At 70.7% G+C, this 110,812-nt stretch carries 104 protein-coding genes and 5 pseudogenes (2 of these 109 running past the window's edge); 50 read left to right on the top strand and 59 right to left on the bottom strand.

The features are described 5' to 3' along the window. Positions 1 to 334, bottom strand: the start of a protein-coding gene (locus H0H10_RS36995) for an alpha/beta fold hydrolase (protein WP_188185577.1). Its footprint begins 749 nt before the window's first position; the window shows 334 of its 1,083 coding nt (coding positions 1-334); it begins with the start codon at positions 332 to 334; its stop codon lies off the left edge, out of view. Between the two features lie 161 nt (positions 335 to 495). On the opposite strand from H0H10_RS36995, the gene H0H10_RS36990 reads away from it, so the two are divergent. Next, the gene (locus tag H0H10_RS36990) at positions 496 to 1,083 is read left to right on the top strand and encodes a TetR/AcrR family transcriptional regulator (protein WP_188185576.1); all 588 of its coding nucleotides are present in this window, start codon (positions 496 to 498) and stop codon (positions 1,081 to 1,083) included. Between the two features lie 199 nt (positions 1,084 to 1,282). Further along, the gene (locus H0H10_RS36985; RefSeq protein WP_188185575.1) at positions 1,283 to 2,257 is read left to right on the top strand and encodes an alpha/beta hydrolase; all 975 of its coding nucleotides are present in this window, start codon (positions 1,283 to 1,285) and stop codon (positions 2,255 to 2,257) included. Between the two features lie 28 nt (positions 2,258 to 2,285). On the opposite strand, the gene H0H10_RS36980 is transcribed toward H0H10_RS36985, so the two are convergent. Then, the gene (locus H0H10_RS36980) at positions 2,286 to 2,939 is read right to left on the bottom strand and encodes a class F sortase (RefSeq protein WP_188185574.1); all 654 of its coding nucleotides are present in this window, start codon (positions 2,937 to 2,939) and stop codon (positions 2,286 to 2,288) included. A gap of 106 nt (positions 2,940 to 3,045) precedes the next feature. Beyond that, positions 3,046 to 3,537 (bottom strand): sortase, encoded by a 492-nt coding sequence (locus H0H10_RS36975; RefSeq protein WP_188185573.1) that lies wholly within the window; start codon positions 3,535 to 3,537, stop codon positions 3,046 to 3,048. A gap of 321 nt (positions 3,538 to 3,858) precedes the next feature. Between H0H10_RS36975 and H0H10_RS40400 the strand changes: the two genes are divergently transcribed. Continuing rightward, on the top strand, positions 3,859 to 5,385 hold the full coding sequence (locus tag H0H10_RS40400; RefSeq protein ID WP_223180967.1) for a serine/threonine-protein kinase: 1,527 nt from the start codon (positions 3,859 to 3,861) through the stop codon (positions 5,383 to 5,385). On the opposite strand, the gene H0H10_RS36965 is transcribed toward H0H10_RS40400, so the two are convergent. Next, the gene (locus H0H10_RS36965; RefSeq protein ID WP_188185635.1) at positions 5,367 to 6,257 is read right to left on the bottom strand and encodes an alpha/beta fold hydrolase; all 891 of its coding nucleotides are present in this window, start codon (positions 6,255 to 6,257) and stop codon (positions 5,367 to 5,369) included. The two genes, H0H10_RS40400 and H0H10_RS36965, sit on opposite strands and share 19 nt — an antisense overlap. Positions 6,258 to 6,381: 124 nt before the next feature. Between H0H10_RS36965 and H0H10_RS36960 the strand changes: the two genes are divergently transcribed. After that, positions 6,382 to 6,933: a YciI family protein gene (locus tag H0H10_RS36960; protein WP_188185572.1), complete on the top strand. Its 552-nt coding sequence runs from the start codon at positions 6,382 to 6,384 to the stop codon at positions 6,931 to 6,933. 14 nt (positions 6,934 to 6,947) lie between these two features. Here H0H10_RS36960 and H0H10_RS36955 read toward each other — a convergent pair whose 3' ends face one another. From H0H10_RS36955 to H0H10_RS36945, 3 genes are read right to left on the bottom strand one after another with little or no spacing between them, the layout of a single operon-like run. Beyond that, positions 6,948 to 7,805, bottom strand: a complete 858-nt coding sequence (locus H0H10_RS36955) for a 5-oxoprolinase subunit C family protein (protein ID WP_188185571.1) — start codon at positions 7,803 to 7,805, stop codon at positions 6,948 to 6,950. Next, complete coding sequence (locus H0H10_RS36950; RefSeq protein WP_188185570.1) at positions 7,802 to 8,449, bottom strand: 5-oxoprolinase subunit B family protein; 648 nt, start codon at positions 8,447 to 8,449, stop codon at positions 7,802 to 7,804. Before H0H10_RS36950 ends, H0H10_RS36955 begins: the two co-directional genes overlap by 4 nt. Then, positions 8,446 to 9,198 (bottom strand): LamB/YcsF family protein, encoded by a 753-nt coding sequence (locus tag H0H10_RS36945; RefSeq protein ID WP_188185569.1) that lies wholly within the window; start codon positions 9,196 to 9,198, stop codon positions 8,446 to 8,448. Before H0H10_RS36945 ends, H0H10_RS36950 begins: the two co-directional genes overlap by 4 nt. Before the next feature lie 218 nt (positions 9,199 to 9,416). Here H0H10_RS36945 and H0H10_RS36940 point away from each other — a divergent pair, with 218 nt between their 5' ends. From H0H10_RS36940 to H0H10_RS36925, 4 genes are read left to right on the top strand one after another with little or no spacing between them, the layout of a single operon-like run. After that, the gene (locus H0H10_RS36940; protein WP_188185568.1) at positions 9,417 to 10,136 is read left to right on the top strand and encodes a DUF969 domain-containing protein; all 720 of its coding nucleotides are present in this window, start codon (positions 9,417 to 9,419) and stop codon (positions 10,134 to 10,136) included. Beyond that, complete coding sequence (locus tag H0H10_RS36935) at positions 10,133 to 11,107, top strand: DUF979 domain-containing protein (RefSeq protein WP_188185567.1); 975 nt, start codon at positions 10,133 to 10,135, stop codon at positions 11,105 to 11,107. The genes H0H10_RS36940 and H0H10_RS36935 overlap by 4 nt, the downstream gene beginning before the upstream one ends. 49 nt (positions 11,108 to 11,156) lie before the next feature. Then, entirely contained in the window at positions 11,157 to 11,807 is a 651-nt protein-coding gene (gene pcp, locus H0H10_RS36930) for a pyroglutamyl-peptidase I (RefSeq protein ID WP_188185566.1), read from the top strand. Next, positions 11,807 to 12,820, top strand: a complete 1,014-nt coding sequence (locus H0H10_RS36925; RefSeq protein WP_188185565.1) for a DUF2891 domain-containing protein — start codon at positions 11,807 to 11,809, stop codon at positions 12,818 to 12,820. The genes pcp and H0H10_RS36925 overlap by 1 nt, the downstream gene beginning before the upstream one ends. Before the next feature lie 92 nt (positions 12,821 to 12,912). Here H0H10_RS36925 and H0H10_RS36920 read toward each other — a convergent pair whose 3' ends face one another. Further along, positions 12,913 to 14,256: a family 43 glycosylhydrolase gene (locus H0H10_RS36920; protein ID WP_188185564.1), complete on the bottom strand. Its 1,344-nt coding sequence runs from the start codon at positions 14,254 to 14,256 to the stop codon at positions 12,913 to 12,915. 238 nt (positions 14,257 to 14,494) lie between these two features. On the opposite strand from H0H10_RS36920, the gene H0H10_RS36915 reads away from it, so the two are divergent. The 6 genes from H0H10_RS36915 to H0H10_RS36890 all read left to right on the top strand — a co-directional run bounded on the left by H0H10_RS36915 (position 14,495) and on the right by H0H10_RS36890 (position 21,011). After that, positions 14,495 to 15,760, top strand: coding sequence for an ROK family transcriptional regulator (locus H0H10_RS36915; protein WP_188185563.1), 1,266 nt, complete (start codon positions 14,495 to 14,497; stop codon positions 15,758 to 15,760). A gap of 28 nt (positions 15,761 to 15,788) precedes the next feature. Continuing rightward, positions 15,789 to 16,616: an ABC transporter permease gene (locus H0H10_RS36910; RefSeq protein WP_188185634.1), complete on the top strand. Its 828-nt coding sequence runs from the start codon at positions 15,789 to 15,791 to the stop codon at positions 16,614 to 16,616. Next, the gene (locus tag H0H10_RS36905; protein ID WP_188185562.1) at positions 16,613 to 17,425 is read left to right on the top strand and encodes an ABC transporter ATP-binding protein; all 813 of its coding nucleotides are present in this window, start codon (positions 16,613 to 16,615) and stop codon (positions 17,423 to 17,425) included. The genes H0H10_RS36910 and H0H10_RS36905 overlap by 4 nt, the downstream gene beginning before the upstream one ends. A gap of 20 nt (positions 17,426 to 17,445) precedes the next feature. Then, entirely contained in the window at positions 17,446 to 18,447 is a 1,002-nt protein-coding gene (locus tag H0H10_RS36900; RefSeq protein ID WP_188185561.1) for an aliphatic sulfonate ABC transporter substrate-binding protein, read from the top strand. Between the two features lie 56 nt (positions 18,448 to 18,503). Next, positions 18,504 to 19,970 (top strand): sulfatase family protein, encoded by a 1,467-nt coding sequence (locus H0H10_RS36895; protein WP_223181006.1) that lies wholly within the window; start codon positions 18,504 to 18,506, stop codon positions 19,968 to 19,970. A gap of 63 nt (positions 19,971 to 20,033) precedes the next feature. Further along, positions 20,034 to 21,011, top strand: coding sequence for a formylglycine-generating enzyme family protein (locus tag H0H10_RS36890; protein WP_223180965.1), 978 nt, complete (start codon positions 20,034 to 20,036; stop codon positions 21,009 to 21,011). Positions 21,012 to 21,032: 21 nt separating this feature from the next. Here H0H10_RS36890 and H0H10_RS36885 read toward each other — a convergent pair whose 3' ends face one another. Both H0H10_RS36885 and H0H10_RS36880 read right to left on the bottom strand, forming a co-directional pair. Then, positions 21,033 to 21,782 carry an SDR family oxidoreductase gene (locus tag H0H10_RS36885; RefSeq protein ID WP_188185559.1) on the bottom strand — a complete coding sequence of 250 codons (750 nt, stop codon included), beginning with the start codon at positions 21,780 to 21,782 and terminating at the stop codon, positions 21,033 to 21,035. Positions 21,783 to 21,839: 57 nt separating this feature from the next. Beyond that, on the bottom strand, positions 21,840 to 22,589 hold the full coding sequence (locus H0H10_RS36880; protein ID WP_188185558.1) for an SDR family NAD(P)-dependent oxidoreductase: 750 nt from the start codon (positions 22,587 to 22,589) through the stop codon (positions 21,840 to 21,842). 123 nt (positions 22,590 to 22,712) lie between these two features. On the opposite strand from H0H10_RS36880, the gene H0H10_RS36875 reads away from it, so the two are divergent. Continuing rightward, positions 22,713 to 23,312, top strand: a complete 600-nt coding sequence (locus tag H0H10_RS36875; RefSeq protein WP_188185557.1) for a TetR/AcrR family transcriptional regulator — start codon at positions 22,713 to 22,715, stop codon at positions 23,310 to 23,312. A gap of 82 nt (positions 23,313 to 23,394) precedes the next feature. Here the strand turns inward: H0H10_RS36875 and H0H10_RS36870 are convergent, their stop codons facing one another. The 3 genes from H0H10_RS36870 to H0H10_RS36860 form a co-directional block, all read right to left on the bottom strand. Next, positions 23,395 to 23,817 (bottom strand): spore-associated protein A, encoded by a 423-nt coding sequence (locus H0H10_RS36870; protein ID WP_188185556.1) that lies wholly within the window; start codon positions 23,815 to 23,817, stop codon positions 23,395 to 23,397. Next, positions 23,814 to 24,272 (bottom strand): hypothetical protein, encoded by a 459-nt coding sequence (locus H0H10_RS36865; protein WP_188185555.1) that lies wholly within the window; start codon positions 24,270 to 24,272, stop codon positions 23,814 to 23,816. Before H0H10_RS36865 ends, H0H10_RS36870 begins: the two co-directional genes overlap by 4 nt. A gap of 193 nt (positions 24,273 to 24,465) precedes the next feature. Beyond that, positions 24,466 to 25,611, bottom strand: coding sequence for an SGNH/GDSL hydrolase family protein (locus tag H0H10_RS36860; RefSeq protein WP_309141984.1), 1,146 nt, complete (start codon positions 25,609 to 25,611; stop codon positions 24,466 to 24,468). 258 nt (positions 25,612 to 25,869) lie between these two features. On the opposite strand from H0H10_RS36860, the gene H0H10_RS36855 reads away from it, so the two are divergent. From H0H10_RS36855 to H0H10_RS36840, 4 genes are all read left to right on the top strand, one after another. After that, on the top strand, positions 25,870 to 26,913 hold the full coding sequence (locus tag H0H10_RS36855) for a zinc-dependent alcohol dehydrogenase family protein (protein WP_188185554.1): 1,044 nt from the start codon (positions 25,870 to 25,872) through the stop codon (positions 26,911 to 26,913). 60 nt (positions 26,914 to 26,973) lie between these two features. Continuing rightward, positions 26,974 to 27,420, top strand: coding sequence for a TIGR03618 family F420-dependent PPOX class oxidoreductase (locus tag H0H10_RS36850; protein ID WP_188185553.1), 447 nt, complete (start codon positions 26,974 to 26,976; stop codon positions 27,418 to 27,420). 146 nt (positions 27,421 to 27,566) lie between these two features. Then, positions 27,567 to 28,259: an alpha/beta hydrolase gene (locus tag H0H10_RS36845; RefSeq protein WP_188185552.1), complete on the top strand. Its 693-nt coding sequence runs from the start codon at positions 27,567 to 27,569 to the stop codon at positions 28,257 to 28,259. Between the two features lie 166 nt (positions 28,260 to 28,425). Continuing rightward, positions 28,426 to 29,433 (top strand): Acg family FMN-binding oxidoreductase, encoded by a 1,008-nt coding sequence (locus H0H10_RS36840; RefSeq protein WP_309141983.1) that lies wholly within the window; start codon positions 28,426 to 28,428, stop codon positions 29,431 to 29,433. 46 nt (positions 29,434 to 29,479) lie between these two features. On the opposite strand, the gene speB is transcribed toward H0H10_RS36840, so the two are convergent. From speB to H0H10_RS36825, 3 genes are all read right to left on the bottom strand, one after another. Next, positions 29,480 to 30,607, bottom strand: a complete 1,128-nt coding sequence (gene speB, locus H0H10_RS36835) for an agmatinase (RefSeq protein ID WP_188185551.1) — start codon at positions 30,605 to 30,607, stop codon at positions 29,480 to 29,482. Between the two features lie 204 nt (positions 30,608 to 30,811). After that, positions 30,812 to 31,408: an SMI1/KNR4 family protein gene (locus H0H10_RS36830; protein WP_188185550.1), complete on the bottom strand. Its 597-nt coding sequence runs from the start codon at positions 31,406 to 31,408 to the stop codon at positions 30,812 to 30,814. A 138-nt stretch (positions 31,409 to 31,546) separates the two neighbouring features. Continuing rightward, positions 31,547 to 31,972: a VOC family protein gene (locus H0H10_RS36825; protein WP_188185549.1), complete on the bottom strand. Its 426-nt coding sequence runs from the start codon at positions 31,970 to 31,972 to the stop codon at positions 31,547 to 31,549. Between the two features lie 172 nt (positions 31,973 to 32,144). Between H0H10_RS36825 and H0H10_RS36820 the strand changes: the two genes are divergently transcribed. Then, on the top strand, positions 32,145 to 33,152 hold the full coding sequence (locus H0H10_RS36820; RefSeq protein WP_188185548.1) for a helix-turn-helix transcriptional regulator: 1,008 nt from the start codon (positions 32,145 to 32,147) through the stop codon (positions 33,150 to 33,152). A gap of 111 nt (positions 33,153 to 33,263) precedes the next feature. Here H0H10_RS36820 and H0H10_RS36815 read toward each other — a convergent pair whose 3' ends face one another. After that, positions 33,264 to 33,734, bottom strand: coding sequence for an excalibur calcium-binding domain-containing protein (locus H0H10_RS36815; protein WP_188185547.1), 471 nt, complete (start codon positions 33,732 to 33,734; stop codon positions 33,264 to 33,266). A 106-nt stretch (positions 33,735 to 33,840) separates the two neighbouring features. On the opposite strand from H0H10_RS36815, the gene H0H10_RS36810 reads away from it, so the two are divergent. After that, a complete protein-coding gene (locus tag H0H10_RS36810) occupies positions 33,841 to 34,041 on the top strand; it encodes a hypothetical protein (protein WP_188185546.1) in 201 nt (66 codons plus the stop codon). A gap of 292 nt (positions 34,042 to 34,333) precedes the next feature. Here H0H10_RS36810 and H0H10_RS36805 read toward each other — a convergent pair whose 3' ends face one another. Then, positions 34,334 to 35,182 carry a LysR family transcriptional regulator gene (locus tag H0H10_RS36805; protein ID WP_188185545.1) on the bottom strand — a complete coding sequence of 283 codons (849 nt, stop codon included), beginning with the start codon at positions 35,180 to 35,182 and terminating at the stop codon, positions 34,334 to 34,336. Between the two features lie 93 nt (positions 35,183 to 35,275). On the opposite strand from H0H10_RS36805, the gene H0H10_RS36800 reads away from it, so the two are divergent. Then, positions 35,276 to 36,151, top strand: coding sequence for an NAD(P)H-binding protein (locus H0H10_RS36800; RefSeq protein WP_188185544.1), 876 nt, complete (start codon positions 35,276 to 35,278; stop codon positions 36,149 to 36,151). Between the two features lie 89 nt (positions 36,152 to 36,240). On the opposite strand, the gene H0H10_RS36795 is transcribed toward H0H10_RS36800, so the two are convergent. Beyond that, positions 36,241 to 37,188 carry a LysR family transcriptional regulator gene (locus tag H0H10_RS36795; RefSeq protein ID WP_188185543.1) on the bottom strand — a complete coding sequence of 316 codons (948 nt, stop codon included), beginning with the start codon at positions 37,186 to 37,188 and terminating at the stop codon, positions 36,241 to 36,243. 135 nt (positions 37,189 to 37,323) lie between these two features. On the opposite strand from H0H10_RS36795, the gene H0H10_RS36790 reads away from it, so the two are divergent. From H0H10_RS36790 to H0H10_RS36775, 5 genes and pseudogenes are all read left to right on the top strand, one after another. After that, positions 37,324 to 38,604, top strand: a complete 1,281-nt coding sequence (locus H0H10_RS36790) for an MFS transporter (RefSeq protein WP_188185542.1) — start codon at positions 37,324 to 37,326, stop codon at positions 38,602 to 38,604. Positions 38,605 to 38,713: 109 nt separating this feature from the next. Continuing rightward, complete coding sequence (locus H0H10_RS36785) at positions 38,714 to 39,592, top strand: GNAT family N-acetyltransferase (RefSeq protein WP_188185541.1); 879 nt, start codon at positions 38,714 to 38,716, stop codon at positions 39,590 to 39,592. 202 nt (positions 39,593 to 39,794) lie between these two features. After that, a pseudogene (locus H0H10_RS36780) lies at positions 39,795 to 41,720 on the top strand (glycoside hydrolase family 84 protein); the annotation flags it as partial. Positions 41,721 to 41,723: 3 nt separating this feature from the next. Next, a complete protein-coding gene (locus H0H10_RS41370) occupies positions 41,724 to 42,152 on the top strand; it encodes a discoidin domain-containing protein (RefSeq protein WP_373566964.1) in 429 nt (142 codons plus the stop codon). 402 nt (positions 42,153 to 42,554) lie between these two features. Continuing rightward, positions 42,555 to 43,157, top strand: coding sequence for an XRE family transcriptional regulator (locus tag H0H10_RS36775; RefSeq protein WP_188185539.1), 603 nt, complete (start codon positions 42,555 to 42,557; stop codon positions 43,155 to 43,157). An 82-nt stretch (positions 43,158 to 43,239) separates the two neighbouring features. On the opposite strand, the gene H0H10_RS36770 is transcribed toward H0H10_RS36775, so the two are convergent. Continuing rightward, positions 43,240 to 43,866, bottom strand: a complete 627-nt coding sequence (locus H0H10_RS36770; RefSeq protein ID WP_188185538.1) for a TetR/AcrR family transcriptional regulator — start codon at positions 43,864 to 43,866, stop codon at positions 43,240 to 43,242. Positions 43,867 to 43,994: 128 nt separating this feature from the next. Here H0H10_RS36770 and H0H10_RS36765 point away from each other — a divergent pair, with 128 nt between their 5' ends. Continuing rightward, positions 43,995 to 45,446, top strand: coding sequence for an amidase (locus H0H10_RS36765; protein WP_188185537.1), 1,452 nt, complete (start codon positions 43,995 to 43,997; stop codon positions 45,444 to 45,446). A gap of 21 nt (positions 45,447 to 45,467) precedes the next feature. Here the strand turns inward: H0H10_RS36765 and H0H10_RS36760 are convergent, their stop codons facing one another. The 8 genes from H0H10_RS36760 to H0H10_RS36725 form a co-directional block, all read right to left on the bottom strand. After that, entirely contained in the window at positions 45,468 to 45,851 is a 384-nt protein-coding gene (locus H0H10_RS36760; protein ID WP_188185536.1) for a VOC family protein, read from the bottom strand. A 127-nt stretch (positions 45,852 to 45,978) separates the two neighbouring features. Next, positions 45,979 to 47,067: a CU044_5270 family protein gene (locus H0H10_RS36755; protein WP_188185535.1), complete on the bottom strand. Its 1,089-nt coding sequence runs from the start codon at positions 47,065 to 47,067 to the stop codon at positions 45,979 to 45,981. Beyond that, a complete protein-coding gene (locus H0H10_RS36750) occupies positions 47,064 to 47,726 on the bottom strand; it encodes an RNA polymerase sigma factor (protein ID WP_188185534.1) in 663 nt (220 codons plus the stop codon). Before H0H10_RS36750 ends, H0H10_RS36755 begins: the two co-directional genes overlap by 4 nt. Positions 47,727 to 47,824: 98 nt before the next feature. Beyond that, positions 47,825 to 50,854 (bottom strand): tetratricopeptide repeat protein, encoded by a 3,030-nt coding sequence (locus tag H0H10_RS36745; protein WP_188185533.1) that lies wholly within the window; start codon positions 50,852 to 50,854, stop codon positions 47,825 to 47,827. Between the two features lie 2 nt (positions 50,855 to 50,856). Further along, positions 50,857 to 52,692, bottom strand: coding sequence for an HSP90 family protein (locus H0H10_RS36740; RefSeq protein WP_188185532.1), 1,836 nt, complete (start codon positions 52,690 to 52,692; stop codon positions 50,857 to 50,859). A 58-nt stretch (positions 52,693 to 52,750) separates the two neighbouring features. Beyond that, positions 52,751 to 53,731, bottom strand: coding sequence for a hypothetical protein (locus H0H10_RS36735; protein WP_188185531.1), 981 nt, complete (start codon positions 53,729 to 53,731; stop codon positions 52,751 to 52,753). Between the two features lie 246 nt (positions 53,732 to 53,977). Further along, positions 53,978 to 55,156: an esterase-like activity of phytase family protein gene (locus H0H10_RS36730; protein ID WP_188185530.1), complete on the bottom strand. Its 1,179-nt coding sequence runs from the start codon at positions 55,154 to 55,156 to the stop codon at positions 53,978 to 53,980. 73 nt (positions 55,157 to 55,229) lie between these two features. Beyond that, the gene (locus H0H10_RS36725; protein WP_188185529.1) at positions 55,230 to 56,300 is read right to left on the bottom strand and encodes a glycoside hydrolase family 43 protein; all 1,071 of its coding nucleotides are present in this window, start codon (positions 56,298 to 56,300) and stop codon (positions 55,230 to 55,232) included. 332 nt (positions 56,301 to 56,632) lie between these two features. On the opposite strand from H0H10_RS36725, the gene H0H10_RS36720 reads away from it, so the two are divergent. Then, entirely contained in the window at positions 56,633 to 59,908 is a 3,276-nt protein-coding gene (locus H0H10_RS36720; RefSeq protein ID WP_188185528.1) for a LamG-like jellyroll fold domain-containing protein, read from the top strand. 122 nt (positions 59,909 to 60,030) lie between these two features. On the opposite strand, the gene H0H10_RS36715 is transcribed toward H0H10_RS36720, so the two are convergent. Next, positions 60,031 to 61,062: a LacI family DNA-binding transcriptional regulator gene (locus tag H0H10_RS36715; RefSeq protein ID WP_188185527.1), complete on the bottom strand. Its 1,032-nt coding sequence runs from the start codon at positions 61,060 to 61,062 to the stop codon at positions 60,031 to 60,033. A 206-nt stretch (positions 61,063 to 61,268) separates the two neighbouring features. Further along, entirely contained in the window at positions 61,269 to 62,282 is a 1,014-nt protein-coding gene (locus tag H0H10_RS36710) for a LacI family DNA-binding transcriptional regulator (RefSeq protein ID WP_188185526.1), read from the bottom strand. A gap of 172 nt (positions 62,283 to 62,454) precedes the next feature. Between H0H10_RS36710 and H0H10_RS36705 the strand changes: the two genes are divergently transcribed. From H0H10_RS36705 to H0H10_RS36685, 5 genes are all read left to right on the top strand, one after another. After that, positions 62,455 to 64,281: a glycoside hydrolase family 2 protein gene (locus H0H10_RS36705; RefSeq protein WP_188185525.1), complete on the top strand. Its 1,827-nt coding sequence runs from the start codon at positions 62,455 to 62,457 to the stop codon at positions 64,279 to 64,281. 99 nt (positions 64,282 to 64,380) lie between these two features. Further along, positions 64,381 to 65,751, top strand: coding sequence for an extracellular solute-binding protein (locus tag H0H10_RS36700; RefSeq protein WP_188185524.1), 1,371 nt, complete (start codon positions 64,381 to 64,383; stop codon positions 65,749 to 65,751). 22 nt (positions 65,752 to 65,773) lie between these two features. Beyond that, positions 65,774 to 66,709 (top strand): carbohydrate ABC transporter permease, encoded by a 936-nt coding sequence (locus tag H0H10_RS36695; RefSeq protein ID WP_188185523.1) that lies wholly within the window; start codon positions 65,774 to 65,776, stop codon positions 66,707 to 66,709. Position 66,710: 1 nt separating this feature from the next. Beyond that, positions 66,711 to 67,652, top strand: a complete 942-nt coding sequence (locus H0H10_RS36690) for a carbohydrate ABC transporter permease (protein ID WP_188185522.1) — start codon at positions 66,711 to 66,713, stop codon at positions 67,650 to 67,652. A 247-nt stretch (positions 67,653 to 67,899) separates the two neighbouring features. Next, positions 67,900 to 68,232 (top strand): putative quinol monooxygenase, encoded by a 333-nt coding sequence (locus H0H10_RS36685; RefSeq protein ID WP_188185521.1) that lies wholly within the window; start codon positions 67,900 to 67,902, stop codon positions 68,230 to 68,232. A gap of 105 nt (positions 68,233 to 68,337) precedes the next feature. Here the strand turns inward: H0H10_RS36685 and H0H10_RS36680 are convergent, their stop codons facing one another. Continuing rightward, complete coding sequence (locus tag H0H10_RS36680) at positions 68,338 to 69,210, bottom strand: endonuclease/exonuclease/phosphatase family protein (RefSeq protein ID WP_188185520.1); 873 nt, start codon at positions 69,208 to 69,210, stop codon at positions 68,338 to 68,340. A gap of 258 nt (positions 69,211 to 69,468) precedes the next feature. Then, complete coding sequence (locus H0H10_RS36675; protein ID WP_188185519.1) at positions 69,469 to 69,957, bottom strand: PIN domain-containing protein; 489 nt, start codon at positions 69,955 to 69,957, stop codon at positions 69,469 to 69,471. Between the two features lie 362 nt (positions 69,958 to 70,319). On the opposite strand from H0H10_RS36675, the pseudogene H0H10_RS40395 reads away from it, so the two are divergent. Then, a pseudogene (locus tag H0H10_RS40395) lies at positions 70,320 to 70,485 on the top strand (CoA transferase subunit A); the annotation flags it as partial. Here the strand turns inward: H0H10_RS40395 and H0H10_RS36670 are convergent. Further along, a complete protein-coding gene (locus tag H0H10_RS36670) occupies positions 70,473 to 71,417 on the bottom strand; it encodes a LysR family transcriptional regulator (RefSeq protein ID WP_188185518.1) in 945 nt (314 codons plus the stop codon). The pseudogene H0H10_RS40395 and the gene H0H10_RS36670 overlap by 13 nt on opposite strands. A 134-nt stretch (positions 71,418 to 71,551) precedes the next feature. Between H0H10_RS36670 and H0H10_RS36665 the strand changes: the two genes are divergently transcribed. Then, on the top strand, positions 71,552 to 72,232 hold the full coding sequence (locus tag H0H10_RS36665; protein ID WP_188185517.1) for an isochorismatase family protein: 681 nt from the start codon (positions 71,552 to 71,554) through the stop codon (positions 72,230 to 72,232). Between the two features lie 324 nt (positions 72,233 to 72,556). Here H0H10_RS36665 and H0H10_RS36660 read toward each other — a convergent pair whose 3' ends face one another. Beyond that, the gene (locus tag H0H10_RS36660; protein WP_188185516.1) at positions 72,557 to 73,207 is read right to left on the bottom strand and encodes a CoA transferase subunit B; all 651 of its coding nucleotides are present in this window, start codon (positions 73,205 to 73,207) and stop codon (positions 72,557 to 72,559) included. Then, positions 73,207 to 73,621: pseudogene (locus tag H0H10_RS36655) on the bottom strand (CoA transferase subunit A); the annotation flags it as partial. The gene H0H10_RS36660 and the pseudogene H0H10_RS36655, both read right to left, overlap by 1 nt. Before the next feature lie 17 nt (positions 73,622 to 73,638). Between H0H10_RS36655 and H0H10_RS41365 the strand changes: the two are divergent. Next, positions 73,639 to 73,698: pseudogene (locus H0H10_RS41365) on the top strand (hypothetical protein); the annotation flags it as partial. A 56-nt stretch (positions 73,699 to 73,754) separates the two neighbouring features. Here H0H10_RS41365 and H0H10_RS40385 read toward each other — a convergent pair. Beyond that, positions 73,755 to 73,863, bottom strand: a pseudogene (locus H0H10_RS40385) (CoA-transferase); the annotation flags it as partial. A 296-nt stretch (positions 73,864 to 74,159) separates the two neighbouring features. Here H0H10_RS40385 and wrbA point away from each other — a divergent pair. Next, positions 74,160 to 74,777: an NAD(P)H:quinone oxidoreductase gene (gene wrbA, locus H0H10_RS36645; protein ID WP_188185514.1), complete on the top strand. Its 618-nt coding sequence runs from the start codon at positions 74,160 to 74,162 to the stop codon at positions 74,775 to 74,777. Positions 74,778 to 74,964: 187 nt separating this feature from the next. Here the strand turns inward: wrbA and H0H10_RS36640 are convergent, their stop codons facing one another. The 4 genes from H0H10_RS36640 to H0H10_RS36625 form a co-directional block, all read right to left on the bottom strand. Next, complete coding sequence (locus H0H10_RS36640) at positions 74,965 to 75,396, bottom strand: hypothetical protein (RefSeq protein ID WP_223180963.1); 432 nt, start codon at positions 75,394 to 75,396, stop codon at positions 74,965 to 74,967. A gap of 109 nt (positions 75,397 to 75,505) precedes the next feature. Then, on the bottom strand, positions 75,506 to 77,251 hold the full coding sequence (locus H0H10_RS36635; RefSeq protein ID WP_188185513.1) for an FAD-dependent monooxygenase: 1,746 nt from the start codon (positions 77,249 to 77,251) through the stop codon (positions 75,506 to 75,508). Positions 77,252 to 77,290: 39 nt separating this feature from the next. Beyond that, positions 77,291 to 78,214 carry a VOC family protein gene (locus H0H10_RS36630; RefSeq protein WP_188185512.1) on the bottom strand — a complete coding sequence of 308 codons (924 nt, stop codon included), beginning with the start codon at positions 78,212 to 78,214 and terminating at the stop codon, positions 77,291 to 77,293. An 18-nt stretch (positions 78,215 to 78,232) separates the two neighbouring features. Next, complete coding sequence (locus H0H10_RS36625; RefSeq protein ID WP_188185511.1) at positions 78,233 to 79,072, bottom strand: fumarylacetoacetate hydrolase family protein; 840 nt, start codon at positions 79,070 to 79,072, stop codon at positions 78,233 to 78,235. 134 nt (positions 79,073 to 79,206) lie between these two features. Here H0H10_RS36625 and H0H10_RS36620 point away from each other — a divergent pair, with 134 nt between their 5' ends. The 5 genes from H0H10_RS36620 to H0H10_RS36600 all read left to right on the top strand — a co-directional run bounded on the left by H0H10_RS36620 (position 79,207) and on the right by H0H10_RS36600 (position 85,453). Beyond that, positions 79,207 to 79,911 (top strand): GntR family transcriptional regulator, encoded by a 705-nt coding sequence (locus H0H10_RS36620; protein ID WP_188185510.1) that lies wholly within the window; start codon positions 79,207 to 79,209, stop codon positions 79,909 to 79,911. Between the two features lie 1,157 nt (positions 79,912 to 81,068). Further along, positions 81,069 to 81,971, top strand: coding sequence for a YceI family protein (locus tag H0H10_RS36615; RefSeq protein ID WP_188185509.1), 903 nt, complete (start codon positions 81,069 to 81,071; stop codon positions 81,969 to 81,971). A gap of 659 nt (positions 81,972 to 82,630) precedes the next feature. Further along, complete coding sequence (locus H0H10_RS36610) at positions 82,631 to 83,200, top strand: TetR/AcrR family transcriptional regulator (protein WP_188185508.1); 570 nt, start codon at positions 82,631 to 82,633, stop codon at positions 83,198 to 83,200. Positions 83,201 to 83,656: 456 nt separating this feature from the next. Continuing rightward, positions 83,657 to 84,382: a hypothetical protein gene (locus tag H0H10_RS36605; RefSeq protein ID WP_188185507.1), complete on the top strand. Its 726-nt coding sequence runs from the start codon at positions 83,657 to 83,659 to the stop codon at positions 84,380 to 84,382. A gap of 48 nt (positions 84,383 to 84,430) precedes the next feature. Next, positions 84,431 to 85,453 (top strand): alcohol dehydrogenase catalytic domain-containing protein, encoded by a 1,023-nt coding sequence (locus H0H10_RS36600; protein ID WP_188185506.1) that lies wholly within the window; start codon positions 84,431 to 84,433, stop codon positions 85,451 to 85,453. A gap of 103 nt (positions 85,454 to 85,556) precedes the next feature. On the opposite strand, the gene H0H10_RS36595 is transcribed toward H0H10_RS36600, so the two are convergent. From H0H10_RS36595 to H0H10_RS36560, 8 genes are all read right to left on the bottom strand, one after another. Further along, positions 85,557 to 86,921 carry an amino acid permease gene (locus H0H10_RS36595; RefSeq protein ID WP_373566962.1) on the bottom strand — a complete coding sequence of 455 codons (1,365 nt, stop codon included), beginning with the start codon at positions 86,919 to 86,921 and terminating at the stop codon, positions 85,557 to 85,559. 357 nt (positions 86,922 to 87,278) lie between these two features. After that, entirely contained in the window at positions 87,279 to 88,280 is a 1,002-nt protein-coding gene (locus tag H0H10_RS36590; RefSeq protein ID WP_188185504.1) for a proline racemase family protein, read from the bottom strand. Beyond that, positions 88,280 to 89,212, bottom strand: a complete 933-nt coding sequence (locus H0H10_RS36585) for a dihydrodipicolinate synthase family protein (RefSeq protein WP_188185503.1) — start codon at positions 89,210 to 89,212, stop codon at positions 88,280 to 88,282. The genes H0H10_RS36590 and H0H10_RS36585 overlap by 1 nt, the downstream gene beginning before the upstream one ends. A gap of 49 nt (positions 89,213 to 89,261) precedes the next feature. Beyond that, the gene (locus H0H10_RS36580; RefSeq protein ID WP_188185502.1) at positions 89,262 to 90,749 is read right to left on the bottom strand and encodes an NAD(P)/FAD-dependent oxidoreductase; all 1,488 of its coding nucleotides are present in this window, start codon (positions 90,747 to 90,749) and stop codon (positions 89,262 to 89,264) included. Continuing rightward, positions 90,746 to 91,246 (bottom strand): 2Fe-2S iron-sulfur cluster-binding protein, encoded by a 501-nt coding sequence (locus H0H10_RS40845; RefSeq protein ID WP_306420997.1) that lies wholly within the window; start codon positions 91,244 to 91,246, stop codon positions 90,746 to 90,748. The genes H0H10_RS36580 and H0H10_RS40845 overlap by 4 nt, the downstream gene beginning before the upstream one ends. After that, the gene (locus H0H10_RS36570) at positions 91,243 to 92,442 is read right to left on the bottom strand and encodes an NAD(P)/FAD-dependent oxidoreductase (RefSeq protein ID WP_188185501.1); all 1,200 of its coding nucleotides are present in this window, start codon (positions 92,440 to 92,442) and stop codon (positions 91,243 to 91,245) included. Before H0H10_RS36570 ends, H0H10_RS40845 begins: the two co-directional genes overlap by 4 nt. Positions 92,443 to 92,569: 127 nt before the next feature. Then, the gene (locus H0H10_RS36565) at positions 92,570 to 93,184 is read right to left on the bottom strand and encodes a helix-turn-helix domain-containing protein (RefSeq protein ID WP_309141981.1); all 615 of its coding nucleotides are present in this window, start codon (positions 93,182 to 93,184) and stop codon (positions 92,570 to 92,572) included. 121 nt (positions 93,185 to 93,305) lie between these two features. Further along, positions 93,306 to 94,124, bottom strand: coding sequence for an SAM-dependent methyltransferase (locus H0H10_RS36560; RefSeq protein WP_188185499.1), 819 nt, complete (start codon positions 94,122 to 94,124; stop codon positions 93,306 to 93,308). A gap of 269 nt (positions 94,125 to 94,393) precedes the next feature. Between H0H10_RS36560 and H0H10_RS36555 the strand changes: the two genes are divergently transcribed. Both H0H10_RS36555 and H0H10_RS36550 read left to right on the top strand, forming a co-directional pair. Continuing rightward, the gene (locus H0H10_RS36555; RefSeq protein WP_188185630.1) at positions 94,394 to 95,425 is read left to right on the top strand and encodes a zinc-binding alcohol dehydrogenase family protein; all 1,032 of its coding nucleotides are present in this window, start codon (positions 94,394 to 94,396) and stop codon (positions 95,423 to 95,425) included. 117 nt (positions 95,426 to 95,542) lie between these two features. After that, the gene (locus H0H10_RS36550; protein WP_188185498.1) at positions 95,543 to 95,974 is read left to right on the top strand and encodes an SRPBCC family protein; all 432 of its coding nucleotides are present in this window, start codon (positions 95,543 to 95,545) and stop codon (positions 95,972 to 95,974) included. A 72-nt stretch (positions 95,975 to 96,046) separates the two neighbouring features. Here the strand turns inward: H0H10_RS36550 and H0H10_RS36545 are convergent, their stop codons facing one another. The 3 genes from H0H10_RS36545 to H0H10_RS36535 all read right to left on the bottom strand — a co-directional run bounded on the left by H0H10_RS36545 (position 96,047) and on the right by H0H10_RS36535 (position 99,012). Beyond that, positions 96,047 to 97,411: an APC family permease gene (locus H0H10_RS36545; protein WP_188185497.1), complete on the bottom strand. Its 1,365-nt coding sequence runs from the start codon at positions 97,409 to 97,411 to the stop codon at positions 96,047 to 96,049. 210 nt (positions 97,412 to 97,621) lie between these two features. Beyond that, positions 97,622 to 98,707, bottom strand: a complete 1,086-nt coding sequence (gene arsB, locus H0H10_RS36540) for an ACR3 family arsenite efflux transporter (protein ID WP_188185496.1) — start codon at positions 98,705 to 98,707, stop codon at positions 97,622 to 97,624. Beyond that, entirely contained in the window at positions 98,704 to 99,012 is a 309-nt protein-coding gene (locus tag H0H10_RS36535) for an ArsR/SmtB family transcription factor (protein WP_188185495.1), read from the bottom strand. The genes arsB and H0H10_RS36535 overlap by 4 nt, the downstream gene beginning before the upstream one ends. Positions 99,013 to 99,121: 109 nt before the next feature. On the opposite strand from H0H10_RS36535, the gene H0H10_RS36530 reads away from it, so the two are divergent. Further along, positions 99,122 to 99,541 (top strand): arsenate reductase ArsC, encoded by a 420-nt coding sequence (locus H0H10_RS36530; protein WP_188185494.1) that lies wholly within the window; start codon positions 99,122 to 99,124, stop codon positions 99,539 to 99,541. A 39-nt stretch (positions 99,542 to 99,580) separates the two neighbouring features. Here the strand turns inward: H0H10_RS36530 and H0H10_RS36525 are convergent, their stop codons facing one another. The 7 genes from H0H10_RS36525 to H0H10_RS36495 all read right to left on the bottom strand — a co-directional run bounded on the left by H0H10_RS36525 (position 99,581) and on the right by H0H10_RS36495 (position 104,644). Beyond that, positions 99,581 to 100,729, bottom strand: coding sequence for a hypothetical protein (locus H0H10_RS36525; RefSeq protein WP_188185493.1), 1,149 nt, complete (start codon positions 100,727 to 100,729; stop codon positions 99,581 to 99,583). Between the two features lie 209 nt (positions 100,730 to 100,938). Continuing rightward, positions 100,939 to 101,421: an iron chaperone gene (locus H0H10_RS36520; protein ID WP_188185492.1), complete on the bottom strand. Its 483-nt coding sequence runs from the start codon at positions 101,419 to 101,421 to the stop codon at positions 100,939 to 100,941. Positions 101,422 to 101,473: 52 nt separating this feature from the next. Further along, complete coding sequence (locus tag H0H10_RS36515; protein WP_306420996.1) at positions 101,474 to 102,145, bottom strand: VOC family protein; 672 nt, start codon at positions 102,143 to 102,145, stop codon at positions 101,474 to 101,476. Between the two features lie 5 nt (positions 102,146 to 102,150). Next, positions 102,151 to 102,672: a helix-turn-helix transcriptional regulator gene (locus H0H10_RS36510; RefSeq protein ID WP_188185490.1), complete on the bottom strand. Its 522-nt coding sequence runs from the start codon at positions 102,670 to 102,672 to the stop codon at positions 102,151 to 102,153. Between the two features lie 81 nt (positions 102,673 to 102,753). Next, the gene (locus H0H10_RS36505; RefSeq protein ID WP_188185489.1) at positions 102,754 to 103,164 is read right to left on the bottom strand and encodes a VOC family protein; all 411 of its coding nucleotides are present in this window, start codon (positions 103,162 to 103,164) and stop codon (positions 102,754 to 102,756) included. Between the two features lie 127 nt (positions 103,165 to 103,291). Next, positions 103,292 to 103,936 (bottom strand): DNA alkylation repair protein, encoded by a 645-nt coding sequence (locus H0H10_RS36500; RefSeq protein WP_223180993.1) that lies wholly within the window; start codon positions 103,934 to 103,936, stop codon positions 103,292 to 103,294. Positions 103,937 to 104,062: 126 nt separating this feature from the next. Next, on the bottom strand, positions 104,063 to 104,644 hold the full coding sequence (locus H0H10_RS36495; RefSeq protein WP_188185487.1) for a TetR/AcrR family transcriptional regulator: 582 nt from the start codon (positions 104,642 to 104,644) through the stop codon (positions 104,063 to 104,065). Between the two features lie 109 nt (positions 104,645 to 104,753). Between H0H10_RS36495 and H0H10_RS36490 the strand changes: the two genes are divergently transcribed. The 4 genes from H0H10_RS36490 to H0H10_RS36475 all read left to right on the top strand — a co-directional run bounded on the left by H0H10_RS36490 (position 104,754) and on the right by H0H10_RS36475 (position 109,940). Then, positions 104,754 to 105,650, top strand: coding sequence for an NAD(P)-dependent oxidoreductase (locus H0H10_RS36490; protein ID WP_188185486.1), 897 nt, complete (start codon positions 104,754 to 104,756; stop codon positions 105,648 to 105,650). Between the two features lie 211 nt (positions 105,651 to 105,861). Next, on the top strand, positions 105,862 to 106,953 hold the full coding sequence (locus H0H10_RS36485; protein ID WP_188185485.1) for an amidinotransferase: 1,092 nt from the start codon (positions 105,862 to 105,864) through the stop codon (positions 106,951 to 106,953). A 156-nt stretch (positions 106,954 to 107,109) separates the two neighbouring features. Next, complete coding sequence (locus tag H0H10_RS36480; protein WP_188185484.1) at positions 107,110 to 108,300, top strand: AAA family ATPase; 1,191 nt, start codon at positions 107,110 to 107,112, stop codon at positions 108,298 to 108,300. A 20-nt stretch (positions 108,301 to 108,320) separates the two neighbouring features. Beyond that, positions 108,321 to 109,940 (top strand): VWA domain-containing protein, encoded by a 1,620-nt coding sequence (locus H0H10_RS36475; protein WP_188185483.1) that lies wholly within the window; start codon positions 108,321 to 108,323, stop codon positions 109,938 to 109,940. 33 nt (positions 109,941 to 109,973) lie between these two features. Here the strand turns inward: H0H10_RS36475 and H0H10_RS36470 are convergent, their stop codons facing one another. Next, positions 109,974 to 110,812: the 3' portion of an aldo/keto reductase family protein gene (locus H0H10_RS36470; RefSeq protein WP_188185482.1), read on the bottom strand. Its footprint extends 160 nt past the window's final position; 839 of the gene's 999 nt are visible here — the last part of the coding sequence; the start codon falls outside the window, past its right edge — the gene reads right to left on this strand; its stop codon occupies positions 109,974 to 109,976.

The following is a 110,812-nucleotide window of genomic DNA, read 5'->3' as shown; positions in this document are numbered from 1 at the left end:
TCACCTCGCGGTACTCGAACCAGCTCTCCGGCCAGCCGTGCAGCAGAACCGTCGTCTGCGGCCCCGTGCCTCCGATGACGTAGTGCATCTGCACGCCGCGGACGGTGGTGAAGCAGTGCCGGAAATCGCGGTTGAAAGCCCTGTCGTGCTTCGTGGCGGCGTCGTGGTTCCTGCTCTTGGGTGCCTCCGGGGCGACGCACGGTGGCGCCGAGGACGGGGACGGCGACCCGGAAGCCGTTTCGGCCAGGGCGGTTGTGCTCACCAGCAGCGCCAGGAGCAGCACGCGCAGCGTTCGGAGCCGCGCGAAGAAGTGTGGTGTTAACGGACGTGTCATGGACGACGGCTCCTTCGTTCGGGGCAGAGGGAACGCTGAGGCGAGGTACGGCTATTTAAGTACCGACCGGTACAGATTAATTCAGCGTCACTTCGTGTCAACCCCCGTCCACCGCACGTAGGATGTGCACCGACCGGTGCGGAAATCTTCGGAGGCAAGGCATGGCGAGAGGCCGCCCGCGCTCCTTCGACGCCGACCAGGCGCTGGAGAAGGCCATGGACGTCTTCTGGCGCCAGGGCTACGAAGGGGCGGCGCTGTCCGACCTGACCGCAGCCATGGGCATCACCAAGACCAGCATGTACGCCGCCTACGGCAACAAGGAGGAGCTTTTCCGCAAGGTCCTCGACCGCTACGGGGAAGGGCCGGCCGGCTACCTCCCGGAGGCCGTACGGAAGCCGACGGCCAGGGCTGTCGCCGAGCACCTGCTGAAAGGCGCCGTCCTCGCCGGCACCACCCCCGGCCGCCCCACCGGATGCCTCGCAGTGCAGGGCGCCCTGGCGGCCGGCGAGGCCGGCGAGGCGGCCCACAAGCTGCTCGCCGAGTGGCGTAAGCAGGGCGAGAAGCGGGTCCGCGAACGTCTCCGGGCCGCCCGGGACGAGGGCGACCTGCCACCCGGCACCGACCCGACGGCACTGGCGCGCTACCTCTTCACCGTCGCCTACGGGGTGGCAGTCCAGGCAGCGAGTGGCGTGCCCCGCAGGCAACTCCAGGAAACGGTGGAGTGGGCCCTGCGGGCGTGGCCGTCCTGAGTCCCCGCCGCGCCCTCCCTGAGCATGGCGGCCATGCCGCCGTGGGACCTGCCCGCGAGCAGGGATGCCTGTGGCAGGTTGCGCTGCGCGACCGGTGAACGAACGATGGAGGTGGGGGTACTCACCGGGGCGGGGACCAGCAGCCGCGGTCCGCGAGGCCGCACGACAGGCACGCACGTGCTCGTGACACGGAGTGAACATGACTGAGCTTCCGCCGCCGATCACCCCTTACCTCGAACCCGCCGCGAAGGAGCTGGCGGAGGCGACCGCCCCGCACCCCCGGATCTACGAGGTGCCCCCGGAGCAGGGCCGTGAGATCCTGCTCGGCCTGCAGAGCGACGCCGGCGTGCCGCGCCCGGACGTCGACGAGGAGTGGGTCGACGTCGACGCCGGCCGGTGGGGCACCGTCCGCACCCGCATCATCCGGCCCAAGGGGTCGGACGGGCCGCTGCCGGTGGTCTTCTACATCCACGGCGCCGGGTGGGTCTTCGGCGACGACAAGACGCACGACCGCCTGTTTCGCGAACTGACCGTCGGCGCGAACGCCGCGGGTGTCTTCCCCGTCTACGACCGGGCGCCGGAGGCGAAGTACCCCACCCAGGTCGAGCAGAACCACGCCGTGGGCCAGTGGCTCCTGAAACAGGGCGCCGAGCACGGCCTGGACACCTCGCGGACCGCCGTCGCCGGCGACTCGGTCGGCGGCTGCATGTCAACGGTGTTCGCGCTGATGAACAAGGAGCGCGGCGGGATCGGCCTCAAGGCCCAGGTCCTGCTCTACCCGGTGACCAACGCCGACTTCGACACCCCCTCCTACCTGCAGTTCGCCGAGGGCTACTACCTCACCCGCGACGCCATGAAGTGGTTCTGGGACCAGTACACCACCGACCCCGCCCAGCGCGCCGAGGTGTACGCATCCCCGCTCCAGGCCTCCCTGGAGCAACTCCGCGGGCTGCCCACCACCCTGGTCATCACCGACGAGGCCGACGTGCTGCGCGACGAGGGCGAGCAGTACGCCAACAAGCTCCGCGAGGCCGGTGTGGACGTCACCTGCGTCCGGGTGACCGGCATGGTGCACGACTTCCTCCTGCTGGACAGCCTGCGCGACACCCGCGCAGCCAATGTCGCCCGCAAGCTCGCCGTCGACGCCCTGAAGACGGCGCTCCACGGCAGCTGAGGCACCCACGCGCAACCCGTCCGGCCGGCTACCTCACCGCGGTCAGCGTCGCGTAGACCACGACGTTGCCGAGGTAGCCGGTGCGCTTGGTGTAGCCGCCACCGCAGGTGATCAACCGGAGCTCGGGCCGGCCCGAGCTGCCGTAGACCTTCTCGCTGGGGAACTTCTTCCTGTCGTAGAGTTCGACGGCGCGCACGGAGAACACCGCTGTCCGCCGGTCCGCCCGGCTGATCTCGATGGTGGCGCCCTCGGTCAGGGCGCCGAGGTTGTAGAAGACACCGGGGCGGCCGCCGGGTGTGTCCACATGCCCGGTGGCGACGGCGGTTCCTGCCGACCCGGGAACCGCACCGTCGCCGTACCAGCCCGCGTGGTCGGGTTTGCCGAGTGGTGGAGTCCGTAGCGCCCCTGCCGCATCGAGGCCCACTCGTGTCATCGGGGCGTTCACACCTATGGCCTCTATCCGGAGCCGGACCGGATCCGCGGCGGGCAGCGGACGGACCGCGGGGTGGGTCGGGTCCGCGGAGGTCGAGAAGGCCTGGGCCGCCGACGGCTGCGGCGGCGGCTTCTCGTCGTGACCCCCGTTGATCAGCAGCACCGCGCCCACCGCCATGACGCAGGCCAGAAAGGGCACAGCGGGGGTGAACGGGCCTCGGGCGGTGCTGGTGGGGTTTCCAGGTGCCATGGCGGTCGGGCCTTTGCTTCACGGCGGGCGCGTTGCGGCGGGTCGGTGCGGGTGCGGCGGGTCGGTGCGGGGCCTCGCGGTGGGCGGGCCTCGCGGAGTCGGACGGTCAGCTGCGGTTGTCGTTCGGGCGGCGGCAGATCCAGACCAGACCCCCGGCGGTGGCCGTGAGGAGCAGCCCACCACCCAGCGCGAGCGCCACACCCGAGTCTTCGCCCGGTCCGAAGCCGGCGCTGACCGAGCCTCGGGGAGTGCGGCCGGTGACCTGGTACGTTTCCGTGACCTTGGTCCGTGGCGGGCACTTCAGGGTGATGGTGTCGGTGCCCGCCCCGGTTCCTTCCGGGATCGTGAACCGGCCGGTGAGTACGCCTTCCTCGTCGCCTGCGAAGAGGTGGAACTCCCCGCCGACCTCCGACCAGCCCTTGCCGTAGTCCGCGGCGGGGTCGCAGTCGCTCGTACTGACCGTGACCGTGGAACCCGGGGAACCGTCCCCCGGGTCGATGCGAACGTGTGAGTCATCAGCGGCGACAGCGACCGGGATCTGCAGGCCGAGGGCACCGAGAGCCAGACCGATACCTGCACCCATGTGTGTGTAACGCATGCGAATCCTCCAACGGAACAGTGTCCGGCCTGTCTGCGCGGCACCTCTCTTGTGTTCCGCTCACGAGGCAACCGACAGCCCGTCAGCCCTGCAACCTGACGGGCCGCCATATGTGTCCTCCGGACGAGTACCTCGGCGTGTCCGCTTGATCTTTTGCGCAGGTCACCGACGCGGAGATCATCAATACCGATCACCCACCACCCCCGTCCCCATTACGGTGAAGGCCGACCGTGCCGGTGGTGCGCCGGCCGGTGGACGGGCGGTCGGCGTGTGGAGAGTTTGAATATGCTCGGAGCGCAGTGAACGGGGAGGAGCGCAGCATTGGACGGACTCGCACCGAGCGATCCCCGGGAGGTCGGGCCCTACCGGCTCCTCGGCAGACTCGGCAGTGGCGGAATGGGCCGTGTCTATCTCGGCCGGTCTCCGTCGGGCCGCAGGGTCGCGGTCAAGGTGGTCAGGAACGACATCGCCGACGATCCCGGGTTCCGTGGACGCTTCCGCCGCGAGGTCGAGCTGGCGATGAGGGTCGGCGGCTACTGGACCGCCGCCGTGGTGGACGCCGATCCGGACGCCCCGGAACCGTGGATCGCGAGCGAGTACATCCCCGGGCCTTCCCTGCACCGCAGAATCGCCGACGACGGCCCGCTCTCGGCAGCCGAGGTGCGTGAGCTCGGCGCCGGGCTGGCGGAGGCGCTGGCCTCCATCCACGCGCTGAACCTGGTCCACCGGGACCTGAAGCCCTCCAACATCCTGCTGACGGACACCGGTCCCCGCGTCATCGACTTCGGCATATCCAAGGCTCTGGAAAGCTCCGGTACGAGCACCGCGCTCACCCACACCGGTGTGGTCATCGGCACCCCCGGCTTCATGTCGCCCGAACAGGCCACCGGCGCGCAGGTCGGCACGCCGAGTGACGTGTTCTCCCTCGGCGCGGTCCTCGCCTACGCCGCCACCGGTGCCGAGCCCTTCGGCACCGGCACCCCGGTCGCTCTGCTCTACCGGGTCGTCGGCGAGGAGCCGGACCTGTCGGCCGTTCCGGACGAACTGCGCGACGTCATCGCGCTGTGCCTCGCGAAGGACCCGGCGCTCAGGCCCTCACCAGCCGCGCTGCTCGCTCTGCTCACGGGCGGGGAACACCCGACCGTGCCCGCTCCGGCGCCGCTGCCCACGGTCGCGTACACCCGTGGCCTGGACGCCGCCGATGCGGCAGAACCGGCGGCGTCCGTGGGGGCCGATGCCCAGGGTTCTCGAGCCGACGCTCCGCTGGAGCTCATCGACGGCGGCGAGGACCGCTTTCGGAGCATACGTTTCCGGCGCCTGTTCGAGGCCCTCCTGCGGGTGGCGGTGCTCGGGACGATCCCGCTGGGCGTGGCCATCGCACAGGGCGTCGACGTGGTGGCCAACTGGGGTGCCGTCCTGGCCGTCTACCTGACCTTCGCCGTACCTGCCGCCGCTTATTACTGGGCGGCCTGCCGCCCCTTCCGGGAGACCTCCGAACTGAGCGTCGGCCGCGAAGGGGTCGCCCTGCGACGCGGGCACGACACCGCCGAACTCCCCTGGCACGAGCTGGAACGCGTGCTGGTCTCGGTCGGCTCCGCACCGTACTCCGTCACTCTCTTCTGCCGTTTCCGCGACCCCGGCGAGGTCGACGTCACCGGTCTTCCGGCCAAGGTGCTCTCCGTGCATCCGCCGCTGGCGACCTTCACCCTGCTGGCCCTGAACCGAGCCGAACGCAACGCCTCCTGCTCGGAAGTCCACCAGGCACTCGGCAACTTCGCCCCGCCCGGCGTCTATCAGCCGCATCCCAAGGTCCTCAGGCGAACCGCCCTTCAGACCTCCACCCGTTGAGCTCCCTGCTGTCGCCGCGTCAGGAGCGACCTGAGGACCGGCTCGGCATGGGTCCACAGCAGGGCGCCACCGATCCCCGGCACGACATGGTGACGAGCGTCAGGCATCCGGGCAGCGAGCAGTGCTCCGTTGTCGGGCGAGTGGGTGGTGTCCTGCTCGCCGTACCAGATGTCGACCGGGACGGCGATCTCGTCGAGGGCGAACGGCCACCGCCCCATCGCCAGGACCGTGTCGCGGGCGTACCCGGCAGCGCCCTGCGAGAATCCCTCGTCCAAGGCCCTGCGGTAAGCAGCCGCGAAAGCAGGGTCCTGGTACACGGCAAGGTCGCACTCCGGGCTCCCGGCCAGCACCATGTCCCACATCGCATCCGCGGTGAAGCCCGCGAAGAACTCCTCGGTGCCGGCCGGATCGCATGCGGTCCGCTCGACGAGATCGCGCAGGTCCGCCGCCAGGACGGAAGCGAACTCCGGAGCGGCGACCTCGTCCGCTCCGGAGACGACAGCCAGCGCAGAGGCGACCCCCTCCGCAGCGCAGGCGAGAGCGAATGGTGCGCCTTGCGAGTTCCCGACCACCAGCGGGTGTTCCAGCCCTCGCATGGCGCAGAGTTGACGCATATCCGCAGCGAAGTCGGAGAAGGTCCGGCCTGCGGCGGGCGTCGAGACACCGAGTCCCGGACGATCCACCGAGACGAGACGCACTCCAAGGGCCTCGACAACGCCCGCGCCGAACCCGAGCCACCGGCTCGTAGCCGCCCCCGGACACAACAGAACAGGTACTCCGTCCTCCGGCCCCCACTCGGCCCAGCCGAGCAGCCGCCCGCCAGGCAGAGCAGTTTCACCCGTCCGGGCAGGAACCTCGACGTATCCAGTCATGACCAGCATCATGGCCATGGACCGGATACCTCGCACCCGACTTTCACCACGGCCCCGAGCAGGGCAGGGAACCGACTCGCCGGGGGGTGCGGGAAGCGGCCCGCCTCCTTGAGACCCTAGGGCCATGGAGTTCTTCTGCTACCACCGCGACCGGCCCGGCTCTCTGCCGCTGCGCGAACAACTCGGGGAAGAGCATTGGTCCTACATGGACCGGTACGCGAAGGAGATGATCGCCCGGGGCCCGACCCTCGCCGACGACGGCGACACGCCCACCGGCAGTGTGCACATCGTCGACCTGCCCGATCCCGCCGCTGCCCGTGCGTTCGCCTTCGACGAGCCGAACTACCAGGCCGGCGGCTACCGGGACGTGCTGCTGCGGCGGTGGCGCAACATGCTGGGGCGCACCATGTGGGACTTCCCCGGCGGCCGGACCGGCGGCAACCGGTATCTGGTGCTCGGCCTCGGCGGGGGGCAGGCCGCCGACCTGGCGGTGCCGCCCGACCGGGACGAACTGATCGCCTACGGACCGCTGTTGTCCGACGACGGCGCCACCTGGCTGGGCACGGCGGTGTTGCTCCGGGCGCCGGACCAGGACACGGCACGCGCCGTCCTGACCGCGGACCGATACGCCGACATCGAGGTGCACAACTGGCAGTTCGGCGGGCGGCCGTCATGACCGGCTGATGTACGTCAGCCGAGTGTGAACCGCACCGGGGTCCCGGCCGCCGCCTGCGCCGCCGCGGCCAGGGCGGGTTCGGCGACGACCGCGATCACCGGGTAGCCGCCTGTCGTCGGATGATCGTGCAGGAAGACCACGGGACGTCCGTCCGGCGGGACCTGGACGGCGCCGAGGACCATGCCCTCGCTGGGGAGTTCGCCCGTCCACGCCCGTTCCAGCGGTGGTCCCTCGGTGCGCAGGCCGATGCGGTTGCTGTGCGCGGAGACCCGGTACGTCGCCGAGGTGAACGTGTGCAGTGCGGCCGGGGTGAACCAGTCGGCGCGGGGGCCGGGACGTACCGGAAGGATCAGTTCTGTGGGCGGCCCCTGCCAGGGGGCGGCGACGGGCGTCGCCACCTGCCGTGCGGGGGTGCCGACCGGGAGGACGTCCCCGTCGCGCAGGGCTGACGGGCCGAGCCCGGAGAGCAGGTCCGTGGAGCGGCTGCCCAGGACCGGTTCGACGGCGATGCCTCCGGCGACCGCCACGTACGAGCGCACGCCCGCGGTCACCGCCCCCACGTCCAGGACGGCGCCCGCCGGCACCCCCACCGGTGTGCCCCAGGCCACCGGCCGCCCGTCCACCGCCACGGGGCAGGGCGCACCGCCGACCACGACGGTGACGGCTCGGTCGGGCTGCAGGGCGCAGCCGGTCAGGGTGGTCTCCAGGACGGCGGTGTCGGGGTCGTTGCCGAGCAGCCGGTTGGCGAGCCGCATCGCGAACGCGTCCAGGGCGCCGGAGCGGGGAACTCCCAGGTGGGCATGGCCGTACCGGCCCGAGTCCTGCACCGTGGTGAGGGCGCCGGCGCGCACGGTCGTGAGTTTGGCGGTCATGCCGCATCCTCCGTCGGCACGAAGCGCACCCGTGTCCCCGGCGTGAGGAGCGCCGCCGCTTCTCTCATGGGGTCCCACAGGCGACCCGGGTCCGGCATGGTGCCGATCAGCTGCCAGCCGCCGGGGGTGGAGCGGGGGTAGACCGCGCTGTAGGGACCGGCGAGCCCGACCGCTCCGGCCGGTACCCGGGTGCGGGGGGTGGCCCGGCGGGGTACGTGCAGTTCCGCGGGCAGGCCGGTGAGATAGCCGAAGCCCGGTGCGAAGCCGCAGAACGCCACACGGTAGGTACGGGAGGAATGGAGGCCGGCGACCTCTTCCCTGCCGACTCCCCACAGGGCCGCCACGTCGGCCAGGTCCGGTCCGTCGTAGCGCACGGAGATCTCCACGACGTCCCCGTCGTCCGCGGCCCGCGGCGCGATCTCCCAGTCGGCGAGCCGGCGGGCCAGGGCCTCCGGGTCCCGCACCCCGTCCAGGAGCACGGTGCGCGCTCCGGGCACGATCTCCCGCACCGGCGGCAGTGTCCCCACCGCGCGCCGGCGCAGCAGTTCGGCGTGGAAGGCCGCGGTGCGTTCGGCGTCGGGCAGTTCGACGAGAAGTGCGTGCCGTCCGGCGGGGCGGGCCGTGAGCCGCGGGTGGGACGTCATGAGAACGCCCCGACCTCGACTCCGGCCGCCTCCAGTGCCTCGCGCACCCGGGCGGCGATCCGCGCGGCGCCCGGGGTGTCGCCGTGCACGCACAGGGAACGGGCGGCGACCGTGACCGTCGCACCGTCGACCGCCTCGACCGCGCCGTCCACCGCGAAGGCCAGCGCCCGCCGTACCACCGCGTCCTCGTCCGTCACCACGGAGTCAGGTTCGCGACGCGGGACGAGTGTGCCCTCGGCGGTGTAGGCGCGGTCGGCGAAGGCCTCGGGTACGCCGGTGAGCCCGGCGTCCCCGGCGGCGGCGAGCAGCCGCGACCCGGGCAGGCCGAGCACGGGCAGGCTGCCACCCGCGAGTTGCACGCCCGCCACCACGGCGCGGGCCTGCACGACGTCGTGGACGGTGCGGTTGTAGAGCGCGCCGTGCGGTTTGACGTAGGCCACCTCGGTCCCGGCGGCCTCGGCGAAGACCCTGAGTGCGCCGATCTGGTACGCGACCTCGGCCGCGAGTTCGTCGGCGGGCACGTCCATCGTGCGCCGTCCGAAGCCTGCCAGGTCGCGGTAGGACACCTGGGCCCCGATCCTTACCCCGCGCTCCGCGGCGAGGTCGCAGACGCGCCGCATCACCGAGGGGTCGCCCGCGTGGAAACCGCAGGCGACGTTGGCGCTGGTGACGACGGAGAGCAGGGCGTCGTCGTCGGTGAGGGTCCAGCGGCCGAAGCCTTCACCGAGGTCTGCGTTGAGGTCGATCACGCTCCGAACGTAATGGATCGTTGAACGATCCCACAAGAGTTGACCGAGTGGGAACGTCACGACCGGCACGAAAGTCACCTCTTGTTAGATCGTTCAACGATCGTCTAGGGTCCGTGCATCTGCCACGTATCCGGGGTCACGGTCCGAGGACCGCCAAGCTCCGGCTCCGAACCTCCCGGGTCCGTGCCCTGCCCCCAATGCCTGAAGAAGGCCACCGAATGATCGTTCTGCTCGGTGTGGTCGTGGTGATCCTCGGATTCGTCACGCGCCGCAATCCCGTCCTCGTGGTGGGCGTCGCCGGTATCGTCACCGGACTGCTCGGCAAGATGAACCCGCTGGAGGTCCTCGCGGCCTTCGGCAGGTCCTTCGCCGACAGCCGCTCGGTCACCGTCTACGCCATCGTGCTCCCGGTGATCGGCCTGCTGGAGCGCTACGGCCTGCGCGAACAGGCCCGCAACCTCATCGGCCGTCTGGGCAGGCTCAGCGCCGGCCGCTTCCTCACCGTCTACCTGCTGGTCAGGCAGGTCACCGCGGCCTTCGGCCTGAACAGCATCGGCGGCCCGGCGCAGACCGTACGGCCGCTGGTGGCGCCCATGGCGGAGGCCGCCGCCGAGCGCTCCACGGGCGCCAGGCTGCCCGACCGTCTGCGGGAGAAGGTGCGCTCCTACTCCGCCTCGGCCGACACCGTGGGCGTCTTCTTCGGTGAGGACTGCTTCATCGCGATCGGCTCCATCCTGCTGATCACCGGTTTTGTGAACTCCACCTACCAGCAGGACGTCGAACCGACCCAGCTGGCCCTGTGGGCGATCCCGCTCGCCGTCTGCGCCTTCCTCATCCACGGCGCCCGGCTGCTGCTCCTGGACAAGCAACTGGAGCGCGAGATGGCGCTCGCCGCCGCCGAGCACGACCTTCCGCTTCCCGAGGGGGCCGACAAGTGATCAAGGTCGAATGGCTCTACTGGCTGATAGGCCTCGTCTTCGTCGTCATGGCCGTGCAGATGGCCGCCGACCGCAGCAACCCAAGGCGATGGACGTCCGCCGCCTTCTGGGGCCTGCTCGGGCTCACCTTCCCCTACGGCACCGGCGTCGCCAACGCCACGGCCGGCAACGGCGGCTGGACCCTGCCCGCCGAACCGCTCGGCGTCGCGGTGCTCGCGCTGATCGTGCTCGCCGGGTTCAACTTCCTCGGCAAGGGCGTCCCGGTCACCACCACCGGCGAGCAGCGGGAGGCCTCCGCGGCCCGGCTCGGCAACAAGATCTTCGTTCCCGCCCTGACGATCCCGCTCGTCGCCATCGTCTGCGCCTCCGTGCTGGACGAGTCCGGACTGTTCGAGTCGGGCAAGGCCACGCTCCTCGGGCTCGGCCTCGGCTGTGTCGTCGCGCTCGTCGTCGGCATGCTGGTCACCGGCGAGAAGAAGCCCTCCGTCCCGGTCCACGCCGGCCGCTCCATGCTGGAGGCCATGGGCTCCGCCCTGCTGCTGCCCCAGCTCCTGGCCGTGCTCGGCTCGATCTTCGCCGCGGCCGGAGTCGGCACCCAGGTCGGCGACATCGTCAACGACGTCCTGCCGGACGACTCCAAGTACCTCGCGGTGATCGCGTACTGCGTCGGCATGTTCCTGTTCACCGTCATCATGGGCAACGCCTTCGCCGCCTTCCCCGTGATGACCGCGGCCATCGGCTGGCCCGTGCTCATCCAGCAGATGCACGGCAACGAGCCCGCCGTCCTCGCGATCGGCATGCTGGCCGGCTTCGCCGGCACGCTCTGCACGCCGATGGCCGCCAACTTCAACATCGTCCCGGCCACCCTGCTGGAGCTGAAGGACCAGTACGGACCGATCAAGGCCCAGCTGCCGACGGGGCTCGCGCTGCTCGTCTGCTGCACCGTGATCATGGCGGTCTTCGCCTTCTGAGCCTCCGCGCCCCGGCCTCCCGGCCCGACCCACTCCCTAAGGAAGTGCCTTGACCCGCGTCCTCATCACCGGCTTCGCCCCCTTCGGCGGCGAGCGCGTGAACCCGTCCTGGCAGGCGGCGTCCCTGGTGGCCGCCGAACCGCCCGCCGGGCTCACGGTCACCGCCACCGAACTGCCCTGCGTGTTCGGCGAGTCCCTCGACGCCCTGCGCGACGCCGTCCGCACGACCGCCCCCGACCTGGTGCTCTGCCTGGGCCAGGCGGGCGGTCGCCCCGGCGTGACCGTCGAACGCGTCGGCATCAACCTCGACGACGCCCGCATCCCCGACAACAAGGGCCGGCAGCCCATCGACGAACCGGTGGTTCCGGACGGCCCCGCCGCCTACTTCTCCACCCTCCCCGTCAAGGCCTGCGTCGCCTCGATGCGCGAGGCCGGTGTCCCGGCCGCCGTCTCCCACACGGCCGGCACCTTCGTCTGCAACCACGTGGCGTACGGCCTCGGCCATCTCATCGCCACCGAGTTCCCGCACATACGGGGCGGTTTCGTGCACGTGCCCTGGGCCCCGGAACAGGTCACCGACGGCCGGGCTCCGTCCCTGCCGCCCGCCACCGTCGCCCACGGCCTGCGCGCCCTGCTGACCACCGCCGCCCGCACACCGGCCGAACGGGACCTCAAGGTCACCGAGGGAGCCACCCACTGATGCCGCTCAGCACGTACGCGACCGACTTCGCCCGGATCGCCCTCACCAACATCACCCGTGAGTACCCGAACTTCCCCGCCCACCTGATCACGTCCTCCGACGAGCCGCTCGGTCCCAGCACCCTGCACCCGGCCTTCTACGGCGCCTACGACTGGCACTCCTCGGTCCACATGCACTGGCTGCTCGTCCGTCTGCTCCGGCACCACGAGGGGACCCCCGCGCTGCCGGACACCGGTCCCGCCGTCGACGTGCTCGACCGGCACCTCACCCCCGGAAACCTCGCCGCCGAAGCCGCCTACCTCCGCGAGCACCCCTCCTTCGAGCGCCCCTACGGCTGGGCCTGGCTCCTCGCGCTCGCCGCCGAGTGCCGGGCGTACGGAGGGGCGGCGGGCGCCCGCTGGACCGAGGCCCTGGCGCCGGCCGTCGCCGTCGTCGACCGGCTGCTGGCCGACTGGCTGCCGAAGGCCACCTACCCCGTGCGCCACGGCAACCACCCCAACAGCGCCTTCGCGCTGGGCCTCGCGCTCGACTCCGGAGAGCTGTCACCCGCGACCGACCGGGCCGTACGGGAACGTCTGCTGGCCTGGTTCGCCGACGACCACGACGCGCCCGCGCACTGGGAACCGTCGGGCCAGGACTTCCTGTCCCCGGCCCTGAGCGAGGCCGACGCGATGCGCAGGGTGCTGCCCGGGGAGGAGTTCGCGTCGTGGCTGGACCGTTTCCTGCCCGCGCTGCGCTCCGGCGCGCCCTGCCCGCTGCTGGACGTCCCGCTCGTCTCCGACCACGCCGACCCGCAGATCGGGCACCTGCTCGGCCTGGCCCTCAGCAGAGCGGCCGCGTTGCGCTCCCTCGCGGACGCCCTGCCGGAGGGAGCGGTCCGCAGTCGTCTGGGCGCGGCGGCCGAGGCACACCTCTCGGCGGGCCTGCCGGCGGTGGAACGCGGCGACTTCACCACCGACCACTGGCTGGCGACCTTCGCCGCCCTGGCCCTCGCTCCCCTGGGCTGCCGCTGAACCGGTGCGACCCGATCGGCCCCGGGCTGCCAGGGGAACCGGTCCCCTGGCAGCCCGCGTGACCGCCGCTCAGGCAGCGCGGCGAGGAGCGGTCAGCCGCCCGAGTGACCGGTGTTGCGGCGCTTGACGTACAGGCGGCCGTCCTTCCGGCCGGTCCACTCCAGCCGCACGACACCGGGCACGGCGGCATCGGCGACGCGCTCCGGGTGCTTCCAGTAGCCCTGGGCCGGGTTGCGGAAGAACGTCGCCCACAGGCCGCCCTTGTGGTCCTCGAAGAAGTTGTTGTGTCCCGCGCCCACCCCCGCGGTCCACCGCTCGGAGTAAGGGCCCTCGAAGCTGTCGGAGACGGCGACGATCGCGTCGTACTGGTACTGCACACGGCCCGTGCCGGGCGGATCGTAGGCGTTGCGTGTGCTCCCGTAGGCATCGACCGACGTCCGGTCCCACGCGGCGTGGACCAGGTAGTACTTGCCCTTGTACTGGAACACGTACGCGCCCTCGAGATACGGCTCTGGGGAGTAGGGCGTCTGCCGGAACTCCGGGAGGTTGGTCGTCGTGACGATGTCCTCCATGTCGTCCCGGAACTCGGCGTACAGGTCGTTGTGCAGCACGAGCCAGGCGTCGTCGCCCTCGCTGTAGAAGCTGCCGTCGATGTGGTGGTAGGCGCCGGGCTCGATGAAACTCGGCCCTCCGATGAACGAGTCACCGAAGGGCTTCTCCAGGTTCCCCTCGATCAGCCGGTACGGGCCCTCGACGCCGCCCTCGCTGACGAGCATGAACGAGCCGACCTTGCGGGAGTGGTCGCCCATGCACGCGACGATGTACCAGCGTCCCTTGAAGTGGTGCACCTCGGACGCCCACACGTTGCCCCGCTTGCCGAACCGGTCGTCGTGCCAGTACTCCTGCCAGGGCGCGACGACCGTCCGGCCGGGCCGGTTCTCCCCGACGAACTCGGGCGACCACACCTTGCCCTTCTCGGCGTCCGGCCGTATCCCGGTCGTGTCGGCGAGTCTCCACGGCCCCTCCAGCGAGGGCGCCACCCAGACGAAGATCCCGTCGTTCCAGGGGCCGGCCGCTTCCAGTCCGGGCACACGGGTGGTGCCCGTGGCCACGTAGACGGGACGGCCGTCGACGACGAAGCAGTTGACGTAGGTGTCCCGCATCCACACACGGCCGAGCTCCTCGTCCCGGGGGCGCAGCTCCAGCGGGAGCACGAAGGAGTTGTCCTCCCGCGGCCACAGGTCCAGCCGGGTGTCGGCGACACCGTAGGGCTCCGGGTCGGGCCAGTTCGCCGGCTGACGCCGCTCCGACGCGGCCGGTGACTGCGCCGGTGCTGCCGCGTGAGCGGAAGTCGTCGGAAGGGCTGCTGCCGCCCCCACGCCGGCGGCACCGGCCAGCAGGGAGCGTCGGCGCACACGTTTCTGGGCATCGGCCATCAGTCGCGTTCTCCTTCGTCATCCCCGCACGGAACCCAAGGAGCAGCTCAGGGCGAGCTGCGTGGCGGGGGTATGGCGCACAGCATGCGAACGCCCGCACATTTACGTCAACACCTCGGACGAATAATCCCCTGCCCAAGGCGTGCAAGGGCATCGGCGACCAGATCTTATGAACGATTCGTTTCAGCTTTCTGTCGGAGTGTTGACGGAATAACTCGGCCTCCCTACCTTGACCGGCATGCAGATGCCCAGCGGAGTGCACGCACTGGTCAGGCGGACCCATGAGGAACGCGTCCTGCGCGCGCTGCAGGAGAACGGCGCCATGAGCCGCGGTGAGATAGCCCGGGTCGTGGGCCTGTCCCGCACGACCCTCTCCGAGATCACCGGGAGCCTCCTGCAACGAGGCGCCATCGTGGTCGTGGACACCGACGCGTCCAGGCGCGAGGGCAGTGGCCGGCCGGCCGAGCGGCTGGCACTCGACCCCGCGTCGGCCCAGTTCATGGGCGTCGACTTCGGCCATCGACGCGTCCATGTCGTCGTCGCCGACGCCTCGCACGAGATCATGGCCTCCGGCGCGACCCGCTACGACGACACGACGTCCTGGCAGAAGCGGACCGAACTCGCCCTCACCCTGGTGGAGCGGCTGACCGCCGAAGCCGGTGTCCACTACGGAGCACTGCAGGGCATCGGTATCGGCGTACCGGGGCCCTACCCGGCGCCGGAGGGAACGGCCCGGCCCCGCACCTCTCCCCTGGGCACGGTGCTCCGCCCGGCCCCGGAGGGCGTCGACGTCGCGTTCGCGGAACGCTTCGACGCGCCGGTGATCGTCGACAACAACACGCGGCTGGCCGCTCTCGCCGAGGCGATCAGCGGCGCCGACAGCGTCGCCGACCTGGTGTACGTACGGCTGTCGGACGGCGTCGGCGGCGGACTCGTCGTCGGCGGTCACCTGGTCACCGGCTCTGCCGGGCTGGCCGGCGAGCTCGGACACGTGACCGTCGAACCGGCCGGCCGGCCGTGCCGGTGCGGAAAGCGCGGCTGTCTGGAGACCGTGGCGTCGGTCCCCGCGATCCTCGCGGCCTGCTGGGAGTTCGGCCTGCGCCTGGAGAACCTGGGCGACCTGGCGGACGCCGTGGCCCGTGCCCATCCCGTCGCCGACAGAGTGCTGCGGGAGGCGGCCGGGGCGCTGGGACGTGTCGTCGGAGCGGCCACGATGACCCTCAATCCCTCCAAGGTCGTCATCGGCGGCGAAATCGCGCGGCTGGCCCCCGTCATCGTGGAGCAGGTCGCAGCCACCCTCGCCGCCGACCTCTTCCCGACCGCGGCCGCCGGTCCCGTCGTCGAAGCCGCCCGGCTCTCGGACGACGACGGGGCCCTCGGCGCTCTCGCCGCGGTCTTCCACAACTCCCCACTGCTGGCGAGGTATCCCGAAACCGCCGACGTCAAGGGCGGTTCCGGGGCCCGCACGACCTCCCCCGAAGGAGCCGCCCATGTCCGTCCTTGACAAGCGGGGCGCCCGGCCACGGCACCCCATGGCCCACAAGACACCCGGAGAACCGGCCGGCCCGGGCACCGCGGAGGAGACGAAGGCCGCGCCGGAGCGTGCGCGGCCCGGCCGGCGCGGGCTTCCGCTGGCCCTGAACGCCGTGTCCGTCGCGCTGGGCATCGCACTGTGGTGGGGTCTGGCCGCGGCGGGCTTCAAGCTGCCGACACCGCCCGAGGTCGTTTCCCGGGCCGGGACACTGATCGGCGACGGGACACTCGGCCAGGACGCACTCGCCAGCCTGACCCGCGTCCTCATCGGCTTCGCCCTCGGCACGGCCGTGGCCGTCCCGGTCGGCTTCCTCATGGGCTGGTACGGCCTCCTGCGCGGCCTGATCGAACCCTGGGTCCAGTTCTTCCGGACCATTCCGCCGCTGGCCATCATCCCGCTGGCCGTGGTCGTCATGGGGATCGACGAGACCCCGAAGATCTTCGTCATCTTCCTCGCCGCGTTCCTGGCGTGCGTGATCTCGACCTTCCAGGGCGTGGTGAGCGTCGACCGCACCCTCATCAACGCCGCCCGGGTGCTGGGCGCCAAGGACGCGACGATCTTCGCCCGTGTGGTGGTGCCCGCCTCCACCCCGTTCATCCTGGTCGGCATGCGCGTCGGCCTCGGCTCGGCCTGGGCCACCCTGGTCGCCGCCGAGCTCATCGCCGCACAGCAGGGACTCGGCTACCGGATGCAGAACGCCCAGCTCTACTACGACCTTCCGACCATCTTCGTCGGACTGATCTCGATCGGGATCCTCGGTCTGCTCATGGACCGCGTCCTGCTGCTCGCGGAACGCAAGCTCACCGGATGGCAGGAGCGCCGATGACCAGCAAACCCGCCAAGATATCCCTGCAGAGCGTCACCAAGACGTTCGCGCTGGGCCGCGACACGTTCACCGCTCTCGACGACGTGTCCCTCGACATCGCGGACCGCGAGTTCGTCACCGTCGTCGGTCCCTCGGGCTGCGGCAAGAGCACCCTCATGAACATCCTCGCCGGGCTGGAGACGCCCACGGCGGGCCGTGCCCTGGTGGACGGCGCCCCCGTGTCCGGACCCGGACCCGAGCGCGGCGTGATCTTCCAGCAGTACGCGCTCTTCCCTTGGCTGACGGTGCGCCAGAACGTCGAGTTCGGTCTCAGGACGACCGGTGTCCCGAAGGGCGAACGCCGCAGCCGGGCGGAGCACTTCATCCAGCTCGTGGGCCTCGAACGCTTCGCCGACGCGCTTCCCAAGACCCTGTCCGGAGGCATGCGCCAGCGCTGTGCCATCGCCCGCGCCTACGCCGTCAATCCCTCGATCCTCCTGATGGACGAACCGTTCGGCGCGCTCGACGCGTTGACCCGGGTCAAACTCCAGGAACAGCTGCTGGAGACCTGGAGCCAGGACAAGCGCACGGTGCTGTTCATCACGCACGACGTCGACGAGGCCGTGTTCCTGGCGAACCGTGTGATCGTCATGGCGGCCCGCCCCGGGCGTGTCTACGACGTGATCGAGGTCGACCCCGCCATCGAGCGCAACGAGGAATTCCGTCTCAGCCCCGAGTTCGCCGCACTGCGCAACCGTGTGTGGCACTCCGTCTACCACCAGGAAGGCCGCACCGCCGCCCCTTCCGTCTCCAGCTCCTCGACGACATGACCCGGAAGGGACCGCCCGTCATGCCACCCACCATCACCCGCAGACACCTCTCCGCCGGCCTCGCCGGCCTGTGCGCCATGGCGCTGCTGACCGCATGCGGCGGCGGAACGTCCTCCGGCGCGTCGGGCGACAAGGTGCGCTTCGGCTACATCAACGACTTCAACGGTGCGAGCCTGATCGCCATCGCCGACGCCAAGGGCCTGTGGAAGAAGCACGGGCTGACGGCGGAGAGCAAGGTCTTCACCAACGGGCCGCTGCAGATCCAGGCCCTCGGCACGGACAATCTCGACTTCGGCTACATAGGGCCGGGCGCGATGTGGCTGCCCGCCTCCGGCCAGGCCAAGGTCGTCGCCATCAACACGCTCGGCAACTCCGACCGGGTCATCGCCCAGCCAGGCATCGACTCGATGGAGAAGCTGAAGGGGAAGACCGTGGCCGTCCCCGAAGGCACCTCCGGCGACATGATCCTCTCGCTCGCGCTGAAGCAGGCGGGGATGACCAAGAAGGACCTCGACGTCGTCCCCATGGACCCCTCCACCATCGTCTCCGCCGTCTCCTCCAAGCAGGTCGACGGGGCGGGCTTCTGGTACCCCGCGGCGGCCACGATCAAGAAGCAGGTTCCCGGCCTGGAAGAGCTGGCCAGGAACAGCGACTTCGAGGACGACGTCGCCTTCCCCACCGCGTTCGTCGCCGGCAACAAGCTGGTGGAGGACCAGCCGGAGAAGGTCAAGAAGGTCCTCGCCGTCCTGCGCGACGCCATCGCGTTCCGGTCCGCGCACACCGACGAGGCCGTCCGGCTCACCGCCGGCAAACTCGGCATCCCCGTCGACCAGGTCGAAGCCGACGCCTCCAACAACAAGCTGCTCAGCGTCGAAGAGCTCGACACGCTGACCCGGGACGGGACCATCGCGACCTGGCTGAAGGGCATGAACGACTACTTCGTCGACACGGGAAAGCTGAAGAAGCCCGTCGACCCGAACACCTACTACACCGGCGACCTCTTCATCGGAGCAGGCAAGTGACCCCGTCCAGCACGCCGGGCCAGTCCCGTACGTCCAGGAAGAACATCCTCTTCCTCATGACCGACCAGCACCGTGCGGACACGCTCGGCGCCTACGGCAACCGCCTGGCGCGGACCCCGGTCCTCGACGAGCTCGCCGCCACCGGCACCCGTTTCGACCGCTGGTACACGCCCACCGCGATCTGCACCCCCGCCCGGGCCAGCCTGCTGACCGGTCAGGCACCCTTCCGGCACAAGCTGCTCGCCAACCACGAGCGCAACGTCGGCTACCTCGAAGACCTGGCGGAGGACCAGTTCACCTTCTCCCAGGCCCTGCGGGAGCACGGCTACAACTGCGGGCTCATCGGCAAGTGGCACGTCGGCAACCGCCGGAACGCGGCCGACTACGGCTTCGACGGCCCGGACCTGCCCGGCTGGCACAACCCGGTGGACCACCCGGACTACCTCGCCTACCTCGCCGAACGCGGTCTGCCGCCGTACGAGATCAGCGACCGCATCCGCGGCACCCTGCCCAACGGCGGCCCCGGCAACCTGCTTGCCGCGAGACTGCATCAACCGGTCGAGGCGACCTTCGAGCACTACCTGGCCACCCGCGCCATCGAACAGCTGGAGCAGTACGCCGAGGACTCCCGCCGGCACGGGAAGCCGTTCTTCCTCGCGCTGCACTTCTTCGGCCCCCACCTGCCCTACATCCTCCCCGACGAGTACTTCGACCTCGTCGACCCCAAAGACGTGGAGCTGCCGCGATCCATCGCGGAGACCTTCCACGGCAAACCCCCGGTGCAGCGCAACTACAGCGCGCACTGGACGTTCGACACCATGCCGATCGAGGTCACCCGCAAGCTCATCGCGGTCTACTGGGGCTACGTGGCGCTGATCGACATGGAGATCGGCCGTGTCATGAAGGCCATGGAGCAGCTCGGACTGGTGGACGACACCGCGGTGTTCTTCACCTGCGACCACGGCGAGTTCACCGGCTCCCACCGGCTGCACGACAAGGGCCCGGCGATGTACGAGGACATCTACCGCACCCCCGGCCTGCTCCGCGTCCCGGGCGCGCCGCCCGGCGTGGTGCGCCCCGAATTCGTCAGCCTGCTCGACTGCACCGCGACCATTCTCGAACTGGCCGGCATCGACCCGAAACCCGCGGTCGACTCACGCAGTCTGCTCCCCCTCGTACGCGGCGAGGCGGTGGACTGGGACGAGGACGTCGTCTGCGAGTTCCACGGCCATCACTTCCCCTACCCGCAGCGCATGCTGCGCGACGACCGGTACAAACTGGTCGTCAACCCCGATTCCGTCAACGAGCTCTACGACCTGCTCACCGACCCGGACGAGCTGCAGAACATCCACGACCACCCCGAACAGGCGGACGTCAGAGCACGGATGACGCGCCGTCTGTACGACGTGCTGCGGGAGCGGGGCGACAACTTCTACCACTGGATGACGTCGATGTACGACGTCGGCCACGTAGGACACGACCCGACCCTGAGCGGACTCGACGAGTCGACCTACCGAACCTAGGACAGCGCTCGCACGCGGCCGGTCGGTCGACGCGGCGCCGGCACACCCCCGAGGACATCCATCATGACCAGCGATCACCACCCCTGCTGCACCCCTGGTGTCGCCGGCTCGCCGGAGGCCGTCGCCGTGCCCCTCACGGCGGCGCCGCCGGCACCGGTCCACACCGCCACCGAGCGCTCGACGCGCGGACAGGTACGCCTGCCGGGCGGGGAGTTCGCCATGGGGGACGCCTTCGACGAGGGGTACCCCGCCGACGGTGAGACACCCGTTCACACGGTGCGCCTCGAACCGTTCCACATCGACGAGACCGCCGTCACCAACGCCCGGTTCGCCGCCTTCGTCAAGGCCACCGGTCACGTCACCGACGCCGAACGCTACGGCTCCTCGGCGGTGTTCCACCTGGTGGTCGCCGCCCCCGCGGCCGACATCCTCGGCCAGGCGGCCGGAGCTCCCTGGTGGATCAACGTCAAAGGCGCCCACTGGCGACGCCCCGAAGGGGCCCACTCCGACATCACCGGCCGGCAGAACCACCCCGTCGTCCACGTCTCCTGGAACGACGCGACCGCCTACGCCCGTTGGGCGGGCAAACGCCTGCCCACCGAGGCCGAGTGGGAGTACGCCGCACGCGGCGGCCTCAGCGGCCGGCGCTATGCGTGGGGTGACGACCTCACCCCCGGCGGACGGTGGCGCTGCAACATCTGGCAGGGCCACTTCCCGCACACCAACACCGCCGAGGACGGTCACCTGACCACCGCACCCGTGAGGTCCTACCGCCCCAACGGCTTCGGCCTGTGGAACACCGCCGGGAACGTGTGGGAGTGGTGCTCCGACTGGTTCTCGCCCACCTACTACACCCGGTCGCCCCGGGAGGACCCGCGCGGCCCGGAGACCGGGACCACGCGGGTCGTGCGCGGCGGCTCCTACCTGTGCCACGACTCCTACTGCAACCGCTACCGGGTCGCCGCCCGCTCCTCCAACACCCCGGAGTCCTCCTCCGGGAACCTCGGTTTCCGCTGCGCCAATGACGGCCCGGCCGAGTGACCGTCCCGGTCCGGGCACGTCCTAGTAGGCGAGCTCCCCGATGCCGCCGTCGACGCGCAGTACGGTGCCGGCGGTGTAGGCGGACTCGTCCGAGGCGAGATAGACGGCTGCCTTGGCCATCTCGGTGGCGGTACCCAGGCGGTGGAGGGGCACGGTCCGCCGGAGCTCTTCATAGATCGCCGCTTGCTGCTCGGGCCCGAGCGACGCGAACACATTGGTGACGGTAGGCCCCGGGCTGAGCCCGTTCACCCGGACGCCCCGCTCCTTCAACTCATAGGTCAGCCCGCGAGCGTAGGACAGCAGGCCCGCCTTGGCCGCGCCGTAGACCGTCGCGTTCTCGTGTCCGACGAAGGCGGAGACCGAACCGACGAGAATGACCGATGACTGCGGTGCGAAAAGCGGCAACAGGCTTCTGATCAGAAAGAACGGCGCTTTCAAATTGACCGCGAGAAGCCTGTCGAACGCCTCCTCGGTCCACTCCTCGATCGGCAGGTGCGTGACGTCGGCGGCGTTGCTCATCAGGATGTCGAGCTTCGGCCACTCCGCCCGCAGCCGCGAGGCGAGCGCCGCCTGGCCGGGTACGTCGCCGGCGTCGCTGACGAGGGTCAGCACCGGACCCCCCAATTGCCGGGCGGCCCCTTCCAGCCTGTCGCGCGACCGTCCGGTGATCGCGACCGACGCTCCCTCGGCGAGGAACTCGCGGGCGGTCTCGAAACCTATGCCGCTCGTCCCTCCGGTGATCAGTGCGTGCTTTCCATCAAGGCGGCCCATGAACTTCCTTTCCCCGGTTGGTGTCAAGGCGCGTGGTCGGGACAACGGTGACGGCCGTCAGATGGCGGTCCGGCCACCGTCGGCGGCCACGATCGCCCCGGTCACATAACTGGCGCGGTCGCCGGCGAGAAAAGCGATCACGTGGGCCACTTCGCTCGGGTCGGAGGTGCGCTTGAGTGCGGTGGTCAGGCCCATACCGCCCATGTCCGGGCCCATCGCCGCGACGACTTTCGAGGTGTGCATCGGGCCGGGGCTGACGGCGTTGACCCGCACGTTCGAGGAAGCGAACTCCGCCGCCCAGGTGCGGGTCAGCGATTCGAGTGCCGCCTTGCTGGCCCCGTACACGGCCATCCCCGGCATGCCGAGGCCGGCTGCCGTCGAGCTCACGTTGACGATGCTGCCACCGCCGTTGGCGGCCATTCTCGGCGCGAGCAGCGCGGTGAGCAGGAACGGGGCCCGCACATTGACCGCGAAGACGGCGTCGTAGCTCACCATGTCCTCCCCGCCGGTCGGGCCGAACGCCATGACGGCCGCGTTGTTGACCAGGACGTCCACGGCTCCCGCGTCCTCGGCCAGCCGGTGTACGGCCGCCGGATCGGCCAGGTCGGCCGCGACGAAACGCACCGTCCCGGTGGACCCGTCACCGCCCGCGAGCAGCTCATCCACGACCTCGGCACCGCGCTCCGGATCGGTGCCGGTGAGGACCAGGTCGGCTCCCTGTGCGGCCAGCACCCTGGCCGTCGCATGCCCGAGTCCGCCGACGGCGCCGGACCCGGTGATGAGTGCTGTCTTCCCCGCCAACTGCATGGCTTCGCCCTCCGCGCCCGGCACATGACGGCCGGAGCGACTTCTGTGCAAGCGTTCAAAAACTAACGAGACGGAAGCTATGACTTCTTGAACGCCCAGTCAAGAAGTTGTAGTCTCAGCCACGTGGCACGGACAGGACGACCCCGCGAGTTCGACAAGGACAAGACACTGGCGCGCGCAGTCGAGCTGTTCTGGTCCCGGGGATACGGGGCGACCTCGATCCAGGACCTGGTCGACGCGCTCGCCGTCGAACGCGGCAGTCTCTACGGCACCTTCGGCGACAAGCGCCGCTTCTACCTCGACGCCGTCAGGCTCTACTGGGACGTGTACGAGCGGCACCTGATCACCGCGCTGGACACGACCCCCCTCCTGCCGGCACTGCGCGAGATCCTCACCCATCCGGCACGCCTGGACGAACTGATCTCCGACGTGGGCACACCGCACGGCTGCATGGTCGGCAACACCAGCGCCGAACTCGTCCCCCACGACGCCGAAGCCACGCAGGTCGTGACCCACTCCTACCGCCGCTTCACCGACCTCGTCACCGACGCACTCCGCCGCGCCCAGTCCACCGGAGAGGTCACGGACAGCGCCGCTCCCGAGGCCCAGGCCCAGCTGCTCCTCTACGTCGTCCAGGGCCTCTCGCTCGTATCGAGGGCAGGTCTCGACAGGGCGGCTGCCCTGTCCGCGATCGACACCGCGATCGACGCGTTGCGGGCGTGACGGATGACCATGGCCGCCGACACCTCACGATTGAGGGGGGTGGCGAGCGGCCTCTGACTCGTCCGGGACATGACGGTCGTCATCAGCCGCAGTGGCCAGGACCCCGGGTTACGGACTCGCCGGCGATGGTGCCGCCGAAAGCAATGCAGGTGTTCCGGCCGTCGACGTACACAGGCCCTGCGTACGTGGTGTAGTAGCCGTTGTCGACATCGCCGCCTCCAGTGGCGGTGCGCGTGATCCACGCCTCCATCCAGAGGGCCTGGCCCGGGGCATTGCGCACCGTGACAGCGCAGTTCTTGCCGACCGATCCGTTCCAGGTCAGAAACAGGGTGCCGGAATTGCCGATGGCAGCGGATTCGACGACGCTGTAACCAGCCCCGCACACGCCGTTGTAGGAAGCAGCCTGAGCGGACGCGGGGACAGCCAGCATTCCGGCTCCCGCCAAGGCCAACGCGCCGAAGACGACGCCGAGGCGCTGCGCAATACGCGAACCGCTCCTCATCATGTGTCCGCCCCTTCGGCAGCGAAGCCGACCGTGGTGAGGGCCAGGGAACCGCAGTGTCCATAACCGGAGTTGCCGGACCACGACGCGACCTGGCCGTTGAACGACACACAGGTGCCAGGGGCATGCAGGTAGACCGGGCCCGCGTACTGGGTGTATTGCCCACTGTCCCATACCCCGGCGCCGTCACTCTGCCGGAAGAGGCCCACATGCATGAACTGGCGTGTGCCGCTGCCGGACTTCGGGACGGTGTAGGCGCAGTTCATGCCCGTCGCGCTGCTGTAGTAGAGATAGGTGTACCCGGAGTAGAACTCCAGAGTGTCGATCTTGTTACCGGCGCAAATGGCGGCAGCCTCGGCAGTGCCCGCACCTCCTACGACCAGTCCGCCTGTGCACAGGGCCAGGGAAGCAGCCGCGGTCGCCGCTCGTCGTGCGGATCTTCGGAAAAGGAAACGCACTGGATCTCCTTCATGCGGGGAAGGATGGACCGGAGCCACATCAGAGTGGTCTGGCCATACGAGAGGCACAAGGTGAATTCGGGACATCGACGTTCCCGCACTTGAGCCTTTCAGTGCGGCCTTGGATCACCACCGGCCTCCGGCCACCACCCGGCGGATTCGCCCGGCGCCGCGCGACCCGCCGGCAGGAGGGTCAGGTCAGTGCCGCGCGGATGGCGGCTTCGACCTGGGTGGCGGCCTTGGCGTGGCCGCCGGCGTTGGGGTGTACGAGGGTGACCCGGTTGCCGCTGGAGCACTCCACGGTGAGCAGGCCGAACCTCAGCGCGTCCGGCCAGTAGGAGCCCGCCTGCCCGCAGACCCCTTCCACCCACTTCACCCCCCGGGGCCGGCACCCGTCGTGACCGACGGTGGAGGTGGCGGTGTCGACATACTGGCCGCCGGACGCTTCCGTCACGCCCTGGATGATCTCGTTGAGGCGCGTGCCCACCTCGTGCAGCCAGGCGATGTCCCCGTGGGTGGCCGAGGCCGTTCCGATCCCCTGGATCGGAGCGGCCAGCTCGGTGGTGTCCTGACGGTCGCAGATGCTGGGGTCCTCGGGGACGACCGTGGGGTAGCCAACGGTGATGATCTTGGCATTGGGCGCCTTCTGCTGCACGGCGCGCAGCATGGCGGTGTACTCCCGGGTGATCCGGTCGTACTTGTCGTGGATCGACTCGGGGTCGAGGGACGAGCCGCCCGCTTCGTAGGCGTCCCGGCAGGGTGCGGCCTGGTCGGGCCGGCCGACGCCGGCGAGCAGGCAGGACGCGAGCATCCTGCCGAAGGGCAGGCTGTTGCCGCCCACGCTGATCGTGACCACCTCGGTGCCGGCACTCAGCTGGGCGCGGTCGGCCTGAGGAGCCAGGCTGGGCCAGCCGCCCGCGGGGGGCTGCAGCGGGCTGATGGGGGTCTGTCCCGTCGTGGCGATCTCGGCGATGGTGGCGCCACCGCAGCTGACGTCGGTCAGCTTCACCTCCCGGCCCGCAGGCGGGTCGGCGGCGAGCGCGCGGGCGACCAGTTGCGGGTACGAGCCCGTCGTGCGATCACAGCCGTCACGGTCCGCACTGCCCAGCGGCGGGCTCGGCTGGCCGACGAAGATGCCGGCCGCGTAGGAGTCGCCGAGCACCGCCCACTGCACCGGGTCTGCCACCGCTGACGCCGGGGCCGGAGCGGCGGTCGCGAGCGTCAGCACGGCCAGCGCACCCAGCGCGACCCTCCGGACGAAGGCCCCGCCGCGTACGGCGCCGGCGGCGGCTTCTGCCCGGTCGCGTGAGGCGGGTTCGGACGTCTTGGCGTGGAACACGTGGCTCTCCAGGGGACAGACCGAATGGCTGTTTGCGGAAAGTACTCAAACAGCTACGCTCCGCACCGGTCCAGGTCCTGGATGATCATTCACTCCACAGGTCCACATACGTCACGTCGACGCGGAGCAGGACCGGAGCTTCCGAGGTGCGGCCGCTGCCTCCGCCGACCAGGCTTGACCCCGGCCAGGATGCGCACTCACCCATCACCCGCCGACCAGCACCACCCGGAACACAGCCACCGCACTGGAGAGCACCTCATGCGCGCAACCCTCATGTACGGCGCCGGCGACGTCCGCGTCGAGAACCTCCCCGACTCCGCCGTCAAGCTGCCCACCGACGCCCTGGTCCGGATCACCGCCTCCTGCATCTGCGGCAGCGACCTGTGGCCGTACGCCTCGATGAAGCCCGAGGACGGGCCCGCCCGGATGGGCCACGAGTTCATCGGCATCGTCGAGGACACCGGCTCCGAGGTGACCACCGTCAAGCCCGGCGACCTGGTCGTCGCCCCCTTCGCCATCTCCGACAACACCTGCGAGTTCTGCCGTGAGGGCCTGCACACCTCGTGCGCCCACGCCCAGGCCAACTTCTGGGACACCGAGCCGGAAGAGGGCTGCCAGGCCGAAGCGGTCCGCGTCCCGCTCGCCGACGGCACCCTCGTCAAGCTCCCCGTTACCGCCGACTCGGCCCTCATCCCCTCCCTGCTGACGCTCTCGGACGTCCTCGGCACCGGCCACCACGCCGCCGTCGCGGGCGGTGTCGACGAGCGCACCCGGGTGACCGTGATCGGGGACGGCGCGGTCGGCCTGCTGGCCGTGCTCTCGGCCAAGCGCCTGGGCGCCGAACAGATCATCCTCATGGGACGCCATCACGCGCGCACCGGCCTCGGCCGCGAGTTCGGCGCCACCGATGTCGTCTCGGCCCGGGGCGAGGAGGGCATCGCCGCGGTCCGCGACCTGACCGGCGGGCACGGCACTCACGTGGTCCTGGAGGCCGTCGGCAACATGCCCGCCTACGAGCAGGCCCTCGGTGTCGTCCGCCCCGGCGGCGTGATCAGCCGCGTCGGAGTGCCCCAGTACGAGGAGGCACCGATCGGCTTCGGCAGCCTGTTCCGCCACAACATCCGCCTGGCCGGTGGACCCGCGCCGGTCCGTGCCTACATCGAGGAGCTGATGCCCGACATCCTCGACGGCAGGATCGAGCCGGGGAAGGTCTTCGACACCACCACCGACCTCGACGGCGTCCCGGCCGGCTACCAGGACATGGCCGACCGCAGGAGCCTGAAGGTCCTCATCAGGCCCTGACCCCACGGCTGCCCATCCGGGCGTGTGGATCCCGTCGGTCACGGTTGGTAGCCTCCCGGGATGACTGCGATCTTCGACGAAGTCGTCCGCGCCCGGCTGCAAGCCCCCAACATCTGGTACGTCGGCACCGTGTTCGCCGACGGTGCACCGCAGGTCAGCCCGATGTGGGTGGACCTGGAGGGCGAGGGGGAGCTGACGTTCAACACCTCCGTGGGCCGGGTGAAGGAGGAGAATCTGCGCCGTGACCCCCGCGTCTATCTCTCGCACGCCGACTCCACCGATCCCTTCGACCGAGTACAGATCAGTGGCGTGGTGACCCGCTTCATCGAGGGCGAGGAGGCGCACGAGCGGATGGACCGGCTGGCCCGCAAGTACCTGGGCAGCGAGCGCTTCGAGTGGATCATGCCGGGAGAGCAGCGGGTCGCCGTGATCGTGCGCCCGGTCAAGGTGCGGCACATCGTCGGGGTGGAGCGGTTCCGGCCCGGCGGCCCGGTCCCTGCTCCCTGACCGGCACGGCCGGGCTGCGGGCGCCCTGCCGCAGAAGTACGGCTCTCACGGTGGTCACCTGAACGGTCGGCCCGGCATGCGAGGGCCGCAGAGATGCGGTCCAGTGACCAAGGCAGGTGCCCCTCCGCAGTAAAGGCGACGGTCACATGGCTGACAAGCCCGCAATCGTCCTGGTCCATGGTTTCTGGGGCGGTGCCGCCCACTGGGCGAAGGTCATCACCGAGCTCCACCGTCGTGGCTTCGGCTCACTGCACGCGGTCGAGAATCCGCTGACATCACTGGCCGACGACGCGGAACGCACCCGCAAGATGGTCCGGCAGATCGACGGGCCGGTGGTGCTGGTCGGCCACTCCTACGGCGGCGCGGTCATCACCGAGGCCGGTGACCTGCCCAACGTCGGCGGACTCGTCTACATCGCCGCGTTCGCCCCGGACGCCGGCGAGAGCCCCGGGCAGATCAGCCAGGAGAAGCCCCCGGCGGCCTTCGAGAACATCGTCCCCGACTCCGACGGCTACCTGTGGATCAAGCAGGACAAGTTCCACGAGAGCTTCGCCCAGGACCTGTCGGCGGAGGAGGCGCTGGTGATGGCGGTGACGCAGAAGGCACCGCTGGGGTCGACTTTCGGCGACAACGTCACCGCTCCGGCCTGGCGGGTCAAGCCCTCCTGGTACCAGGTCTCCACCGCCGACCGCATGATCCATCCGGACAACGAGCGCCGCATGGCGCAGCGTATGAACCCCCGCAGGACCATCGAACTGGATGCCGGCCACGCTTCACTGGCCTCCCAGCCCGGCCCGGTGACCGACCTCATCGAAGAAGCCGCCGGCGCGGTCACCTGACCGCCGGCAGGGACCTCGGCCGGGGATCGGCATGGCGCAGGCCGCCTGAGCGGCCTCGCCCACCAGTCGCATGGCTTCGCCGGGGCGGGCGGTGGGAGCCTGGAGGTGCGGGTAGCCACCAGACGTGCTCACCCAGGGGCCATGGGGCTCCGGAGGGGAGGCAAGGGTGCCGACACAACCGCTCTACGAGGAATGGGTGGCGGCCCTGGTCTACGACGCCACAGCCGCACCCTCCCTCCACAACGCGCAGCCTTGGCGATTCCGCTATTTTCGGGGCGGCCGTACCTTCCATCTGCGCTCGGACCCCGCACGAGCCGTGACACACACCGACCCTCACGGCCGCGCCCTCCACATCGGCTGCGGCGCCGCCCTGATGAACCTGCGAGTCGCGGCCGTGCACGGCGGCTGGTATCCGCAGACCCGGCTGCTGCCGGACTCACGCGACACCGAACTGCTCGCTTCGGTGCGACTGACGGCCCTGGGCGGCAGCGGGAGCGAGATCGGCATGCTGTACCCGGCCATACGCAGGCGGCATACGAGCCGGTTCCCGTTCGAGGAGACGGAGATACCCGAAGCCGTACTGGCTGCTCTGGCAGACGCTGCTCACGCCGAGGGCGCCTCGCTGACCTGTCCGACAGGGTGGCACCTGGACGAAGTGCTGGAGCTGGCCCAGGAGGCCGAAGCACGCAACATCACCGATCGCGCCAGGGCCGAGGACCTGGCGCAATGGACCCATGGTGGTGTCCCGTTCGCGGACACGGCGACGGCAGGGGTCCCGCACTACGCCTTCGGCCCGCACAAGCTGGGTGGGAAGGCCCCGGTACGCGACTTCGCCGGCGACCACCCGGTGGCCGGCCGCTCCGCCGCCGAGTTCGAGCAGCACCCCCACCTCGCCCTGCTCAGCACGGCCCACGACCGCCCACAGGACTGGCTGCGCGCGGGACAGGCGATGGAACGCGTCCTGCTGCTGGCCACCCTGCAAGGGCTGTCCAGCTCCTTCGTCACCCAAGCCCTGGAATGGGCCGACCTGCGCTGGCCCCTGCGTGATCCTATGACGGGCACCGGGCATGTGCAGATGGTGCTGCGACTCGGATACGGCCCTCCAGGCCCCGCGACACCACGGCGACCGGTGCGTGAGGTGCTGGACATCGAGGAGGGGACACCGGAGTCGTGAGCAAGCACGCCCGTAGTGCTGCACGGTGGAAGACCGCTGGTGGACGTCACCGCGGTGCGCCGGCCGGCCCCTCCGGAGGCATCGGCTCACCGACGCTCCGGGGTTGGCCGTGCCCACGGACGCGACCCGCGGCGATGCGGGCGAGTTGCTCGTCGGCTCCTCGCCCGTGGAGCAGCGGTTGCCGCGGGTCCCAGGTGGTGCCGTCGCGCTGGTCCTTCCGGCGGCGCGCGATCGCCGAGAGCGCTTCGAGGACGACACGGTTGCCCAGCAGTGCGGTGACGTCGGCGTGGTCGAAGGGCGGTGCGACCTCCACCAGGTCGAGACCGACCACGGGGAGTTCATAGCAGAGGCGTCGTACGGCGTCGAGCAGTTGGCGCGGGGACAGGCCGCCGGGTTCCGGAGTGCCGGTGCCCGGCGCGGAACCCGGGTCGACGACATCGACGTCGATGGAGAGGAACACGCCCACGCAGTCGTCGACGGCGATGCCGGCCGCCTCGGTGAGGCATTCGTCGAGACCTCGCTCGACGATCTCGGTCATCTCGAAGGAGCGGAGCCCGTGCTCCGCCATCCACTCCAGGACCGGCTCGTCGGGCCAGTAGCCGCGAAGCCCGACCTGGAGGAAACGGTCACCGCGCAGAGCGCCGGACTCGATCAGCCGGCGCATCGGCGTGCCGTGGGCGACGAGGGATCCGAACTGGATGTCGGCGGTGTCCGCGTGGGCATCGAAGTGGATCATCGACACCTTGCCGAAACCGAAGTGTCTGGCGACCCCCGTATGGTCGGGCCAGGCGATGGTGTGGTCACCGCCGAGAACGACCGGGACGGCCCCGGAGGACGCGATTGTGAACACCGCCGATTCGATCCCCCGAACCGACTGGGCCATGTCCCCGCTGTAGACGGCGACGTCGCCGGCGTCGTACACCTTGAGGTCCTTCAGCGCGTCGACCCGCAGGGCAAGGCTGGGGCGCGAGCCGTCCTGGGGGAGATAGCACGCCTGACGGATGGCGGATGGTCCGAATCGGGCGCCGGAACGGTAGGTGGTACCACCGTCCAGGGGTGCTCCGAGGATCACGACGTCCGCGTCGGCGTGAGTGGCCGGGTCGTCGAGATCGCAGGCGTCCACCCCCAGGAACGTGATGTGCGGGCCGAAGACGGTGAGCGGCGGGTTGGGCACGGGGGCGCCTTCCGGTGCAGGTGTCTTGTCAGGAAGGTATGCCGGAAAGCAGACGGTGCAGGCGTTGCCCCGCGAGTCGGCGTCTTCGTTTCACCCGACCCGGCAGTGCCGGCGCCGCGACGAGCGGCAGCGTCGGCGCGATGGCGCGGGCGGGGCCGGCCGACGGCCCGCGCCCGGCCCGCCGCCGGCGTGGCGGTGATCCGCCTACTGCCAGTCGAGGCGCCCGTCGATCACGTTTGGCGCAGTGTCGTTCCCGAAGCCCCGCCCCTCGCACAGCGCGTCGGCGACCTCGGTCAGGTAGGCGGCGAACGTCCACTCCCCCGGGTCCGGGAGTTCGGCTTCGGCGTACCCGCCGAGCAGCCCGTAGCCCTGGCCGGGGGTGCAGTCGACGAAGCTGCCGTAGAAGCCGTCCGGGTCGATGGTGGTGATCGGCAGATACCGCTGCCCGGGCTCGTCGACCAGGCGCTCGGCCGCGACCGGGCCCTCGAACCACAGCCCCAGGTTCTCAAGGGGGCCGATCCCTTCACCAGCGGGCAGGAAATACCCGGTCGGCTGGGGGGCGTCGCGGGAGGTGGGCCAGTCGAAGTCCGAGGCCGGACCGGTGCCGTTGCGCACCAGGTAGAAGGCGCGCACATCGGCCGGGACCGTCAGGTCGAGCTCCTGCTCCAGTGAGCGGACGTCGCCCTCCGTCGCGGGCGCGGGCAGGCCCTGGAAGGTGCGGGGTGCGTGCTCCTTCAGCCACGTCTCGATCCGCGCCCAGGCGACGAGGGTTTGTTCGGCCCGTTTCTGATCACCGGTCATGTCCCGGACCATAGCGGTGGGGTACGACACCGGCCGCAGGCTCGCCGGCTCGCCTGCCGACGGGCAGCGGCCGCTGGTGAACGCCGTCATCGGAGTGCCGGCCGGGCGGCGGACGCCCGCCGCCCGGGCTTCAGGTGGTCAGGACATGGCGTATTCGCTGACGACGTCCACGACCCAGGTGACACCGAACCGGTCGTTCAGCATGCCGTAGAGGGGCGCCCACTGCGCCGGTCCCAGCGGCCGCAGGACGGTGGCACCGTCGGAGAGCCCGTCCCAGTAGGCGGTGACCTCCTCGGCCGTCTCGCCGCGGAGCGAGACGAAGTACGCGTTCTCGCCCCGGTTCCACGGCATGTGCGAGGGCACGTCGTAGCCCATCACGTGGAAACCGCTGCCGGCGGTCACCTGGCCCCACATCACCTGGTCCGCCTCGGACGGGTCCTGGACGTTTCCGGCGTCCTTGTAGGTGACCAGGGCCACGTCCCCGCCGAAAACGGACTGGTAGAAGGTGAGTGCCGCGCGGGCGTCTCCCCGGAAGTTCAGGTGGGTCACGGCTTTGACGGACATGGTCGGTTTCCTGTCTCTCGATTCGTCTTCTCCGGGGCCGTCTCGCGCATTCCGGTCCGACGGCCCACAGGACGTGCCTGCCGCAGGACCGGCTGTACCGGCGCTGCGCGGTGACCACAGTCGCAACGGAAGCGGCCAGGTCGTGACCGCTTCTCGGGGCAGGATGGCGACCATGCAGAAGACTTCAGTCCGGCTGCTCTCGTTGCTCTCGCTGCTGCAGGCCCGCCGGGACTGGCCGGGCGCGCTGCTGGCCGAGCGTCTGGACGTCAGCCCGCGCACCGTGCGCCGTGACGTCGACCGGTTGCGCGAACTCGGCTACCCCGTCGTGGCGACCAAGGGCCCCGACGGCGGGTACCGACTCGACGCCGGCACGGAACTGCCGCCGTTGCTGTTCGACGACGAGCAGGCCGTCGCCCTCGCCGTCGCCCTGCAGACCGCCACCACCACCGGTGTCGGCATCGAGGAGGCCGCGGCGCGCGCGTTGATCACCGTCCGGCAGGTCATGCCCGCACGGCTGCGCCGACGGATCGACACGCTCCGGGTCACCGCCGTCGAGCGGCCCGCGACCCGGCCGGAGCCGCAAGCCGACAGCAGCGTGCTCGTGGCGCTCGGTGCCGCCGTCCACGCCCGCGAGGTGCTGCGCTTCGACTACGCCCCCGCACCGCCGCCGGGCCCCGCCGACGACGACCGCGCCGAACCCCTGCCGCGGCGGGTGCAGCCCCATCACCTCGTCACCTGGGGCGGGCGCTGGTACCTCGTGGCCTGGGACCTCGACCGCGAGGACTGGCGCATCTTCCGTGCCGATCGGATCACCCCGCGCATCCCCACCGGGCCCCGGTTCACCCCGCGCGAACTGCCCGGAGGGGAGGTGGCCGCCTTCGTGACGGGCAGGTTCCGGGGCTCCGACGGGCCCGGCGACTGGCCTTGCCGCGGGGAGGTGATCATCGACCTTCCCGCCGGCACCGTGTCCCGCCATGCCCACGACGCAGTCGTCGAGGAACTCGGCCCGGACCGCTGCCGGGTCGTCATCGGCTCGTGGTCATGGCCCGCACTGGCGGCCACCATCGGCAGGTTCGACGCCGACATCGAGGTCGTGGGCCCGGCCGGCCTCAAGGAAGCCTTCGCGCACCTGGCCCACCGCTTCGCCCATGCCGCGGCCGGCGCGCCGATCGCCCCGTGATCCTGGCAACGATCCCCGGAGGCTGACGCTTCAGGGGCAGCGGAAGGCCCGCAGCCGCCAGACTGACCGCAGGCCCGCCTCGTATCCCCCGTCGAGGCGGGCTTTCGTCTGTCAGCCCCAGTCGCAGCCGGTGCCGTCGTTGTCGCGGTCGAGGTGGCTGCCGTAGCCGGGGTCGCCGCGGTGGACGGGTGCGGCACCTGCGGCTCGGGCGGCGGCGCAGTTCTCGTAGTACACGCTGCCGCCTCCGCCGCTGTCGTCGCTGCCGCCTCCACCGACGCTGCTGTCGTAGGCGGGTTGAGCGGTGACGGTCTCCGTGACCTTGACTTCCACGGTCTCCGTGACGGTCGGCGCCGGCTTGGGCTCGGTCGTGGCCGTCGCGGTGGCGGTGGCGGTGGCGGTGACGGTCACGGTGGGCTGCGGCTCGGCCGCGGCCGGCTCGGCATCGCCCTTGGGCTGGCTGTCGCTGGCGCCGGCCCCGATCCCGAGGAAGAAGGCCAGGCCGAGTGCGGGCAGGACGTAGCGTTTCCGGGCCCACTTCGGCGCGGGCCGTCCTGCTGCCGGCGCTATGTACGGGTTGGTCATGTCGCCCCCCTTGTTGATCGTTGAAGCGACGACGGTAGTCCTTTCGTGAAGGAAATGTGAAGCTCGGGTGGGTGGGCGTCACCCGTTCGTGACGACGAAGACGCTCTTGCCACTGCAGCACGCCGGCCTTCTGCCGGAACCGTACGAGACGGATCTTGGCGCCGAGCTCACCCACCACTTGCCGGCAACTGCCCACCCGGACGTCGCCTGCCCGTCGTCGGGACACAGCATCGGCTGGACCGCCTGCTACGACGGAGCGGACACGCTGCCGCTGACCCACAAGGCCTGGGGCGGTGTCGGCAACTGAAATGACCTCCGGGTGGCTGGCGTGTTCACGGCGACAGAAAGGCTGGCAGATCCTCCACGACTGCCGCCCTCAAGGCGACGGCGTACACCACGCCATGCATGGCCCGGCGGATCCACCGTGCGGATACGGCTCAGGCCCATCAGGCCATGGCCGATCTGGAGGCACAATTCACCGGAGACGCAACACGACGAGCGTCCTCAGTGTGCGGAGATGGATCCAGGCAGCGGCCGAGGGTGCGATCGACCAGTGCCCTCCTCCCAGCAACGACACCAGCCCTTGATGGCGTGCAGCGCTATCCGTGCGCTCCGCCCACCGACGTCGCTGTGCGGACCAGTGCCGCAGTCGCCCTGGAGCGGGACTGCTGGGGCCAGGCGATCGACAAGGTGGCCGGGGGTGCGTCCGGGACCTCGCGGTACGCGATGCCCGGGCGCGGGTATCGGGTGCACACGGATTCCGGGAGCAGGGTGACGACGTCTCCGAGTTCGACGAGCTTGAGGAGTTGGGCGAGGTCCTGGATCGCGTACCGGTCGACGATCGCGTCGAGGTGGCGGGCCAGGCATCCCTGAGTGTCGTGCTCGGTGCGCGGGAGACCGAGGTCGGCGAGAGCGATGCGGTCCCTGGCGGCCAGCGGGTGGCTGGCCGGGAGAGCGGCCAGGCGGCGTTCGACAGTCACCGGCTCCGTGTCGAGGCCGGTGCGGTCGAACGGTTCGTAGATCAGGGCCGCGTCGGCTTCGCCCCGGCGCAGCAGGCTGGGCTGGTCGCGCCAGCCGGAGAGGCGGATCGTGACCGGCTCGGCCGCGGGTTCGGCGGCGTACCGGGCGAGGATGGACTCAAGCAAGCCCCCGTCGCCGTCGGCCTTCACGGCGAGAACCAGCTTCGGCCCGGCCGCGCGTTGCGCCCGTCGCCCGGCCGCCTGCAGGGCGTCCAGCGCGGTCCGCGCCTCCGCGAGCAGTACGGTGCCGGCCGGAGTCAGCGTAACGCTGTGCGTGGTGCGTTCGAAGAGGGTGATGCCCAGCTCCGCTTCGAGGTTGCGGATGGCGCGCGACAGGGGCGGGGCGGAGATGCCGAGGCGTTCTGCCGCGCGGGCGAAGTTGAGTTCTTCGGCGACGGCGACGAAATAGCGCAGCGGGCGTGACTCCACGGCCTGGCACCTCCATCTGGTATGTCCCTGAGGGTAACAATCGGGATCCCTGCGATCCTTCCGTATCGCCGGGCCGGATCAGATGCTTCTTCCATGATTGTCATCACCACTCCCACCGGCCGGATCGGCCGACAGGTCCTCGACGCCCTGCTCGACGGCGAGCAGCCGGTCCGCGTGATAGCCCGTGACCCTTCCCGGCTTTCCGCCCGGGCGCGCGAGCGGGCCGACGTCGTCCCCGGCTCGCACGGCGACCGCGATGTCGTCATGGAGGCGTTCGCGGGCGCGGACAGCGTGTTCTGGCTGGTGCCGCCGGACTCCCGGACGGACAGCGTCGAAGGCCACTACCTGAACTGGACGCGTCCCGCGTGCGAGGCGATCACCCGTCACGGCGTCAAGCGCGTCGTCGCGGTATCGACCCTGGGCACCGGGATCGAGAAGAACGCCGGGCACCTGACGGCGTCCGTGGCCAAGGACGAGCTGATCAAGTCCACGGGGGTGAGCTTCCGGGCGCTGCGGGCGGCGGCCTTCATGGAGAACCTGCTCGGGCAGGTCGAGGCGATCAGGAACCAGGGCACGTTCTTCCTCCCGTCCGTGGCGGACCGGGTGCTCGCGACGATCGCCACCCGCGACATCGCCGCGACGGCCGCGCGGCTGCTGCTCGACGACTCCTGGAGCGGGCAGGACGGCGTCCCGCTGGTCAGCCCCGACCGTATCTCCCCCGACGACATGGCTCGGATCATGTCCGAGGTGCTGGAGCGTCCGGTCCGCTGCCAACATGTCCCCCTCGACGCGTACAAGGAGTCGGCTCTGGGCCACGGGGCCAGCGAGGCCTGGGCACAGGGCCTGGTCGACATGGCCGCGGCCCAGATCGACGGCGCGTACGACGCCGAGCACCACTCCGCGCAGCCCTCCCCGACCGGATTCCGCCAGTGGTGCGAAGAGGTGCTCAGGCCGGCTGTTCTGGCCTGACGGGGCGTTGGTCCGGGCGACACCGCACGGTTCCCTCTCACGTCCGCTCACGTCCGCGCCGCAACGCACCGGTGAAGGGCTCGCCGCCGTCAGCGACACCGCCGGCGAGGAGTCGCCCAGCCCGGCGTCCATGTCCCGGCGTCGTCGTGACCGGCCGTCGCGGCGGCGAGGTGGGCGCGGAGGGTGGCCAGGGCCGGGTGGGGGTTGTCGCGGTGCCAGAGGAGCGAGTGCGGGTAGACGGGCGTCGGGTCGGTCACCGGGATGCGGCGCAGACCGTGCCCGGCGGGCCAGACGAGGCGGGTCTGCGCGCCCATGAAGGTGGCCAGGGCCGGGGTGTCGGCGATGGTGTCGAGGAGCGCGTCCGAGCCGAAGTTGGGGCCGGTCGCCTCGATGGTGAGGCCGAACTCGGCGACGAGATCGTCGTAGTAGGCGGCCCACTCGGTGCCGGGGACGACGCCGGGCATCCAGATCCGGTGCCCGACGAGCTGTGCGACGGTCACCGACCGGGCAAAGGCCAGCGCGTGGCCGGGACCGGTGAGGAGCTGGAGCGGCTCGTCGAGCACCCGGACGGAGGCGATGTCGTCGGGAAGGGGCCGGCCGGGCGCGGCGACGGCGCGGAAGGAAGCGTCGATCTCACCGGACCGGATGGCGGCGACGGCCGTCTCGATGTCGAACAGCATCATCACGTCGAGGTCGATCTCGGGGTGCGCGCGGTGGAATCCGCGCATCAGACCCGAAGGCGCGACGCGCGAGGCGATCACGTCGACGCGTAGTGGACGACGGCCGGTGCGCACGGACGCGGCCGCGCGCTCGGCGACGCGCAGCAGCTCCCGCGCGTGGGGCAGGAACGCCTGCCCGTCGATGGTGAGCCGGGCGCCGCGCGGCGTGCGGGTGAACAGCCGCACGCCGAGGTTGCGTTCCAGCGCTGCGATGCGCTTGGAGACGGCCTGCTGGGTGACGGCCAGCTCGGCGGCGGCTTCCTGGAACTGCCCCGCGTCGGCGACGGCGACGAAGGTCCGGACGGTGTCGATGTCCACACCGACACTCTACCGGCCACAACCAATGGTTGTGGCTGACGGCCAAGTGGTTGTTTGATCCCCGGTCTTGGTGCTCGCTTTGATGCCTCCGGTCGCGGATCGGTTGTGCGAGTCGAATAGCGAGGGGCGTCGGGCATGAAGAGCGGGGACCGGCTGGGGCATCTGCTCGGGCGTCGGCTGGGGCGTCGGCTGGGGCGGCAGTTCGGGTGGCTCTGGGCCGCCCATGGAACCAGCGCGCTCGGCACCTGGCTCGCCTTCGGGGCCTTCCCGCTGATCGCCATCCAGGTGCTGGACGCCGGACCGGCCGAGGTCGCCGCGCTCTCCTCCGTGGGGGCCGCGGTGGGCGCGGCCGTGGCGGTGCCGCTCGGCCCGTGGGTGGAGTTCCGCCGCAAGCGGCCGGTGCTCATCGCGATGGACCTGATGCGGTGCGCGGCTCTGCTGACGATCCCCGGCGCCTTCGCGCTCGGCGTGCTCACCTTCCTCCAGCTCCTACTGGTCTCGGCCGTCGTCGCGGCGGCCGACATCACCTTCCGCGCGGCCTCCGGCGCGTATCTGAAGACGCTGCTGCCGGCCGAGGACCTGCTCGTCGCCAATGCCCGGTTCGAGTCCACGGCCTGGACGACCACGATCATCGGGCCGCCGCTGGGCGGCGCGGCGACCGGGCTCCTCGGTCCGGTGGCGACGGTGGTGGCCGACGCGGTCAGCTATCTGCTCTCGGCCCTGGGCATCAGGGCGACGGGCGGGCACGAGCGGCGGCCCGAGGCTCGGGAGGCCGCGCGCTTGCGGCCCGGGGACCTGCTCGACGGCTGGCGGTACATCCTCACCGACGCGACGCTGCGTCCGCTGTTCTTCAACACCGCCTTGTTCAACGGCCTGGTGATGGCCGCGCAGCCGCTGCTGGCCGTCCTGATGCTCGACCGACTCGGGTTCGCACCGTGGCAGTACGGCCTCGCCTTCGCCGCGCCCTCCATTGCCGGGTTGCTCGGCTCGCGGCTGGCCCGACCGCTGGTCACGCGGTTCGGGCAGCACCGGGTCCTGGTCGTGGCCGGCGCGCTGCGCGCGATCTGGCCCGTCGGCCTGGCCCTCATGGGCCCCGGCACCGGAGGGCTGCTGCTGGTGACGGGCGTCGAGTTCGGGCTCATCTTCTGCTGCGGGGTCTTCAACCCCGTCTCCGCCACCTGTCGCCTCGAGCGCACCGCGGGCGACCGGGTCACCCGCACACTGACCGCTTGGGCGGTGACGACCAAGGCCTCGACCGCACTGCTCACGGCCGTCTGGGGTGTGCTGGGCAGCCTGCTCGGCCCGCGCACGGCCATCGGCCTGGCCGGCCTGCTCCTGCTGGCCACACCGCTCCTGCTGCCCCGCCGCACACCGGCTCCGCAGCCGGACCCGGAGGCGGCCCCCATCCGTACCTGAGGCACCCGAGGTGCGACGCCAGGCGAGCACCTGCCGGCCGCACAGGCATGACGCCGACCGGTTTTCGCGCATGGGGTCCCGGCGCCGAGTGCGTGGGGGATCATGAACCATGCGCCCGGATGACTGGCACCTCACCGAAGACGTCGAAGACTTTCTCGCCCGAGCCGGAGACTTCCTGCGCTCACGCCCCGCCCTCCACACCACGCCGTTGTCGGTGACCGACAAGCTGCGCACACTCGGGGCGGACGCATACGGCGGCCGCTTCCCCGTCCTCGGGCGACTGGAGCGGGACGGCGAGGTCCACGCCACGTTCTACCGCTTCCCGTCCCGCGGCCTGAACGTCACCTCGCTCACCGCGCAGCAGGCCGATGCCCTCGCCGCCCACCTGGTCGCCCTGGGGCATTCCCTTCCCTCCGTCACCGCGGACCAGAGCACCGCCGCCGCCTTCGCACAGGCCTGGCAGCGGCACACGGGCGCCACGCCGACGCCACGCGTTCGGCTCCACCTGTACCGCCTGGGCACACTCACCCCGCCGGAGCCGGTCCCAGCGGGCCGGGGTCGTCTCGTGGGCGAGCAGGACCATGAGCACCTGATGCGCTGGTGCCGTGAGTTCGCCTCGGACGTCGGGGAGGACGTCACCATCGACGCCGCATCCTGGGCCGGCACACGTTTCGCCGAGAAGCGCTATACGTTCTGGGAGACACCGGACGGCACACCCGTCTCCATGGCGGGCGTGAACCCCATGGTCGGCGGCCAGGCCCGAGTGGACCCCGTCTACACCCCGGCCCATCTCCGCGGCCGCGGCTACGCGGGCGCAGTGACGGTCGAGGTGAGCCGGGCCGCGCTGGCCGCGGGCGCCAAGGAGGTCGTGCTGTACACGAACGCGGCCAACCCCACCAGCAACGCCCTCTACCAGCGCATCGGATACCGCCGGGTCACCGACTTCGTCGTCTACGACTTCACGTATCCCACACCGGAGGCCGGTTAGGGCGTTCGGGTGCGGTCGCGTTGGCCAGAGTAAAGGCGAGCCGCGAAGAGGTCTAGACCCCAGAGGCCTTACCTCTCGTGAAGCCGTGTCTCATCATCATGAGTTGGCGAAGTCAGTAATGGTATGTACCTGACACGGAGGCCTCATGGACAGACGCACCCGTACGCTCGCCACCGCCGGCGCATGCTTCGCGATCGCCATCATGCCGCTCGGAAGTCCGCCGGCCGCCGCCGTGACGGATGCGGCGACGGATGCCGCGGCCCCCGCCGTGTCCACGCTGCCGCCGGTCTCACCGACCCCCCAGTCCCTCACCCCCGCGGGTCGCGACGCCGTCGTGACCGGCAGGGTGATCGTCGTGGCCGGCGAGGGCACGGACGCCGGCGCCCGCGCCCGCCTCGTCCGGGAGTTGACGGCACACGGCGCCGACCGGGTGGACATCGTCTCCCCCGGCGAGCAACCCAGGGCCGCCGCCGGTCTGCTCACCGTGCGGCTCGGCCCCGCCACGCGCGCCGACATCGCGGCGGCACTCGGGGACACACAGGTGCCGGACCGTGCCGAGGGCTACGCCCTGCGCGTCACGGCAGGGAGGCAGGGCGCGCAGATCGCCCTCGCGGGCAAGGACCCCGCGGGCCAGTTCTACGCCGTGCAGACCCTGCGCCAGCTGTTCGCCCGTCAGGGCGACGACGGCTGGAAAGTGGCGGGCGTGCAGATCAGTGACTTCCCGTCGATGCCGCTGCGGGGCACGATCGAGGGCTTCTACGGGCAACCGTGGACGCACGCCGAGCGCCTGGACCAGATGGACTTCTACGGCGACGTCAAGGCCAACACCTACATCTACGCGCCCAAGGACGACCCCTACCACCGGGGCAAGTGGCGCGAGCCCTACCCGGCGGACAAGCTGGCGGAGCTGGGCGAGCTGGTGAGACGGGCCACGGCGAACCACGTGCGTTTCACCTTCGCCGTCTCCCCCGGGGAGTCGATCTGCTACTCCGATCCGGCCGACCGCAAGGCCCTCAAGGCCAAGCTCCAGGCCCTGTACGACCTGGGGACCCGAGCCTTCTCCATACCGCTCGACGACATCAGCTACACCCGCTGGAACTGCGAGAGCGACAGGTCGGCGTTCGGCGAACCCGGTCGCGGAGCGGCCGCGAGGGCGCAGGTCGACCTGCTCAACGACGTGCAGCGCACCTTCATCGCCACCCACGAGGGCGCACAGCCGCTGCAGATGGTGCCCACCGAGTACGGCGACCTCACCGACACCGCCTACAAGCAGACCCTGCGGGGCACCCTGGACCCGGCGGTCGAGGTCATGTGGACCGGCACGGACGTCGTACCGCCGAAGATCAGCAACGAAGAGGCCGACAAGGCGTCGGCACTCTTCGGCCGCAAGGTCTTCGTCTGGGACAACTACCCGGTCAACGACTTCGGCAACACCAGCGGGCGGCTGCTGCTCGCGCCGTACGACAAGCGCGAGGCCGGCCTGTCGGCACATCTCTCCGGCATCGTGGCCAACCCCATGAACCAGCCGTACGCCAGCAAGGTCGCCGTCTTCGGCACCGCGGACTTCACCTGGAACGACCGCGCGTACGACGCGAGGACGAGCTGGCCGCGTGCCATGGCCTACCTCGCGGGCGGCGACCGCGAGGCCACCGACGCCCTGCTCGTCTTCGGCGACCTCGAACACCTGGCCCCGACCTTCGGCGCCACCCCCTGGCAGCCCCAGGCGCCCGAACTCGCCCGACGTGTGGCGGAGTTCTGGACCTCATGGGACGACGGAAACCGCACCGGGGCCGTCAGGGCCCTGCGCGCCTACGCGACCGCCGTCGAACGGGCACCGGCCACCATCCGCGGCGGAGCCGTGGAGACGGGTTTCACGGTGGACGCGGATCCCTGGCTGGACGCCACCGAGTTGTGGGGCAGGGCGATGGTGACGATGCTCGACGCGCTCGCGGCACGGCAGGGCGGGGACAAGGAGACGGCGGACCGGTTGCTGGCCGAATCGAATGACCTGCAACAGCGGGCCCGCGCCGTGCGGGTCGACCCCCCGCGCAACTCCTGGGGCAAGGCCCAGCCCAGGGTCGGTGACGGAGTGCTCGACTCCTTCCTCGTCCAGGCCGACGTCCGGCTACGGCTGTGGGACGCCGCAGGAGGCGGGGAGAACCTGGCCCTGAAGGGCACCGCGTCCGCGTCCAGCGTGGAGCAGAACCTCGACCGGCTGGCCGCCCGTCACGTCAACGACGGTCTGATGGGCACCCGCTGGGCATCGGGCTACTCGGACGACGCGTGGGTGCAGGTCAGGCTCGCCGCACCCGCGAAGGTCGCGGCGGTGACCCTCGCATGGGAGGGCGCCTGCGCGACGGAGTACACCGTCCAGACCTCCCGGGACGGTGTGAACTGGAGGGACGTCTCCGCACAACGCCCGGACGGCTGCGGCACCGACGTCGTCCGGCTCACCGCCGACGAGGCCGTGCAGTACGTCCGTATGCAGGGAGTCGAGCGGCGGACGACCTGGGGCTATTCGATCTACGAGATGGGCGTCTACGGAGCTCCCGCGTCCTGACGCCGGCGCGCTCGGCGACGGGCGAAGCGGGACGTGTACGGTCGCGGCTGCGCGCCGTGTGCCGCCTAGCTGCTGCGGATTACGGGCGAATGGTGAAGGGCCCGCACCATGCCGTGGGGTCGATGCGGTGCGACCGGGTCGGTTGCCCACCCAAGGCGGGCAACCGACCCGAGTTCAGGGCGGCACTCCGACGTCAGCGGGCATGCCGCGCCGCTCGCCACGTGTTTGGATCGCTCATGCCGTCGTGCTCGCCCCGCTCTCGTCCAGCCGTTAAGCAGTTATGGATCGATTGCTTCAAAAGCGCGGCAGGCCACTGACGCGCCCGGCGGAGCCGGATGCGCCTACGGCGGCGATCAGGCAAATCTCTTTGCGGAAAACGCAAAGCACAGGCACAGTGAACACGTGAGCGATGATCTCGAGGCGGTGCTGGCCTCCGTCGGGCCACGGCTGCGCGCGTTGCGCCGTCGCCGCGGCATCACCCTGACCGCTCTCTCGGAGACCACCGGCATTCCGATCAGCACTCTGTCCCGGCTGGAGTCGGGGCACCGCAGGCCGGGCCTGGAACTACTGCTGCCCCTGGCGAGGGTCTATCAGGTCCCGGTGGACGAGCTGATCGGCGCTCCCGCCGACCTCGACCCCCGGGTGCATCCGCGGCCCTTCACCCGGAACGGCATGACCGTCGTGCCGCTGACCCGCAAACCCGGAGGGTTGCAGGCGTTCAAGCACATCCTGCCCGCCGGCCTGACCGACGGCCGCGAACCCGACCCGCGCTCGCACGAGGGCTATCACTGGCTGTACGTCCTGCGCGGCCGCCTGCGCGTCGTGCTCGGCGACAAGGACTTCATCCTCGCCGAGGGTGAAGTCGCCGAGTTCGACACCCACCTCCCGCACTGGTTCGGCAACGCCGACGAACACTCCGTGGAATTCCTCAGCATCCTCGGCCCCCAGGGCGAACGCGTCCACATCAGGGCCCGCTACCGCCCCGATCACCCCGATCCCCTCTGAACGACTCCGCAGGCAGGCACCCGTCCCCCTGGGCCCGGCGGCGCCCCGACGGCAGAGGGCGTAGTCGACGCGCGGGACGCGGTCAGCCGGTGGTCGTGCGAGGGGCACCGGGGGCGGAGCGGTGCCGGTCCACGATGCCCTCGACGATCCTCATCAGCCGGTCCCCCGTCTGATCAATGCTTCCGTTCTGCGTGCTGACCTGCGCACCTTCGAGTACGAAGGTGATCTCGGCCGCGGCCTGCTCGGGGTCGGGCAGCCCGGCCTCGGCGCACATGCCGACCAGTCTGCGGGTCTGGTGGGCCTTGTGCTCCTCGATCACCCGCCTCGCCGGATGCGAACGGTCGGGCAGCTCGGCGATGGAGTTGATGAAGGGGCAGCCCCGGTACGAGATCGCCGGCAATCCCTCGGCGATGAAACGGGCAAGGCCCAGGATCTGCTCCCTGGGCCGGCCGGGGTGTTCGGCCTCGACCCGGTCGAAGGCCGCCTGGTATTCGGCGGCGACGATCCGCAGCCACTCCGCGACCAGCGCGTCCTTGGCCTCGAAGTGCCGGTAGATCGCCATTTTGGTGGTTTCGGCCCGCTCGGCGATCGCCTGGACACCCACCCGCCGGATCCCCTCGCGCTGGAAGAGCTCTTCCGCCGCGTCGAGGATGCGCTCACGAGGCGGCAGTTTCGCCACCCTGCTGGGCCTTCCGGCGGTCGATGCCATGACTACTCCGTGACGTCCGGTCCGTTCGGGGCCCTCTCACCCCCTGCTACGGTACCAGTCCGTCCCGGACGATACCGTTGGGTATCGTCCGGAACTCAACGGTATCTTTCTTTGCGCTGGGAGTGAGAGTGAGAATTTCCGAGTACGTGCGCTTCGACGCGGTCGGGCTCGCGGAGCTGGTGGCCAAGGGCGAAGTGACCCCGGGCGAGCTGGAGACAGCCGCACGCGAGGCCGCGCAAGCGGTCAATCCGCAGATCAACGCCATCGTGGAGACATGGCCGGCCGACGACGCGCCCGAGCCCGGACGCACGCCGCTGGCCGGGGTCCCCTTCCTGATCAAGGACATCGGGGTCTCCATGGCCGGGAGGCGCATGGAGCTGGGCAGCCGTCTCGCGGCCGGCCACGTCGCCCGCGCCGACTCCTCCCTGATGCTGCGCTTCCGTCGCGCCGGCCTCGTGACCTTCGGGCGTACCGCGACACCGGAGATGGCCTACAGCAACACGACGGAACCGGTGCTGTACGGCGCGACCCGCAACCCGTGGGACCTGGAGCGGAGCGCGGGCGGATCCAGTGGGGGCGCGGGCGCGGCTGTCGCCGCCGGGGTGGTCCCGGTCGCCCACGCCACCGACGCCGCCGGCTCGATCCGCATCCCCGCCGCCTACAACGGCCTCTTCGGGTTGAAGCCGACCCGTGGCCGGGTCTCCATGGGTCCTTATGCCGACGAGGTCTTCAACGGGCTGGCCGTGCAGGGCAGTGTGAGCCGCACCGTACGGGACAGTGCGGTACTGCTCGACCAGATCCGCGGTCCGGAACCGGGTGACCCCTACTTCGCCCAGGAGCCGTCCCGCCCGTACGCGGAGGAAGTCACGCGCGACCCGGGCTCGCTGCGGATCGGTGTCCTCACGCACGCATGGGGCGGGCACCGCACCACCGCCCCCGTGGCCGACGCCCTGTCCCACACCGTGCGTCTGCTCGAATCCCTCGGCCACCAGGTGGAGGAGGTCGAGGTCGATCTCGGGGTCGACTGGGAGGAGTTCGTCCTGGCCGGCGCTCGTCAGTGGACGGCCAATCTCACGGCCTCGGTCGACGAGCTGGCTGCCGCCCTCGACCGGCCCGTCGACTCCTCGACCCTCGAACCGCTCACCCTCGCCAGCTACCGCTACGGGCAGCAGGTCAGCGGCGCCCAGTTCGTCACCGCGCTCGAGGTCCGGAACCGGGTCGCCCGAAGCCTGGCACGGTACTTCGACGCTCACGACATGCTGCTCACCCCGACCATGCCGGAGCTGCCCGTGCCATTGGGCACCCATGCCGAGGGCGCGGAGGCGCTGGACGGCCTCGGCTGGCTGCGCCGCCTGTTCGACCTCTCGCCGTTCACCACGGCGTTCAACGTGGCGGGCACGCCCGCCATGTCCGTGCCCGTGACGGCCGACGCCGGGACGGGTCTCCCGATCGGTATGCAGTTCGCTGCCGGTTACGGGCTCGAAGGCCGTCTCTTCCGGCTCGCCGGTCAACTCGAACAGGCGAGCCCCTGGTCGGACCGGACCCCCACGGTGTGGGCGGGCAACCACCCACGCCACTGAGGGGGACCAGGGCGCACGTGGTCAGCGGGGTTCGAGCCGGGCGTGCAGGAGGCAGAATTCGTTGCCTTCCGGGTCGGCCAGGACGTGCCAGTTCTCGGCGCCGGTCTGGCCGACGTCGACGGGCTTGGCCCCGAGGGCGAGCAGCCGCTCCAGCTCGGCGTCCTGGTCGCGGTCGGTGGCGTTGACGTCGATGTGCAGCCGGAGCTTCCCGGTGCGCGGGGCGCTGCTGGGGCTGAGGACGAGGGTGGGCTGCAGGCCGCCGAAGCCGACGCCGGGCGGCCCGATCTCGATGCTTCCGTCGTCCTCCCGGCCGAGTTCGACGTAGCCGAGGACCTCGCTCCAGAATGCGGCGAGCCGGTCGGGGTCGGCTGCGTCGATGACCAGTTCACTGATGCGGCATGCCATGCGCGTCAGTGTACGGAGACGACCCGGGCTCCGGCCCCCGATTATTCCGCCGCGGATGGCCCCGGCCGGCAGGCCACCGGTGCGGCCCTGTGCCGGACCCCGGCACAGGGCCGCACCGGCACCCGCGTCACTCGGTGCCGGAGGCGGAACCCGGCCGCTCGCGGTACGCGTCGACGACGGCGCGCTCCAGGACTGCGGTCTCCTCCAGGACAGTGCCCTTCGCTCCCGCGTCTCCGTCCTCGGTGAGGTAGCTGCGCTCACCCAGGTAGGTCAGGTCCTCGCGGTCGAAGACCCATTCGGTGGCGGTGGACGCCCTCTCGTCGACGCGGCGGATGCCGAACCCGTGCCGCCCCGCCGAGTCCACCGCGTCCGCATCCCGTGTCACCCCGGGGATCTTCGCCGCAGCCCGGTACAGGGCAGCGGCGTTGCGCGGCGGCATGACCGTCTCCGCGAGGAGTTCTCCGATGGTGTCGAAGACGGCCTGGGCCTCTTCCTGACCGTCCGCCGGCTCGGTCAGCGCGTACAGCCGCTCCAGCAGGACGTCGGGATCGGTGGGCAGGGAAGCCAGCCAGTTGTAGGTGGGACGGTCGATGCCCGCCGGGACCCCCTTCGAACCGGGCGGCACCAGTTCGCTGATCGGGAAATAGTCACCGTTCTCGTGGATCAGGCCCACCGTCTTCGCCGGGGCGGCCGACTGCGACATCCACACCTCGCGCTGGTGCGGCTTCCCCGGTTCGAAGGAGCCGTCCGGCCGGCCCTCCGCGGCTGCCGTCAGGCTCTTCACATACACCAACTGGTCGTCGCGCACCGGCGTGGCCTCGCTCTTCGCGGCGACGTCGGCGACCTGTTCGAGCAGGACCACCGCAGTGTTCCCGCGGGGCGTGTCAGCGGTGCCGGTGCCGGTGTGCGTGGTGAGCGTGACGGCGAGTGTGCCGGCCAGGGCAGTGGCCGCGAGGGGCATCCACAGCGCCGGGCGGAGCAGCCGCCGGCGCGGGGCCGGTTCGTGCTGCGGAGCGGGGGCAGTGTGCTGGTCTTGGTCGATGAGCTGCATCAGACGGTCCTTGTGATGGGAGTGCCGGTCCGCAGCGAGGTCCCGGGCGGGTGGGGGCGGTAGCAGCCGGAGCAACTCGTCGTACTCCGCCTTGTCGTGCCGGGCGCCCACCGCGCCCCCGCTCTCGTGTCGGGCCCGGGCGGGCCCGGAACCGGTGGCGGTCATCGGGATGCCTCCGTGATCTGCTGGATCGGCAGAGCCGCGAACGCGGTCTCATCCGACTGCTCTCCGCGACGGCGCTGCGGTTCCGTATGTGCCGTCGCGTTTTCCGCCCGTTCGTCCGCCAACTGCTGATCGGTCAGCCGACGCAGTCTGGCCCGCGCCCGGGACAACCGCGAACGCACGGTCCCGACCGGGACGCCCAGGGCCTGCGCGGCCTCGGGATAGCCCAGGCCGGACCACACGCACAACGCCAGCACCTCCCTCTCCGTACGCCGCAGCCGGCCGAAGACCCGACGGACGGCGGCCAGGCGGCGGGCGTCGTCGATGCGGCCGGCGGTCTCCTCGGCGAAGTCCGCGACCGGCTCCACTGCGGGACGGCGGGCCAGGAAGGCCAGGCGCCGGCCGGTGCCCCGGTTGGCGTTGCGGGCCTTGTTGGTCGCGATCCCCAGCAGCCACGGTTTCAACGAGCCGCGGTCAGGATCGAGCTGTTCACGGCCCCGCCAGGCGTCGAGGAAGGTGTCCCCCATCACCTCCTCGGCCGTCGACCAGTCACCGGTCAGCCGGTACGCGTAGTTGTAGACGGTGCGCGCGTACTCCTCGTACAGCTCCGCGAAGGCCTCCGGGTCGCCCGCCCGGATCCGCGCGCGCAAACACTCACTCATGTCGTTCACACCTCACACCCTGAGCTCTCCGCCGGGTCTGAGTGGTTCCGGTGACCTGCGCCACAACAGGCCACCGGACGGGAGCCCTTCCCGCCGTGTCACTCCTCCTCGCGCAGGCGGGCCGCCAGGGAGGTCAACGGCTCGGTCTCCTCGGTGTGGCCCAGGGCGGTCAGGCGGGAGACCGCCGCGTCGAGACGGGTGAGGGCGGGGGCGGTGCGTTCCAGGTAGATGCCCTCCACGGCACCCGCGAGGCGGACGCATTCGGCCCACTCGCCGGCGCGGTCGTTCTCCGGTCCCGGCTCGCCGAGCAGGGCGAGGGCCTCCTCCAGAGCGGCCAGGGCGTCTTCGTACTCGCCGGCGTAGGCATTGACCCGCCCGTGCTCGTAGGCCAGGGCGGTGTCCAGGGAGCGGCCATGGGCCTCGTACCCGGCGGCGCGGGCCTCGTCGGCGATCCGGGCGGCGTCGGCGAGGAAGGCGCGGGCGTCGTCCAGGCCGCCGGGGCCCTGCTGCTGCGCCTGGAGGCGGGCGAGTTCGCGCAGGCAGTTGCTGAGCTGCTCGTAGCGCGGGGCCCGGGCGTGGGCGGTGAGTGCCTGGTCGGCGGCCTCGCGGGCCCGGCCGAACTCGCCGGACTCGGCGAGGAGTACGGCCGTCTCCGCGGCGATCACGGCGTGGCTCCCCGGGTCGTCGTCCCAGCCGGCCGACTCGGCGGCGAGGGTGACGAACTCGGCCGTGGCGGCCTTGAGGTCCTCCCCCGCGTGCAGTGCGCGGGCGCGGGTGAGGCGCAGCTGGGCGACGAGCCGGTCGTCCAGCTCGCCGCCGGTGACGTCCGGTTCGGCCAGCAGGGAGTCGAGCAGCGCGATGCAGTCCTCGACCCGGCCCATTTCGAGGCTGAGCCGGGCCACGTTGCTGTAGGTGCAGAACGCGTCCGTCCGGCTGCCGCGGCGAAGGTCCAGCTCCGCCGAGCGCGTCAGATGCCGCAGCGCCTCGTCGGGGCGGCCCAGGTGCATGCATGCCTCGGCCAGGTCACCATGGACGCGGGCGGTGCCGACCGCGTCGGCCGGCCAGCCGGCGGCCAGCCGCAGGCTCTCCGTCAGGTCCGCGTGCGCGGCCTGTGCGTCCTGGAGGCCGAGCTGGATCCGGCCGCGCAGTCCGAGCGTGCGGGGCAGGTACCAGGCCGGGCCGTGGGCCCTCAGCCGGTCGAGGAGGCCGTCGATCTCGGTGACGGCGGCGGGCAGGTCGCCGGACATGGCGTACGTGGTGGCCCGCAGCAGCCGGGCCCCGGCGATCTGCCCGCCGATGTCGTGCCGGGTGGCGAACGTGTGCAGCAGGTCCACCTCCGCGAGGACCGGCGCGACGTGCTCCTCGCTCCCCGACGTCTGCAGGCGCAGGCCGAGCGCGGTCGCCCGCAGCCGCAGCAGCCGGGCCTCCTGGACCGGGGTGAGGGCGGGCGTCTCCTCGTGCAGGCGGACCATGGTCGCGTGGGCGGCGGTCAGCGCGGCGACCTTCACCTCGGCACCGTCGGCGACCTTCGCCCCGGCATCGCCGGTGGCCTTCGCCTCGGCCGCACCGGTGGTCTTCGTCCCGGCGTCGTCGGTGTCCGCCGTCTCCGCCGCGCCGGCGTCCTCCGTGGGGACCTCGGCGGCGGCGAGCAGGGCGCAGGCGCGGGCGATCGCCGCGTGCCCCGGCTCTCCGGCGTCCTCGTACAGGTCTGCCGCCTCCTCGTGGAGGGCGACGGCATCGGCGTACTCGTCCTTGTCGCCCGCCCGGCTCGCCTCGTCGGCCAGCAGGTCCGCGTGCAGCCGGACGAGCGGGCCCACGGCCGGGTCGTCGGGATGGGCGTAGTCGCGGGCGGCGACGAGCGTGCGCAGGCGCTCCCAGCAGGCGTCCGCGTCCGGGTGCCCCTGCTCATCCAGCGACCGTGCCCGGAGGATGAGTTCGGGCAGCGACTCGGGGACGGCGGCGGCCGCGCGGGCGGCGGGCGCGGTGACCGGGCCGGCCGGGGCCACGTCGTCGAGGCTGCGGGTGCGCAGGGTCAGCTCCAGCGCGTCCAGGAGCGGGGCGCGGTCGAGGCGGGCCCTGCGGCGATCGGTGTGGGCCGGGGTGCCGTTGCGGGCGTCGAAGCGGGCGGCGAGGTCGTCGGCTCGGCCCCGCACCTCGGCGCGCAGCCCGGCCACCGTCCAGGTGCGGCCCGCGAACCCGGCGGCGGGCAGTTGGCCGTGGCCGATGCCCTCGACGCGCTGGAGGAGGACCTCCACCCCGGTGAGGAAGTCCAGCAGCTCCCGCGGCGAGTCGACCTCGTCGAACAGGGTCCGGTTCTCGGCGAGCAGTTCCAGGCCGCGTGCCTCGTTGCCGGTCAGCGCGCAGAACTCCAGGTGCCGGCCGACCTCCCCGGCCATCGACGGGTTGCGGCGGCAGCCGCGGTAGCCGGCGAGGTGCAGCTCACGGGCCTCGTCGGTGCGGCCGGTGCGCAGCAGGGGCAGGAGCGCGTACGAGACGGAGCGGGCCGGCTCCTCCTGGCAGGACTCCTTCCCGGCCAGGACGGGCTCCCAGGTGCGCAGCGCCCGCTCGTCGTCGCCCGCGGCGAGGTGGTACAGGGCGCGGTCGCAGATCTCGCAGGCCTCGCAGTCGCTGAGCCGGCTGCGGGCGCGGCCCGCCCACAGCTCGTAGGCGAGGGCGGTGTCCTCGCCGAGGTGGGCGGCGAGCTGGTACGCCTGTCCGTAGTAGGGCTGGAGGTCCAGCCCGGCCTTCACGTACCGGTCGCGCATCTCCGTCAGCCACTGGCGCAGGCTGGCCAGCGGTATCTCGGGCAGCGCGCGCAGGGCGCCCGCCACCCACTTGAACCGCCAGAACAGCATGTGGCGCAGGCGCTCGTCGAAGACGTTGGGCTGCTCGTCGAAGAGCGTGAGCAGGCGGGCGAAGACGACGGGCGACTTCCGGGGCTCGGAGCCGTAGGTGTACGCCTCCTGGAGTTCGAGGAGGGCGTGGATCAGCGGGACGGGCTCCGCGAACTGCTCGGCGGCGTCGACCAGTTCCTCGGCCGTGACGGTGCGGGTACGGCCGTAGGGGCGCCGGTCGTTCTCCTGGAGCGCCTGGTACAGCTCGTCGGTGGTCTGGGGTGCGGTCGGCATCGTCAGCTGTCCTTGCGGAGGGCGTGGGCGAGAAGGTCGAGGAAGGAGCGGTTGATCAGGCTCGATTCGGCGGGCCTGAGGGGGCGCCGGGACAGCAGCGCGGCCTGGCCGTAGAGGGCTTCGGCGCTGGTGCGGGCCAGCTCGGGCTCGTCGATGGCGACGGCGGTGCGGACGAGCGGGTTGAGCTGGTTGAGGATCAGCTGGGCCCGCGGTGCCTCCTGGCGCAGGGCGCCGAGGATGTCGCCCCACAGGCCGCCTTCCTGCTCCCGGGCGAGCTGGGAGCGGGTGCGCTCGTGGCGGGCCTCGCGGCTGTCGACGAGGAGGGCGGGGGCGGAGGCGGGCTGGAAGGTGCGCAGCGCGACGTCGCAGTCGAAGACGGCGAGGGCGTCGCGGGCCTGGGCGAGGTAGGCCGCGGCGGCGAGTTCCGTCTCCCGGTCGACGGGGTCGAGGTGGGCGGTGAGGGTCGCCGGGTCGAGGTCGGCGACGCTGACCTCGGGCCTGATCTCGGGCAGCCGGTGGACCAGTTCGCGGTCGTAGGTGTAACCGCCGTTGACGACGCCGAGCCCGGCGGCCGAGGCGATCGCCGCGACCTGCCGGAACTCCTCCACGCTTCCCGTCACGAGCACGGTGCGGTGGGTGCGCGCGAACTCGTCGAGGGTGGTGTGCCCGTCGGTGGTCTCGAACGGCAGCCAGGGCAGCAGCATCCGCAGGATCTCGTCGTCGTGCACGGCGAGTGACTTGACGGCCAGGTGGTGGGTCTGGAGGAAGCGGCCGAGCAGGTCGGGGTCGCTGGCGGCGGCCCGGGCGATCCAGGCGCGCAGCCGCTCGGCGAGGGCGTCGCGGACGGCGGCGAGGGTGTCGTCCTCGTACAGGGACTCGCGGGACGCCGTCGGGCGCAGACTCTCGGCGTCGACGACGCAGCGGACGAAGAAGGCCCAGTCGGGCAGGATCTCCTCGGCCTGCTCGGACAGCAGCATGCCCTTGACGTGCACGCGGTGGCCGTGGCGGCGCCCGGCCGGCACCGCCTCGGGCAGCACGCACGCGATGCCCTTGAGGCCCACGGCCGGCAGGTCCAGCTCGATGGTGTCCAGCGGGGTGAACCCGAAGACCTCCTCGCCGTACGCGGCCAGCGCGCGGGAGCGGGCTCCCGGTGTGGGGTACGTGCGCGCCCAGGGCGCGGCCTCGGGGTTGACCGGCGCGCCCGGGCCGCCCGTGCCGTCCTCGAAGGTCACCGGGTGGCGCAGCAGGGAGCCGAAGTGCCGTGCCAGCGCGTGCACCTCGGTCGGGCGGGTCCACTCGCCCGCGTCGGCGCGCGGCGTCAGCGTGACGGTGGTGCCGGGCCGGGGGCGGGCGGAGGCGGGCAGGGTGCGGACGGTGTAGCTGCCGTCGCCGCGGCCCCGCCACTCCACGGCGGGGGCGTCGGAGGTGCGGGCGGAGCGGCTGAGGACGTGGATCTCGTCCGCGACCAGGAAGCAGGAGAGCAGTCCGATGCCGAACTGGCCGATGAAGTCGGCGCGCTGCTCGGCTATTCGCTCGGCGCGTTTGCTGCTGCGGCCGATGGTGGCGAGGAAGGTGTGCACGTCGGCCTCGGTGAGACCGACGCCGTCGTCCTCGACGCGGACGACCTCGCCGTCGGCGTACAGGCGGATGCCGAACGCGCCCGCGGGGGCGGCCGGTTCGGCACCGTACCGCGCCGTGAGCGCGTCCACCGCGTTCTGCATCAGTTCGCGCAGGTAGACGCGGGGGCTGGAGTAGAGGTGGTGGGACAGGAGGTCGACGAGGCCGCGCAGGTCGACCTGGAAGGTGCGGTCGGCGGCGGCGTTCTCGGGCAGAGTCATCGGCGGTCCGGGGTGGGTGAAGTGGTGGGACTGCGGCGGAGGTCGGGGAGGCGGAGGCTCAGAAGGCCTTGCGGAAGCGTGCGTACGCCTTCTGCGGGTCGGCCATGAACGTCCACGGCCACTCGGTGAACACGCCGTCCAGCTCGCGGAAGACGTTCGAGGCCTTGCTGCTGCCGGCCAGTGAGAGGGCCATGGCGAACATGTTGTAGTCGCCGTGCCAGCCCAGGCGGCGCTCGTACGCGTGGTGCAGGATGCTGCGCTCCGCCGCCTCCCTCAGCTCGGTCCGGATCCTGGGGTGCTGCAGGCAGTTGTTGTCGTCCGACTCCACCCATTCCTCGACGTACGCCATGGCGACGACGCAGCCGAGCCGGTGGCCGTCGGGCGCGGCGGCGAAGGCCTTGCGGGCGAACTCCAGGGCCTGCCCGGGCTCACCGCCCCAGCGGGGCTGAAGCTGCGACACCCATTCCAGGTGGATGTCCGGGTTCAGCGGATCGCGGCGCAGACCGGCGTCGAGGCGGGCCTCCTTGACGCTGTCGTCGACGGACATGCCGCGGGCGGACGTGAGCAGGTGCCGCCACGGCGTGATCCAGTCGGGCCGGAGCTCGGCGGCCTCGAGCAAGTGCTCCTCGGCTGTGCGCAGCCGCTCGTAGAAGGTCTGCCACTGCTCGCGCGACACGTCCACGGCGCGGGCGGAGGTGCGCGCCTCCCAGCCCCAGTGGACGTGCCGTGCACCCGAGATCAGCAGGGCGGTGGCCCGGTGTTCCTTGTCCTCCTCGGCGGCCCGGACGATCCACTCCTCCACGCCGTCGACCACGGCCAGCTGACCGAGCACGGCCTGCTCCCGGCCGAGGTCGAAGGGCGCGAGGGCCGCCTTCACGGCCGTCCAGTCCCCCGCGTCGGCGGCCTCCACCAGGGCGAGCACCCTCGGGTCGCCGAGCGCGCGCAGGGTGGAGACCCCGTGCTTGCCCCTGCGCGGGGCAAGCACCTGCGGATTCCCCGCCTGTCTGTCCCCACTCCTGCCGAACAACTTCCCCAGCATGCCGCCCCTCCCCGGGTACCGCGTGATCATTGCGGTGCAGCATATGCGCGCCCACCGACATCGCTTCCACAGGGTTTTCACCGGTGCTTCACGGCGCGGTCTCGGTCCGGCCCGGCAGGCCCCTCACGGCTCCCGCAGGCCCCTTTCGGCCCCCGTCGGCGTCTCTGCGGTTCGGGCCCGTGATCGAGGCGTCGTTCGTGCGCATGGCGAGCGGCACGGAGGTGCCGCTCGCCATGCAGGGCTGGTTCAGCGGACGGCGAGTGCGACGATCTGCGTGGCCTCGTCCTCGGCGAAGTTGTCGTCACTGACGAGGATCAGTGTCCGCTCGCCGGTGGGCAGCACAGGGCCCCAGGTCATGCCCTCGGTGTTGTTCACCGCGGACAGGCCCAGGTCATGGAAGTCCGCCACCAGCTTCTTGGGCATCGGCACTACGGGCTGTCCGGCCAGGGAGTCCATGGTCCGCACGTCGGTTGCACCGCGGGTGGTGGTGTCGTAGACGCGGATCTTGTACCCGGCGCCGGCCACCCAGGTGCGCTCCAGCACCAGGTAACGGCCGGGGTCGTCGGGGAAGGCGAGGATCGCGGGCACACCGGTGTCCGGAGGCCACGGGCTGGACGGATCGGGCGTGGTGAAGATCCTCTCCAGGGGGTACGCGAACTGCCGGAGCACGTCGCCGTCGCGGCTCTGCTGGGTCACACGGATCAGTGCGCCCCGTTCCAGGCCGGGTTCGGGACCGTCCTGGAGCAGCGGGCCCTCCACCGCGCTGGTGACCAGGCCGCCCCCGGCGCCGAAGGTGAACGCCTCCACGGCCTTGTTCCGCCGCGGGCCCCGGTCGTCCAGGGTCACCTCGTAGTTCGACGGCAGAGGCAGCCTGCCCCGGTAGGCCCCGGTGCGGGTGGCGAACTGGACCGACGGCTGGATGACCGGTTGGTTCGACGCCTGCGGCCGGTCGCCTTCCTGGGCCCACCAGTACCGGCAGGTCGACGGGTCCACGCGCAGTTCCTCCGGGTCGACGGCCCGTCCGTCACCGGCGCTCGGCGGCGGATACACCGAGCCGTCCGGCTGGCGGAACGGGTGGGTGCCGGTGAAGTCGACGGAGTGCACACCGGCGCCGTCCACACGGATCCTGGCGGTGTAGAAGCGGGCGGGCTGCAGATTCGAGCGGTCGTCACTGACGGCCACGTACTCGCCGGTGCAGGGGTCGCGATCGATGCCGGACAGGCCGCCGACGGTGGTGTTCCGGAAGGTGAGCTTGTGGGGGACGATCTTTTCTCCGAGCAGCCGTGCCCGTGCCCCGATGTCGGACTTCGGTTCCGCGTCGGCGGGTTGGGCGGCGGCGATGGGCTGGGCGGCCCCCGCCGGAGTCAGCGTCGCCGCCAGCACCAGGGCCGCGGCGCATGCTCGGCGGATCAGGGAAGCTCTCATGCTTGTGATCTTGGCCCAGTCCGCGTACCGAGCGCAGTCACCCATCCGTGTGATGGAATCGCCCCCGGCCCCCCTACTCGAAGAACTTGAGGCTCCAGCCCGTGTCGCTGTTCGGTCCGGGGACGTTGGCGCGGCTGTAGGTGGTGTTGCCCCACCAGCAGAACGTGCCGGTGTACCAGTACCGGTTCTCCCACGAGTACGGCGTTCCCTTCGGCACCGCGTGGAACATCGAGGGGAACCTCGGTCCGGCGGGCGGGCTCGTGCCGATGTCACCGTGGAGCAGCACGAAGGTGTGGTGACCGGGACCGTTGACGTACAGCGTCGGGTCCCAGCCGGGCATCATCGTCGCGCGGTTGGAGCCGAACAGGCAGCCGTTCGACTTGTACCAGTCCCAGACGTACGTCGGATCGCCGCCGGCCCGCAGCCTCAGGTCGGCCAGGCAGTACTGCTCGCTCCAGCTGCCGTTGGCGGAGTACACGATGTGCAACTGCCCGTTGGGGTCCTTGATGGGCTCCGGCCCCTCGTTGATGAACGGGTTGCCGACGACCCGTTCCCAGCTCTCCCGCGGCTGCGAGATGACGTACCGCGCGCCGGTCGGTGTGGTCGGGCTGCTCATCCGGGCGATGTAGAGGTTCTGCTCGACGTTCGTGTCGCCGGCCCAGCCCGACCAGACGAACCAGCGCTGCCCGTTGAAGGTGAACAGGGTGCCGTCGATGGCCCACTTGTCGTCCGGCAGGGCCAGCCGGGTCTCGGCGGTGTATCCGCTGTCCGGGCTGGCCGAGCTGATCACGTACATCCGGTGGGCCGGTCCGCGTCCGGCGGAGAAGTAGATGTAGTAGCGGCCGCCGTCCATCACGATCTCCGGGGCCCAGACCTCACCGCGGTCGCGGGTGTCCGACCAGACCTGGCGGGCGGGCGCCGAGTCCAGGGCGTCGGTCGACGCGGCCTGCCGCACGACGATGCCGCCCCCGGCCGATTGCACCGAGACGTACGTGCCGCCGACGCGGAGGACGCTCGGGTCGGCGGCGCGCAGACCGGTCTGGTCCGCCCGGGCGGGCTCGGCGGACAGCAGGGACAGCACTGCGGCGAGGACGCCGGACAACGCCATGGCGACGGCGCCGGACAGAGAGCGAGAGAGCTTCATCGGTTCCGTTCCCGTTCCATGGTTGGCCTCGGCGAGATTTACATCGATAGAAGGGCGCTCCCCACACAGAATCGCGACTCGTTCCGGACATGTCAACGCCAGCGGTCGGGCGTGAGCCCCGAAGCTTCCACCCGCGACATATGACGGCGCATCAGCTGATGGCGTCTGAGGTATGGACAGTCGACGAGTGGCGTGCTGTCATTCCGCTGCCGGAATTTCCAACGTTGAAACAGCATCTCCGTCCCCGCCCCGGCCGTGCCCCTGCCGGTGTCCCGCTGTACGTGCGAGCGCTCTGCTCACGCAGCGCGAGCCCCTGTGCGAGGAAAGGTTCGATGACAAGACGACACACCCGCCCACGGACCAGAGTGTGGGCGCTGCTGACAGCCGCGGCCCTGGTGCTGCCCGCGAGTGGCCTGACGACCACCGCGTCGGCCGTGGAGCCTGTCGGCAGCGCCTCCGCGCTCTCCGCGGAGAACACAGCCGTCCAGGTGCACGGGCTGAAGGGCGAGTACTTCAGCATGTCGGCCCCCGGTGCCCGGGACTTCGCCGAACTCGGTGGCACCCTCCTCGATCCGCAGATCAACTTCTCCGGCCTGACCAGCACCTTCCAGGAGCTGACCGGCAGGACGGAACACACGACCGCCCGGTGGACGGGCCAGATCGAGGCACCGGCCACCGGTGACTACACCTTCTACGCCACCGGCGACAACGGATTCCGGCTCTTCCTCGACGGCGAGCCGGTCATCGACCACTGGCAGCCGGACTGGGACAACGAGCAGACGAGCGTGCCGATCAGGTTGACCGCCGGGGAGAAGCACGACTTCCGCCTGGAGATGTTCCAGGACTTCGGCGGAGCCAACATGTTCCTGCGCTGGTCGACTCCGACGACACCCAAGCAGCTCGTCCCCATGTCGGCGTTCACCCCGCCGGCCGGTTTCGAGGTCTACCCGGTGGAGCTGTCCGTCGCCGAGGACGGGCGGCGGCTGCGGGCCCGGTTCGAGGGCGGTGTCGGCGGGACCGGCACGGTGGTGGACCACCTGAAGGTCGAGGCCGACACGACCGCCATGCCGGTCAGGTCGGCGGTGGTCGCCCCCGGTGACCGCAACTCCCTGCTCGTCACCCTCGAAGAGCCGATCCAGAAGAACCAGCAGGTCAGGGTCTCCTACGACGGAGAGAGCGGCCTGACGGCCGGCGGCGAGAGCGTGCCGAGGATCGTCCGCTGGGCGCAGAACGCCTCCACCCACCGGCTCACCACCGAGTGGGGCGACCGGCTCGACGAGAGGAACCCGCTGCCGGAGTACCCCCGCCCGCAGCAGGTGCGGTCCAAGTGGAAGAACCTCAACGGGCCCTGGCAGTTCAGCGCCGCCGAGGCCGGCGAGCAGCCGGTCTTCGGCAAGGACCTGGACGAGAAGATCGTCGTGCCCTTCCCGGTCGAGTCGCAGCTCTCGGGTCTGGAGCGGCACGAGGACCACATGTTCTACCGCAGGCTCGTCGACGTGCCGAAGAACTGGAAGGTCGGCAAGGGCGGCAAGGGCAACCGGCTGAAGCTCAACTTCGGCGCCGTGGACTACCAGGCCCGCGTCTGGGTCAACGGCACGAAGGTCGCCGAGCACACCGGCGGTTACAACGCCTTCAGCGCGGACATCACCGACGCGCTGAAGGGCACCGGGCCGCAGGAGATCGTGGTCGCGGTCACGGACACCGGCGGCGCGAACCAGCCGATGGGCAAGCAGTCCACCAACCCCGGTGGCATCTTCTACACCCAGTCGTCGGGCATCTGGCAGACGGTGTGGATGGAGCCCGTCGCCGACACCTCCATCGACGACATCGTCACGACGCCCGACATCGACACCAGCAGCCTGGCCGTGACCGTCCGGTCCGACGACGCCTCCGCCGGGGCCCGCGTCGAGGCCGTCGCCCGCGACGCACGCGGCAAGGTCGTCGGCCGGGTCGGCGGACCGGCGAACAAGCAGCTGCGCCTGCCCGTGGCGAATCAGCACCTGTGGAGCCCGGACGACCCCTACCTGTACGACCTCGACGTCAGGCTGACCGACGGCAGGTCGACCGACGAGGTCGGCAGCTACTTCGGCATGCGGGAGATCGGCGTCGAGAAGGTCGGCGGCTTCCCGAAGCTCGTGCTCAACGGAAAGCCCGTCTTCTCCCTGGCCACCCTCGACCAGGGCTTCTGGCCCGACGGTCTCTACACGGCGCCGAGTGACGAGGCCCTCGCCTTCGACCTCGAGGCGCACAAGAAGCTGGGCTTCAACGCCGTCCGCAAGCACATCAAGGTGGAGTCGCCGCGCTGGTTCTACCACGCGGACAGGCTCGGTCTGCTGGTCTGGCAGGACTTCGTCTCCGGGAACATCACCGACGAGTCGGGGCAGAAGGCATTCGTCGACCAGGGCATGGAGATGGTGCGGCAGCACCACAACTCGCCCTCCGTGATCGGCTGGATCGTCTTCAACGAGGGCTGGGGCGAGTGGAACCGCGAGGAGAGCGGCCGTATCGCCGAGTCCGTCAAGGCGGCCGACCCGTCCCGTGTCGTCAACGCCCACAGTGGTGTCAACTGCTGCAACTCCAAGGGCGACTCGGGCAAGGGCGACATCATCGACCACCACGACTACAACAACACCGACCCCGCCTTCCCGGACGGGAAGCGGGCCGCCATGGACGGCGAGCACGGCGGCTTCACTCTCCGCACCCCGGGCCACATGTGGCCGGGCACGCCGACGGTGATCTACAGCGGGGTCTCCGACAAGGAGGCGCTGACCCGCAAGTACGTCGAGAACACGGAGAAGTACTACCTGGACCAGGCCGGCGCCGAGCTGTCCGGCTCGGTGTACACGCAGATCACCGACCTGGAGAACGAGCTCAACGGCCTCTACACCTACGACCGGCGGGAGATCAAGGTCGACCCGGTCAGGGTGCGTGAGATCAACCGCAGGGTCATCGCGGCCGGCGCCGCCGCCGGCGAGCGCGGGGAGCTGAAGGGCGGCGGCCACTGGGCCCTCGACGAGGGCACGGGGACGACCGCCGGGGACTCCGGCCCGAACGACCGGCCTCTGACGCTCACCGGCGGCACCACCTGGACGCCCGGCGTCAGCGGCAGCGCGCTGCGGTTCGACGGTCAGGGGCAGTATGCCGAGACGGACGGCCCGGTGCTCGACACCACCGGGAGCTACTCCGTCTCCGCCTGGGTGACCCTCGACGCACTGCCCGGCAACTACGCCACCGCGGTCAGCCAGGACACCCGGCGCCAGGCCAGTCCCTTCTACCTGCAGTACGGCCACGGTGCCTTCGCCTTCAGCACGCCCGGTGAGAACCGCGCCCGGCTGGAGATCACACCCGAAAGGGGCCGCTGGTACCACCTCGTCGGTGTGCGGGCCGGCGCGAGCAACGAGATCAGGCTGTACGTCGACGGTGAGCCGGCGGCGACCGCCGCCGGTGGTGCCGCCTACCCGAGCACCGGCGCCCTCAGCGTCGGCCGCGCCCAGTGGGGCGGCTCGAACACCGACTTCTGGAACGGAGCCGTCGACGAGGTCCACGCCTACGACAGGGCTCTCACCGCCGAGGAGGTGAAGGCACTCCACGATCAGCAGAAGCCGTAGCTCCGGACGGCGTTCTGCGGTCCCGGTGGGCAGGCGGGCGACGGCACCCGTCCTCCCACCGGGACCGGACCGTGCATGCGTCCGGACGACCGGCCGGGGAGCGCGGGCGACTCCGGCCGGGGTCAGCCTCCCGTGCCGTCGTCCGCCGTGCGGCGTCCCAGCGTGCTCTCCCGCTCGACCAGCCGGTAGTCCGCCCGGACGCGCCGGGGTTCGGGGGCCTGCCCGCTGAGCCGTGCGAGCACCGACTCCACGGCGAGCCGGCCGATGGCCTCCTTGTCCGGTGACACGGACGTGAGGGTGACCGCGCCGAAGCGCCCCTCCACCACGTCGTCGAAGCCGACCACCGCGATGTCCTCGGGGACCCGCAGCCCCCGCTCGTGGAGGACCCGCATCGCGCCGATGGCCATGGGGTCGTTGTAGGCGAAGACCGCGTCGGGGCGCCGCCCGGTGTCCAGCATGCGGATCATGGCCGCCGCGCCGTCGGCGTGCCCCCAGCCGTCGGTGGCGGCGACGAGCCCGTCGTCGGCGGGGAGTCCCGCGGAGGTCAGTTCCTCGCGCCAGCCGCGCACGCGCAGCTGGGCGGGTTCGCTGCCACCGCGCCGGGCGCCGATGAACGCCACCTCCCGGCGACCCAGACCGACCAGGTGCCGGACGGCCGCGCGCGCCGCGGCGACGTTGTCGATGGCGATGTGGTCGTACGGCAGGTCGTAGTGCCGTTCGCCGAGCAGCACCAGCGGGACGTTCTCGGCGCGGTCGCGCAGGTCGTCGCTCTCCAGCTCGATGGGGCTGAGGATGAGCCCGTCGATGACCCGCGCGCGGAAGCCCTGGCTGACCAGGATCTCCTGTTCCCGACGGCCGCCGGTGTGGTCCAGCAGCACGATGTAGTCGTGCGCGGCGGCGGCGTCGATGACGGCCGCGGCGAGTTCGGCGAAGTACGGGTTGCCGAGTTCGGGCAGGGCGAGGGCGATGATGCCGGTGCGTCCCTTGCGCAGGTGCCGGGCGGTCAGGTTGGGCCGGTAGCCGAGGGCGTCGATGGAGCGCTGGACGCGTTCGCGCATCGCGGGTGTGACGTGCTGGTAGTCGTTCACCACGTTGGAGACGGTCTTGATGGAGACCCCCGCGTGCGCGGCGACGTCCTTGAGGCTGACCCGCACGGCCTTCCCTTCCGGCGCGGCCCGGCCACCAGCCGTGCGCCGGGCCCCTGTGTTCGAGGTTTGCGTTGTCGTACGTCCGGTTCCGCCGCACTGCCGAGGCGGGAGCGACGGCACCGGCAGGAGAAGTGTCGTGCAGGGGCAGGTCGCCGGTCTACGGGTGCGGCACACCGCGGGGTGACGGCGGGCGGCGGCCCCTCAGCCCCCGGTCACCCCCCGGAGCTCTCCCGCACGATCAGGCGGTGCCCGGCCGTCTCGTCCACCGCGGACCCGCCCGACGTCCCCGCGTCGATGCGGTCCAGGAGCAGACGCACCGCCGTGCGTGCGATGCCCGGCTTGTCCGGCGCGACCGTGGTGATGGTGGGGATGCTGAAGCGGGTCGCCTCGATGTCGTCGAACCCGACCACGTCCAGGTCCTGCGGCACCGACCGGCCGGCCTCGTGGAGCGCTCGTACGGCACCGAGGGCCAGATGGTCGTTGAGGCAGAGCAGCGCGTCGGGTTGTTCCGGCAGCCGCATCAGGGCGCGGGCGGCTTCCGCACCGTCCGCCCAGCGGAAGGCGGGCACCGGCAGGACCAGGTCGTCCGAGAGGGGGATGCCCGCCGCGTCCAGGGCCTGCTGGTAGCCGACGGTGCGCAGCCTGCTGGTGTTCTGCGGCCCGCGCAGTTCGCCCCCGACCACCGCGATGCGGCGGCGTCCGCGGGACAGCAGGTGTTCGGTGGCCTCGCGGGCCGCCGTCACGTTGTCGATGGCCACGTGGTCGGCGCTGCCGGGCGGATTGCACTCGCCGAGCAGTACCAGCGGCAGCCGGGTGTCGCGGTGGGTGAGGTCGCGGGGTTGCAGGGCGAGCGGCGAGAGGATGACCCCGTCGGTGAACTGGGCGTCGAACCCGCGGACGGCGGCGAGTTCCTTCTCCCGCCGGCCGCCGGTCTCCAGCAGGAGGGTGGTGCTGCCACGCCGTTCGCTCTCCGCCATGACGTGGCGCGCCAGTTCCGCGAAGTAGGCGATGTCCAGGTCGGGTACGGCCAGCGCGATCATGCCCGTACGGCCCCGGCGCAGCTGGCGGCCGGCGATGTTGATCCGGTAGCCGAGGGCGTCGATCGCCTCCCGCACCGCGGCCCGGGTCTGCTCGGACACGTGCTCGTAGTCGTTGAGGACGTTCGACACCGTCTTCGGGGAGACGCCGGCGTACTCCGCGACGTCCTTGATCCTGGGCCTGCCCATGCTCTGCTTCACTTCCTTCCGGCTCGTTGATCGTATCGAGCACGGTTGCGGGCCCCGTCGTCCCGGGCGTGAATCGCTCTGCCGAAAACTTTCCGCCGACAGGATTTACATCGATGTAATCGTGTGGTCGCATAAGCGCGTACCGAGCGCACCAGCACAAACAAGGAGCAGCATGAGCATGCCCCTGCCCGTGGACGTCCCCCGTCCGGAGTACCCCCGACCGCAGTTCGTCCGTGCGGCCTGGCTGAATCTCAATGGCCGCTGGCAGTTCGAGGTCGACCGCGGGGACAGCGGACGGGAGCGCGGGCTGCGCGACCGGGAGCTGTCGGGCGAGATCACGGTGCCGTTCTGTCCCGAGTCGGAGCTGTCGGGGATCGGCGACACGGACTTCATGGAGGCCGTCTGGTACCGGCGGACCGTCACCGTCCCGGCCGAGTGGTCCGGCTCGGACGTGCTGCTGCACTTCGGGGCGGTGGACCACGACGCCACGGTGTGGGTCAACGGCACCGAGGTGGCCCGCCACCGCGGCGGCTTCACCCCGTTCACCGCGGAACTGCGCGGGGTGGCCGCACCCGGCGAGGAGGCGGTGATCGTGGTCCGCGCACGCGACACCCGGCACGGTCCGCAGGCCCGCGGCAAGCAGGCGACGTGGTACGCCAACTCGCACTGCAACTACACCCGGACCACGGGCATCTGGCAGACGGTGTGGATGGAGCCGGTGCCCTCCACCGTGCGGCTCAAGCGCCCCCGCATCACGCCCGACCTCGGCTCGGGCTCGTTCCACCTCGATCTGCCGGTCACCGGCAACCTGCCGGGTCACCGGGTGCGGGCCGTGCTCAGCGACGAGCACGGCGAGGTGGCGAGCGCGACCGCCCGCGCCGACCTCGACCTGTGCCCGAGACTGGTGCTGACCGTGTCGGAGGACCGGGTGCGGACCTGGTCCCCCGCCGACCCGCACCTGTACGACCTCCGGCTCCAGTTGCTCGACGCCGACGGCGCGGTGGTCGACGAGGCCACGTCGTACGCCGGGCTGCGCTCGGTCGCCGTGCACGGCAAGCGCGTGTTGCTGAACGGAGAGCCCGTCTTCCAGCGGCTCGTCCTCGACCAGGGTTACTACCCGGACGGCCTGATGACGGCCCCGACCGACGCCGATCTCGTACGCGACATCGAGCTGGGGCTGCGGGCCGGCTTCAACGGGGCCAGGCTGCACCAGAAGGTCTTCGAGGAGCGGTACCTGTACCACGCCGACCGGCTCGGGTACCTGGTGTGGGGCGAGTTCGGCGACTGGGGCTGCGAGGTCGGGGTGCGCGATGACAACCAGCGTCCCGACGCGAGTTACGTCGCGCAGTGGCTGGAGGCCCTGGAGCGGGACCACTCCCACCCGTCGATCATCGGCTGGTGCCCGCTCAACGAGACGTACCAGAACCTGCACGACCGGATCACCCAGCTCGACGACGTCACGCGGGCGATGTTCCTGGCCACGAAGCAGGCCGACCCCAGCCGTCCGGTCATCGACGCGTCCGGATACGCACACCGTGTGCCGGAGACGGACGTCTACGACTCGCACTGCTACGAGCAGGACCCCGAGGCGTTCGCCAAGACCATGGCGGGGCTCGCCGAGGACCGTCCCTACGTCAACACCGGCCCCGAGGGCCGCAGCTGGTCGGTCCCGTACCGCGGGCAGCCCTACTTCTGCAGCGAGTTCGGCGGCATCTGGTGGGACGCGGCGACCGCAGGGACCGCGGCGGGCAACGAGGCCGAGACGTCCTGGGGGTACGGCGAACGCCCGCGCAGCGCCGAGGAGTTCCTGGCCCGCTTCACCGGCCTGGTGGACGTCCTGCTCGACGACCCGGACATGTTCGGTTACTGCTACACGCAGCTCACCGACGTCTTCCAGGAGCGCAACGGGGTCTACGGCTTCGACCGGAGCGAGAAGTTCGACACGGCCGCACTGAGGCGTGTCCAGCAGCGCTCGGCGGCCTGCGAGTCCACCGGCTGACGGTGTACCGGCCCTCAGGACGACCGGGCCGGCCCTCCCCCACAGCACGCCCGCAGCACCCGCCAGCTGTCATACATCGATGTAGAGGAAGGTAGTTCCATGGTCGACGTGCCAGGCCCACGGGCCGCCTCCGCCGGGCCGGAAGGAACACGCGCCACGCTGTCCCGGCGGAACGTGCTGCGGGCCTCGATGGCCTCTGCCGCCGTCCTGCTCGGCGGCGGGGCGCTCACCGGCTGCGGTTCCGCCGCGGCCGCCGGGGACCCGGGCACCGTACGCCTGTGGGACCCGTTCAGCGGTGCCGACGGTGCCCTGCTGGACGAGCTGGTGGAGACCGCCCGGCCCGACATGCCGGGTACCGGCATCGAGCGCACCGTGCTGGAGTGGGGGACGCCGTACTACACCAAGCTCGCCATGGCCTCGGCCGGCGGGCGTGGTCCGGACGTCGCCGTCTCCCACATGTCGCGCCTGGCGGGCTACGCGCCGCTGGGCCTGCTGGACCCGTGGGACACCGAACTGCTCGCGGAGTTCGGCGTGCGCGAGAGCGACTTCGCCGGGGCGGTCTGGAGCCGCACCCGGTACCGGGACCGGACGTACGCCGTCCCCCTGGACACCCACCCCTTCATCGTCTTCTTCCACCCGGAGACCGCCGGCAAGGCCGGACTGCTGACCGACGGCGGGGACCTGGACCAGGAGGCGTTCTCCTCGCCCGAACGGTTCCTGGAGGCCGGCAGGGAGCTGGCCAGGGCTTCCGGCAAGCAGGGTGTGGCCTTCGGGTACGTCAACGACACGGCCCAGGGCTGGCGTCTGTTCTACGGGCTGTACCGGCAGACCGGGAACGACTTCGCTCTGCCCGAGGGCGGCCCGGTGAAGGCGGACGCCGACGCGATGGCCGAGGTCATCGCGTTCATGCAGAAACTGGTCGACGGACGCACCAACCCCGACCGCCTCGACTACCCGGCCGCCATCGCCGCCTTCACCAACCGGCAGACCGGGATGATCCTCTCCGGTGAGTGGGAGCTCGGAACGTTCCGGACCGCCGACCCGAAGGTCGGCGCCGCGCCCTTCCCCACGGTGTTCGGCACCCCCGCGGTCTACGCCGACTCCCACTCCTTCGTCCTGCCCCGCCGCCCCGACCCCTCCGAGGCGCACCGCAGGCGCACCCACCAGGCGGTGGCCGCGATCCTCAAGGCCGGCCAGGTCTGGGCGAAGGCCGGCCACATCCCGGCGTACCAGCCGGTGACCCGCACCCGGGCCTACGCACGGCTGGAGCCGCAGGCGCGGTACGTGAAGGCCGCCGACCACGTGGTGCTCGACCCGGCGGTCTGGTTCGCGGGCGCCGGGTCCGGCTTCCAGAACTCCATGTCGCAGGTGCTGCAACAAGCCGTTCTCGACGGGCTGTCCCCCGACCGGGCGGCCCGAGCGATGATCGAGCGGATCGACACCGCCCTGTCCCAGCCCAGCCCGGCCTGACCCGCCGAGAAGGAGGCAGCAGATGTCCACCCCACTCGCTTCCCCCGGCAGGCGGCGGGCCGCCGACGACGCCACGGCCGGGCTCGGCCCGAGACTGCGCCGGGTCTTCCCGCCGGGTCTGCTCTTCGCCCTGCCGTTCCTCGTCCTGTTCGTGCTCTTCCTGCTCTGGCCGATGGTCCAGGGCGTCTGGATGAGCCTGACGGACGCCTCCCTCTCCGCCCACGATCCGTCCTTCGTCGGGCTGGACAACTACACGGAGGCCCTGGGCGACGCCGAGATGTGGCGCACCATCTGGAACACCGTGTGGTTCACCCTCGTCTCCACAGTGCCGTTGGTGGTGGTGGCGCTCGGCATGGCGCTGCTGGTCCATACGGGGCTGCCCGGACAGTGGGTGTGGCGGCTGGCGTTCTTCGCCCCGTACCTCCTCCCCGTCGGTGTGATCGGGCTGCTGTGGGGCTGGCTCTACCAGCCGGACCTCGGCCTCTACAACCATCTGCTGGGCGCGGTCGGGCTGGACGGCTACGCCTGGCTCAGCGACGAGTCCATCGCCATGTACGCGATCGTGATCGCCACCCTGTGGTGGACGGTCGGCTTCAACTTCCTGCTGTTCCTGGCCGCGTTGCAGGCGATCCCGGACCACCTGTACGAGGCGGCGGCGCTGGACGGGGCGGGTGCGTGGCGGCGCCTGTGGCACGTGACGCTGCCGCAACTGCGCCGTATCACCTCGGTGGTGACCGTCCTGCAGATACTCGCCTCGCTCAAGGTCTTCGACCAGGTGTACCTGCTGACCAGGGGAGGGCCCAACGGCTCCACCCGGCCGGTCGTCGAGTATCTCTACGACATGGGCTTCACCGGCTACCGCCTCGGTTACGCCTCGGCGATCAGCTACGTCTTCTTCGCCCTGATCATCCTCGCCTCCGCCGTGCAGTTCCTCGCCCTCCTCCGCAGGGAGAAGTGACATGACCGCCACCACCGACGTCCGGGTGCGTCCCTCCCGTTCCTCCGCCGTCCCGGCCGTACGCCGTGCACGCCGTACGCGTCCGGTTCCGCAGCGCGGGCCGAATCTCGTCCTGGGGGCGGGCAGGCTCTCGCGCACCCTGGCCCTGGCGGCCCTGGCGGTCATGGCGCTGATCTGGCTGCTGCCGATGGCCTGGGCCGTGCTCACCTCCTTCAAGTCGGAACAGGACGCCAGTGATCCCGCGCACTGGTTCTGGCCGCAGGGCGGCTTCACCCTGGACGGCTTCCGCACGGTGATCGAGCGCGGCGACCTGCCGCTGTGGATGCTGAACAGCTTCCTCATCTCCGCCGCCGTCACCGCGCTCACCGTGGCGGTGTCGGCGCTGGCCGGCTACGCCTTCTCCCGGACGCTCTTCCGCGGGCGACGCTGGTTGTTCACCGTCACCACGCTGTCGATCCTGGTTCCGCCGCAACTGCTGATCGTCCCGTGGTTCCAGCAGATGCTGACCCTGGACCTGGTGGACACCTACGCGGCGGTGATCCTGCCGCAGACGGTGGCGCCGGTGATGGTCTTCATCCTGAAGAAGCACTTCGACACCCTCCCCCGCGAGCTGGAGGAGGCCGCCCGTCTCGACGGCGCCGGGCACGCGCGGATCTTCTGGTCGGTCATGCTGCCGCTGTCCCGCCCGATGCTCGCCGCGGTGTCGATCTTCGTGTTCATCGGGGCCTGGAACAACTTCCTGTGGCCGTTCGTGTCGACGTCCGACCCGTCGCTGATGACGCTCCCGGTCGGCATCACCTCGGTGAAGGACGCGTACGGCGTCCAGTACGCCCAGACCATGGCGTCGGCGGTGCTGGCCGCGCTGCCGCTGGTGCTGGCCTTCGTCTTCTTCCAGCGGCACATCGTGAAGTCCGTGGCGACGACCGGGCTCGGCGGCCAGTGACCAGGGCGGGTCGTGCGCCCGGACAGCGCGTCGAGGACTCGGCTCCCGGGTGCCTTCTCCCGTCGGTTACGATCATCACCGTGCCCTGTGTCCGATATGTGCCGTGGCCGCGGCCGTGTCCCGCCGATCCCACCGAGCCGGCGCCCTTCGCGGCCGGCCGGTGCGTCGCACCCCGTGGCACCGCCCGTCCGCCGGGGCGGCACAACAGGCGGCGCGACCGCGCACGGAGAACCAATGAGGGAGACCGATGATCTTCATCACCGCCAAATTCCGCATCCGCCCCGAGTACGCCGACCGGTGGCCGGAGATCGCCGCCGACTTCACCGCGGCCACGCGTCAGGAGCCGGGCTGCCTGTGGTTCGACTGGTCCCGCAGCGTCGAGGACCCCACGGAGTACGTGCTGGTCGAGGCCTTCCGTGACGACGAGGCCGGTGCGGCCCATGTGCAGTCCGAGCACTTCAAGGCGGCGCAGCGGACCCTGCCGCCGCACCTGGCGGAGACGCCCCGGATCGTGAACGCGACGGTTCCGCAGGACGACTGGTCGCTGCTGGGCGAGATGAGCGTCTCCGAGCAGCAGTGACGCATCGCCTCGCGGTGCACGCCCGTCCGGGTGTGCCGGGAGTGGAGGCGGGCGTCCGCCGCCGGGGTCGGTGTCCGCGCGGTGCCGACCCCGGTGGCGGGCGATTCAGTGGCCGCGTCCGTGGAGCTTCAGGTCCGCGACCACGGGACGGTGGTCCGACGCGTCCGTCGCCACCGTGCGTGCCCCGGCTACGGTGACGTCGGGCGAGACGGTCACGAAGTCGATGCGCTTGACCGGGTCGATCGCCGGGAACGTCCCACCACCGTCAGGGGCGGCGTCCCGCAGTCGCTGCCACAGCGGTGCCAGCTCCGGGGCCGTGACCTCGGCGTTGAAGTCGCCGACCAGGATCTTCGGTCCCCGGTCGGCGGCCAGTACATCGAGCATGTCCGCCACCTGCGCCTGACGGACCGAGGGGTCCACCCGGTAGTCGAGGTGGGTGGCGTAGACGTGGACGTGCGCGCCCTTCACGTTGACCACCACCTCGGCGAAGCCGGGTGCCGGCGCCGGTACCGGATCGGGCGTCTGGGTGGAGAGCCTGGTGATGTCGTGGTTCTCGGCATCCAGCACCGGGTAGCGGCTCAGCACCGCTACGCCGTACTGCCGGCGTTGGCCGCCCTCGGTGGCCGGGTCCATGTCGTAGATGGGTGCGAAGAACACCCGCATGCCCAACTCCTCGGCCAGCGCCCGGGCTTCGTCGACGAAGGCGCTGCGGGAGCCCCAATGGACGTCGACCTCCTGGAGGCCGATCACGTCGGCGTGCAGACCGCGTACGGCTTCGGCAGTGCGGTCGAGGTCGAAGACCCCGTCCTGGCCGGCCCCGGCGTGGATGTTGTAGGTCGCCACCCGCAGCGGCACCGGCGGTGCCTGCCACCCGGGGGCGCCGGCATGCGCGGCCGGGGCCGCCGTGGCGAGCAACGCGGCGGCGAGCACGGCGGCCGCACGGCCGCTGCTGAGGGAACGTCGGAAACCGGGCTTCATGCCTTCTCCAGAATGGGGTGGGAGCGAGACGTGCGCCGAACGGGACGGCGGCGTGGCCGGTTGGAGGGCATCGAGCAACTGTCACGGCCTACCGCGCGAGGAACGCGGCGCGGCCACCGCCTCTCTGACACCGACTCACGCACCCGTACATTCTGCTCCGGCGGCGGCCCACACACTCATGTTCGACATGGGAACTCCCGCCGCAGCGGCACACGGAAGGGGCCTGGCCCTTCCCCGCGCTCGGAGAACAGCCCGGGCCTACCAGATGAGTTCGAGGGTGCCGCCCACCGGCAGGGCGTGCCAGCGGTCCGCGTACTCGTCGAGGCGGGTCACGATGCGGTCGACGACCGGGGGAATCTCATCGGCCCGTACGTACGCCGGAAGGTCCTTCGCGAATCCGCGGCGCACCTCCCAGACCGGCACCGCGATGCCCGCCAGTTCCTCCGACCGCGCCATGTCCGCCTGCGCCTGCGGGGACGGCTTCACCGGCTTGGACTTGCGGCGGCGTGCCGCCTTGTTCCGCTCGGTGGGGTCCGCGGGCCAGAACATTCCGTTGTCACCGGCGGCCAGTCGCCCGTACACCCCGAGCTTGATTCCCGCCTCCGCCTCAGCAAGGAAGTGCACCAAGTCGTGCGGCAGGTACGGGTGTCCGCCGGGGCCGTTGCGTGGGGCCAGCGCGGCGCCGGTCTCGCGGTGCACCGCGATGTCGTAGCTCGTACCGGGGCCCTTGGTGAAGACGACTCGCATGACCGGCACGCTATGCGCCCATCCCGCACTCCCGCACTCCGTTTTCCACAGCTGGTCAGCGGCGACGCCGGCGGGTCGAGCAGCGCGGTGAGCCGAACGCGCGGTCGTGACCGGCCGAGCTCACCGCTGGCCGACCTCTCATAGGAACTCGCCCACGGAACCGGCACCCGCCAGATCAGCGCCCTATCAGCCGCCCCGCAAAGACAGGCTCCGAGTCGACGATGTCCGCCGCTTCGAGACAGACGCTCAGACCGCCCGCTGCCGACACGCCACGCACGTTGCAAGTGCCGGCCCAAGCCGGCCCAGATCCCCAGCGGTGATCCGGCCCCGGAGTCCCTGGCCGGGATGTCGCTCGGGCCAGGCTGCTCGGTGCGGGTCCGGTGCGCAAACTGGTCCTGTCCTGGGGCGGCAACCCGGGCCGGGGGCTCGCTGCACCGGTTCCGGGAGGCGGTCGAGAACGGCTGGCCGCGCCCGCTGGAGCTGGATGAGCACAGCCCTGCCGGTATGGCCAACCGTTATGTCGCCGGCGGTCCGGACGCAGGAGTCGGATTGCCGGGAGCACTGATCGCCGCATCACCGTGGTTCGCCATGGCGATGCGACGGGCGGCGGTGACGAAGGCGCGAACCAGACGCGTTTCATGCGTTGCGCGCCAAGCGACGGCGCCGATGGAGGGCCCGACATCGGCGACATCGATCAGCCGTACACCTTCGGATTCGTAGCGGGCGGCGATCGAGCGCCGGGTCAGCAGGATGCCGCGTCCGGCTGCGACGCTCAGGAAGCTGGCGTCCGGGGTTGCCGCTGTCGGGCCTGGTTCGGCGGGGCGGTCGCGGTATTCGGTGGCGAGCCAGAAGTCACGCCAGGCGGGGTCGTCCACCGGCATGGTGACCCAAGGTTCGTCGAATGCCTCGTTGATGGTGATGACGTCGCGGTCGGCGAAGCGGTCGTCGGCGGCGACGGCCAGGACCCTGGGCTCTGTGATGATGTCCATGAAGCGCAGGCCGGCACCCGTGATCGGTCGGCGCACGAACGCCACGTCGACGAGGCCCGAGCGCAGGCCGGCACTGGTGTCGGTGAAGTCGTGCGGCTTCAGCTCGACGGTCACACCGGGGAAGTCGGCGGCGAACGCCCGCAGGACCCGCTGCATGAGCGGACCGCCGGCGGCAGGAGTGAAGCCGATCGTCAGGTGACCGGCCGGACTACCGGCTTCGTGCACGGCGGCCAGGAGATCGTCCAGCTCGAGCAGGACCGGGCGCAGGCGGCTCAGCAGGAGCTGTCCGGCGCCGGTGACGTCGAGTCCCTTGCGGGTGCGTTTGAACAGCTCGACACCGAGTTCGCCCTCGAGGCGCTTGATCTGCTGGGAAAGGGAGGGCTGGGCGATGTACAGCCGCTTGGCCGCCCGGCTGAGATTGCGTTCCTCGGCGGCGACGACGAAGTACCGGAGACGTTCGAGCTGTGCCACCCCACCAAGCGTACGCGTGGGCGTGTGGGTATAGGTCTTCCCTATACCGATGAGGCACCAGGTCTTGGACGGGTGCCGGCCGCGCGTTGCAGACTCCAAGAGTCGTTTAGCGTTCAACTAATTCTGGAGAGAGCATGAGCGCCGCAGCCGAACTCGCCAAGCCTGCCAGTTCTCTGATCACGCCTGAGGACTCGGCGCTGATCCTGATCGATCACCAGTCCCAGATGGGGATCGGGGTCCGGAACTTCGACCTCGCCGAGGTCGTCGCGAACACCGCACAGCTGGCGGCCGCCGCCCGCCTGTTCGAGGTGCCGACTCTGCTGACCACCGTCGGTGAGCAGTTCAGCGGCCCGGTCTTCCAGCAGGTCCAGGACGAGCTGGACCCGAAGGTGGTCGCCGACCGGATCGAGCGCACCACGGTCAACTCCTGGGAGGACGAGAGGGTCGTCGAGTGGATCTTGCGCACCGGGCGGAAGAAGCTGGTGATCGCCGGCTTGTGGACCGAGGTCTGCGTTGCCTTCCCGGTTCTGTCCGGGATCGAGGCCGGGTTCCAGATGTACTTCGTCGAGGATGCCAGCGGTGGCGTCTCGGAGACCGCCCACCGCGCGGCCGTACAGCGGATGATCCAGGCCGGCGCTGCCCCCATGACCTCGGCGCAGTACCTGTACGAGCTGCACCGCGACTGGGCACGGGCGGAGAAGTACGACCAGGTCCTCACCATCGCGCACAGGTACCAGGGGGTCTTCGGCATCGGTATCGAGTACTACCAGCAGCGCGTGCTGCCGGGGGTGACGGGCGCGAACACCTCGCTCTGAACCCGGGACCGGAGATCATCCATGGCGCCGATGCCGGATCCCTGATCACCCAGCTCTTCGTCGCCGGCGGTGACTCCATCGCCGGCGACGCGCTCTTCGGCGTCAAGGACCCCGACGCGGCAGCAGCGGAAGGCCCGGCTTGCCGCACGCGAGTCGCCAACACTTCGACCCGACACCGGGAACGCGTATCAGCCTCAACTACTTGGGGGTGACCGAGGAGCCCCCCGCCCGTGCGCAGCCGTGCACCGGCGCCCGCAACGCCCCGGGGAGAAGCGCGAGGGCTCACCGGTCCGGTGCTGTCCGGGGTCCCGGACCGGTGAGCCGTCAGTGTGCGGCCGAGGCCGCGCCGCTGTGCACCGGGGCAGCGGTGCGGCTCGCCACGTCGTCCGCCGTGACACCGGGGGCGGTCTCGATCAGGACGAGCCCGCGGTCGGTCACGTCGAGAACGCCGAGGTCCGTGATGATCCGGTGGACGCACGCCCTGCCGGTCAGCGGCAGACTGCACTCGCGGACGATCTTCGGAGAACCGTCCTTGGCGGTGTGCTCCCTCAGAACGATGACCCGGCGTGCGCCATGGACCAGGTCCATCGCTCCGCCCATGCCCTTGACCATCTTGCCGGGGATCATCCAGTTGGCCAGATCACCGCCCGCGGAGACCTGCATGGCACCCAGGACGGCCGCGTCGATGTGGCCGCCACGGATCATGCCGAAGGACAGCGCGGAGTCGAAGAAGGAGGCGCCGGGCTGAACAGTCACGGTCTCCTTGCCCGCGTTGATCAGGTCCGGGTCCACCTGGTCCTCACTCGGGTGTGGGCCGACACCGAGGATGCCGTTCTCGGACTGGAGCACCACGTCGACCCCGGCCGGCAGGAAGTTCGGCACGAGCGTGGGCAGCCCGATGCCGAGGTTGACGTACGATCCACTGGTCAGCTCGGCCGCCGCGCGGGCGGCCATCCCGTCCCTGTTCCAGGCCATCAGCGCCGCACCGTCCTCTTCTCGATCTGCTTGTCCGCAGCCTGCTCCGGTGTCAGCGCCACGACCCGCTGGACGAAGACTCCGGGCAGGTGCACCTCGTCGGGGTCCAGCACCCCGGGTTTCCACCAGTTCCTCGACCTCGGCGATCGCGACACGGCCGGCCATCGCGGCCAGCGGATTGGAGTTCCGGGCGGACCGGTGGAAGACGAGGTTGCCGTGCCGGTCCCCCTTCGCGGCCCGGACGAGCGCGAAGTCGGTGCTGATCCCCCGCTCCATGACGTACGGACGGCCGTCGAACTCCCGGACCTCCTTCGGCGGGGAGGCGACGGCGACGGTCCCGTCGGCGGCATAACGTCAGGGCAGCCCGCCGTCGGAGACCTGGGTGCCCACACCCGGCCGTCCACGACCAGGGCGCCACCGCTTTAAGCGTCGTGTCCAACAACTGCGGAGTGGACGGCAGGGGCCTGGGCATCCTGCTCGCGGCCGGACGGGTCGCACGTGTCACCGGTTCGTACGTGGGGGAGAACAAGGAGTTCACCCGTCAGTACTATCAGCGCATCCGGTACGCCGCTCAGCCCGAATCCGCCGACGGCGAGCGATGCTCCGTCACTGATCTCACGGACCGCGTCGGCTGCGGTCTCCCGGACTTTGTCCACGGGGCTTTCCCATCATGACATGACGGTCGGGACGGTCGGCCCTGGGACGGCGCGTCCGAAGCACAGGCACAGTCTCAGGGCCTTCATTCGACAGGTCAAGAGACTTTCGAAAGTATGAGGAAAGTTCGAAAGATCGAGGGAAGTGCATCAGGCAGAGGAGACCCCGCCTGGCGCATGGTTTACGCTTCAACTAGATTTGCGGTCGCCGCCGCTCCGAGCACGACCGGAGTGTCGGCCGGTCACGTCTGCCACAGGCCGCGATCGCCCATGTACTCAGCAGTGAACGGAGATCAACTGTGTCTTCCCCCGTCAAGCTGGCCATCGTCTACTACTCCTCGACCGGCTTCAGCGCCGAGATCGCCAAGGAGATCGCCCAGGCCGCGGAGAAGGCCGGCGCCGAGGTCCGCCTGCTCAAGGCCGCCGAACTCGCCCCCGAGGCCGCCATCGCCTCCAACGAAGCCTGGGCCGCCCACGCCGCGGCCAGCGCCGGCATCCCCGTCGCCACCCCGGCCGATGTCGAATGGGCCGACGCGGTCATCTTCGGCACCCCCACCCGCTTCGGCAACATCTCCTCCCAGCTCAAGCAGTTCATCGACACCCTCGGCGGCCTGTGGGCCCAGGGCAAGCTGGCCAACAAGGTCTACAGCGGCTTCGTCACCACCGCCACCACCCACGGCGGCCAGGAATCCACCCTCCTCGCCCTCTACAACTCCATCCACCACTTCGGCGGCCTCATCGTCAGCCCCGGCTACACCGACCCCGTCAAGTTCGTCGACGGCAACCCCTACGGCACCTCCCACGTCGACGCCCAGGGCAACAACCCCATCGGCGACCAGACCCGCGACGCCGCCCGCCACCAGGCCGAACGCGTCGTCCAGATCGCCGAAGCCCTCAAGAACGGCCTCGCCGCCTGAGTTCCGACGGCAAGCCGACAGGGCGGCACGTTCACGGCCCCCTCCTGCCCTGCCACTGTGGACGTGCCTTCCAGCGCCGCTCCTCCCCCACGGGAGGGGCGGCGCGCCCTTGTCCGGGTCCGTGTCGCCGCGGCGCAGCAGTGCTTGACGTGTGTCAACCGACGGCGGCCGAACGGGCGTCAGGGCCTCAGCCAAGGAAAGCGCTGGGTGTCGGCGTCGCCGTAGTCGGGGTCGAGGTAGATGAACAGTCGGTGGATCTTACGGTCACGGATCTGGAAGACGTTGCAGAAGCGTCCGCCGAGGCTCTGCCCCGCGTGCCAGGCCGTGCCGTCGGCGAGCACGCCATGGGGAACCCTTCGACCACCAGGAATTCGCCCTCGGCGATGTAGTTGAAGTAGGGAATCTCGTGGACGATCGAGGTGAACAGCGCGCCGATGTCGGTGAACAGCCGGCGCACCTCCTCAATGCCGCGCGCGGGGACGTGCTTGGGAAAGCAGACGTAGGCGTCGTCGTCGAACAGATCCAGCAGGTCCCGGCCGGTGTCCAGGCGTTTGAAGTAGTCGACGGTGACGGCCTTGTGGTCCTCGGCCGAAGGCGTGACAGACGACACGGGGGTCATGTTCCTCCTTGTGGTGGGATCGCGTGCGCCGTCCCCTGCCGCGAGGCCATGCACACGGTCGGGGACGGCGGTCCGGAGCGGGGACGAAGCGGGCCGGCGGGCGGAGCCGTCAGCCGCGCGCGAGGATCACCTCCAGGGCCCGGCGCAGCTCATGCTCCGGGTCTGCCGGCAGGTCGTGACTGCGCCATGCGATGTGCCGGTCCGGCCGGACCAGGAGGCATCCCCGGTCCGCGATCTCCCGCACCCGGGCCCAGTCCCCGAGCGCGTCCTCGTAGGTGCACCGCTGGCCGATGCCGTGGGCTTCCAGGTCGATGCCGAGGTCCTCGGCGACCTTCTGCGCCGCCTCCAGCCATGGCTCGCCACCGATGCCCGTGAGCAGGGAGAACTTCCCGCCGCCGGCGAGGTCGAGCGTGGAGACGCGCTCCGTGCCGTGCTGCAGCCAGGCGTGCGGCAGACTGGCACCTGGGTGGGTGGTGGGGTGGTAGTACAGCTCGGGATCGCGCTCGAACGGCGGGTACGGGGTACCGTCGTCGATCACGGCGCCGGACGTGTAGCGCTGGCCCAGTTCCACACCGTGGCAATTGAATTGGTAGTTCTGGAGCTCGACCGCTTCCCGCAGCTCACGGCGGCGCTTCTGTCCGGCATCGCTGTCACTGAGGAGCTCCTCCAGGCCGGCCCATCCCTCCTCGGCGCTCTGGCCGGGGCGGAAACCGAGGGCCTGCGAGATCGGCAGCATGTCCTGCACGCTCTTCAGTGCGCGGTCGACGACCTGACGCCCCACCGGCTGGCGCTCCTGGTGGTAGCTGTCGAGGAGCTCCGGCCCGGCCAGACCGCGGACGACCGCGGAGAGCTTCCAGGCCAGGTTGTAGGAGTCCTGGACGGAGGTGTTGGAGCCCAGGCCGTTGGCGGGCGGGTGACGATGGGCGGCGTCGCCGACGAGGAAGGCCCGGCCCTTGCGGTACTCCTCGGCGACTATGTGGTTGATCTCCCAGCGGCTGACCGCCTTGATCTTCACGTCCACGTCGGGGTCGCCGATGGTGGTGTGAGCACGCGCCAGCAGCGCCTCCTCGCTGAGGTCCGGATCACCGTCGGCGGGGTCGTACATGAACAGCATGACCCACTCGGTCCACGGCTTGACACAGATGAACGTGCCGCTGCCGACCCAGTAGTCGTTGCCGGGCCGGCACATCCAGTACAGCGCGCCCGGCCGGTGGGCGGTGTACTTCGTGAGGTCCGCCTCCAGCCAGACGTTCACGGCGGCGCCGAGCCCCGCCTCGCCGTCGAAGGTGAACCCGAGCTGCCAGGCGACGGTGGAACGTCCGCCGTCGGCGCCGATCACGTACTGGGCGCGGATGGCGTACTCGGCTCCGGTGGTGCGCTCCCGCACCGTGGCGAGGACCCCCTCCTCGTCCTGGCTGATCTCCACCAGTTCGGTCGAGAAGCGGATGTCGGCACCCGCCTCCTGCGCCGCCTCGAGAATGACCGGCTCCAGGATGTGCTGGGGGGCGTTGCACATCTCGCATGGGCTGGCCGCCTCGTAGTCGGCCTTGCGGCTGATGCCGGTCCCCCACGTCATCAGCCGCGCGAACTCCTGGCCGGCGAAGCTGGTGGCCCAGACGTTGTTGCCCATCAGGTGATGGGGGGTGGCCAGCTCCCGGACGCGGTCCTCGATGCCCAGGTCCCTGAAGACCTCCACGGAGCGCTGGTTGGTGATGTGGGCCCGGGGGGAGTTGGCGGTGCCCTGATACTTCGTCACCGTGATCGTGTCGATGCCGTCACGGGCCAGGAGAGCGGACGCGGTGAGACCGGCGGGCCCGGCCCCGACGACGAGGACAGACGTTTTGATGGTGCGCATGGAATGCGGCTCTTCCTTCTCCAGGTGATCAGGGGTTGGTCACCGGGGCGCGTGCGCACCGGTCATGAGGGACGCCAGGTCCTCCGGCTCCAGGAATGAGGGCGGCGGAGGCGGTCCCCAGTTGAACAGGCCCTTGGCACCTTCGAAGACCTCCGGCTTCCACAGCACGTCGTCGACGATGCAGTCCAGGTCCGAGTAGTACTCGGTGAAGTTGCCGGCCGGATCTTTCAAGTACCAGAAGAAGTTGGAGCCGATGTGGTGGCGGCCCAGTCCCCAGACGTGCCGCTCGGGGTGCTCGTCGAGCATCGCGGTCGCCCCGCGTCCGATCTCGTCGATGTCCTCGACCTGCCAGGACGTGTGGTGCAGGAAGTTCACCGGCGCGGACGTCACGAGCACGTTGTGGTGGTCCGTGGAACAGCGCATGAAGGCGGCCATGCCGGGGACGGAGTCGCTGACCTTGAAGCCGAGTCCGTCGGTGAAGAACCGCTGCGTGGCTTCCTGATCAGTGGAACCGATGACCACGTGCCCCAGCTTGCGGGGCCGCACGGGCCCCTCGCGCAGCACCCCGGGAGCCCTCGCCCCCGGCCGGTCGATCCGTCCGGGCCCGTTGTACGGGGTGGCCTCGATCGCCGGCTGCTTCAGCCGCTCGGAGACGTCGAGCACCGCTCGTACGCCACCGATGGGCTCCTCGGTCACCAGCCTGTTCGCGGTCCGTTCGCCGGCCAGTTCCAGGCGCGCGAGCGAGGCGGCCACGCGGTCCAGGTCGTCGGGGTCGTCCACCCCTATGCCGATCTCGACCAGCCGCCTCGTCGGCGTCCGGACGAGTTTCAGCTGCTGTCCGCCGTCGACGGTGGCGAAGGAGTGCTCACCGGTCGGCTGGAGGCCGAAATCCGCGTAGTACCGGGAGGTCTCTTCCACGTTGGGCACCCCGATGGTGATCGAGGTGAGGCGGTGCAGTCCCATGGTGTGTCTGCCCCCCTGTCAGGCCCGGACCAGGCGGTGGCGCAGCTCGCCGATGCCCTTGACGTAGGAGACGAGTTCGTCTCCGTCGGCGAGGTACCGCTTCGGGTTGCGGCCCAGGCCGACACCGGCCGGCGTACCCGTGAAGATCACGTCTCCGGGCAGCAGCGGCAGCACCGCGGACAGCCGGGCGATCAGCTGCGAAACGGAGAAGATCAGGTCAGAGGTACGGCCCTTCTGCACGCTCTCGCCGTTGATCGAACAGCCCAGCTCGAGGTCGTCCGGGTCATCGAACTCATCGGGGGTGACCAGGAAGGGGCCCATCGGGCCGAAGCCCGGATGCGACTTGCCGAGGCTGAACTGCGGTACCGGTCCGGAGAGTTGCTTGTCACGCTCGGAGATGTCCTGCCCCACGGTCAGGCCCGCCACGTGTGCCCAGGCCCGCTCCTCACTCACCTGCCAGGCACGGCGTCCGACGACCGCGACCAGCTCCACCTCCCAGTCCACGCTGCCCTCGGGCAGGGAGATGTCCCCGCACGGGCCGGTGATCGAAGAGACGAACTTGGTGAAGACCGGAGGGTGCTCCGGGACGGTGAACCCGGACTCGTCCGCGTGATCACGGTAGTTGAGGCCGATCGCCAGGAGCTGGCGCGGTCGCGGGGCAGGCGAGCCCAGCTCGGACTCGTCGAGGGTCTCGTCACCGGTCGGCTGGGCCTGGGCCACCCAGTGGCGGAACTCTTCCCAGCGTTCGTAGATCTGCTGGGGATCGGCCGAGAACAGTCCACGGCTGGCCCGCTCCACATCCGTCCAGCCGTCGTCGGTCAGCAGCATCAGCCGACCGGCCGCATTCGCAATACGCATCTCGCACGCTCCAGGCGGTGTCGTCTTCGGCGTCGTCGCCGAAGAGCTAGGACTGTTTTAGGCGTCGACATTCGAGGAGTCAATGAACTTTCGAAAGTTTGAGGTGCATTCGATCTTCCCTTAGGGTGAAGCCCATGGTGGCCAAGGGTGGGAAGCAGACACTGAGTGACGACGTACGGGCGCGGCTGCGCGCCGACATCCTCAGCGGTCGGTTGCTGCCCGGCTACAGACTGAAGTTCCCGGAACTCGGTACGCGCTACGACGCGAGCGTGAGCGTGCTGCGGGAGGCTCTGGTACGTCTGGCCGAACAGGGGCTCGTGCGGTCGGAGCCGCACCAGGGATTCGTGGTGACGCCCCTGTCCCGGGAGCAGCTCTGGGAGCTGACCGAGGCCCGGGTCGAGCTGGAGACCCTCGTCCTGCGCCGCTCGGTGGTCGAGGGCGACCTCGCCTGGGAGTCCCGCCTCGTCGCGGCGCACCACACCCTGGAGCGCACACCGTACACCGCCGAAGGCGACGACCAGCGCGTCGACGACGACTGGGCCACCGCCCACGCCGCCTTCCACGAGGCACTGCTGGCCGGCTGCACCAACCAGCGACTGCTGCGCATGGCTCTCGGCCTGCGGGACGAGGCGGAGCTCTACCGCCGGTGGTCCCAGCCGCTCGGCGACGAGCCGGGCCGGGACCTGACCGGGGAACATCGAGCCCTGCTCGAAGCCGCACTGACCCGGGACCCGGACGCCGCGGCGGCCGCCCTGTGCGCGCATGTACGGCACACCACCGAGCTCCTGCTGGCGGCCGCCGACCGCCTGGACCACGACCACTCCGAAGCTCAGGAGTGATCGGGGACCGACCCTGGACAGCGTCGGTCGATTACTTCCTGGTTCACACATGGGGGCCGCGGGGGCAGCGCTCGGCATCCCTCGGTCGCCACCGTCCCCTTGGGCGACCGCGAACGCAGCCCCCGCGGCTGGGCACGATCCCCCTTCATGCCCGGTTGTCATCAGCCCATCCCCAGGCCGATGACCCCTGCACCGGCTCCTCGATCGACCCGGTGCAGGAGAAATTGCAGCGCCTCAGCGCCTTCTCCGGCGGAATCTCCCGTGACGGCCGATCACGACATCGGAACGTGAGGGCAACCCGCCAGCCGCACGGGAAACCTCCGCGCGGGTCAGTCGCGCACCCGGCGACCGCCCTCCGGGCCATGGAGGCGGTCGTCGTCATCGCGGCAGGTCAGGTGGGAGTCCAGGCCGGCACCCACCGAGTCCAACAGCAGCCAACGACGGCCACCGCGGCGGTACCCACGTCCCTCACGAGGCCCGTCATCGTCGCGCCCTCCATCGGACTGCGGGACGACGGCTTCCCGGTCACCGGCCGGGAGAGCGGCCGCCGAGTCGACCCGACACGCACTGCCAAACCCCATGATCTTTCCTCCTTGCTCACCTCGTGACCTGCGGAAACAGATCGCGATGGCGCGCCTTGGATCAGGCGATGACGACACTACGCCCTTTTAGTTGAACGATAAACCACCCTCGGGGTGAGGTGCGCCACGCCATTGGGAATCTGCTGACCGTACAGCCGGGGCGTGTGCACCTTCGACGGGTACCGCCCGGCCGATGCGGTGGGTCGGACGGGGGTCGCCATGTATTTCATACGGACAGGAGAGGCGACTGGGGAGTGCACCTCGTTCCGCGCCGCCGAATCGACAGGCTCCGGACCCGACCCATGAGGCGACGCCCCCAGCAGGCGGATGGCGCCGCATCCATACATCTTCACCGGACCCCGGGCCGGTGACACGGACAGGTTGCCCCCACCTCGACCGTCCCACCTTGGCCTCATCGCACTCACTGCACTCCGCACTCCGCACTCCGCACTCGAGCCGGTGCCGAAATTGCGAAGGCAGCGTGGAGACTCGGCGGTTTCACCAGTGAGACAACCTCAACAGGGTAGTTGAAAGTGAAACAATGCCCCGGTCGACGTCATCTCGAAGGGCACCATCATGACCTTTCTGCTCCGCCGCAAGGACAGGGCTGCCAGTCCGGCGGATCTGTTCCCAACTCCGCCGCGTGATGCGGGAGTTGTCAGTTGCGAGGTCATGGACCCGAGGGACATGCCGTTGCATGGCGCATCCATCACAGTGACCGAAAACGCCACCCGCTACACGACGGTCACTGCCACGACCGATCCCTTCGGGCGGTTCGTGGCCATGCTGCGCCCGGGCCAGTACACCATCCTGGTGACGGCCGACAGCCTGGAGCCGGCGCACAACACCTTCACAGTGGCGGCCGGATCACGCTGCGACCTGGGGCAGGTTCGCATGAGTTCCTCACCGATCAAGGAGCTGCCGCTTCCCGGCAGTTGGATCTTCGATCCGCCGCACACCGCCATCCGATTCGTCGCGCAGCATGTAGGCATGGCGCATGTGCACGGTCGCTTCACCCAGTTCGACGGCAGCATTCAGATCGCGGAGCGCATGGAGAACTCGTCCGTCGAGGTATCCATCGAGGCGGCCAGCATCACCACCGGCAACAGAACCAGGGACAACCATCTACGCTCGCCTGACTTCCTCGACGTGGCCAAATACCCCCATATTCACTTCGCGAGCGACAGCTTCGTGCACCGGCACGGCGCCAAGTGGACGGTGCAGGGCGTGCTGACCATGCATGGCACGAGCCGGTCCGTGCAACTGGACACCACCTATCTGGGCATGGTCAACGGGGGCTACGGGCAAGAGCTGAGATGCGCCGCACTGGCTACGGCCGAGCTGCATCGGGAAGACTTCACCCTCAACTGGCGCTCCATGCTCGCTCGTGGCATCGCCGTCGTCGGTCCGCGGATCAAGCTCGAGCTGGATCTCCAGGCGATGTTCCAGGGCCCGGACACCCCGACGCCGCCGCAGTAGAGCGCTCCACCCAAGCCGGGCGGATCAGGTGCGTGCTGGAGTCGGGCCGCTGAGCGGAAACGCAACCTCGAAGGACGCGCCCACGCTGGCCTCCCTCCGCGATCTTTCCGCAGTATCGGAGTCCGATGAGCCGGGGCTCCACGTCTTCCGTCCCAGCGGGCTGACGATCAGCATTCACTGCGCGTGACACGCTCTAGGCCATCGAGCTGGCATGGCCTTCGGCCCAGAGGGTGTGCCGAGGCCAGCAACGATGATCGTGGAGGCCGACCGTACGACCGGAGCGGTGACCTGTCAGTTACCTGCACCCGCTTCCCCGGTCAGGCGGCGGGTGTGGGCGGGGCTGAGAACACTAGCCCGCAGGGGCCGGCGTGGTCACCGTGAGACCGGCCACCCGGGCCGGCGATGCGGGTAGTCCGGCCCGGTGCCGCGCCGGGCGAGGGGGAGTCGCTTCTGGGCGGGTTCCGTCAACCTCATGGCCGGGCGGCGGACATCGTGGCAGTGAACGAGGGCGGGTGACGGCCGCGACTCGGCGAGCGTGCCTGGTGGAATGGCGCCCGTCGGCCGTCGGAACGGGCGGCCCGCCACCACCGATCTCAGGGCGTCCGACTTGACGCACAAGACGACCGTTCATATTCTTCTGCGTGAGAGAAGGGGAGCGCATGCCCAGGCCCAGCGTTCGGGAGCAGTTGGTCGAGGCCGCCATGGAGTGTTTCCACGAGCGCGGCTTCAACGGCACAGGGATCCAGGACATCGCCCGCACGGCCGGTGTTCCCAAGGGGTCGGTGTACAACCACTTCGAGAACAAGGAAGCCCTTGCCGGCGAGGTCATGGACCGCTACGCCGCCTCCCGCAGGCTGGAGATGCTGGGGGACGAGAGCCTGCCGCCCGTGTCACGGCTGCGCGCCCATTTTGAGTACCTCGCCGCAGATCTGGAGCGCTTCTCCTACGGGCGTGGGTGCATGTTCGGGAACTTCGGGGCGGAGCTGGCGAACCAGACGGACACCATGCGCGGCAAGGTCGATGCCCGGCTGAGCGCTTGGACCGACGCTGTCACACAGGTCCTGGAAGAAGCTCGTGCGGCCGGCGCCCTCACGAGCGCCCTCCCCCCCGGCCAACTTGGACAGTTTCTCGTAGACGGGTGGGAAGGTGCGGTGTTGCGGGCGAAGGTGACCCGGAGCCGTGCTCCCCTGGACGGCTTCTTCGACGTTTTCGACTCGCTCGTCGTCTAGCCTGCCGCGCCCTCGCGGTGAGCGGCGGGCACCGGCGTCGACTGCCACTTGCAGGCGAAGTCGTCGGTGGCGCGGAATTTCGACGACGACTGCGTCCGTCGGCCGAGTGCCGACGCATGGGCCGGCTCACCGCAGGGCCCGCGTCGCCGTCAGTCGTCCCCTCGAACGTCGCTTGCGGCACCCGGGCGTCGAGTCCGCCGGGTCGGCGAGGCCAGCGATCGGTGATCGAGAGACCCCGCAACGCACCGAGCTGTGCCAGGAGGCGTACGGCGGAGGTCCATTCCGGTCGAGCCCGGTGAGCGCGCCGACACTCAGGGAGCCGGCAGAGACGGCTCCCCGTCGGCACCCGGACACTTCCCGTTCGCGGCACTACCCCCGCTTGCGTCTGAGCCGTTTCGCTCTTAGGTTTTAAGACGACCGGTCATATTGGATGGCTGGAGCTAGGAGGAACCCCTCATGTCTGACCTTCTCGAGACCGTCATCGCCGCCCACGGCGGCCTCGACCGCTGGCGGTCCGCCAGTCGCATCACGGCCGAGGTGCAGGCCGGCGGCGCACTGTGGGGCCTCAAGGGCCAGCCCGGGGTGCTCGACCGGTACAGCATCTCCCTCGACCCGCACCGGCAGTCGGCCACCCTCGCGCCCTTCGCGGGGCCCGGGCTGCGCGCGGCGTACACCCCCGACCGGGTCGTGATCGAGTCCCTCGACGGCCAGGTGACGGAGGAGCGTGTCAAGCCACGGGAGTCCTTCGCCGGGCACACGCTCGAGACGCCGTGGGATCGTCTGCACGCGGCGTATTTCGCCGGGTATGCCATGTGGACCTATCTGACGGAGCCCTTCGTCTTCGCCGAGCCGGGCTTCACCGCCACGGAGATCGAGCCCTGGGAGGAGAACGGCGAGACCTGGCGGCGCCTGCAGGTGACCTTCCCCGACCGCATCGCCACCCACAGCCGGGTGCAGACCTATTACGTCGACGCCAAGGGCCTCATCCGGCGCCATGACTACCGGCCCGACGTGTTCGGTGCCGCCGACCGCGACTCGGCGCACTACACGTGGGAGCACCGGACGTTCGGCGGGCTCGTCTTCCCGACCAGGCGCTCGGTGCACCTCACCGACGAGCACAACCAGAAGGTCGCCGAACCGGTGATCATCTCCATCGATCTCACCGACATCACGGTCTCGTGAAGCGATGGACGTCTACCCGGCAAGGCCCGGACGAGGACAGGAGGAGTCATGAGCGGCTATCGCGCCGTCGAGGCGACCGCCGGCGGTGATTTCACCCTTGTCGAGCGCAGGTTCGAGCCGCCGGGGGCAGGACAGGTCCGGATCGCGGTCGAGGCGTGCGGCGTCTGCCACAGCGATGTGGCCGGGATCATGAACATGACCGGCAGTCGGCCGTCCGGTGTACCCGTGGTGCCCGGGCACGAGGTCATCGGCCGGATCGACGCCGTCGGCGACGGCGTCACCGGCTGGCGGGCAGGGCAGCGGGTCGGCCTGGGCTACCTGGGCGGGCACTGCGGTGAGTGCGCGATGTGCCGTCGCGGGGACTTCGTGTACTGCACCGACCAACCGGTGCTGGGAGACAGTCAGCAGGGTGGGTACGCCGAGTACCTCACGGCCCGGGCGTCAGGTCTCGTCGCGGTGCCGGACGGCATACCGGCGGCCGAGCTGGCCCCGCTGATGTGTGCGGGCCTGACGGTGCATCACGCGCTGATGACCTCGGCCGCGCGCACGGGCGACCTCGTCGCCGTCCAGGGCATCGGCGGCCTGGGACACCTCGGCATCCAGTACGCGCGCGCCTTGGGGTTCCAGGTGGCGGCGATCGCGCGTGGCCGGGGCAAGAAGGAGCTCGCGCTTCGGCTCGGGGCGCATCACTACATCGACTCCGCCGAGGGCGACCCGGGCCAGGCACTGCAGGGACTGGGCGGTGCCAGGGTCGTTCTCGCCACCGCCAGCAGTGGCGCCTCGATGTCGCCGCTGGTCGGGGGGCTTGCCGTCCGCGGGCAGCTGGTCGTCGTGGGCGTGGCGCAGGACCCGATCGAGGTGGGCACCCTGCCGCTCATCTTCGGTGCCCGCTCGATCGTCGGCTCGTTGACCGGCACGCCTGGCGACAACGAGGACAACGTCGGCTTCGCCCACGCCCACGGCATCCGCCCGATGGTCGAGACCGTTCCCTTGGAGCAGGCCGGAGAGGCGTACGCACGGATGATGTCCGGCGACGCGCGCTTCCGGATGGTGCTCGAGGTCGGTCGCTGACGCGGCCGAGTGCGGCGGTCCGGGCGGAAGATGACGGTGCGCGGGTCGTGCCCGCGGTCGGCTCCGCCGGTGCGGGCGGAGCGGACCGCGGTGGGTTCGGCGGTCATGCGGAGTTCCCGTCGCGCTGCTCGGGCACAGTGGTCCGCGCCCCGGCCCGGAGCTTGTTCTCCTCCGAGTGACGGACGCCGAACACGAAGTAGACGACCAGCCCGACGGCCATCCAGCCCGCGAACCGCAGCCAGGTGACCGGGTCCAGGTTGGCGATCAGCCAGACGGAGAACACCACCCCGATGGCGGGGACCAGCGGCACCAGCGGGGTGCGGAAGGAACGCGGCAGATCGGGCCGCGTCCGGCGCAGCACCACGACGGCGATCGCGACGACGGAGAAGGCCGCCAGGATGCCGATGTTGGTGAGGTCGGCGGCCTCCCTGATGGGCAGGAACCCGGCGATGAACGCGGAGCCGATGCCCACCGGCCAGATCACCCGGGTCGGCACGTGGCGCTTGGGGTGGTTCTTCGCGAAGTAGCGCGGCAGCAGACCGTCACGGCTCATGGAGAACCAGACTCGGGAGACCGCCAGCATGTTGGCGAACGCGGACGTGGTGATGCCGATGATGGCACCGACCGCGACGACGATGCCGAGTCCGCCGAGACCCACTGCCGCGAGCGCGCTGGAGAACGGGCTCTTCATGTCGATGTCGCGGTAGTCCTGCATGCCCAGCAGCACGACGCACACCAGCAGGTAGACGACGGCGGCGATGGCCAGCGAGATCACGATCGCCTTCGGCAGCACCTTCTTCGCCTCGGCGCTCTCCTCCGCGGCGGCGCTCATCGCGTCGTACCCGTAGACCGCGAAGAACGCGGTCGCGGCGCCGGTGAACGCGCCGCCGATGCCGAACGGCAGGAAGGGCGTGTAGTTGCCCGCGGAGATGTGGAACGCGCCGGCGACGACGACCAGGGCGACGATGCCGAGCTTGACGACCACCAGCACGGTCTCGAAACGGGCCGATTCCTTGGTGCCCCGGGAGAGGACGAAGGCCAGCAGCAGGCACAGTGCGGCGGCGAACAGGTCGACCTTGTGGCCGGGGCCGGTGCCGGGTGCGCCGAGCATCCAGGACGGCAGATCGACGCCGATCCGTTCCAGGATGTACGAAAAGTAGCCGGACACGGCGATGGCCACTACCGCGACGATGGCGGTGTACTCCAGGAGCAGGTCCCAGCCGATCATCCAGCCGACCACCTCACCGAGCGCGGCGTAGGAGTACGTGTAGGCGGAGCCGGCCTTGGGGATGGTGCCGGCGAACTCGGCGTAGCACAGGGCGGCGGCGGTGCTGGCGATGATCGCGACGAGGAAAGAGATCATCACGCCGGGCCCGGCGTCCTCGTGAGCCACGACGCCGGCGAGCGAGAACACGCCCGCGCCGACCAGACCGCCGAGGCTGAGGGCGACCAGTTGCCACAGGCCCATGGTCCGGCGCAGACCGCCCGTGACCTCCTCCTCGGAGGAGTCGACGGGCTTGAGACGGAAGATTCCCTGCCGGGAGAACAGGCCCCCGCCGGGGGCCTCTCCTTCCCGGGGTATTACTGGAGCTGAACGGGACATGAGGGTCCCTCCGGTGAATACGTGGGAGAAGGGGACGGCGGTCGCGTGGCCCTCGGGGAGGGCCACGCGACCGTGCCGCTGTGCCCGGAGAAGGGCATGCGACCGTGCGGGGTGCCCCGGTGAGAAGGGGCACCCGACCGTGCGGGGCGCACCCGGGGAAAAGGGGCACCCGTCCGTGCGAGCGGTGTCAGGGGTGCCCGGCCGAGATCAGCCGGAGGCCCTTCAGAGCACGAATCCGTGCGGGAACGGGTCGCTCGGGTCGAGCAGGTAGTTCGCCGTGACGGTGATCCAGGCACGCCCGGAGAACTCGGGGACGACGGCGGGGAATCCGCCGACCTCGGTGGTCTCCAGGAGCCGGCCGGTGAACCGGGTGCCGATGAACGACTCGTTGACGAACGGGGTGTTCAGCGGCAACGCACCGCGTGCGTGCAGCTGGGCCATGCGGGCCGAGGTGCCGGTGCCGCAGGGAGAGCGGTCGAACCAGCCGGGGCTGATGGCCATGGCGTTGCGCGAGTGCCGGGCGGTGGAGTCGGGTGCCAGGAACTGCACGTGCTTGCAGCCGCCGATGAGCGGGTCGACCGGGTGCACCGGACGGTTCTGCTCGTTCACGGCCCGCATGATCGACAGACCGGCGGCGAGGATCTCGTCCTTGCGCGCCCGGTCGAACGGCAGCCCGATCCGGTCGAGTTCGACGACGGCGTAGAAATTGCCGCCGTACGCCATGTCGTAGCGGACCTCGCCGAGGCCCGGCACCTTGACCGACGCATCGAGTTCGAGTGCGAAGGCGTCCACATTGCGCAGGGTGACCTTCTCGGCGCGGCCGTCGGTGACCGTCACACGCGCCTCGACCAGCCCGGCGGGCGTGTCCAGGCGGACCCTGGTCTCCGGCTCGGTGACCTCGACCATGCCGGTCTCGACGAGGACGGTGGCCACACCGATGGTGCCGTGGCCGCACATCGGCAGGAAGCCGCTGACCTCGATGTAGAGCACGCCCCAGTCGGCGTCCGGGCGGGTGGGCGGCTGCAGGATCGCCCCGCTCATCGCCGAGTGCCCGCGCGGCTCGTCTACCAGGAAGCGGCGCAGCCCGTCCAGGTTCTCCATCGCGTAGCGACGGCGCTCGGCCATGGTGTCCCCGGGGATCGGGCCCACCCCGCCGGTGACGACGCGGGTGGGCATGCCCTCGGTGTGCGAGTCGACCGCGCTGATCGTACGGACGGACCGCATCAGGCGGACCGCTTCTCGAGGGAGGCGATGGCGCGGGCCATGTCGGCCTGGACCTGCTCGCGCATCTGTGGGGAGAGCGGACCGCGCGGCGGGCGGCAGGGGCCGCCGAACCGGCCGACCTGCTCCATGCCGAGCTTGATGGCCTGGACGAACTCGGTGCGCGAGTCCCAGCGGAAGGCGGCGACCAGCGGTTCGTACAGCGCCCGCGCCTCCTCCAGCTTGCCGGCGACGGCCAGGTCGTACAGGCGGGCCGACTCCGCGGGGAAGACGTTCGGGAAGCCGGCGAACCAGCCGGTGGCGCCCATCAGCAGGCTCTCCAGGACGACGTCGTCCGCGCCGCTGATGACCTCCAGACCGGGCGCCTGCTCCCTGATCTCCAGGACGCGCCGCACGTCGCCGGAGAACTCCTTGATCGCGACGATGTTGTCGATCTGCGCGATCTCCGCGACCAGGTCCGGCGTCAGATCGACCTTGGTGTCGATCGGGTTGTTGTAGACCATGACCGGCAGGCCGACGGAGGCCACGGCCTCGAAGTGGGCCAGGACCTCACCGCGGTTGGCGCGGTACATCGTGGGCGGCAGGCACAGCAGCCCGTCGGCGCCGTCCTCGGCCGCGACCTCGGCCCAGTGCTTCGCCTGGTGCGAGCCGACACCGTGCACACCGACGACCACGATGCCCGAGTCGCCCACGGCCTCGATCGCCGTCCGCGCGACCTTGCGGCGCTCGTCGTCGGTCAGGGAGGAGTACTCGCCCAGCGAGCCGTTCGGGCCGACGCCGCGACAGCCGTTCTCCACCAGCCAGCGGCAGTGGTCGGCGTACTTGTCGTAGTCCACTGCGAGACCGGCCGGGGCGGACGCGTCCTCCTGGTAAGGGAGGGCCGTGGCCACGACCACGCCGCCGAGGGACAGGGACTGATTCCGGGTGTCGCTCATGAACTCTGCTCCTTGGAAAGGGAGTCGACGGGGGGAGGGAGTCGAGCTGTCAGGGGGCGTGAGGGTGTGGGGCGGGGTCCGCGAGGGGCGGTTCGGGGGCGGCGGCCAGTTCGCCGAGCCGGATGGGCTGGGCGATGGGGCGCCGGTGGGGCGCAGGTGCCGGGAGGCCCTCGACCGGCCGGCCGGCGGGCTCATCCGACAGGCGCGCGTTCAGTTCGGCGACCGTGGGACCGCAGACACGGGCCTGGCAGGGGCCGAGACCGGCCCGGGTCTCCAGCTTGGCGACCCGTGTCGCGGTGCTCGCCCGGTCGGCGGCCGCCCGGCAGATCGAGGCGTAGTCGGCCTCCTCGCAGCGGCAGACGACGGTCTCGGGGCGCAGCCACTCGGGCCAGGCCGCACCGATCGGGTGCGCTCGGGCCAGCCGTTCGGCGAACGCGCGGCCCTGGTCGCGGCCGCGGCGCAGCGCGCGCAGAGTGGCGGTGCCGGGGTGACCGCCCGCGGCGATCCATCCGGCGAGCGCGCCCTCCGCCCGTGCGGCCGGGGCGCCCGCGATGCCGGTGATCTCGCCGGCCGCGTACACGCCGGGGCTACTGGTGGCCTGGTCGTCGTCGACGGCCACGAACTCGCCGCCCGGCGTGGTACGCAGGGCGCATCCGGCAGCCACCGGCAGCTCCAGCTGCGGGCTGAAGCCGTGCGTGACGCACACCGCGTCGACCGCGACCGTGCGCTCGCTGCCCGGCAGCACCGACCAGTCCGCGCGCAGCCGTGCGGTGACGACCTCCTCGACCCGCCCGTCGCCGCGCGCCTCGATCACGGTGCTGCCCAGGCGGTAGGGCACCCGGTGACGGAGCAACAAGGCGGTGTACTCGGCGAGTTCACTGCCTTTTCCTGCCTGCGCCGCGAGCTCCCACGGTCGCCGCGACCAGCCGCGGGCCACCGTGCGCGGCGTGTTGGCCTCCAGCACCTCCAGAACCTGGGAGCCGGCCTCCAGCAGCGAGGCGGCCACCGGGAGCAGGAACGGTCCGGTACCCGCGACCACCACGCGGTCGCCGACCACGACCCGCTCCCCCTTGGCGAGCGCCTGGGCCGCACCGGCGGTGAACACACCGGGCAGCTCCCAGCCGGGGAAGGGCAGTACGCGGTCGTGCGCGCCAACGGCGAGCACCAGCGCGTCGGGGTCCAGCGTCGTACGGTGCCGGTCGCCGCCGTCGGCCGGCCCGCGCAGCACATGGACGCGCGGCGGGCCGGGGTGCCCGGGGTCCGGGCGCTCCAGGGCCCACACCGATGTCTCGGGCCACCAGGCGCAGCGCGGGTGGGCGAGCACCCGGCGGCGGCGCCGGTCGAAGGCCGGCCAGCCGTGCTGGAGCACCTCCGGGCGGGCGGCGTCGTACGCCTCGGGCAGCATCCGGTGGTACTGGCCGCCGGGCCGGTCCGCCGAGTCGATCAGCGTCACCCGGGCACCGGCGCCCAGCGCGGCCTCCGCGGCGGCGAGACCCGCGGGTCCCGCGCCGACGACCACGACGTGACGGCGTGTCATCGCTCCTCCGTTCCGGACGGTTCGGACGTCACCCGGTCGACGGGTGCCGGGCTGCGGCCGGTCTCCCGGTCCGGCTCCGGCACGGCTTCCGGCTCGGGCGAAGCTTCCGGTGACGGCACGGCCTCCGGCTCCCGCTCCGGCAAGACCTCCGACTCCGGCAAGACCTTCGGCTCCGCTTCCCGCGGCAGGTCCGGTGCCGGCTCACGGGTCTGGGTGGTCACCACGTCGCCGTCACGCGCCCGTCTGCGGCAGGCCCGTACGTCCCGCTCGTCGCCCACGGTCGCCAGGCAGTCGAAGCAGACGCCGATCCCGCAGAACACCCCGCGCGGAGCGCCGGAGCGTCCCCGGCGCCAGGCCAGGCGGTCGGCGGCGAGCAGGACGCCCGCAATGGTCTGGCCCGCGATGCCGTCGACGGGTTCGCCGTCGACGGTGATCCGCAGCGGCCGGTCCTGCCGCCCGACGGCGTCGGACTCGGCGCGGACACGCCTGGGGCTCATGCCGTCTCCTCACTCACAGGGTGTGCGCCCTCGCCGAGCACGGCCGGACGGTCCACCCGGAACGGGGTGGCGTCCATGACCGGCGGCTCGCCGAGCATCAGATTCCGCAGCAGTCGCCCGGTACCCACCGACAGACCGATCCCGGCGCCCTCGTGACCGCCCGCGTGCCAGAGGCCGTCCAGCCGTGGGTCGGCGCCGATGACCGGCAGATGGTCGGGGACGTACGGCCGGAACCCGCCGTAGGCACGCATCACCGGCACGCCGGCCAGCGTCGGGAACAGCCGCAGGGCCTTCGCGGCGACGGCCGACAGCACCTCGGGGCGCAGCCGGTCGTCGAACCCGACCCGGCGACGAGAGGAGCCGATCAGCACGCTGCCGCCGCGGGTGGACTCCACGACCGCGGACGTCTGCAGATCCTCGGCGCTACTGCCGACCGCGCCCACGTAGTCCGCGTCGTACACCTTGTGGAAGACCGTCGGCGGCAGCGGTGTCGTCACCAGGACGTCGCCGCGCCGGGGCCGTACGTCGACCGGAGCGCCGAGGCGGGCGGACAGTTCGCCGGCCCAGGGACCCGCGGCGTCGACGAACCAGTCGGCCTCCACCGGGCCGGCCGAGGTGCGGACCGCGGTGATCCGGCCCCCGCGGGCGACCGCGCCGAGCACCTCGCAGCCCGTCCGCAGCCTCGCGCCCGCCGCGAGCGCGGCGCCGAGCAGCGCGGCGGCCGCTCCGGCGGGCTGCACCTGGGCGTCCTCCGGGTAGAGCAGGGCCGCGGTGTGCTCCCGGGTGACGTACGGCTCGGCCTTCGCGAGCTCGCCGGCGTCCATCACCTCGGCGCGCACCCCCGCCGCGCGCTGGTCGGCGGCGAAGCGGGTCAGCTCCCGGGCGCCGGCGTCGGTCGTCGCGACGACGATGCCGCCCTTGGCCTCCCATTCCACGGCCTGCGCCGCGTGCGCGGACCGTTCGGCGACCCCGGCGAGCACCTCGGGCCACAACGCCCGGGAGATCCGGGCGAGTTCCAGCTCCGGGCCCGGTCCCTTGTCGGAGACGAGCACGTTGCCCTCGCCGTGCGCCGTGGTCGCCGATGCGGCCGCGCCGCGCTCGACGACCGTCACCTCGAGTCCGGCCAGGGCCAGCTCGCGAGCGCAGGCGGCGCCGACGATCCCGGCGCCCAGCACCGCGACTCGCGTTCCGTACATCGAACCCTCCTCGTTCGTTAAACCGAACGCCAGGAAACGTACGACGGTGTTCAGGACGTGTCAACGGTCACGTCAGATCGATTCCCCTCGGCCGCCGTGGGGCTCTTCCGGTCGCGGCGCCGCGGCGTCAGCCCTCCGTCGGGGACGGGGTGGCGGGGGCGGTCTCCGACAGGTGCAGGCGCTGGTCCGCCCGGTACTGAAGCAGCAGCACCGAGCGGACGGCCTCGTCGGGCGCCGTGTAGCTGTGCGGAAGGGAGGCGTCGAAGCCGACGTAGTCGCCCGGCCCCAGTTCGACCTCACGCCCGTCCACCTGCACGTGCAGCCGGCCGGCCTGCACGATGGTGTGCTCGGTCCCCACATGTCCGAGGGACTCCTGCCGGCAGCCGGCCCGTACTTCCTGGTCGAAGAGCTCGAAGACGGCGTCGCCGGACTCGATCCGCTGGAGGGGGCGCAGGTCCACGCCCTCGCCGCTGAGCACCTCGGCCTCTTTGGCGCGCACCACTGTGAGCCCGCTGGTGGGCCGGGCGTCCAGGAGGTCGGAGATCGGCACCTCCAGTACGCGGGAGAGGCTGAACACCGTCTCGATCGTGGGATTGCCGGCCCCCGACTCCAGCTGCGACAGCGTCGCCTTGCCGATCTTCGAGCGCCGGGACAGTTCGGAGATCGACAGCCCCCGCTCGGTCCGGACGCGCCGGAGATTGGTGGCCAGCATGTCTCTGACCGAGCCCTCGGAGACGCTCACGTCCTCCCCCTTCACTTCCGCTTCCGTTCGGTATACCGTACGGCCATTCGTCATGTCCGTTCGCTATACCGATCAGGATCGGGCCTCGTCCTGCGCTATTGCAAGAAGACGCGGAAGACGGTCAGACCTTGCGTCCCACACCGCCGAACATGGCCACCTCGGCGGGCAGATCGGCCTCGCCGTCGTCCGGACGCCAGCGATTGCAGGAGACCACGCCCGGCTCCATGAGCTCCAGCCCGTCGAAGAATCCGGCGATGGCGGCCGGGGTGCGCTGGGTCAGCTTCGGCGTGCCGTGCTCGTTCCAGAAGGCCACCGCGGCGTCGACATCCGACATGTCCGGCCGGGTGATGGTGTGCGAGAGGACGAGGTGGCTGCCTGCGGGCAGCGCGGCCATCAGACGCCGCACGATCCCGTACGCCTCCTCGTCGTCCTCGATGAAGATGACGACGCCGAGCAGCATCAGCGCCACGGGCTCTTGGAAGTCCAGGGTCCGCGCCGCCTGCTCCAGGATGGCGTCAACGTTGCGCAGGTCCTCGTCGAGGTAGTCGGTGCGCCCTTCCGGCGTGCTGGTCAGCAGTGCGTCGGCGTGGGCCAGCACGATGGGGTCGTTGTCGACGTAGACGATGCGGGAATCCGGGGCGAGGCGCTGGGCGACCTCGTGCGTGTTGTCGGCGGTGGGCAGGCCGGTGCCGATGTCGAGGAACTGGCGTATCCCGCGCTCGCCGACGAGGTACCGCACGGCGCGCCCGAGGAACAGCCGGTCGGCGAGGGCGTAGTCGCCGATGCCGGGGTGCAGGGTGCGGATCTGGTCTCCGGCTGCCTGGTCGACCTCGTAGTTGTCCTTGCCGCCCAGCCAGTAGTTCCAGATCCGGGCCGTGTGGGGCTGGTCGGTCTTGATGCGCTTGTGCGCCTCGCTCGACGCGGCGGGAATCTCGGTCACGGGCTGTCCTCCGGATCAGGCCAGTTGGCGGTCAAGGAGCAACCTACCGGTAGGAGTTGAGGACCCCGGCTCCGAAGCCTGGGTGATTCGCCACGGCGAGCATTGGCCCGCCTCAGGCCTCCGGGGCCGGCTGGCGGGTCAGGACGGCTGGGACGATTCCGGTGCGTCATCCAGGGAAGTGGACGCAGTGGAACGGATCGGCATCATCCGGCCGTGATCGAGGTCTGATGGAAGCTGGGGTGTCTTCCATGAATGCAACGCTCCCGTCGATGCGTGCCTGGGTCGCCCCTGCCTCCCGGCCGGGGACGATCGAGTCCGCCGTACTGCCCGTGCCGGTGCCCGCGGACGGCGAGCTACTGGTGCGGGTGATCGCGTGCGGGGTGTGCCGGACCGACCTCCACGTGCGCGACGGCGACCTGCCCGCGCACCGCGAGCGGGTCGTGCCCGGGCACGAGGTGGTCGGTGAGGTCGTCGCGGCCGGCCCGGGCGCCACCGGCCCCGTGGCCGGCGCCAGGGTCGGGATCCCGTGGCTGCGCTGGACGTGTGGGACGTGCCGGCACTGCGTGCGAGGGCGGGAGAACCTGTGCCCGTCCTCGCTCTACACCGGTTGGGATGCGGACGGGGGCTACGCCGAGTACGCGACCGTCCCCGCCGAGTACGCGTACGAGCTGCCGCAGGGATACACCGATGAGGAGCTGGCCCCGCTGCTGTGCGCCGGGATCATCGGCTACCGCGCGCTGCGTCGCGCCGACCTGCCTCCGGGCGGGCGTCTGGGGGTCTACGGTTTCGGGGCCTCTGCCCACCTCACCACTCAGGTGGCCCTCGCCCGAGGCGCCGCCGTCCACGTGTTCACCCGGTCACCGGCCGCCCGGGAACTGGCACTGCGCCTCGGCGCCGTCTCGGCGGCCGACCCGTACGCACCTCCCCGGGAGCCGCTGGACGCGGCGATCCTCTTCGCCCCCGCCGGCGACCTCGTCCCCGTCGCGCTCGAGGCCCTGGACAGCGGCGGCACGCTCAGCATCGCCGGCATCCACCTGACCGACATCCCCTCGCTGGACTACCGGCGGCACCTGTTCCGCGAGCGGACCATCCACAGTGTCACGGCGAACACCCGCGAGGACGGGCGGGCCCTGCTCGCCGCGGCAGCCGAGCACCGGCTGCGGGTCATGGTCACCGGATACGGCTTCGACCACGCGGACCGTGCCCTCGACGATCTCTCGGCGGGCCGCGTCAACGGGGTGGCGGTGCTCCGCGTACGCCGTCCCGACGACTCGTCCCGCCCCGCCACGGCTGCTCGGTGAGCCCGCCGGCCGGCATGGCGGCCGCCGCCCGTCCCGTCGTCCGATCGACCGGCCCGTGTCGGCGCACACTGGAAACAGAAGGCGCATACGCACCTGATCCGGACGTGGAGGTGGGTCATGAGCACCCTGGAAGAACACGTTGACGTCGGAGTTCCGGTCGACGAGATCTGGGACGTCCTCCACCAGGCGGAGAGCTATCCACGTTTCGTGGAGGGAGTACGACAGGCCCGTGCGGAGGGCGAGGGCCGCACGCGTCTCGACATCGAGGCCGGCGGCCGGTCCCAGGCGTTCGAGGCCGAGGTCTCCGACCGCAAGGGTGAACACCTGATGGAATGGCGTACCACCGACGCCCCCGACCTCGCGGGTTCCTTCTCGTTGCAGCCGATCGACAAGAACAGCACCCGGGTCCAGGTACGGATCGAGTACGAGCCCGGCACCATCAGGGACTCCTTCGGCGGACCGAAGGGCTTCGCCCAGGCGAACGCGATAGAACGGCTCGTTCACAGCGATCTGGAGCACCTCAAGGAGTACGTGGAACAGAGGCGGTGAACGCACCCCGGTGATCTGCCGGCTCAGCGCCCCGGAGTGCGCCGCCGGTAGGGCGTGCGCGTCGCCCGGGGCTCACGCTTCGCCGCGTACCTTCATCACCACCTTGTTGACCACCCACAGCCCGACGCCGATGGCCAGCAGCACGCCTGCCCTGATGTAGACGTCGGCGGGCCGGTCGGACAGCGGGCTGGCGAGGATGAGTGCGGTGATCGCGCCGAGCACCGGCAGCGCGGTCGGTGTGCGGAAGTGCCGGTGCTCGACGCGGTCGCGGCGCAGGACGAGGACGGCGATGTTGACGACCGCGAAGACGCACAGGAGCAGGAAGGCCGTCGTGTCGCCGAGGCCCGCGATCTCCCCGGTGGAGACCAGGCCGATGGCGAGGAGCGAGACGAAGACGATGCCGACGACCGGGGTGCGCCGCCTGCGGAGGACACGGCCCATACCGCGGGGCAGGATCCGTTCGTTGGCCATGCCGTAGCAGAGGCGGGACGCCATCATGATGTTGATCAGGGCCGAGTTGGTGACGGCGAACAGCGCGATGAGGGCGAACAGCCGGGGCGGGAAGTCGAGCCCGCCGGCCTTGACGACCTCCAGCAGTGGGCCGCTGGAACCCTCCAGCACGCGGTAGTCGACGAGCAGGGAGGAGACCAGGGCGACCAGGACGTAGATGGTCCCGGTGACGATCACGCCGGTGAAGATGGCCCGTGGGAAGGTGCGCACCGGGTCCTTGGTCTCCTCGGCCATGTTGACGGAGTCCTCGAAGCCGACGAAGGCGAAGAAGCCGAGGGCCGTCGCACCCAGAACGCTGGTGATCAGGGCGTAGCCGGTGCCCTCTGCCTGGAACTCGCCGAGCCGGCTCGGCTCCCCGTCACCGGTCAGGACCGCCCAGGCGCCGATCGTGAGGATGACGAGCAGGCCCGTGAGCTCGACGAGCGTGAGGACGACGTTGGTCTTGACGGACTCCGACACGCCTCGGAGGTTCAGGGCCGCCAGGGCGAGGATGAAGAGGATCGCGATGAGGGTGGGCGGGAAGAAGTCCGTGAACTCGGCGAGGTAGTCGCCGCTGAAGGCACGGGCCGCCGCGCTCGCCGAGGAGAGGCCCGAGCACATGACCATGAAGGCGATGATGAAGGTGAGGAACGGGACCTTGAACGCCTTCTGGGTGTAGAGCGCGGCTCCGGCCGCCTGCGGGTACTTGCCGACCAGTTCGACGTACGAGGCCGCGGTCAGGAGGGCCACGACGAACCCGATGACGAACGGCAGCCACAGCGCCCCGCCGACCTTGCCGGCGACCTGACCGGTGGTGGCGTAGATGCCGGTGCCGAGGATGTCGCCGATCACGAACAGGACCAGCAGCCTGGGGCCGATGGCGCGCCGCAGCGGGCTGTCGTCCCCTGTCCCCGGTGCAGCGGTGGTGTCGCTTCCGGTCGTGGACACGAGGGCTCCCCCCTTGAGACGTTCCGCACTGAACAACCTCTTGCCTGCCCGCCGGACCAGCGAGTGATGCCTCGGCGTACTGCTATCGGAGGCACGTCCGTAGGACGGATGCGTGGGCATGCCGTGAAGGGGCCGGGGGGGCCGCGGTTTGGTGCCGAGGCCCCGCCCCACGGGCTGGGGCGGGGCACCGGACGAGGACGCGACGCGGTTCTACCGTCGGGCGGGGGTGAAGGTTCTGCGCCAGGCCAGTGACACGTACACCAGGGCGATGAGCACCGGGACCTCGATGAGCGGTCCGACGACACCGGAGAGGGCCTGGCCGGAGGTGACGCCGAAGGTGGCGATGGCGACCGCGATGGCCAGTTCGAAGTTGTTTCCCGCGGCCGTGAAGGCGAGGGTCGCCGTCCTGTCGTAGTGCAGGCCGAGCGCCTTGCCGAGGGCGAAGGTGCCGAACCACATGACCGCGAAGTAGACGAGCAGCGGGAGTGCGATGCGGACCACGTCGAGCGGCTGCGAGGTGATCGTCTTCCCCTGCAGGGCGAAGAGGATGACGATGGTGAACAGCAGGCCGTACAGCGCCCACGGGCCGATTTTCGGCAGGAACTTCTGCTCGTAGGACTCGCGGCCCAGCTTCTTCTCGCCGATGCGGCGGGTCAGGAAACCTGCCACCAGGGGCACGCCGAGGAAGACGACGACGTTGAGCGCGATCTTCCCCATCGAGATGTCGAGCGTCTCGCCCTCCCCGAGGCCGAGCCGGCCGGGCAGGAAGTCGAGGTAGAACCAGCCGAGGACGCCGAAGGCGACGACCTGGAAGACCGAGTTCAGGGCGACGAGGACGGCGGCCGCCTCACGGTCGCCGCAGGCGAGGTCGTTCCAGATGACGACCATCGCGATACAGCGGGCCAGGCCGACGATGATCAGGCCGGTGCGGTACTCGGGCAGATCGGGCAGGAAGATCCACGCGAGCGCGAACATGACCGCGGGACCGAGCACCCAGTTGACGACCAGCGAGGAGATCATCAGCTTCTTGTCGCCGGTGACGGCGTCGAGCCTGTCGTAGCGGACCTTGGCGAGAACCGGGTACATCATGATCAGCAGGCCGACGGCGATCGGCAGGGAGACGCCGCCGGTCTCGACCTTCGCGAGTGCGTCGTCCAGGCCGGGGACCAGCCGGCCCAGGCCCAGGCCGAGCGCCATGGCCAGCAGGATCCAGACCGCCAGGAAACGGTCCAGGGTGGAGAGCTTCGCGACGACCGACCGTTCTTCGGCAGCGGTCGCGGCAGCGGTTCGGGTCACGGACAGGCCCTCTTGTTCTCGGCAGCGGTACGAGCGGACTCGGCCAGGTCGGCGAACTGGCCCGCGAGTCGGGCGATGACGTCGGGCTTGAGCTTGTAGTAGGTGAAGCGGCCGCACGGCTCGGTCTCCACGACCCCGGCCTCCCGCAGCACCCGGAGGTGGTTGGAGAGGTTGGTCTGCCTGGCCCCGGTCTCCTCCACCAGGTGGGTGGTGCACAGCGTCTCGCGGGCGAGCAGGGTCACGATCCGGAGCCTGAGCGGGTCGGCCAGCACCCGGATCAGGTCAGTGTCGACTGACGTCATCATGGGCTGATACTGTCACATCACCCGAGGCTGATACCACTCCGGGCTGACTCATGGACCCGCCGCAGGGGTGCGCACTCCCGGGCAGGCCCCTGACGTGAAGGAAGAACGCATGCCCTCCGCTCCGCTCGCCTCCGTCCTGTTCCTCTGCGTCCACAACGCCGGCCGCTCCCAGATGGCCGCCGGCTTCCTGCGCCACCTCGCCGGGGACCGCGTCGAGGTCCGCTCGGCAGGCTCGGTCCCGGGCGACCAGGTCAACCCCGCCGCCGTCGAGGCCATGAAGGAGGTCGGCGTGGACATCGCCGACCAGCAGCCGAAGGTGCTGACCACCGAGGCCGTCCAGGCGTCCGACTACGTCATCACCATGGGCTGCGGCGACGCCTGCCCGGTCTTCCCCGGCAAGACGTACCTCGACTGGGCCCTCGAAGACCCCGCCGGCAAGGGCGTCGAAGCCGTCCGCCCCATCCGCGACGAGATCAGGACGCGCATCGAGGCCCTGATCGCCGAGATCGACGCCCGGCAGCAGGCGTGAGCAGGGTGAGCTGGGTGAGCGGGCCGAGCACGTAGCGGTTCACGTGTGGAAGCTGCCGCCGGTCCAGCCGCCACCGCCGTAGCCGCCACCGCCGTAGTCACCACCGCCGCCGTGGTCGCCACCGCTGCCGTAGTCGCTGCTGTATCCGCCGATCGTCCCCCGCTGCGCGCCTGATCCCCCGCTCTCGGACACCGGGTTCTCCTCCACGTGTCGAACGGCAGGGTCGGGTCGCCCGTTGCGGCGGGCGGTGTTGATGATGTCCCACATCAGGCTGTGGGCTCTGAATTCGGCGGAGCGGTCGACTTCTTCGAGATAGGCGGCGTAGAGCAGTTCCCCGTCGGGATCGAGCGCGTCGTAGCGGTCCCACTGCTCGGTGAGGTAGAAGAAGAGCAAACGGTCCCGCGGCCGTTCAGGCGCATATCCCGCCTCGATCGCGGCCGCCAGGGCCTCTTCGGCTCCGTTGAACCGGACCGTGGCGATTTCGCACAGGCGCTCCCGCGCCACGCCCGGAGGCAGTGCGCGCAGGACTCGCCTGTACTTGTCGGCCAGGTCCGTCCTGGGCAGCCGGGTACCGCGGAGCACGGCGTCAACGGTGCCGGCCCGGGTGAAATCAAGCAGCTCCAAGTGGTCCTTCGCCACCGCCAAGAGCACGTTCTTGCCGGAGCCCGGCGGGACGAGGTGCGGATTCGCGACGGCCACGTCCGTCACGATCCGGTTGGGCAGATGGGTGTCGTCGCGCCACAGCGCCACCAACTTGTCCAGGATCAGCGGCTGATCCGTGGTGGACAGGAACTGCTCCAGGTCGGGACGGCGGGGCGAGTCGAAGGACACGCACATCAGCAGTTGGTCGGCGATGCCCTCCGGCCGAGTCCACGGCTCACCGTCGGCCGGCCCGTGGTCGAGGAACCGGACGAGCCGGGGAGGCGATCCTCCGAAGAGCAAGGGCGCGGCGACCGAGGACCATGGCCTGTCGTCTTCGCCCTCTCTGCTGCCGCACCGCAACAAGCATGCGTGGATCACGATGCCCGCCGTACGCAGGTCTTCGCACGCCTCGGCCAACGCCGCGAAAGCCTTGCCGGCGGCAGGCTGCGACGAGCTCGCCGCGCTGGAGGCAAGTGCGCCGGCAGCCCAGGAGGACTTGTCCCGGTACAACTCTCCGGCCAGGCGCGAGACGGCGGACGATGCCAAGGGTCCTTTGAGGAGCACGCCCTCGCCCGTGGCCCACCGCTCCCAGCGCCGCATCCTCGATGGCGACGTCATCCCGCCATTGTCGGCGGTTCGGCCGTCGGAGGCCAGATGCCGGGCCTCGGTCGCGGGGCGGACTCCACCCGGAGCCGAGCAATGCTCAGTTCGGGTCGCCCGTCCGCGGGACGGTTGGCGATGTCATCGTGCGGACGTCAGCCCATGGCCTTCTTGACGAGCGCGCTGATGCGCTCTTCGTCGGCCGCGGTCAGCTCCTTCAAGGCGTACGCGGTCGGCCACATGGCACCGTCGTCGAGTTCCGCCTCGTCGCTGAAACCGAGCGTGGAGTACCTGGACTTGAACTTCTGTGCGCCCTGGAAGAAGCACAGAACCTTGCCGTCGCGGGCGTACGCGGGCATCCCGTACCAGAGCCGCGGTGTGAGGGAGGGAGCGGCCGTCTTGACGATGTCGTGGATCCGCTCGGCGAGGACACGGTCCGACTCCGGCATCTCGGCGATCTTCGCGAGCACGTCCCGCTCCGCTGCCGCCTCCTTCTCGGCCCGCGTACCGCGCCGGGCCGCCGCCTTCTTCTGCTCCTGCGCGTGCTCCTTCATCGCGGCCCGCTCTTCGGCGGTGAATCCGTTGTACTGCTCGGCGGTCGTGCCGGCGTTCTCGGTGGACGACTTCCTGTTCGGCATGGCGGGTTCCTCTCGTACGGGATCGGGGCGGGATGTGCGGGACTACCGGGTGTCAGGAGGGTTCAGGCGCGGTGGCCGGTGCCGTGGCGAGGGACGCGGCGGCCTCCCAGGCGAATCCGTCCGGGTCGGTGAAGGGGCCGGCGGTGCTGCCGAGGACGATCCGGTGCGAGCCGGTGCCGTCGGCGGGGACGCCGAGGTCCTTGGCGAGGCCGCGCCGTTTGTACAGCGCCAGCTTGACGGGGCTGGACTCTGCGGAGGCGAACTCGGCGTACTTGCCGCCGAAGCTCCTGGCCACGGTCAGGCCCCGGCCGACGTAGAACTGCTTGCTGGCCTTCACGTCCTCGACACCGAGCAGGAGGACGACCTCGTCGATCTCCCGGGTGTCGGGACCGGTGTCCTTCTTCGCCGGGGTCGCGACCTTCCAGACCGTCCCGTCCGGGGCCTGTACGACGCCGCCGTAGCCCCAGAGCGACTTCGCGGCGGGCTTCAGCACCGTGGCGCCGGCGTCCACGGCGGCGCCGAGGAAGCCGTCGACGATGGCCGGCCGGGCCACCGTGAGCGCCAGGGTGAAGCCGCGGAATCCGGTGGAGTGTGCTTCGGACGCCCGCAGGCGTATGCGGCTGTCCACGCCGAAGGCGGCGTAGAAGCGCTGGGCGGCCTCCGGGTCGGCCACCTCGAGGGTGACGGATGCGACGGACGTCTGGGATGCGGTGGTGTTCTCCATGGCCATCACGCTACGAGCTGCCTGGTGGCCGGGGCTTCTCGATTCCTGACCGGTCCGGTCACCTGCTGCGCCACACACGCCGGCATCCCCTCCACCGTGATCTCGGAGCCGGACTCGTCGGCGGCCCCCGCGGCACCGGAGCGGTCGGGCGCCGCGTCGGCCGCCCAGCGCCGGAAGGCTCCGGGCGGCATGCCGACCAGTTCGGTGAAGCGGGTGGTGAACGTGCCCGGCGACGCGCAGCCGACGGCGAAGCAGACCTCGGTGACGCCGAGGTCACCACGGCGCAGCAGCGCCGTCGCGCGTGCGATGCGACGCGTCATCAGGTACGCGTACGGCGACTCGCCGTACGCGGCCCGGAACTGCCGGCTGAGGTGCCCGGCGGACATGTTCGCGTCGCGGGCCAGCGCCTCCACGTCCAGCGGCTGCGCGTACTCCCTGTCGATCCGGTCACGGACGCGGCGCAGCCGTGCGAGATCGGTCAGGCGCTGCGCCTGGACGCGTGCACGCCGCCACCCCGGCTGACACATGAGACCCCCCTTTTCCTCTTCTTCCTCTTCCATCGGTGTCCACGAGTACCCGGAGTGGTGACGCATCGGCGCCGGCCCGGCTCAGCGGAGCTCCTGGATGCGGATGAGGTTGCCCGCGGGGTCGCGGAAGGCGCAGTCGCGGATGCCGTACGGCTGCTCGGTCGGCTCCTGGACGACCTCGGTGTCGCCGGCCTGCACCTGCTCGAACGTGGCGTCGAGGTTCCGGGTGGCCAGCAGGATCCAGCCGTAGGTGCCCTTGGCCATCATCTCGGTGATGGTGCGCCGCTCGTCCTCGGTGACGCCCGGGTCGGCGGCCGGCGGCGCCAGGAGGATGGACGTGTCGGGCTGACCGGCCGGGCCGACCGTGATCCAGCGCATCTTGCCCTGCCCGACGTCGCTGCGGACCTCGAAGCCGAGGACGTCGCGGTAGAAGGCGAGCGACGCGTCCGGGTCGACGTGCGGCAGGGCGGTCGTGTGAATGGTGATATCCATGGCGACCAGGCTAGAAGCGGCACCGCGTCCCGCGCTTCTCCATTCCTGATCGACACCCTCATGGCCGGCTGGTGTCGGGGGCCGCGTGGCGAGGGAGCGGCGGCACGGGCGTGAGCAGGTGTTCTTCCTACCCGGCCTGCTGCCGGCGCACCATCTCGTTGATCCAGACGGGTGCGAACGGAGACGTGCAGCCCGGGGAGGTCGGGTAGTCCTTGAGCACCTCCAGGCGCTCACCGATGCCGATCGCACGGCTGCGGAACTCGGGGTGCTCGATCCCGATCTGGGCCAGGCAGTGGTTCATCGCCCACTGCAGGCGATCCGGGGCGTCCTTCATCTCCGCCTCGACGACATCGAGCAGTCCTGCGAGGTCGAGGCCCTCGGGCTTCTTCGCCACGCGTTCCGTGGTCAGCGCCCAGCCGGCACTCGCGACCACGGGGTCCGGATCGGCGGTCCAGGCCACGCACAGCTCTTCGGCGTGCGGGTTCTTCTTGACCACGTAGTTCACGAGCCAGTCGTGCACCTTGGGTGTGCGCGCCTCGCGCACCATGCCGTCCAACTGGTCACGGTCGAACGCCTTCGGGCGGCAGATCAGGAGCGCCAGCAGTCTCGCAGCGGTGTCGTCCGTCTCCCAGAGCCGGCACGCGAGTTCCTGCTGCGTCTTCAGCCGCTTCGCGAGCGCGCGCAGCTTGCCGAGGTTCACACCGTGATCGTCGCCGTGTCTCTCGTTCACCTCGCGAATCTTCGGGTCCGCGAGCTCGGCCAGCTCGGCCATCACCTCGGCCACCGTCGTCCCGCTCGCCGTCGTCCCGGCCACCGCCGCCTCCCGTCCCTCGCGTGCGGAGTGCAGCCTACGACGGAGGCCGGCCTGCCGTCGTGACCGCCCTCCGCGCCGCTGCACTCACGCGGTCCGGACCTCGTACGAGTGCACCAGGCGCGCCAGCTGGCGGCCCGCGGCGCGCAGCGGTTCCTCGCTGCGTGCGACCTGGGCCGTGACCTCGGCCCCTTCCAAGGCGCTGATGACGGTGGTCGCCAACTCGCGGGCGGTCTCGGCGGGGAAGCCGCACCGCAGCAGCTTGTCGTGGACAAGCCGCTCCCAGCCGCGCAGTGCGTCCGCGCAGACCTGCTGGATCTCCGAGTCGGTGCCGAGCGTCTCCAGGGCCGCCGCCGTGACGGGGCAGCCGTCGGTCCAGCCCGACTCGCGCAGTTCCGTCGCCAGCCGCCGGGCGCAGGCGTTCACCGCCTCGGCCGGGTCCTCCTCGCTGTCCAGGGTCTTCTGGAGCAGCGCCGCGAACTCCTGGCTGCTGTGCCTGATCGCGGCCACGGCGACGGCTTCCTTGCCGCCCGGGAAGAAGTGGTAGACGGATCCGAGGGTGGCCTGTGCCTCCTGGGCGATCTGCTTGATGCCGGTTCCGATGTAGCCCTGCCGCTGCAGGAGGCGCGCTGCGGTGACGACGATCCGGTCCCGGGTGCTGGTCTGCATGCGGCCACCGTACCGGTAATTGAGTAGAGCGTTCGTTCCAGGAGCGTGGTACGTTGCGGGCACCGCTCTGAGTAGAGCGTTCGTTTTAGAGATGCGTGGAGGTCGCTTCATGAGCAGCAGAACCGGGCAGTCGGTCACCGTGATCGGACTCGGGCCCATGGGCCGAGCCATCGCCGCGGCATTCCTGGACCGCGGATACGCGGTCACCTTGTGGAACCGCACCTCCTCCCGCGCGGACGACCTCGTGTCCCGCGGCGCGGTGCTCGCACCGGACGTGGAGCAGGCGCTCGCCGCCAATGAGGTGGTGATCCTCAGCCTCACGGACTACGCGGCGATGTACGACGTGCTGAACCCCGCCGCCGCGGCGCTGACCGGCCGGGTCCTCGTCAACCTCAGCTCCGACACCCCCGAGCGGGCCCGGGCCGCCGCCCGCTGGGCGGCCGAGCGGGGCGCCGTGCACCTGACCGGCGGCATCACCGTGCCGCCCTCCGGCATCGGGCAGCCCGACTCGGCCACCTTCTACAGCGGCCCGCGCGAGACGTTCGACAGGCATCGGCCCCTGCTCGAAGTCATCACCGGCAGGACGGACCACCGGGGGGAGGACCCGGGTCTCGCCGCGCTCTTCTACCAGCTCGGCATGGTGATGTTCTGGACGTCCATGCTGAGCTACTGGCAGGCGATCGCCCTCGCCCGTGCGAACGGCCTGACCGCGGCCGACATCCTGCCGCACGCCACCGAGACCGCGAACTCACTGCCCGGCTTCTTCGCCTTCTACGCCGAACGCATCGACGCCGGTCACCACCTCGGCGACGTGGACCGCCTGAGCATGGGGACGGCCAGTGTCGAGCACGTCCTGCACACCAACGCCGACGCGGGCGTCGACACCGCCCTTCCGGCCGCCGTCGCCGGCCTCTTCCGGCGCGGCATGGACGCCGGGCACGCGGCGGACAGTTTCTCCAGCCTGGTGGAGCTCATGACGAAGGGCGAGGCACCGCCACGGTCGTGAACGGCGGAGGTGGCCGTACCGGCTGCCTCCGCGCCCACGGGCCGGCTTCGACCAGAAGTTCCGCAGTGCGCGCGGACGCGTAGATCGACGGCTGTCACGGGGTACAGGCCCATCGAGCCGGAAACGGTGGGACAGCCGCAGGGCTGGTTCCACGGGCGCGAACCGACCCGCTGGACGTGCGCCGAGACCTGATGGCAGCGGAGGTGGATTCATGAGCACGCCGACACGTTCTCCCGTCGATTCCCACAACGAGTGGGACCCGCTGGAGGAGATCATCGTCGGTCGTCTGGAGGGCGCGACGATCCCCTCCGCCCATCCGGTCGTGGCCTGCAACGTCCCGCCGTGGGCGGCGCGTCTGCAAGGGCTTGCCGCCGGCTTCCGGTATCCGCGCGCCCTGATCGAGCGCGCGCAGCACGAGCTCGATCAGTTCATCGCCCTCCTCGGATCACTCGGCATCACGGTCAGGCGGCCGGAGCCCGTGGACCACCACAAGCGCTTCGGCACGCCCGACTGGTCCTCACGTGGCTTCTGCAACACCTGCCCGCGGGACAGCATGCTGGTGATCGGCGACGAGATCATCGAGACGCCGATGGCATGGCCGTGCCGGTACTTCGAAACCCACTCCTATCGCCCGGTGCTCAAGGACTACTTCCGGCGCGGAGCGCGCTGGACGGCGGCACCCAAGCCGCAGCTCACCGACGAACTGTTCGAGCCCGGCTTCCGCGTCCCCGGTGCCGGCGAGCCCATGCGCTACATCCTCACCGAGTTCGAGCCCGTGTTCGACGCGGCGGATTTCATGCGCGCGGGACGCGACCTGTTCGTGACGAGGAGCAACGTCACCAACCGCATGGGCATCGAGTGGCTGCGCCGTCATCTCGGACCCGGCTACCGCATCCACGAGATCGAGAGCCGCTGCCGTACGCCCATGCACATCGACACCACATTCGTCCTGCTCGGGCCCGGCAAGGCGCTGGTCAATCCCGAGTACATCGACAAGGACCGCCTCCCCGACGCCCTGAGTTCTTGGGACATCCTGGTCGCCCCGGAGCCCGACCCGATCGACGACCGGCTGCTCAGGATCACCTCGATGTGCGGCAAGTGGCTCAACATGAACGTCCTCATGGTCGACGAGAAGCGCGTGATCGCGGAGCGGCACCACACCCAGATGCTGCGGGCGCTCGAAGGATGGGGGTTCGAGCCGATCCCGTGCGATCTGCTGCACTACGCGCCGTTCGGTGGATCCTTCCACTGCGCGACACTCGACATCCGGCGCCGCGGCACGCTGGAGTCGTACTGCGACTGAGACGCGTCCCGAGAGCCGAGCGGGGGCCGGTGGGAGGGTGTCGTGGCCGCCGGGGTGACCGCTCTCCGGCTTCGGATATTTTGTCACTTCGTCATGGCTTCGGAGGGAAGGGGCGCCTCGACGGCCCAACCGGGCGCGCGAGGCGAGGGGTTGACTATGGATGCGCAGGACACGGCCAAGCGGCTGCGGGCGATCAGCGACGAAATGTCGGACCGTTTCTACGAGCGGGACGACGTGGTGCGGACGCTGGTGGTGACGCTGCTGGCCGGGCAGCACTCGCTGGTACTGGGCCCGCCCGGAACGGCGAAGTCGGAGATGGCCCGGGAGCTCACGGGCAGGATCGAGGGGGCGGCCTACTGGGAGATCCTGCTGTCGAAGTTCACCGCGCCGACGAGGATGTTCGGTCCCATCGACGTCGCCGCGCTGGCCCGGGGTGAGTACCGCCAGGTCTACGACGGCCGCGCCACGACCGCGCACGTCGCGTTCATCGACGAGATCTTCAAGTGCTCCACGGCGGCGCTGAACGAGACGTTGGGCTACCTGAACGAACGGATCTACCACCCCGAGAGCGGCGGCGAGCCGATCCGCTGCCCCCTGATCGGAGCCATCACGGCGAGCAACGAACTGCCCGGCGGAGAGGATTCGGCCGCGATCTACGACCGGCTGCTGGTGCGGATCGAGGTCAAGTACCTGGAGGACCCCTCGAACTTCGCCGCGCTGGTCCGCTCCGCCGTCAGCCGCCCCGCGGCACCGGCACGGACCACGGTCGAGCTGGCCGCGTTGCAGCACGCCGTGACCGAAGCCGTCCCTGCCGTGGACGTCCCCGACGCCATCGTGGACGCGGTGTGCACGCTGCGGGCCGCCCTGCGCCGCAGGGAACTCGTCGCCTCCGACCGCCGCTGGCGGCAGGCGGTGCGCCTGCTCCAGGCGTCCGCGTACCTCGACGGCCGCCCGGCGGTCGCCGAGACCGACCTGTCGGTGCTGACCCATGTGCTGTGGGACTCCCCCGCCGAACGCCCGGCCGTCGAGCGCGAGGTGCTGCACCTGGTCAACCCCGACGCCAAGGAAGCGCTCGACCTGGCCGACGTCATCGAGGAGCTGGAGGCCCAGCTCGACGCCATGGCCGGGCAGTCCCGCGAGGCACTGAGCGAATGGGTCATCAAGAACGCCCACAACAAGCTCGCCATGGCGGGCAAGCGGCTGGAGAAGCTGCGCGAGGAGGCGGCGAGCGCCGGCCGCTCCACCGCCGCCATCGACCGGGTCAGCGGCCGCCAGCGCGCCGTGCGCGCCCGCGTTCTCACCGAGGCCCTCGGCGTGGACGCGAGCATGGTGCAGGCCCAGCTCTGAGCACCGGGCCGATCAAGACCATGGAGACGACACCGAGCACGCTCAACGAGCTCGCGAGCCGGGCCGGGAAGTGGCTGGGCCTGCCCGCTGCCGCTCCCGAGCGGCACACGGCGGCCGTGGTCGCCGACCGGTTCGACCGGATCGCCTGGCGCGACACCTACGAGCAGTCGGCCGGACTGCGCGAACTGGCCGAGGAGCTGAACGAACGCCACGACTCCGGCACCGACCTCCTGTGCGACGCGTTCCTGGCCGCCTACAAGGTCCGCCCGCGGTTGCGCGAGCCCGCCGAGATGGACCCCGGCCGGCTGGTCAACCACCAGGTCGTCACCTCACTGGTGGAGTCGCCGGAGTTCGCCGAGCTGCACCGGGAGACGGCCGGCGACCCCTACGCCGCCGCCATGGCCGTACTCGCCCAGGCCGCCGCGCTGCGCGGGATGCTGGAACGCTCCCGGGACGCCCAGGAACAGGCGGAACAGGCGAGGCAGGCCCAGCAGGCCACCGAGGGCGCGGCCAACGCCGTCGGCGAGGCGCTCCAGCAGGCCGCCGCCGAGGCCGACGAGGACGGCACCGTCCCGGCACCTGCCGCCGACGCCGTACGACAGGCGATCAGGAACGCCGAGGCCGCCGAGGCGGCTGCGCGGCAGGCCGTCCAGGACACCGCTCCGGCCCTCGCTGCGGCGGCCCCCGGCGTCCGTGCCGCCGCGCGGAACGCGGCGGCGAAGGCCGCCCGGGCCGCGCGCCAGGAGGCGGCGCTGATGCGCGCTTGGGGCGTCGGCCCCGGGGAGCTGGAGCGGATGCCGTTCGACCAGCGTGCGCGGCTCGCCGAGCGGCTGCGCTCCGGCCGTCTCGCCCAGTGGGCCGAGCTGATCGGCCGCTTTAGGCAGATGGCCGGCGGTGGGCGTGCGCGCAAGGTGGAGAACGCCTCCGGGGAGCTGGTCGGCGTCACACTCGGCAGCGACCTCTCGCGGGTCATCCCCTCCGAGCTGGCCAACCTCGGCCTGCCCGAGCTGCGTGCGGTCTTCGCCGCCCGCTACGCCGCCGGGGAGCTGATGCTCTACGACAGCCAGGGCGAGCAGACCACCGGCCAGGGCGCCATCATCGCGTGCGTGGACACCTCGCACTCCATGTACGAGGCGGGGCCCGGCGGAGTCACCCGGGAGGCGTGGGCCAAGGCGTGCGCCCTGGCGCTGCTGGACCAGGCCCGTCACGCCGGGCGTGACTTCGTCGGCATCCTGTTCTCCGCCGCCGACCGGATCCAGGTGTTCCGCTTCCCGGCCGACCAGCCGGCCGGCATCGCCCGGGTGCTCGACTTCGCGGAGTCCTTCCTCGGCGGCGGAACCAGCTACCAGACGCCGCTTTCAGCGGCCGGCGAACTGCTGGAGGAGGAGTTCGACGCCTCCGCCCGCGCACGGGGCGACATCGTGATGCTCACCGACGACGACTGCGGCGTCACCGAGCAATGGATGCGCGACTGGAACGACGCCAAACACCGGCTGGGCTTCCGCGTCTTCGGCGTGGCCGTCGGCGCCCCCCGCGTCGGCGAAGCCGACTCCGTACTGGACGCCCTCTGCGACAACCTCCGCTCCATCGAGGACCTCACCGACGTCCACGCCGCCGCCGACCTCTTCCGCTTGATCTGACCGCGGTGCCGTCGCCGGGACGGCGGCACCCGGTCAGCGGTGCTTGACGCCGGTCTGCGCGCCGGGGGCGAGGGTGGGTTCGGTGACGGGGACGTCGCCGAGGGCCCGGTCGACGGCGGCCAGCACGTCGTCGGACAGCTCCACGCCGGAGGCGGCGGCGTTGGCGTGGACCTGTTCGGGGCGGGAGGCACCGGTGATCGCGGAGGCGACCTCGCTGCGGCGCAGGACCCAGGCGAGCGCCAGGGTGGGCATGCTCATCCCGGCCTGCTCGGCGACGGGCACGAGGCGCTGGACCGCTTCGAGGGCGGCGTCGCTGTAGACGAGGTCCTGGGAGACGGCCATGTCGGCGGAGGCGAACCGGCTTCCCTCGGGGACGGGCCGTCCGGGCTTGTACTTGCCGGTGAGGACGCCCTGGGCGAGGGGGGACCAGACGATCTGGGAGATGCCGTGCGTGGCGCACAGGCCGAAGACCTCGGCCTCGGGGGCCTGCCACAGCATCGAGTACTGGGGCTGGGAGGAGACGAACAGGCCGGGGCCGGCGATGTCGATCGCGGCCCGGATCTGTTCGGGGGTCCATTCGCTGAAGCCGATGTAGCGGGCCTTGCCCTGCTCGACGACCTTCTGAAACGCCTCGATCGTGTCCTCGATCGGGACGGTGGGGTCGAAGCGGTGCGCCTGGTAGAGGTCGACGTAGTCGGTCTTCAGGCGGGTGAGGGAGGCGTCGATCTGCTGGGCGATCTGCGCCGGGGACAGGCCCTGGTCGGCCGGGTCGTCCGACATCGGGAAGTACACCTTGGTGGCCAGGACGTAGGAGTCGCGCGGGTGGGCCGAGAGGATCTCGCCCCAGGCCGTCTCCGCGGCGCCCTGCCCGT

Source organism: Streptomyces griseicoloratus (assembly GCF_014534645.1).
In the GTDB taxonomy this organism is placed as follows: domain Bacteria; phylum Actinomycetota; class Actinomycetes; order Streptomycetales; family Streptomycetaceae; genus Streptomyces; species Streptomyces griseicoloratus.
Note: the sequence above shows the minus strand (reverse complement) of the source record. Positions and strands in the feature narration are given on the sequence as shown.

What these genes read in the sequence shown, in the direction of transcription:
- H0H10_RS36990 (WP_188185576.1), top strand. Translation starts at nt 496, where the DNA reads ATGGCGAGAGGCCGCCCGCGCTCCTTCGACGCCGACCAGGCGCTGGAG.
- H0H10_RS36985 (WP_188185575.1), top strand. Translation starts at nt 1,283, where the DNA reads ATGACTGAGCTTCCGCCGCCGATCACCCCTTACCTCGAACCCGCCGCG.
- H0H10_RS36980 (WP_188185574.1), bottom strand. Translation starts at nt 2,939, where the DNA reads ATGGCACCTGGAAACCCCACCAGCACCGCCCGAGGCCCGTTCACCCCC.
- H0H10_RS36975 (WP_188185573.1), bottom strand. Translation starts at nt 3,537, where the DNA reads ATGCGTTACACACACATGGGTGCAGGTATCGGTCTGGCTCTCGGTGCC.
- H0H10_RS36965 (WP_188185635.1), bottom strand. Translation starts at nt 6,257, where the DNA reads ATGACTGGATACGTCGAGGTTCCTGCCCGGACGGGTGAAACTGCTCTG.
- H0H10_RS36960 (WP_188185572.1), top strand. Translation starts at nt 6,382, where the DNA reads ATGGAGTTCTTCTGCTACCACCGCGACCGGCCCGGCTCTCTGCCGCTG.
- H0H10_RS36955 (WP_188185571.1), bottom strand. Translation starts at nt 7,805, where the DNA reads ATGACCGCCAAACTCACGACCGTGCGCGCCGGCGCCCTCACCACGGTG.
- H0H10_RS36950 (WP_188185570.1), bottom strand. Translation starts at nt 8,449, where the DNA reads ATGACGTCCCACCCGCGGCTCACGGCCCGCCCCGCCGGACGGCACGCA.
- H0H10_RS36940 (WP_188185568.1), top strand. Translation starts at nt 9,417, where the DNA reads ATGATCGTTCTGCTCGGTGTGGTCGTGGTGATCCTCGGATTCGTCACG.
- H0H10_RS36925 (WP_188185565.1), top strand. Translation starts at nt 11,807, where the DNA reads ATGCCGCTCAGCACGTACGCGACCGACTTCGCCCGGATCGCCCTCACC.
- H0H10_RS36920 (WP_188185564.1), bottom strand. Translation starts at nt 14,256, where the DNA reads ATGGCCGATGCCCAGAAACGTGTGCGCCGACGCTCCCTGCTGGCCGGT.
- H0H10_RS36915 (WP_188185563.1), top strand. Translation starts at nt 14,495, where the DNA reads ATGCAGATGCCCAGCGGAGTGCACGCACTGGTCAGGCGGACCCATGAG.
- H0H10_RS36910 (WP_188185634.1), top strand. Translation starts at nt 15,789, where the DNA reads ATGGCCCACAAGACACCCGGAGAACCGGCCGGCCCGGGCACCGCGGAG.
- H0H10_RS36905 (WP_188185562.1), top strand. Translation starts at nt 16,613, where the DNA reads ATGACCAGCAAACCCGCCAAGATATCCCTGCAGAGCGTCACCAAGACG.
- H0H10_RS36900 (WP_188185561.1), top strand. Translation starts at nt 17,446, where the DNA reads ATGCCACCCACCATCACCCGCAGACACCTCTCCGCCGGCCTCGCCGGC.
- H0H10_RS36895 (WP_223181006.1), top strand. Translation starts at nt 18,504, where the DNA reads ATGACCGACCAGCACCGTGCGGACACGCTCGGCGCCTACGGCAACCGC.
- H0H10_RS36890 (WP_223180965.1), top strand. Translation starts at nt 20,034, where the DNA reads ATGACCAGCGATCACCACCCCTGCTGCACCCCTGGTGTCGCCGGCTCG.
- H0H10_RS36885 (WP_188185559.1), bottom strand. Translation starts at nt 21,782, where the DNA reads ATGGGCCGCCTTGATGGAAAGCACGCACTGATCACCGGAGGGACGAGC.
- H0H10_RS36880 (WP_188185558.1), bottom strand. Translation starts at nt 22,589, where the DNA reads ATGCAGTTGGCGGGGAAGACAGCACTCATCACCGGGTCCGGCGCCGTC.
- H0H10_RS36870 (WP_188185556.1), bottom strand. Translation starts at nt 23,817, where the DNA reads ATGATGAGGAGCGGTTCGCGTATTGCGCAGCGCCTCGGCGTCGTCTTC.
- H0H10_RS36855 (WP_188185554.1), top strand. Translation starts at nt 25,870, where the DNA reads ATGCGCGCAACCCTCATGTACGGCGCCGGCGACGTCCGCGTCGAGAAC.
- H0H10_RS36850 (WP_188185553.1), top strand. Translation starts at nt 26,974, where the DNA reads ATGACTGCGATCTTCGACGAAGTCGTCCGCGCCCGGCTGCAAGCCCCC.
- H0H10_RS36845 (WP_188185552.1), top strand. Translation starts at nt 27,567, where the DNA reads ATGGCTGACAAGCCCGCAATCGTCCTGGTCCATGGTTTCTGGGGCGGT.
- H0H10_RS36830 (WP_188185550.1), bottom strand. Translation starts at nt 31,408, where the DNA reads ATGACCGGTGATCAGAAACGGGCCGAACAAACCCTCGTCGCCTGGGCG.
- H0H10_RS36825 (WP_188185549.1), bottom strand. Translation starts at nt 31,972, where the DNA reads ATGTCCGTCAAAGCCGTGACCCACCTGAACTTCCGGGGAGACGCCCGC.
- H0H10_RS36820 (WP_188185548.1), top strand. Translation starts at nt 32,145, where the DNA reads ATGCAGAAGACTTCAGTCCGGCTGCTCTCGTTGCTCTCGCTGCTGCAG.
- H0H10_RS36815 (WP_188185547.1), bottom strand. Translation starts at nt 33,734, where the DNA reads ATGACCAACCCGTACATAGCGCCGGCAGCAGGACGGCCCGCGCCGAAG.
- H0H10_RS36800 (WP_188185544.1), top strand. Translation starts at nt 35,276, where the DNA reads ATGATTGTCATCACCACTCCCACCGGCCGGATCGGCCGACAGGTCCTC.
- H0H10_RS36790 (WP_188185542.1), top strand. Translation starts at nt 37,324, where the DNA reads ATGAAGAGCGGGGACCGGCTGGGGCATCTGCTCGGGCGTCGGCTGGGG.
- H0H10_RS36785 (WP_188185541.1), top strand. Translation starts at nt 38,714, where the DNA reads ATGCGCCCGGATGACTGGCACCTCACCGAAGACGTCGAAGACTTTCTC.
- H0H10_RS36770 (WP_188185538.1), bottom strand. Translation starts at nt 43,866, where the DNA reads ATGGCATCGACCGCCGGAAGGCCCAGCAGGGTGGCGAAACTGCCGCCT.
- H0H10_RS36760 (WP_188185536.1), bottom strand. Translation starts at nt 45,851, where the DNA reads ATGGCATGCCGCATCAGTGAACTGGTCATCGACGCAGCCGACCCCGAC.
- H0H10_RS36755 (WP_188185535.1), bottom strand. Translation starts at nt 47,067, where the DNA reads ATGACCGCCACCGGTTCCGGGCCCGCCCGGGCCCGACACGAGAGCGGG.
- H0H10_RS36750 (WP_188185534.1), bottom strand. Translation starts at nt 47,726, where the DNA reads ATGAGTGAGTGTTTGCGCGCGCGGATCCGGGCGGGCGACCCGGAGGCC.
- H0H10_RS36745 (WP_188185533.1), bottom strand. Translation starts at nt 50,854, where the DNA reads ATGCCGACCGCACCCCAGACCACCGACGAGCTGTACCAGGCGCTCCAG.
- H0H10_RS36740 (WP_188185532.1), bottom strand. Translation starts at nt 52,692, where the DNA reads ATGACTCTGCCCGAGAACGCCGCCGCCGACCGCACCTTCCAGGTCGAC.
- H0H10_RS36735 (WP_188185531.1), bottom strand. Translation starts at nt 53,731, where the DNA reads ATGCTGGGGAAGTTGTTCGGCAGGAGTGGGGACAGACAGGCGGGGAAT.
- H0H10_RS36730 (WP_188185530.1), bottom strand. Translation starts at nt 55,156, where the DNA reads ATGAGAGCTTCCCTGATCCGCCGAGCATGCGCCGCGGCCCTGGTGCTG.
- H0H10_RS36725 (WP_188185529.1), bottom strand. Translation starts at nt 56,300, where the DNA reads ATGAAGCTCTCTCGCTCTCTGTCCGGCGCCGTCGCCATGGCGTTGTCC.
- H0H10_RS36720 (WP_188185528.1), top strand. Translation starts at nt 56,633, where the DNA reads ATGACAAGACGACACACCCGCCCACGGACCAGAGTGTGGGCGCTGCTG.
- H0H10_RS36710 (WP_188185526.1), bottom strand. Translation starts at nt 62,282, where the DNA reads ATGGGCAGGCCCAGGATCAAGGACGTCGCGGAGTACGCCGGCGTCTCC.
- H0H10_RS36705 (WP_188185525.1), top strand. Translation starts at nt 62,455, where the DNA reads ATGAGCATGCCCCTGCCCGTGGACGTCCCCCGTCCGGAGTACCCCCGA.
- H0H10_RS36700 (WP_188185524.1), top strand. Translation starts at nt 64,381, where the DNA reads ATGGTCGACGTGCCAGGCCCACGGGCCGCCTCCGCCGGGCCGGAAGGA.
- H0H10_RS36695 (WP_188185523.1), top strand. Translation starts at nt 65,774, where the DNA reads ATGTCCACCCCACTCGCTTCCCCCGGCAGGCGGCGGGCCGCCGACGAC.
- H0H10_RS36690 (WP_188185522.1), top strand. Translation starts at nt 66,711, where the DNA reads ATGACCGCCACCACCGACGTCCGGGTGCGTCCCTCCCGTTCCTCCGCC.
- H0H10_RS36685 (WP_188185521.1), top strand. Translation starts at nt 67,900, where the DNA reads ATGATCTTCATCACCGCCAAATTCCGCATCCGCCCCGAGTACGCCGAC.
- H0H10_RS36680 (WP_188185520.1), bottom strand. Translation starts at nt 69,210, where the DNA reads ATGAAGCCCGGTTTCCGACGTTCCCTCAGCAGCGGCCGTGCGGCCGCC.
- H0H10_RS36675 (WP_188185519.1), bottom strand. Translation starts at nt 69,957, where the DNA reads ATGCGAGTCGTCTTCACCAAGGGCCCCGGTACGAGCTACGACATCGCG.
- H0H10_RS36665 (WP_188185517.1), top strand. Translation starts at nt 71,552, where the DNA reads ATGAGCGCCGCAGCCGAACTCGCCAAGCCTGCCAGTTCTCTGATCACG.
- H0H10_RS36660 (WP_188185516.1), bottom strand. Translation starts at nt 73,207, where the DNA reads ATGGCCTGGAACAGGGACGGGATGGCCGCCCGCGCGGCGGCCGAGCTG.
- H0H10_RS36640 (WP_223180963.1), bottom strand. Translation starts at nt 75,396, where the DNA reads ATGACCCCCGTGTCGTCTGTCACGCCTTCGGCCGAGGACCACAAGGCC.
- H0H10_RS36635 (WP_188185513.1), bottom strand. Translation starts at nt 77,251, where the DNA reads ATGCGCACCATCAAAACGTCTGTCCTCGTCGTCGGGGCCGGGCCCGCC.
- H0H10_RS36630 (WP_188185512.1), bottom strand. Translation starts at nt 78,214, where the DNA reads ATGGGACTGCACCGCCTCACCTCGATCACCATCGGGGTGCCCAACGTG.
- H0H10_RS36625 (WP_188185511.1), bottom strand. Translation starts at nt 79,072, where the DNA reads ATGCGTATTGCGAATGCGGCCGGTCGGCTGATGCTGCTGACCGACGAC.
- H0H10_RS36620 (WP_188185510.1), top strand. Translation starts at nt 79,207, where the DNA reads ATGGTGGCCAAGGGTGGGAAGCAGACACTGAGTGACGACGTACGGGCG.
- H0H10_RS36615 (WP_188185509.1), top strand. Translation starts at nt 81,069, where the DNA reads ATGACCTTTCTGCTCCGCCGCAAGGACAGGGCTGCCAGTCCGGCGGAT.
- H0H10_RS36610 (WP_188185508.1), top strand. Translation starts at nt 82,631, where the DNA reads ATGCCCAGGCCCAGCGTTCGGGAGCAGTTGGTCGAGGCCGCCATGGAG.
- H0H10_RS36605 (WP_188185507.1), top strand. Translation starts at nt 83,657, where the DNA reads ATGTCTGACCTTCTCGAGACCGTCATCGCCGCCCACGGCGGCCTCGAC.
- H0H10_RS36600 (WP_188185506.1), top strand. Translation starts at nt 84,431, where the DNA reads ATGAGCGGCTATCGCGCCGTCGAGGCGACCGCCGGCGGTGATTTCACC.
- H0H10_RS36595 (WP_373566962.1), bottom strand. Translation starts at nt 86,921, where the DNA reads ATGGGCCTGTGGCAACTGGTCGCCCTCAGCCTCGGCGGTCTGGTCGGC.
- H0H10_RS36590 (WP_188185504.1), bottom strand. Translation starts at nt 88,280, where the DNA reads ATGCGGTCCGTCCGTACGATCAGCGCGGTCGACTCGCACACCGAGGGC.
- H0H10_RS36585 (WP_188185503.1), bottom strand. Translation starts at nt 89,212, where the DNA reads ATGAGCGACACCCGGAATCAGTCCCTGTCCCTCGGCGGCGTGGTCGTG.
- H0H10_RS36580 (WP_188185502.1), bottom strand. Translation starts at nt 90,749, where the DNA reads ATGACACGCCGTCACGTCGTGGTCGTCGGCGCGGGACCCGCGGGTCTC.
- H0H10_RS40845 (WP_306420997.1), bottom strand. Translation starts at nt 91,246, where the DNA reads ATGAGCCCCAGGCGTGTCCGCGCCGAGTCCGACGCCGTCGGGCGGCAG.
- H0H10_RS36570 (WP_188185501.1), bottom strand. Translation starts at nt 92,442, where the DNA reads ATGTACGGAACGCGAGTCGCGGTGCTGGGCGCCGGGATCGTCGGCGCC.
- H0H10_RS36555 (WP_188185630.1), top strand. Translation starts at nt 94,394, where the DNA reads ATGCGTGCCTGGGTCGCCCCTGCCTCCCGGCCGGGGACGATCGAGTCC.
- H0H10_RS36550 (WP_188185498.1), top strand. Translation starts at nt 95,543, where the DNA reads ATGAGCACCCTGGAAGAACACGTTGACGTCGGAGTTCCGGTCGACGAG.
- H0H10_RS36535 (WP_188185495.1), bottom strand. Translation starts at nt 99,012, where the DNA reads ATGATGACGTCAGTCGACACTGACCTGATCCGGGTGCTGGCCGACCCG.
- H0H10_RS36530 (WP_188185494.1), top strand. Translation starts at nt 99,122, where the DNA reads ATGCCCTCCGCTCCGCTCGCCTCCGTCCTGTTCCTCTGCGTCCACAAC.
- H0H10_RS36520 (WP_188185492.1), bottom strand. Translation starts at nt 101,421, where the DNA reads ATGCCGAACAGGAAGTCGTCCACCGAGAACGCCGGCACGACCGCCGAG.
- H0H10_RS36515 (WP_306420996.1), bottom strand. Translation starts at nt 102,145, where the DNA reads ATGGAGAACACCACCGCATCCCAGACGTCCGTCGCATCCGTCACCCTC.
- H0H10_RS36510 (WP_188185490.1), bottom strand. Translation starts at nt 102,672, where the DNA reads ATGTGTCAGCCGGGGTGGCGGCGTGCACGCGTCCAGGCGCAGCGCCTG.
- H0H10_RS36505 (WP_188185489.1), bottom strand. Translation starts at nt 103,164, where the DNA reads ATGGATATCACCATTCACACGACCGCCCTGCCGCACGTCGACCCGGAC.
- H0H10_RS36500 (WP_223180993.1), bottom strand. Translation starts at nt 103,936, where the DNA reads ATGGCCGAGCTGGCCGAGCTCGCGGACCCGAAGATTCGCGAGGTGAAC.
- H0H10_RS36495 (WP_188185487.1), bottom strand. Translation starts at nt 104,644, where the DNA reads ATGCAGACCAGCACCCGGGACCGGATCGTCGTCACCGCAGCGCGCCTC.
- H0H10_RS36490 (WP_188185486.1), top strand. Translation starts at nt 104,754, where the DNA reads ATGAGCAGCAGAACCGGGCAGTCGGTCACCGTGATCGGACTCGGGCCC.
- H0H10_RS36485 (WP_188185485.1), top strand. Translation starts at nt 105,862, where the DNA reads ATGAGCACGCCGACACGTTCTCCCGTCGATTCCCACAACGAGTGGGAC.
- H0H10_RS36480 (WP_188185484.1), top strand. Translation starts at nt 107,110, where the DNA reads ATGGATGCGCAGGACACGGCCAAGCGGCTGCGGGCGATCAGCGACGAA.
- H0H10_RS36475 (WP_188185483.1), top strand. Translation starts at nt 108,321, where the DNA reads ATGGAGACGACACCGAGCACGCTCAACGAGCTCGCGAGCCGGGCCGGG.